The sequence below is a fragment of the Hymenobacter metallicola genome (assembly GCF_004745645.1).
GTDB lineage: Bacteria > Bacteroidota > Bacteroidia > Cytophagales > Hymenobacteraceae > Hymenobacter > Hymenobacter metallicola.
In genome coordinates this window covers 1-115343 of the sequence record NZ_SRMB01000001.1, presented here as the reverse complement: position 1 = coordinate 115343, position 115343 = coordinate 1, and the positions used below count along the sequence as shown (strand labels likewise).

The window sequence follows — 115343 nt, the reverse complement described above, 5'->3', positions numbered from 1 at the left end:
CACCAGCTGGAGTCCAGCCAGGATGCCAAACGCCAGTATGCGGCCGTATTAGCAGCCCTACGCACTAGCTTTGATGCCTATCAGAAGTCCCGTTTGCGGAGCGCCTAGTAGCCCTTTCCAAGCCAGTGGTAACTGCCAACCCTGCCCAGGGCTGGCAGTTTGTGTTTATACGGGCTCGGCGCCGACAAAAAAACGGCCCCGCTGAACTTCAACGGGGCCGTTTTAAGCTACTATTCTTTCTAGAGCGCGTAGCCTCCGGAGGCTTCCAGGCGCTGGGCATTCACCCAGCGGGCGGCGTCGGAGCAGAGGAAAGCCACTACCCCGCCCACGTCGTCGGGCTCCCCAATGCGGCCCAGGGCCGTGTTGCCGCTCATGTACTGCTCCAGCTGCGGGTGGGCCGCGCGGGCCGCCGCCGTGAAGTCGGTTTTGATAATGCCCGGTGCTACCACGTTGGCCCGGATGCCCCGGCTGCCCAGCTCCTTGGCCATGTACTTGGTCAGGGTTTCTACGGCGCCTTTCATCGAGGCGTAGGCTGCGTACCCGGGCGTGGTAAAGCGGGCCAGGCCCGTGGAGAAGTTCACGATGCCGCCCCCATCGGCCAGCAGCGGCAGCAGCTTCTGGGTCAGGAAATACACGCCTTTGAAGTGGACGTTCAGCAGGTTATCAAAGTCTTCCTCGGTGGTTTCGGGGAAGGGCGAGGGGGCATCGATACCGGCGTTGTTAATTAGAAAATCGAAGCTGGAGCGCTGCCACTTCTGCTGCAGCTGCTCCGAAACCGCAGCGACGAAGGCCGGAAACGTGGCGGTTTGGCTCGTGTCGAGCGGCAGGGCCACCGCCCGGCGGCCCAGGGCTTCAAGTTGCTGAACGGTAGCCTGGGCTTCGGCGGCTTTGCTGCGGTAGGTAATGATCAGGTCGTGGCCGGCTTGGGCCAGCTGCAGGGCGCTGTTGTGGCCCAGGCCGCGGCTGCCACCCGTGACGAGGGCAATTTTGGAAGTACTCATGGCTGTGTCTTGGTTTCTAGGGTAGAACAAGACAAAGGTGGCGGCTTCAGCTACCGAAAGTATGGTGAGAGCTTCCGTTTAAATGGTGACAGTTTCCGATTTTGCCAGGCGCTGCGCTTCCCACGCCTGCTCCCGGTACTGCTTGGGCGTGAGGCCGGCAAAGCGTTTGAAAAACTTGGTGAAGTTCGACGGGTCAAAGGTCAGGCCCATGGCAATGTCGGCTACCGAGCGGCGGGGGTCCAGTAGCTGCTGCCGGGCCACATCCATAATGCGGGCCTCGAAAAAGTAGCAGGGCGCCTGCCCGGTGGTGAGCTTGATGGTATTGCTCAGGTGGGTGGGGTGAATGTGGAGCTGGTCGGCAAAATCCCGGATTTCGAGCATTTCGGTAACCCGGCCACTGGCAATATCGGCCAGATGCTCGTCGATGAGGCGCAGAAAGTCGGCCGTAATTTCGTGCTGCCGGGCCAGCAGTTTCTTCGGAATGGGCGTGGTAGGCATGGCGTTGTGGTGCGGGTAAGGGTTGAGATACTGCCGGGCGACGACAGACGGAGTTTCGCGCCTTTGTTGGGGCTAATCTACGGGAAACGTACGTACCCCCTCTTAGAACAGCTAGCCGGCATGCCTGTTACTTGCATGCTCCTGCCGTTTGATTCTCGTAACTTAGTCTAATGAGCCAAGCTGTAACCCTCGAAGATTTTTACCAGCAGAAGATTCACTGGATGCCCGATAATCTGCAGCAGGATATCGGCCACTTCAATGTCTTTCGCCTCGACGACTTTGTGGGCCCTAAGGCCTGCCACCTGCCTTACAGCCGCAAGGACTTTTACAAAATAACCCTCGTAACCGGCCGCAGCACCTACTATTTCGCCGATAAGACCGTGGAAATCCTGGGGCATGCCCTGCTGTTTGCCAACCCCATGGTGCCCTACGACTGGGAGCCGCTCGACGACAACCAATCGGGCTACTTCTGCATCTTCACCGAGGCTTTCCTGCACCGCTACCTGCAGGCGGCCGCCCTAGAGCTGCCCATGTTTCGGCCCGGCGGGCAGCCCCTGTACGCCCTCACCGACGCACAGTTTGCCACTACCCGGCAGCTGTTCGAGAAGATGACCGCCGAAATAGATTCGGACTACGCGTATAAGTATGACTTGCTGCGCAACTACGTCTTCGAACTGCTGCACAGCGCATTGAAGCTGCAGCCAGCCACTGTGTTGTATAAGGACAGCAATGCGGCTACGCGCATCGCCTCCCTGTTCACGGAGCTGCTAGAACGGCAGTTCCCAATTGAAACCCCGGGCCAGCAGGTGCGCCTGCGCACTGCCAACGCCTTTGCCGGGCAGCTGGCCGTGCACGTCAACCACCTGAACCGGGCCCTGAAGGAAGTAACCGGCAAAACCACCACCCAGCTGATTGCCGCCCGCCTTACGCAGGAAGCCCATGCCCTACTGCAGCACACCACCTGGAGCGTGTCCGAAATCAGCTATTGTCTGGGCTTCGAAGAACCGGCTCACTTCACCAACTTCTTCCGCAAGCAGGCCGGCACTACTCCAACGGCCGTGCGGGCTGTTTGATTTTCGCAAGCATCGGTTTGAATGCGGTAAGCCCGGCGGCGGCCGGCCCCGCTACTTTTGCGCCATACCAACCGCGCAATTATGACAACGTCCAACGTATGGTTTGTGACCGGGGCCTCAAAGGGCCTGGGACTGACCCTGGTGCACGAACTACTAGCCCGCGGCTACGCCGTAGCCGCCACTTCCCGCAACCTGACGGAGCTGCAGCAGGCCGGGCCGCTCGACAATGACCGTTTTTTACCCCTGCACATGGACCTGAGCCAGGAAGCCAGCGTGCAGCAGGCCCTGGCAACGACCATCCGCACCTTTGGCCGCCTGGATGTGGTGGTCAACAACGCCGGGTACGGGCAGGTAGGCGCCCTGGAAGAGCTGTCGGACCAGGAAGCCCGCCAGAATTTTGAGGTCAACGTGTTTGGCCTGCTCCACGTGCTGCGAGCTGCCACGCCCTATCTGCGGGCCCAGGGCTCGGGCCGGGTGTTCAATATTTCTTCGGTGGGAGGCTTTTTTGGAAGCTTTCCGGGCTGGGGCATCTACTGCGCCACCAAGTTCGCCGTCGATGGCCTTACCGAGTCGTATGCCGCCGAGGTGCAGCCATTCGGCATTCAGGCCACTACTGTGAAGCCCGGCTACTTCCGCACCGGCTTTTTGTCGGCCGGCTCCATGGGTCAGCCCCAGGCGCCCATCGGGGCCTACCAGTCGGTGCGCGACTCTCAGATTCTGCACGCCGAGCAGATCAATGGCAACCAGCCCGGCGACCCGGCCAAGGCCGCGGCCGTCCTGATTCAGGCCAGTGAGGCCGAAACCCAGCCCCTGCACCTGTTTCTGGGCGAAGACGCTTACCAGATGGCCGCTCAGAAGATTGCCACCGTGCAGCGGGATATGCAGCAGTGGCAGGCCCTGGCTACGGCCACCGGCTTTGCCTAACCGCCTCCCCTCCTCTGTCATTGCGAGGACGAAGGACGAAGCAATCCGTCCTCTGCGCAGGTAGACCCGCTCTTTACTCAGAAAGCCCTAACGTCTACTCAGGCGTTAGGGCTTTTCACTTTAGAACACTCGGCACATTTCAGAGGACGGATTGCTTCGCGCTGCTCGCAATGACAGAACAATGGCTTTGTGGGTAAAGAACACGTCGTGCTGCGCAGAGGACGGATTGCTTCGGCTACCGCCTCGCAAGGACAGAATGGCTATTTTATATTCACTATTCTAAAGATTTACCCCCTCTTTTGTAGGTTCGTATAGGCAATAAACGGCCGAACCACGTACGCAAGGCTTTTGCGCGTCGTCGGCAGCGGCCGGCGGCCCTGGTTTTGTTGCCCTCCCATAAGGCTTTGCCGAGCCTTCCTACATTTTTTGCTTTTGCGCACCGTCTACCTACTCGCTCTTTGCTGCCTGCTTTCGTTGCAGGCCCTGGCCCAGTCTTCTTACCGGCGCGTGAAGGCCCGCAACGGCGACGGGGTGGAAACGCTGCTCATCCGCTACGGCCTGAACCCGCGCCTCTACAGCCGGCAGTTCAAGCAACTCAACCAGAAGAATTTGCGGCGCGGCAACGGCCTTATTACCGGCCGTACCTACCTGCTGCCCAAAGCCCAGGCCACGCGCAAAAACGCTTCCCGCTCGGCTGCCCGTACCACGCCGCGCCGCGCCCGTACCACTGCCCGCGCCGTTACCCGCCTGCCAGTCAGCAAGGCACCTATATCCAGCGCCCAGCTGTTTGGGCCCCGCATTGGCACGCCCCGGGCCCAGAACGGCACGCTGCGGGGCGCGGTATTTTACCTGTCTTCCGGCCACGGCGGCCCCGACCCCGGCGCCATCGGCAAGTACGGCTCCTTTAAGCTGGCCGAAGACGAGTACGCCTACGACGTGACCGTGCGCCTGGCCCGGGTGCTCATTGAGAACGGAGCTACCGTGTACGTTATGGTGCAGGACCCCAACGACGGTATCCGCGACGAAAACGTGCTGCCCATGGACTACGACGAGGTGCACTACCCCCACCGCCCGATTCCGCTGAGCCAGGTGCAGCGCCTGCGCCAGCGCATTGCCCAGGTAAATGCCCTGCACGCCCGGCACAAGGGCGCCTACCAGCGCCTGCTGGCCTTGCACGTCGACAGCCGCAGCGAGGGCCAGAACATCGACGTGTTCTTTTACCACCACCCCAACAGCCCCACCGGCCTGCGCCTGGCCAAGAACATTCACCGGGTGTTTACCTCCCGCTACAAGCGCGCCCAGCCCAACCGCCCCTACTCCGGCAACGTGTCGGAGCGCGGCACTCTGTTTGAGGTCCGCAACAGCCACGCCCCGGCCGTGTTCATGGAGCTGGGCAACATCCGCAACCAGAAAGACCAGCGCCGCTTCGTGGTGGCCGACAACCGCCAGGCCCTGGCCAACTGGATAGCCGAGGGCATCATTGCCGATTACCGGGGGAAGAAGTAACTTTTTTCGGGTTTTAAACCGCCTAGGCTGCTCATGCGCGCTTATATCAACCAGGACGCTTCCGGCGAGTGGGCTAATACCAACTGCTTTGCCGCTGCCGACGGATTTCGGCAGATGGGCTGGGAAATCGTGCCGTTTCACCGCTTTGCGGAGCTACCCAGTACTGAGCCCGCGGATATTGTCGTCAGCCACATCGACGATGTGGAAGGCGCGCTCCGGGCTCTGGGCTGTCCCGTGCCGCCCGCCCTGGACTACCCCGAGCAACTCCAGCCGTTTCTGGGGCGGCGCATGTGGCTCTCGACCATCAACGAGGTGGCCGCCGACCCGGCCCAGTGGCCCGTATTTGTGAAGCCCCGCCTGGCCCGCAAGAAGTTTACCGGCGTACTGGTGCGCCACTTCCGCGACCTGCTGGGCTGCGGCGACCAAGCCGAAAACACGCCCGTGTGGTGCGCCGAGCCGGTGCAGTTCGTGGCCGAGTGGCGCTGCTTCGTGCGTTACGGTGAGGTGCTGGCCGCCCAGCCCTACCGCGGCGACTGGCGCGCCCACTTCGACCCACACGTGGTGGAAGCCGCCGTGGCCGCCTATTCCGCCGCGCCCAAGGCCTATGCCCTCGACGTCGGCCGCACCGCTGCTGGCGCCACGCTGGTTATTGAAGTCAACGAAGGATATTCGGTGGGCAGCTACGGCCTGCCGCCGCTGCGTTACGCCAAGTTTCTGAGTGCCCGCTGGGCCGAGCTGACGGGCACTGCTGACGCCTGCGACTTTTAAGCTACGGCCTGCTCTGCTGCCCAGACCTTATGAACAAAAAAGCCCGATTTGAGCAGCTGCAAGCCCGTGTCTTTGCTGGCAGCTGGCTCGAAACTCAACAGGCGTGTGACCAGCTGCTGCGCTTCGGGGGCGGGTTCAGTACGACAATCCAACGCCGCAGCCGCCGGTTTCTGCTGGGTTTGCTTGCGCACGACAACGCCCACATCCGTAATGCGGCGGCCCTGGCCTTCAGGAAGAACCGGGCCCATTGGGCCGTAGCGGCCCTGCTGCGGGCATTGCTCCATCCAGCCAACCTTCGACACCGAGGCACCTTAGCCTACGCGCTGGAAAGGCTAGACTGCCGCCGGCACCTGAGTGGCTTATTCACGGTCTTGTTCAGCGCGGCGGGTACCAACTGGGAAGTGCAGATGCACATACTCACCGTGCTGGACACGCAACGCTTCACCAGTTCCCCGGAACAGCGCCGCGCTATTCGGCAGCAGTGGGAAAGCCTCAAGCCAGATTGGAACCGGCTGAATAAGATTGACGAGACTAGTGCATCAAAAACCGCTTTGAATGCTGCGCTGGTGCAATCCTTTGTCGACGCGTTGGCCGGAGCGGAGTAACCCTAGTACCACCATAGGGCAGCTGCGGTAAGGCTGTGCGGCCGCCACCCAACTCCGCCGCCCGCACCTACTTCCGGAGAAAAGCTACCTTCGTGGGACCCAATCTTCCCTCCCACCCAATCCTTTTCTCATGACTAACCCCCATGACCACGCCTGTATCAACGGGCAGCAACTCCACCCCGAGAGTTTGATGATGAGCTACGGCTACACGCCGGCCTGGAGCGAAGGCGCCATCAAGCCCCCGATTTTCCAGACCTCGACCTTCGTCTTTAAGAACGCCGAAGAAGGAAAAGCCTTTTTCGAACTAGCCTACGGCCTGCGCCAGCAGGGCCCCGACGAGGAAATGGGTTTGATTTACTCCCGCCTCAACAACCCCAGCCTCGAAATCCTGGAGCACCGCCTCACCCTCTGGGACGGGGCCGAGGAAGCCGCGAGTTTCGCCTCGGGCATGGCCGCCATCAGCACCACCTTGCTGGCCCTGCTGCAGCCCGGCGACGTGGTGCTGCACTCCGAGCCCGTGTATGGCGGCTCCGACTTCTTCCTCAAAAACGTGCTGCGCAAGTTCGGCATCGAGGCCCAGGGCTTTTTGCCCACGGCCACGCCCGAGCAGCTCGAAGCCCAGGCCGCGGCCATTGCTCCCGGCCGCCTGGCCATGATTTTTGTGGAAACGCCCGCCAACCCCACCAACCACCTCGTGGATTTGGAAGCCTGCGCCGCGTTGGCCCGCCGCTACGGCTCGGCCGAGAAACCGGTGCGCCTGGTAGTGGATAATACCTTCCTGGGGCCCGTGTTTCAGCACCCCTTAAAGCACGGCGCCGACGTGGTGCTCTACTCAGCCACCAAGTTCCTGGGCGGCCACTCCGACCTGATTGCGGGGGCGGCGCTGAGTTCCAAGGCCCTGATGAAGGAAATCAAGGCCATGCGCACCTTTATGGGGACCATGTGTGACCCTAACACCGGCTGGATGCTGATGCGCAGCCTCGAAACCCTGAAGCTGCGCATGGAGCGCGCCGCCACCTCGGCCCAGGTCATTGCCGACTGGCTGCGGGCCCACCCCCTGGTAGCGCGCACCTACTACCTGACGCACCTGGAGCACTGCCCCGTGCAGCAGGATATCTACCGCCGCCACTGCCTCTCGCCCGGCTCCATGATTTCGTTCGACATCCGCGGCGGCGAGGCCGAAGCTTTCCGCTTTCTCAACGCCCTGCGCCTGATTAAGCTGGCCGTGAGCCTGGGCGGCACTGAAAGCCTGGCCGAGCACCCGGCCACCATGACCCACTCCGACATCACCCCCGCCGACCAGCTCGAAATGGGCATAACGTCCCAGATGATTCGCCTCAGCATCGGGGTGGAAGATGCCCAGGACCTGATGCTGGATCTGAGCCAGGCCTTTGAGGCCGTAGGTGTGCCGCAGCAAGTACGGGAGGTGGAACTGGCGTAGGCCGCCGGATGCGTAAACTAATTGACCGAACAACTCGAGGGTAGCCGAGTATTTGCAGGGCCTATACGCCCAATCCGTTGTCTACACCATCATCAAAGCCCGCCGCTGAAGTTCAGCGGCGGGCTTTTTTGCTTGCTATTTTTGAATTAACTGGCTTTATTTCAAAAATATCCACTCTATCCTATATGAAAACCGACTCTACTCCCGCCGTTGCGATTGACGCCAAGCTGGCCCGCTCGGTCCACGATACGGTGGCCCCTTCGGCAGAGCACGGACCCGCTGCCTGCCTCAACTGCGGTACCCTGGTAGCCGACCGGTTTTGCGGGCACTGCGGGCAGGATGCCCACCACACCCACCGCTTCACGATGCGCTACCTGCTGCTACACGATTTGCCGCACTCCGTCTGGCACGTCGATAAGGGCGTGCTCTATACCCTGCGCCAGATGCTGACCCGCCCCGGCTTTGCCATTGCCGAGTACCTGGCCGGCCGCCGGGCCCAGCACTTTCGGCCCGTGGCTTACCTGCTGCTGGTTGGGGGCCTAGGCGCGCTGCTCATGTCCATGCTCCACGTGCAGCCCTTTCCGCCCGAGAAGGTCGCGACCATGCCCAAAGTGTTTTTACTGGCCATGGACCGGTATATGACCTCGCTCTACAAGTACCCGTCGCTGATTTACACGGTGCTGCTGCCTATTAACGCACTGGTAGCGTGGCTGCTGCTGCGGGCCACGCGCTACCACTACACCGAAATGCTGGTTGCACAGGCCTTTATTACCGGTACCGTCACGGTCCCGGCCGTGGCCCTCACCGTGCTGCTAGCCCTGCTGGCCCGGCGCCTGCCCGCGCTACACAATCTGTCCTTTGTGTTGGCGCTGCCGTCCCTGGTGTACCCTATCTGGGTGTATTGGCAGATGCAAGCGCACACGCAGCTGTCGGCCACCAGCCGGTGGGTACGGGCCGCCGGGGCCTCCCTGCTGCAGTTCCTAGTCCTGATGCTGGCCTGCTTTATCTACATAGCCTTCCTGATAACATCGCTGCTGCGTCAGGACCCGAGTCTGCGCCAGGATATGCAGCAGAAGCTTAAGGCAAAACCCACTACTACCCAGGTCGCGCCCGGGCGGCCGTAGCACGGCGGGCTTTAGCAGGCAGCCGATTGCCGGTAAGTCCGCCGCTGGGTTCAGGGGCGGACTTTTTGTGGCAGCTTACCCGATCTTGATGGCAGGCAGTTTGCCAAGCGCTACTCTTGGCAAAGACATACTGTCGGCTCTTAGCTAAACAAGGTTGGGGTAAACAATTTGAAATTGTTTACCCCAACCTTGTTTAGCTCAACCCTATTTAGCCAATATAATGAACACCAGCGCCCTTCGCACTCTTTTCGGCCTTAGCCAGGATATGCTGGCCGACTGGCTGGGCATAGCCCGCTCGAGCCTGGCCCTGACTGAGCGAGGCTATCAATCAACTACTCCGGCTACGGGGGTGCAGCAGCTACGCCTGGAACTGGCGGCCCAGGGCCTCGTGTATGATGGGGCAGGTGGTACTTTTCCGGCCCCTCCGCCCCTGCCCGAGCCGGAGCCCAATCTGGAGGAGTTGAGATACTGCCTGCGCGTATGTCGGGCCAAGATACAGGGCCTAGAGCTGGAGCTGGAAACCCTGCGCCGCCGGGCCGACCCGCTCAAGGCGCGACTGGTGGCCGTGCCAGCCCTGCGGGCTTACCCCGGCCCCGTCGAAAACGCGGAAGACGACCAGGACTGGATTACTCTCTTTGAACTGCAAGCCCGCAAGCAACTGCGAACTACCTGCGGGGCCACGGCTAAACGGCTGCTGGAGGCCCGACTGGCTGGGCTGCGCTGCGAGGCGGAGATGTTGGCTGGAAGTTTGGAAGATGAAGCAGCTACTCTCGACTAACCCAAGCCGGTACCGGGCCGAATGATGGCAACGGATGAGCTCAGCTCGTTATGATTGAGCATTAATGACCCATAAAATACCTGGAAATAGGTATTGGTGGGGACAAAGGCCCGGACGATCTTTGTCAATCATTCAACTCAAATTCCGTGAAAAAACTCTTGCCCTTGCTTTGGCTGTTGGCCGCTACCTTATTCAGTATTCCTTTCCAAGGCTGTAAAGAGGATTCGGAAACACCGGCCCCTGCTACCAATGACTCCGCTGTAATCGGGAAGTGGACGGCCGATAAAGAAACCATTTTCTGGAGAAATCCACCAAGAACCGAGGTGATTACCATGGCTCAGAGCTTTACTTTCCAGGGCAATACCGTAACCCAGGTGCGCAATGGTAACACGCGTACCGGGACGTATGTCTTTAATCAACAAAAGATGGAAATACTCATGTCTTGGTCGAGCGTACCATATAGAGTGGTATCGTTGAGTGCAACCGAACTAATGTTGGAAGACCTGACCGATCAAAGCTTCGTCGTTCAGATTGCACTGAAAAAGTAAATACGAAGTGTGCTCAACTAAGAGGTTCATTGTATTCAGTTTCCTGGCCACTGGTGATGACTATGCCCCCACCTGTTGTGCACAATAGGCTGTTTGCAAGGCATCATTCAAATACAGGAAACTCCGTCGTCAGTGAGTGATTTAGTGTCAAATCGACATTTTATAATCCGTACTTGAAGTAGTCTACCAGTTATAACTAAAAAGCCCGCCGCTGAAGCTCAGCGGCGGGCTTTTTAGTTAAACGGTGAAGGCAATTATTGGCCCAGCACCATGGCAAACACCAGCGGGGCGACGATGGTAGCGTCCGACTCGATGATGTACTTGGGCGTGTCCTGGCCCAGCTTGCCCCAGGTGATTTTCTCGTTGGGCACGGCGCCGGAGTACGAGCCGTACGACGTGGTCGAGTCCGAAATCTGGCAGAAGTAGCCCCACAGCGGCACCGAGGTGCGCTGCAAGTCCTGGTGCAGCATGGGCACCACGCAGATGGGGAAGTCGCCGGCAATGCCGCCGCCAATCTGGAAGAAGCCTACTTTGCTTTCCTCCTGGGCGTTCTGGGTGTACCAGTCGGCCAGGTAGATCATGTACTCGATGCCGGTGCGCACGGTGTGCACGTTCTTAATGTCGCCGCTAATCACGTGGCCGGCAAAGATGTTACCCAGCGTGGAGTCTTCCCAACCGGGGCAGATGATGGGCAGGTTTTTCTCGGCGGCAGCCAGCATCCAGGAGTCCTTGGGGTCAATCTGGTAGTACTGCTCCAGCTCGCCCGACTTGAGGATCTGGTAGAAGAACTCATGGGGGAAGTACCGCTCGCCGGCTTTGTCGGCCTGCTCCCAGAACTTCAGTACCGAGTGCTCCAGGCGGCGCATGGCTTCCTCTTCGGGAATGCAGGTGTCGGTCACGCGGTTCATGTGGCGCTCGAGCAGGGCCTGCTCGTCGGCCGCCGTCAGGTCGCGGTAGTTGGGCACCCGCTCGTAGAAGTCGTGGGCCACGAGGTTGAAGATATCCTCTTCCAGGTTGGCACCGGTGCAGCTGATGATTTGCACCTTGTCCTGGCGGATGAGTTCGGCCAGCTGGATGCCCATTTCGGCGGTGCTCATGGCCCCGGCCAGGGTAATCATCATCTTGCCGCCTTCGGCCAGGTGCTTGTTGTAGCCTTCGGCGGCGTCAATCAGGGCAGCGGCGTTGAAGTGGCGGTAGTGGTGCTTGAGGAAGTTCGTTACGTTCATCGAATCGTAGGTTCAGTGGGTAAGTGGGTGTGCGGTTTACAATCAAATTACAACCGGGAATCGTTCAATGGCGGGGCGCTATATCCAAGATTCTGCATAGCGTACCATTGCGGCTGGGTTGCTCACAAAAAAGGCCTCTAGCCGGGCTGCTCAATCATCAGGTTGTGGTTGGTGTAGATGCAGATGTCGGCGGCAATGTGCAGGGCATCTTCCACCATCTGGCGAGCGGTGAGGTGGGGCGCGTGCTTCTTCAAAGCCAGGGCGGCGGCCTGGGCATACATGGCCCCAGAGCCGATGGCGGCCACGTCGGAGTCAGGCTCGAGCACGTCGCCGGTGCCGGCAATGATGAGCAGCTCGTCCTTGTCGGCCACTACCATCATGGCTTCGAGCTTGCGCAGGTACTGGTCTTTGCGCCACTCCTTGGCCAGCTCAATGGCGGCCCGGCGCAGCTGCCCGCCGTAGCCGTTGAGCTTTTCCTCAAACTTGTCGAGCAGCATGAAGGCATCGGCCGTGGAGCCGGCAAAGCCCGTCACGACTTTACCATCCTGGAGCTTGCGCACCTTACGCACGTTGCTCTTGGCCACGTGCTTGTCCATAGTGGCCTGGCCGTCGGCGCCGAGGGCAATTTCGCCGTTGTGGCGGATGCCGAGCACAGTCGTGGAGCGGATTCTCATATGCTAGTTGTCAGTTGGTGGTGGTTCGTTATCTGGTGAGCGGATAGCAAAGAAGTCAGCCATCGGTACGTTGCATACCTACGGCTGACTCCCCATTCTATATTATCAAACAGGCATCAGCTGACAACGAGCAGCTGATGCCTGACAACTCACATCAGAAACGGGCCTGCAATTTAGCAAAGTAAAACCGACCGTTCGCGCCCATCTGCACCGGGTCCCAGGCGCCGCCGGTTTCGGTGAGCTGGGGGTTGAACAGCGTGGGGTACACATTGCCCAGGTTGGAGCTGCCAATCGCCAGCTGCACATGGTCGCTGAGCGAGTAGCTCAGCGTCAGGTCGGTGGTGGTGCGCGCCTTGTAGTTCATTGGGTCGCCGTTCCAGTCGATGAGCTGCACTTTGTCGAAGCGCACGAAGCGCAGCAGGGCTCCGAAGCGGCTCACTTTGTAGTCGAAGGTCAGGTTGATTTTGGACGGCGGGGCCGAGGCCTTCACAAAAGCCTGCTCCCGGGCCCCGAAAAACTCTTCTTCCCGGCCCGTGAGGCGGCCCGACGTCTGCACCCGGTCGATGCGCAGGCGGTTGAAGTTGGCGGCCAGCGTCGAGTTCAGGCGGCCGCCCGCACCCAGGGCCAGGGCGTGGTTCAGCACTACGTCGAGGCCGATGGAGCGGGTGTCGGCCGCATTGGCAAAGAACTGGGCCTGGCCCACGTTCAGGGCCTGCAGGTCCTCCCCGATAACCGGGTCGTCGGCGCTGAACTGGCTGGTGAGCACCACCCGGTCCTTGACCTTGATGTAGTAGCCGTCCAGCGTCAGGCTCAGCGAGGAGCCGATGCGGCTGGTCAGGCCCACGTTGGCGCTGTTGGAGGTTTCCTGCTTCAAACTCGGAATACCCAGCTTCCGGGTCACGGCGCTGTTGTTGCGGGCCAGCAGCACTTCTACCGGCTCGCCGCCAATGAAGTTGGTGAAGGTCGAGTTGAAGTTGATCTGAGCCAATGACGGCGCCCGGAAGCCGGTGCTGTAGGTGCCGCGCAGGGTCAGAAACTCGGTCAGGTTGTAGCGCGTGGACGCTTTGTAATTGAGCGTACTGCCAAAGTCGGTGTAGTTCTCGAAGCGTAGGGCCCCGGCCAGCAGCCACTGCGGCGTCAGGCTCAGCTCGGCGTCGACGTAGGCCCCGAAATTGGAGCGCTTGGCCTCAATGGCATCGGTGGGCTGGAACCCAGGAAAGCCCTGGGAGCCGCTGGCTACTTCCACATTAGGGTCGGTGTTGTAGTTGCGGTACGACTTTTCCTCGCCGGCAAACAGCGAATACCGCTCGCGCCGCCACTCCGCCCCGGCCGCCACGTTCAGGCCCTGCAGCACGGTTTTGAAGTTGCGGGTCAGCCCCAGGCTCACGATGTCCTGCGAGAGCTGGAAGCCGCCCGCGTCGAAGGAAGTCGGGGAGCTGGCGCCCAGCGAGGCATTCAGCGAGTTTTCCACCCCGTACTCGAAGCGGTTGGAGCCGAAGTTCTCGCTCAAATCCAGCTCCCAGCCGCCCAGCGAGGTGCGGAAACCAGCCACGGCCGACACATCCCAGATGTCGCTGGTAATGATGGGGTCGAAGCCGTTGGGGTAAATGGCGGGCACGTTGCGGTCATCGTCGGCAAAGCGCGTCCAGGCGAAGGCGTCGCCCCGGCGCTTGTTGGCCCCGCCAAACACGTAGATGTGGGATTTGTCGCTGAGGGCAAACTTGGAGTTCAGGTAGCCCGACACGTTGGTTACTTCCGGGTCGCCGTATTCGCGGCGGGCCAGGCCGTCGGGCGAGGGCACGTTGGCTCGCTGGGTATGCTCGCGCTTGTTGTAGTCGAGGGTGGCATTGATAAAGCTGCCCCGCTCGCCCAGGCCCAGGCCGTAGTTGAGGTTGGCGTTGAAGTTGCCCCCGTCGAATTTCTCGTCATCGAAGCGGTATTTGGCGTCGTAGGCGCCGTAGTTCACGCTGGCCGTGAGCTCCTTCACCGAGCTTTTCAGCACGATGTTAATCACGCCGGCAATGGCATCGGAGCCGTATTGGGCCGCCGCCCCGTCGCGCAGAATCTCGATTCGCTCGATGCTGGCGGCCGGAATAACGTTCAGGTCGGTGCCGGTGTTGCCGCGGCCGCGCGAGCCAAACAGGTTCACCAAAGCCGACTGGTGCTGGCGCTTGCCGTTGACGAGCACCAGGGTCTGGTCGGGCCCGAGGCCGCGCAGCGAGGCTGGGTCTACGTGGTCGGCCCCGTCGGAGCCGGTCTGGCGGTTGGAGTTAAAGGAAGGCGCCACAAACTGCAGCAGCTGATTCACGTCGAGCTGGCCCGTGCGGGTGGTTACTTCCCGCAGGTCGATGATGTCGACGGGCGAGGGCGAGTCGGTCACGGAGCGGTTCTGGCTGCGCGAGCCTACTACCTGCACGGTACCCAGGCTGGTCGTGGCCTCGGCCAAACTCACGCTGACCTCCCCGCTGCCGGCCGTTACTTCCTGGGAGGCAAAGCCGATGGAGCTGATAACCAGCCGGGGGGCGGCAGCCCGGGTCGAGAGACTAAACCGGCCGTCGTTGTCGGTAGCCGTGCCGTTGTTGGTGCCTTTTTCCACCACGGTGGCGCCAATCACAGGCCGGCCGGCGGCATCCAGCACCCGGCCACTCAGGGTTTGACTCTGTGCCCAGGCCGTAGCACTGGTCAGGCACATGGCTACTGCTACTATAGTAATTTTCCGCATGCTCGGGTTGAGTTGGTGAATACCCGGGGAATCGTGTTGTATCCCCTATTTAGCAAGTATAGTGCTTTTACCATGAAATAGGCGAGCGAACAAAAAAACCAGCCGGTTGGGGCTGGTTTTTTGTTCGTGGCAATAAAAGCCGGTATCTCTTATCAGATCAGCATCCGCATGGGATCTTCCAGCAGGCTTTTCAGCGTCTGCAGGAAGGCCGCACCCGTAGCGCCGTCTACCACGCGGTGGTCGCACGAGAGGGTTACTTTCATCACGTTGCCAATGGCCAGCTGTCCGTCTTTTACCACGGCCGTCTGCTTGATGCCGCCCACGGCCAGGATGCAGGCATCCGGGGGGTTGATAATGGCCGTGAATTCCTCAATGCCGAACATGCCCAAGTTGGAGATAGTGAAAGTACTGCCCTCCCACTCGGCGGGCTGCAACTTCTTGCTCTTGGCTTTGCCGGCCAGTTCTTTCACCTCGGTGGCAATGGTCGAGAGGCCTTTGCCGTCGGCGTTGCGCACTACGGGCACCAGCAGGCCTTCGTCCACGGCGACGGCCACGCCAATGTTGACCACCTTGTTCTGACGGATTTTGTCGCCGAGCCAAGAGGAGTTGACAGCCGGGTGCTGCTTCAGCGCTACGGCGGCGGCTTTGATAACCAGGTCGTTGAAGCTGAGCTTCACCGGCGACAGGGCGTTGAGCTGGGTACGGACCTCCATGGCCCGGTCCATCAGGATTTCCATCGTCAGATAGAAATGCGGGGCCGTGAAGAGGCTTTCCGACAGACGGCGGGCAATAACTTTGCGCATCTGCGACACGGGCGTGTCGGTGTAGGTGCCGTCGGCGGGCTGGGCGGCCGGAGCTGCCGCGGGAGCCGGAGCAGCCGGGGCTGGCGCAGCAGCAGCCGGGGCCGGGGCCGCCGAAGGCGCGGTAGTGGGAGTAGCAGTGGGCTGGGCAGCCGGAGCAGGCGTTGCCGAGGCGTTTTCCAGGTCGCGCGACACAATGCGGCCGTTTTCGCCCGAGCCTTTGATGGTAGCCAAGTCAATCCCTTTTTCGCGGGCAATGCTCTTGGCCAGCGGGGAAGCAAACAGACGGCCGCCGGTGGTAGTAGCCGCCTGGGGAGCGGCGGCCGCGGCCGGAGCTGCTTCGGCCGGGGCGGGCGTGGTAGCTACTGGGGCCTCGGCCGGAGCGGCAGCAGGAGCCGCGGCCCCACCCGACTGCCCACCGAGCAGGGCCTGCACGTCGGCACCCTCTTCGCCGATGATGGCCAGAATACCATCGACGGCTACGGCTTCTCCTTCTTTCGGACCGATATAGAGCAGGGTGCCATCGTCGTAGTTTTCCAGCTCCATGGTAGCCTTGTCGGTTTCGACCTCCGCCAGCACGTCGCCGGATTTGACTTTGTCGCCGACCTTTTTCTGCCAGGAAGCAATGGTGCCTTCGGTCATCGTGTCGCTCATTTTGGGCATCCGGATCACCGTGGCTTTTTTGCCGTTGCCGGCCGGAGCGGCGGGGGCTGCCGGAGCGGGAGCTGGCGCAGCCGGAGCCGGAGCCGGAGCCGCTGCTGCGGGAGCCGGCGCGGCGGGAGCTTCTTCAGCCTTGGGAGCTGGCGCCGGGGTGCCACCGCCCTGAATCTGGCTTAGCAGCGCCGAAATATCTTCACCTTCCTTGCCCACAATGGCCAACACCCCATCCACGGGTACGGCTTCGGTTTCTTTGGGACCAATGTAGAGCAGGGTACCGTCTTCGTAGTTTTCCAGCTCCATCGTGGCCTTGTCGGTTTCTACTTCGGCCAGGACGTCCCCGGATTTGACTTTATCACCCACCTTTTTGAGCCACGCCGCAATGACCCCCTCGGTCATGGTGTCGCTCATTTTGGGCATTTTTATGATTTCGGCCATCTGCGTCTTCGAGTGTATTGTGTAGGGTCAAAATTAGCCCGAAAATCTTCGGGTGCAAACAATAACGTAGCCGCAAAGAGCCTAGGCACTTCAGCGAATCTTCGCCCCTGCCAGTAGCAGGCAGAGTATTAGCAAATTGCTATTAGCCGGGGCCTGCTTCCGGGCTTTTTCAGCGGGCGTTGCGTGGCGGCATTTTCGCCCCACAGCTTCCCTTTAGCTTTTCTGCTGGATTACCCTGCTCACGGGCATTCCGCCAGGTGCGTCACGTCCAGAAAGCTGCTGACGGAAAACTGGCTGCCGGTAAAGTGAATTTTATACAGGCACAGGTTGCGGTGCTCAAAGGCATCCATGCAGCTGAGCGGGTAGTTCAGCAACTGGCACAGAATTACGCGCATGGCCCGCCCGTGCATGCACACCAGCACGTTTTCCTCCTCGGGCCGGTTGCGCAGCAGCTCAATAAAAGGCCGCTGCCGGGCCGCTACCTCATCGGGGCTTTCGCCCCCGAGCAGGCGGGCGTGGGTTTCGCCCCGCTGCCACTGCTGCAATACGCCGTTGTACTCGGCATCTTCCTCGGGCGTGATGCGCAGGCCTTCGCGCACGCCCCAGCTAATCTCGTTTAGCCCGCTGTGCTGCTCGTGGGGCAAACCCAGGTCCAGAAAGCCCTGCACCGACTGCTGCGTGCGTTTCAACGTAGAGGTATACACCTTATCGAACGGCAGGTGCCGATAGGCCGCAAAGAAGCGAGCCGCCTGTCGGTGGCCGGCCTCGTTCAGATCGGAGTCGACGCCGCTGCCCTGCACGATGCCGGCCACGTTGAAGTCGGTCTGCCCATGCCGGATAAGGTATATTTTTTTGACGCTCACTTTCCCGCTAGCTTTGTTGTTTGGGCCCGAAAGTAGCGCTTTTGGGCCCCCAAATCCGTTTACTCACCGCATTTCCTGCATGTCACACCCTACCGCCGACCTGGCCCAGCTCAACGCCTGGTGCCGCAATACGCTGGGCGAACACCTTGGTATTGAAATCACTGAAGTAGGCGACCAGCTGCTGGTAGGCCGCATGCCCGTCGACCGCCGCACCCACCAGCCCATGGGCCTGCTGCACGGCGGGGCCTCGGTGGCCTTGGCCGAAACGCTGGGCAGCATTGGCGCGGCGCTTCAGGTTGACGTACGCAAAAAGGCCTGTGTAGGGCTGGAAATCAACGCAAATCATCTGAAGGGCGTGCACTCGGGCTGGGTGGTGGGCCGGGCTACCGCCCTGCACGTGGGCCGCAGCACCCAGGTGTGGGAAATCCGCATTACCCACGAGGAAACCGGTGTGCTGGTGTGCGTAAGCCGTATTACCATGGCGGTCATTGATTTGCCCGCCAACGCGGAGAAAAAAGCATGAGTGTGCCGCAGCCGCGGATAGTGTCCTGGCCTGGCCCCATACCGGCCGCGTCGGAACAGCTGTTCCAGCTACTCACCTTTGGCCTGCAGCAGCAGCTCCCGGTGGCGGCCTGGCGCCTGCCGGGCACCGAGCACGTTCAGCTTTGCCTGAGCCTCTCGGCCGAGGCGGCCCTGACCGGGCTGCCCCCGGCCCTCTCGCCCGAGGCTCCCGCGGGCTTCGCCTTTTTTCCTTTTCGGGACTCCGACCACAATCCGGCCCTGTTTCTGCCCGCCGACATCTACTGGCACGCCGAGCAGCCCGACCAGCTCCACCTCGACGCTACCGACAGCCGGGCCAGTCAGCTGCTGGCCTTCCTGGCGACCGAGCACGCCGCCGACCCGGCCCCACTGCCCTGGCACCTGAGTACCCAGCCCGTGCCGCATACGGCTACGCAGGCGGAGTACTTCCAGCTGGTGGAAACCGGGGTCGAGGCCATCCGGCACGGGCAGGTGGTAAAAGTCGTGTCGTCGCGGGCCGCCCGCCGGCCTCTGCCCGCCCACTTCGACGTGCTGCGGGCCTTTAGCGACTTATGCGCCCGTTACCCGCGCGCCTTCGTGTCGTTGGTCAGCGCGCCGGGGGCGGGCACCTGGCTGGGCGCTTCGCCGGAAGTGTTGGTAGAAATTGACGAGCAGGGCATTTTCCGGACCATGGCGCTGGCCGGCACCCAGGCATTGGCCCCGGGCGCCCTGCCCCACCACGCTATCTGGCGGCAAAAGGAAATTGAAGAGCAGGCTCTGGTGGCGCGCTATATCGTGAGTTGCTTTAAGCAGCTGCGCCTGCGCGAGTACGACGAAACCGGACCGCGCACCGTGGTAGCCGGGCAGCTGCTGCACCTGCGCACCGACTTTGCCGTAAACCTGCGCCAAGTTCCTTTCCCCACCCTGGGCACCGACATGCTGCGGCTGCTGCACCCGACTTCGGCCGTGGGCGGCATGCCCAAGCAAGCGGCCCTGAGCTTTTTACAGCAGCACGAAGGCTACGACCGGGCCTACTACAGTGGCTTTCTGGGTCCGGTCAACCTGCCCCAGAGCGGGGTTTCACGGCTGTTTGTAAACCTGCGCTGTTTGCAACTTCGCTCCCAGGAAGCGGTTCTCTACGCGGGCACCGGCCTCACCGCCGACTCCGACCCGGAGCGGGAGTGGCAGGAAACCGAAATGAAACTGAGCACCATAGGCGCCGTCTTACGGTGAGCCGGTGAGTTTGTAGTTCCGTCGGCGCCCAGTTGCGCAAGCGGCACGACACCTCACCAGCTTACCTCTTCACCACTTCACCGATGCAGGCTGTATATAATATTGCGGAAATTTGTGCGCAGATGGGCATTACCGACGTGGTGTTGTCGCCCGGCTCCCGCTGTGCGCCCCTGACGATTTCCTTTGCCCGCCACCCGCGCATCACGGTGCGTACCGTGCCCGACGAGCGGGCCGCCGCCTTTATCGGGCTGGGCCTGGCCCAAACGCAGCGGCGGGCGGTGGCCCTGGTATGCACCTCCGGCACGGCCGGTTTGAACTACGCCCCGGCCGTAGCCGAGGCTTATTTTCAGCAGATTCCACTGGTGGTCTTTACCGCCGACCGGCCTCCGGAGTGGATAGACCAGCTTGACGGGCAAACCATCCGGCAAACCGATTTGTACGGAGCCCACGCCAAGGGTACTTTCACCTTCCCGGCCGATACAAGCCACGCCGACGCCAAGTGGCACTCGGCCCGTATCGTATCGGAGGCCATTAACCTGGCCCAGCAGTTTCCGGCCGGGCCGGTGCAGGTGAATGTGCCGCTGCGGGAGCCGTTCTACCCCAAAGCCGGTGAAGAGTTGCGCTTTGAGGCGGTGCGCGTGATTCAGGAAACGCCCAGCCGCCCTACCCTGCCCGGCCCCGACCTGGTGGCCCTGCGCCACGCCCTGCGCCAGACGCCGCGGGTGCTGGTGGTAGCCGGCCAGCACCACCCCGACGAGGCCCTGCTGCTGGCTCTGCGCCAGTTCACGGCGGCCTACCAGATTCCGGTGGTCGGCGACATTATTTCCAACCTGCACCAGCCCGTGGGCGCTACCTACGACCTGCGCACGGCCCCGCTTGGCAAGCAGGACGTGTTTATGGCCGTGCCCGAGCGGGGGTTGAAGGAAGCCCTGCGGCCCGACTTGCTCATTACGTTCGGCCAGTCGCTGATTTCCAAAGCCCTGAAGCTGTATCTGCGCGACTCCCAGCCCGTCCAGCACTGGCACGTGCAGGCCGCGGGCCCCGTGGCCGATACATTTAAGTCGCTCACGCGCATTATTCGCCTGGAGCCCATCACGTTCTTTGAGCAGCTGGTGGCCACTGATTACTCCCCGTTTGGCGGCCTGGTTTCGGCCGAGGATACCGCAGCGGCCAAAGAAGCGGGGCACACAACTGCCCCCGCAGCTACCAAGGCCGCGGCTCCAGGTTCGACTCCTAGCGTAACCACGCCACGGCTGACCTGGCCGACCAGCGGCTGGGCGCTGAGTGAGCAGGACGCGGCGGCCAAAGCCGCCTACGCTACACCCTGGTCCAAGGCCGAGAGCTGGGCCAAGGGCTTCCTGCACGATTTTCTGGCCCAGCCCGACCAGCCTTTCAACGAATTCGCGGCCTTTCACCACGCCCTGCGCCACCTCGAAGACGGCACGGCGCTGCATTTGGCCAACAGCATGGCGGTGCGCTACGCCAACATTTTGGGGTTGCCGGAAAACCGCCGAGTCGAGGTATTTGCCAACCGCGGCACCAGCGGCATCGACGGCTGCAACAGCACGGCGGTGGGCGCAGCCCTGGCCCAGCCCGCGCGGCCTGTAGTGCTGATGACCGGCGACGTGGCCTTCTTTTATGACCGCAACGCTTTTTGGCAGAATTATCCGACGCCCAACTTGCGCGTAATCCTGTTTAACAACCACGCCGGGGGCATTTTCCGCCTGATTGACGGTCCGCGCCAGCAGCCCGAGCTGGAAGAGTTCTTTGAAACCCACCAGCCCTTAACGGCCGAGAATACCTGCCGCGACTTTGGCCTGCGCTACTTCACGGCCAGCACCTTTGCCGAGCTGAAGTTGGCGCTATCCGCTTTCTTTGCACCGGTAAGCGGGGCAGCTCTGCTAGAAATCACCACTGACAGCGCCACCAACGCCGCTTTCTTCGAAGAATACCGCAAAGCAGTTCGTACTTCTTTTTCCTGAACAGCTCGGCGCCTTCTGTGTTTTTCCTCTGCGTCCTCTGCGGGAACCATCGTTCAACGATTTGGCCCGCAGAAGGCACCGAGAAAAACGCAGAAGACGCTAAAGCAAATCTGACCAACTATGGCCGAACAAATCACCTGGACCCCGATTAAGGAGTTCCGCGAAATCCTCTTCACCTTCCACGAGGGCATCGCCAAAATCAGCATCAACCGTCCGCAGGTTCACAACGCCTTCACCCCGCTCACGGTGCAGGAAATGATTGAGGCCATGGACATCTGCCGCAACCGCACCGACATCGGGGTGGTAATCCTGACCGGTGAGGGTGGCAAGGCCTTCTGCTCGGGTGGCGACCAGAGCGTGCGGGGCCACGGCGGCTACGTGGGCGAAGACACCGTACCCCGCCTGAACGTGCTGGACTTGCAGAAAATGATTCGCTCGATTCCCAAGCCCGTGGTGGCCATGGTCGCCGGCTGGGCCATCGGCGGCGGCCACGTGCTGCACGTCGTCTGCGACCTGAGCATAGCGGCGGAAAACGCCCGTTTCGGCCAGACCGGCCCCAACGTGGGCTCGTTCGACGGCGGCTTCGGGGCTTCGTACCTGGCCCGGGTAGTCGGGCAGAAGAAAGCCCGCGAAATCTGGTTCCTCTGCGACCAGTACAACGCCCAGGAAGCCCTGGATATGGGCCTGGTCAATAAAGTGGTGCCCCTGGAACAGCTGGAAGAAACCACGGTGGCCTGGTGCAAGAAGATTCTGGAGAAAAGCCCCCTGGCCCTGCGCATGCTCAAATCCTCGTTCAACGCCGAGCTCGACGGGCAAGCCGGTATTCAGGAGCTGGCCGGCAACGCCACGCTGCTGTACTATCTTTCTGAGGAAGCCAAGGAAGGCAAGAACGCCTTTATCGAGAAGCGCAAGCCGGATTTCTCGAAGTTTCCGAAATTTCCGTAACCAACCCGTTGTAGTTGGTTTATCTTTAGCTGCCCACCCGTATACAGGTGGGCAGCTTGCTTTTCTGGCCTTTCAGCGTCCTTTGCCTGCCAGCCCCTACTTACCTCAAGTTTCTACTCTATGAAGATCCTGCTGTTCTCGCTGCTAAGCTTTTTGATGGCTTCGGCCGGCTACGCGCAATCGGCGGCCCCGGCGGCCAGCCCCCCCGGCCCCGATCCAGCCAAGGAAATCTTGCTCGTTGATGCTTCCTGCGGGCAGTGCAAGCTGGGGCTGCCGGGCAAAAGCTGTGACCTGGCTATTCGCCGCGACGGTAAAGCGTATTTCGTGGACGGCACCACTATCGACTCGCACGGCGACGCCCACGCCAAGGACGGTTTCTGCCAGGCCATTCGGCAGGCCAGGGTGCAGGGAGAAGTGGTTGACAATCGTTTCAAAGCAACCTACTTCCAGCTGGTTCCGGCCCCGACCTCTGCCAAGTAAGGCAACGCCGGGGCAGCCTGGCTTATAGCCGCCTGGTGACTTGCGCGGTAAACGCGCCTATATTGGCGCCACCTTTAGCTGCCGGGGTTTGCTAGTATTTTCAGCCAAGGCCCGAGCGGATTCACCATCTTCCCTTTGCAAGCCCATGGCCCACTACCTGATAAAATCGACTGATACCCGCACGTTTACGCTGGTGGCCAATGCCGCCGTGCTGGGCGAACTGAAGTACACCGAGTGGTTTACGTTTAAAGCCGTGCTTTCGCTGACCAACGGCCCATTGCTGCGCATCGAGCCCCGGGGCTTCTGGGGCACCACGATTGAGCTCAAAGACCAGGAAGAAACCGTTTTGCTCAGCTTTAAAATGCACTGGAACGGCAACATCGTGCTCAAGTCGCGGCTGGGCGGGGTGAACAACGCATTTGTGCTGAAAAACCAGAGTGTGCTGAAAGGCAGCTACGTGCTGCTCGACAAGAAAGAACAAGAGCTGCTCACGATTCTGCCCGATTTTAAGTGGAACAAAACCAACTACGATTATACCGTTACCAGCTCCGAGCTTTTCGAGTCCTTGCCTCAGAAAGATATTCTGGTGCTGCTGGCCGTTCATTGCACCAACTACTACATGACCATGGCCTCCAGCGTCATCGTCACCACCATGGTGTAGCCCGGTGGTAGCCGGGCGGTTCGGCGCCGGTACATATTTCCGCTCTTTTATTCAGCCCTGTGTTCCAGCCACATGTTTTGCCTCACTTAGTCCGGGGCCTTGGCCCGATGAAACGTTATGCCAGGACCCTGGCCTTGCTGCTGTTGCCGGCCGGCAGTTGGGCCCAAACACCCCTGCCGCAGCTGGCAGTACGCCCTATCTCCCTGCCCGCGGAACTTGCCTACTACGACAATCAGTTTTCCGGCCTGGCTATCCGTCAGAAGGCGCTTTTTCTGCTCTCGGAAAGCCGGTTGCAGGATAAAGCCGAGGGCAAGCTCTACCGCATCGAGTTGGCCGACCTGGAGCGCCAACTCGCCGACACGGCTTATACGCTGCCCTACCGCAAGTACCCGCTGGTGAACCTGGCCGTGCTCCAGGGCAAAATCAACGCCCAAAACCAGGAATACGAAGGATTGGAGGCCCTGGCCTTCGACGGGAAGCAGCTCTATTTTAGCGTGGAAACCACCACGCTTTCGCCCAACTGCTACCTGCTAAAAGGTACGCTGCAGGACTCGGCCGTGGTTCTGGATACCGGGTTTCTGCTGGCCCTTCCCAAGCCCACCCGGCCCGACGGCTCCCACATCTACAATGCTGGCTTCGAGGCCATCAGCAAGGACCGGAACACGCTGCTGAGCTTTTTTGAATACAATTATTTCGATTCCCAAAACTACGCCTACCAACACACTCTTTCTGCTGCGGCCTCACCGGCTACGGCCTTGCCGCTGGCCCGGCTGCCGTTTCGAATCACGGACATAACCCGCACCACAGGGAGGCACTTCACGGCCATCAACTACTTCTTCAAGGGGGAGGGCGAAGACACGGTTTACCGCACCCCTGCCACCGACCCGGCCAGCACGGCCCTTATCAGGACCGGTGCCGCTTACCACAACTACTGCCGGCTGGTGGCTATCAGGCGCCGGGGCCGGGAACTTAGCTGGCAGCCCATCGGCGAGTTGCCCGGGCCCTACATGGGTTACAACTGGGAAGGCCTAGCGGCTCATAAGAAGGGCTACTTTCTTATTAATGATAAGTACACGCCACAAAAGCCGTTTACGTCCACGCTTGTATACATCAGGAAGCCGTGAGTTGGTTGTAGGCTGGAGCCATGCCCGGGCACTGCTTGCCGTATGCCAGTCAACGGCTGCTGCAACCAGCCCCGAATAAGCCGCGCCACTTTGACTAGGGGTGCGGCTTGTTATCTGGGAGTTCTTTTAGAAGATCGAGCCGTAGGCCTCACAGCCGGCGCACCAGCCGAAGAAATTGCGTAGCCGCTCGTGCTTGGCTTCTTTCTTACGCCGCTTACGGGCTTTGCGGGCGGCCTCGGCGGCGGGGTCGGTGGCCAGAGCAGCACGACGAAGCGTGATGTAGCGCCGGAAAACAAAGGTCCGGACCAGAGCAAACGAATTGCGGGAGGCTGCGTGCATGGCGCATACGGGGTTGGTGGCTTCCCTAAGTTACAACTTTAGCTCTCTATAAGTCAAGCAGAACCAGGCTCCGGTTTTCCCAGCGCCGCCGCTAAAAGGTGTGCGCTTTGTGGCGGGGCGCCTGACGTGGGACTTGTCCAACGGCAACCACGCGGATATTGCCGAAGTAGCCCGCTTCCTGCTCCAGGGCCGGGCCGGCCGGTGGCGCAACATCCCCTGGCAACCCTATCCGGTGCCGGCGGGTGCGTAAAAGCTTTGATCTGATTTCCAGACACTACCGCCCGAACCCAGCTTTCTGCCGGGCCCTGCGTATGCAGTTGCGGTTGTATTCGGTGAATCTTTGCCCCTTGTCATTTCTACTTTGCCTATGTCTGCCTCTGCCCTGCTCCCCGACTCCCTGCTGCTCAACGGCCGCGAATTCCGCTACGCCGACATCAAGCAGTACCCCGCCAACAGCCCCGTAGACCTGAACGGCTACGAGGCCAAGGTGCTGGACTTTTGCCGGCAGTGGCTGAACGGTGCCCTGGAGTTTGGGCTGCGCACCTCGGGCTCCACGGGCAAGCCGCAGTCGGTGACGATGCGGCGGCGGCAGCTGGTGGCTTCGGCCCGCCGCACCGGCGACTACTTCGACCTGGGCCCCGGCGACCGGATGCTGGTGTGTTTGAACTGCGAGTTTGTGGGCGGCATGATGATGCTGGTGCGCGGCCTGGAGCTGAACCTGCACCTGACCATTGTGGAGCCCCAGGCCGACCCGCTGGCCCTGGTGCCCGCCACCGCCGAGTTCGACTTTGCCTCCTTCGTGCCCCTGCAGATGCGCGAGGTGCTCACGCCCGCCTACCTACCCCGGCTGAACCGGCTGAAAGCCATTCTGGTGGGCGGGGCCACGGTGGAAAGCAGCCTGGAACAAGCCCTGCAGAAGCTGAAAGTGCCGGTGTACCTAACCTACGGCATGACCGAAACGGCTTCCCACATTGCCCTGCGCCGCCTCAACGGCCCCGAGGCCACCACCACCTACCGCGCCCTGCCCGGCATTCACATCGACCAGGATGCCCGCGGCTGCCTTACCGTGCGGGCCGACGTAACGGATGACCGCCTGATTACGACCAACGACCGGGTACACCTGCTCGACGAGCACACCTTCGAGTGGCTAGGCCGGGCCGACTTCGTCATTAACTCCGGCGGGGTGAAGGTGCAGGCCGAAAAAGTGGAGAAAGTGCTGGAAGTGGCCCTGGTGGAGCTCAACCTGCCGGGCCGCCGGGCCTTCGTGGCGGGCCGGCCCGATGCCCGCCTGGGCGAGCAGGTAACGGCCTACGTGGAGGGCGCGCCCCTGACGGAAACTCAGAGCCAGCGGCTGCTGGCCCTGCTGGCCGAGCGACTGGAGCGCTACGAGCGGCCCCGGGAGCTGGTGTACGTACCGCAGTTTCGGACTACGGCTTCCGGCAAGCTCGACCGGCTGAATACGCTGCGCAGTACCGGCGCCCCTACCCGGCCCGAGGAGCCGCACCGCTAGCCCGCCCCGGCTAGTTAGCCGCCGGAAAGCCCACAACCGAACCTAAACAAGCTGCGGATACGGAATTGGCGTCTCAACTATGTGAAAAAAGACGTTGATTTGTACAACTTTCCACCCGCAATTCCTGCAATGAAGCGTACCTATATTTCGGTGGCGGCCCTGCTGCTGGCCGCCCAGCTGGGCGGCGGCTGCGCCAGCACTACCGCTACCACTTCTTCTTCCACCACGGCTACCACTACCGACGCGGCCGACGACGCCAGCAAAGCCTCGGCGCGGCAGATGGGGGAGGCTCTTTCCCTGGGCAGTGCCCCCATTCAATCCACTACTCCGGCTAACGCCCCGTTTCAGGTAGTCAGTGAGCAGTTTGCCGACCTGCGCGTGCTGCGCTACCAGGTGCCCGGCTTCGAGGAGCTGGAGCCCCGGCAGAAAGAGCTGCTCTACTACCTCTACGAAGCGGCCCTGAGCGGCCGGGATATTTCCTACGACCAGAATTATAAGCACAACCTGCGCGTGCGCCGCACCCTGGAGGCCATCTGGCCGGCCAATCAGCAGCAGATTACGGCCACAACCAACACCCAGCGCGTGGATGAGGCCAACAAACTGAACGTGTACACCAAGCGCGTGTGGTTTAGCAACGGGGTTCATCACCACTACTCTACCCGCAAGTTTGTGCCCGAATGCTCGCCCGCCTACTTTGCCCAGCTGGTGAAAAGCGTGGACCCCGGCACCCTGCCCCTGGAAAAAGGCGAGTCGGTAGACCAGTTTCTGGCGGCTATTACCCCCATTATCTTCGACCCGACCGTGTCGGCCAAGCGCGTCAACCAGGAAAAGGATGCGGACCTGGTCGTGTCTTCGGCCAACAACTTCTACGAGGGCGTAACGCAGAAGGAAGCCGAGGACTTCTACGCCAAGAAGATTGATAAAAAAGACCCCCGCCCCATTTCCTACGGCCTGAACTCCAAGCTGATGAAGGACGAGAAAGGCCAGATTGTGGAGCGGACCTGGAAGGTGGGCGGCATGTACGGCGAAGCCCTGACCCAGGTGGTATACTGGCTGGGCAAGGCCGTGGACGTGGCCGAAACGCCCGAGCAGAAACTGGCCCTGCAGCGCCTGGTGCAGTACTACACCACCGGCGACCTGAAAACCTGGGACGACTACAACATTGCCTGGGTGCGCGACACCAAGAGCCGCACCGACGTGGTGAACGGCTTTATCGAGGTCTACGGCGACCCGCTGGGCTACCGGGCCTCCTACGAGTCGGTGGTGTCGTTCAAGGATCAGGAGGCCACCAAGCGCATCAAGGCCATCGGCGACCAGGCCCAGTGGTTTGAGGACAACTCCCCGATTCTGCCCAAGCACAAGAAAAAGAACGTGGTGGGCATCACGGCCAAGGTCATTACGACGGTGGTAGAGTCGGGCGACGCAGCCCCGGCCACGCCCATTGGCATCAACCTGCCCAACGCCACCTGGATTCGCAAGGAGCACGGCTCGAAGTCGGTGAACCTGGGCAACATCGTGGACGCCTACGGCCTGGCCGACGCCGGCGGCTCGCTCGACGAATTTGCCTACTCCGACGAGGAAAAAGAGCGGGCCCGCAAGTACGCCGGCCTGGCCGGCAAGCTCCACACCGACATGCACGAAGTTATCGGCCACGCCTCGGGCCAGATCAACCCCGGCGTGGGTACGCCCAAGGAAACGCTGAAAAGCTACGCCTCGGCCATCGAGGAAGGCCGCGCCGACCTGGTGGCCCTCTACTACCTGATGGACCCCAAGCTGGTGCAGCTGGGCGTGGTGCCGAGCCTGGAAGTGGGCAAGGCCGAGTATGACAACTACATCCGCAACGGCCTGATGGGCCAGCTCGTGCGCCTGCCCCTGGGCGAAACCGTGGAGGAAGCCCACATGCGCAACCGCCAGATGGTAGCCAAATGGGCCTACGAGAAAGGTAAAAAAGCTAACGTCATTGAGAAAGTGACCAAAGGCGGCAAAACCTACTTCAAGGTCAACGACTACCAGAAGCTGCGGGGCCTGTTTGGCCAGCTGTTGCGCGAATTGCAGCGCCTGACCAGTGAGGGCGACTATGCGGCGGCCAAAAACCTGATTGAAACCTACGGCGTGAAAGTCGACCCGGTGCTGCACAAGGAAGTGCTGGCCCGCTACGCCAAGCTCAACATTGCCCCCTACGCCGGCTTTATCCAGCCCCGCCTGGTGCCGGTGCAGCAGGAAGGTAAAATTGTGGACGTGAAGGTGGAATATCCTTCCGATTTTGCCCAGCAAATGCTTGATTACAGCCGCAAGTACAAGTTCTTGCCTAATTACAACTAAGGCTTTCGGCCTGCCTTTTGACACCTATGAAAAAACTTCTCTTTCCGGCCCTGCTTCTTTCCTTGTTGGCAGGCCGCGCTACGACCTCGCTGGCGCAAACCACCAACCTCAACGCTGCTCGCTACGAGTACTGCGAACTGCTGAAGACCGAATTTCTGAATGAACCCACCAAAACCAAGGGCGGCGACATTTTCGTGGACTTCGGCTTCGGCTACGAAAAGCTCGGCGATAGTGACATGGCCAAGCGGGAGGTCGGCAAGCTGGAAGTTTTTTCGACCCCGCTGAGCACCCTCAACTACATGGGCAAGCTGGGCTGGGAAGTAGTGCAGGTGTATTCTTTGCCCAACGGGGTGAAAAACCAGCAGGCCACCCACATCCTGCTGCGCCGCCTGACGACCTCCTCGGGCCCGAAGTAACCCGGGCTCTTGGACAGCATAAAAACGCCTGCCTCTTACCGAGAGCAGGCGTTTTTTTATGGTCGATGGCCCGGGTTAATTCTGGTAGCGGAAGTGCTGCTGGGAAAAGAGCTTGCGCTTGAAGCGGGCCGTTTTGTATAAGTCGCCCAGAAACAGCTTGACGCGGCCGTAAAAGATGGGGCCGTCCAGGGCTTCGTCGAGGCTGTGGTCGACGAACAGGGTTTCGCGCCAGCCGGCCCCCACCCCAATGCCAAACCAGGGAAACACCCGAAAGTGGCTCGAAGCCGAGGGCTCCAGCAGCCACACCGTCGACTTGGCATCCTTGCTTTTGTTGCCGTCGGGGTGCTCGAAGCTGGTGAAGAAGCGGCCCACGCCCAGCTGCAGGGGCGCGCTCAGCTCCCAGCGGTTGGACCGGATGAAAAGATATTCGGCGTAGGCGGCCACGTAGCGGAAGCGCAGCTCGGCCGTGGTGCCGGTGGGCAGCCCGGTGGGCACTTCCTCCTGGGAGGGAATCCCGTTGCTGAGCAGGTAGCCCCCGGCGCCGGCCCGCAGCCGTCCTTTCCACTCCACGGCCAGCTTCAGCCCGTTGATACCCACCAGCTTGCCATCAATTATGGAGTAGCGGTTGTCGAACTGAAATACAACGCGGCGGTGGGCCTGCCGGACGCGGGAAGAGTCATCCGCGGTGGCGGCCGGGGCTACTACCGGCAGCCCCCCCATCAGCAGGCCCAGGCCCAGCCATTTTTTCAACAAGTGGTTCACGTGCCCAAGGTACGAACGGTGGCAGTGGGAGTTATGCCCGGGCAGCGGGCAAGGCCCGAAGCTCACCTGGTTAATTTGGCCGGTTCACCCCCGGCCCGGGCGGTTTCACCCAGTTTACGGCTACACAACCGGGCGACTTTGCAGAAGTTTAGACATTCTTTCTCGCCTGGCTATGACGCTTACTCCCGAATCCCTGTTTTTGCTGGCCAATAATCTGGTGCTCCCCGGCTGGCTGCTGCTCGTGGTGGCGCCGCGCTGGCGCGTAACGCGCTGGGTAGTTGGTAGCGAGGCCTTGCCGGCGCTGCTGGCCGTGTTTTACGCGGGCTGCATTGGCTGGCACTATGCCGGCGGCGCGGCCAGTCAGGGCGGCTTCAGTTCCCTGCCCGAGGTAGCAGCCCTGTTTCAGGACCCCTGGGCCCTGCTGGCCGGTTGGGTACACTACCTCTGCTTCGACTTGGCCGTGGGCACCTGGATTAGCCGGGATGCCCAGCGCCGGGGCCTGCCCCATCTGTTGCTGCTACCGGTGCTGCTGCTGACCTTTTTGCTGGGTCCGGTGGGCTTTCTACTCTACTTCGGGCTGCGCCGGGCTTATCCGCTGGCGGCCATAGAGGCTCCGGCCGCCACCGTCTGACCCATTCACCGCGGCTTTCTTCTTTTCAGACCTTACTCTTTCTAAGCTATGAAAACGCTAGTATTCTCCGAGCCTGCCCGGACCCAGCCCGCCCCGACAACCGCCCCCCAGCCGGCCGGCGCGGTGCGCCAGTTTCTGCGGGTGCTGCACCGCTGCAATCCTGTTCTGTCGGGCGCCGGCTGGCTGCACGTGGCGCTGGCCGCGCTGGCCCTGGCCCTGCTGCCCCTCGACGACCGGCTGGTGCTGGGGCTGCACGCATGGTTTAAACCCCTGAAGTTTGCCGCCTCGGGCCTGATTTACCTCTGGACGCTGGGCTGGCTGCTGGCCGACCTACCGGCGCCTACGGAGCGGGCGGTACGCCGCATCAGTTGGGGCGTCGCCGTGAGCATCGTGGTTGAAACGGTCATTATCTTTCTGCAGGCCGCCCGGGGCACTACTTCGCATTTCAACATCAGCACCCCGCTGGATGGCCTGCTGTTCAGCGCAATGGGCGTTTTCATCATGCTCAACACGGTGCTGCTGGTGTGGGCCTTGGTGCTCATGCTGCGCCACCGGCCTTTTGGCTCGGCGGCCTACGTGTGGGGCATGCGCCTGGGCTTGGTTGTGTTCCTGGTGGGCAGCGCCATTGGGGGCAGCATGATTCATCACCTGGGCCACACCATTGGCGGGGCCGATGGGGGCCCGGGCTTGCCCGGCCTGGGCTGGAGCACCCGCTACGGCGACCTGCGCGCCGCCCACTTCCTGGGGCTGCACGCCCTGCAGGTTTTGCCCCTGTTCGGCTGGCTGCTGGGCCGCTCGGCTCTTGCACTACCCAAGCGGGCCCAGGTCCTGGGCATGCTGGGCTTTACCCTGCTCTACGTGGGGGCCGTAGCCTGGCTTTACTTTCATGCCCTACAAGGTCGGCCCTTCTGGAAGCTGAGCTAACGAAGTCCCATTCCTACAGTTGTTCCCATGCCCCGCCTCTCCGTTAGCGCCGTTGCCTTGCCCAGCAGCAGCAGTTTGCAGGCTGCCGCCGCCCCCGACCACACCGATGCCTACCGCCTAGCCCTACCCGCCGGGGCGGCTGCCGACGCCACCGCCCTAACCTGGCGGCTGTTTGGGCAGACTCCGGCCTGGATCCGGTACCTGATGCGCCTGCGCGACTGGCTCGTGCGCCCCCTCCGCCTCACGACGTTTCCCGAAACCATTCGTCCGCCCTACGGCACCGCCCTGGTACCGGGCAGCAGCCTCGGCGCCTTCCGGGTTTTCGCCACCGCCCCCCACGAAGTCGTGCTGGGCCTGGATGACCGTCACCTCGACTTCCGGGTTTCGGTGCTGCTGGCCGAAGACGGCCGCGCAGCGGTCGTCTCAACGCTGGTGTGGTTTCACAACTGGGTGGGGCGCTGGTATTTTCAACTTATCCAACCCTTTCACCACCTAGTTGTCCCGGCGTTGCTGCGCCATGCCCTACGCCAGGAGCCCAACCACCCGCCGGTGGGCCACCCTGGCCGCTGAGGGCGGCTGCTTTTTTGCCCGTCACCCGGCATCTTTGCCCTATGAACGACCGTCGACTACGTTTGCTGGGTATCCCGCTGCTGGCCCTGCTCATCACCCTGTTTACCCTCGACGAGTTGCCCGCCGAGCCGCTGCCCAGCATGCTGCTGGTGCACCTGGCGGTTTCATTGCTCTTCACCGCTACGCTGTGGCTGGGCACGCGCACCATTTGGGCCGGGCTGCTGCGGCGCTACCCGGCCGTGGAGCAAACCCGACGCCGGCTTTGGCTGCTGGCTGCTACCGGGCTGCTGTACACGGCGGTGGCCACGGTAGCTCTGGTAGCCTTTATGCACCTGCTCATGCCGCCCTACTTTTCCCTGGCCCCCCGCGACCTGCTCAACCAGATTATCTTCAATCTGATACCGGGTACGCTGGTACTCATGCTCTACGAAAGCATCCATTTTTTTGAGCAGTGGGAACACAACGTACGCCGGGCCGAGCAGCTCACCCAGGCCGGGGTGCAAAGTCAGCTCGAAGCCCTGCAAAATCAGCTCGACCCACATTTTCTTTTCAACAGCCTCAATACCCTGGCCGCTTTGATTGACGAGGCCAACACGCCCGCCCAGCAGTTTGTGGAGCAGCTGGCCGATGTGTACCGCTACGTGCTGCTCAGCCGCGAAAAGGCCACGGTGCCCCTGGGCGAGGAGCTGGCTTTCGTGGCAACCTACGTGGCCCTGCAGAAAACCCGTTTCCGGGATAATCTGCGGGTGCAGCACCGCATTCCGGCCGAGCTGCTGACCCGGCGCGTGGCCCCATTGAGCGTGCAGCTGCTGGTGGAAAATGCCCTAAAGCACAACGTGGTCAGCCGGGAGCATCCGCTGGATATCACCATTTCGGCCGACGAAGCCAGTGGCTACCTGCAGGTGCAAAACTCCTTCCGCCCCCGCGCCGCCGGGCTCGGGCCCAGCACCGGGCTGGGCCTGCAAAACACGGTGCACCGCTACGAGCTGCTGCAGGCCCCGCAGCCGGTACGCATCGAGGCCACGGCGGCAGCCTTCACCGTGGCCCTGCCCCTATTGCCGACAGCTTAAGCCATCCTGTTCCCGATGAAGCCTCTGGTAGTGTTAGTAACCGTTTTCGGCCTGCTGGCGGTGGGGTCTTTGCTTTTGGCGGGCCACCCCAACTACGTAGTGGCCGGCACGGGTGCCATGGCCGCCATGCTGCTGTTTACCGGCGCGGCGCACTTTGCCTTTACCCGGGGCATGATGCAGATGCTGCCCCCGTTTGTACCGGCCCGCCAGGCCCTGGTCCTGCTCACAGGGGGGCTGGAAATAGCGGCGGCCGGGGGGCTGCTGCTCCCCAGTTTTCGGACGGCCACGGCCTGGCTGCTGCTGGGGTTTTTCCTGCTGATTCTGCCGGCTAACATCTACGCCGCCCGTCACCGCCTCAACTACCAGACCGGCACCTTCGACGGACCCGGCCCGGCCTACCTGTGGCTGCGCATCCCGCTGCAGCTGCTCTTTATGGCCTGGACCTGGTACTTTGCGCTCTACCTGCCCCTGCTGGCCTCGTTGAATACCGCCACCCCATGACCGTACTGCTGCTCGAAGACGAGTACCCGGCCGCCGAACGGCTGCAGCGCCTGCTGCTCCAGGCGGCTCCCGAGGCCCGCGTGGCCGCCGTGCTCGACAGCGTGGCCGGGGCCGTAGCCTGGCTCACCGACCACCCCGCCCCCGACCTGATTATTTCCGACATCCAGCTGGCCGACGGCCTGAGCCTGGATGTATTCGACCAGATTCTGGTGCGCAGCCCAGTCATTTTTGCCACGGCCTACGATGCCTACGCCCTGCGCGCGTTCAAGGCCAACAGCATCGACTATCTGCTCAAACCCATCAAGCTGGCCGAATTGCAGGCCGCTTTGCTCAAGCTGCGCGAATGGCGGCAGCCCACGGCCCCGGCCCGGCAGCTGGAAAGTCTGCGCGACAGTCTGCCCCGGGCCGAGCGGCAGTACAAAACCCGGTTTTTGGTGCGCAGCGGGGAGCAGCTGCTGCCCCTGCCCGCCGGCGCCGTGGCCTGGTTTCAGAGCCGCCACGAAGTCACGACCCTGGTAGCCACCGACGGCCGCCGCTTCGTGGTCGACTACACCCTGGAGCAGCTGGAAAGCCTGCTGGACCCCGGTCAGTTTTTCCGCCTCAACCGCCAGTTTATTGCCCACCTGCAAGCCGTGCAACGCCTCCACCCTCACTTCAACGGCAAGCTCAAGCTAGACCTCACGCCAGCCCCGAGTGAGGAGGTGATGATCAGCAAGGAAAAAGCCGGCGCGTTCAAAAACTGGCTGGAAGGCTGAGGAGGTGATGTGCCACTGCGAGGAAGGTGCTAAACTCGTGTCCTGGCGAGCAACGCGAAGCCATCCGTCCGCTGAAATGTGCTCAGCCTTCTAAGGGGAAAAGCCCTTTACTCGTCGATGAGTAAAGGGCTTTCTAACTAAAAGAATATTTCGTGCTGCGCAGAAGACGCATGGCCACGGCTGCGCCTGGTAATGGCACGGCGATTCTCCTTCGTTCTCACCTTTGGCCTATTCAACCACATTCGCACAGCAACACCTCACCTTTCCAGCCAGGCGCGGAAGGCGGGGACTCTTTCGCGGCTAATGAGCACGTCGCCTTCGGGGGCGGCGGGGGCCAGCACGGTTTTCAGGCGGCTGTTGGTGTAGTGAATAATGTCTTGAATGGCGTCGTGCTGCACGAAGTAGGCCCGGTTCAGGCGGAAAAATTCGCGCGGGTCGAGTAGCTTCTCGAGTTGCTCCAGCGTCTGGTCGACCACGAAGCGGCGGTTTTCGCGGGTTTGCAGGAAGGTGGCTTTTTCCAGGCTGAAGAAGTAGCTGATGCTTTCCACCGGAATTACCTTCAGATGCTCCCCTACTTTCACCACAAACTGCTTTTTATACTGATTCTGGGGCTGGAGCTGCTGCAATACCTGGTTCAGCAGCGTGGCGTCGAAGCTGGGGGCCGGGGCAGCCGCGGTACGCTGCAGATTCTGGAGCTTGTGCAAGGCGGCCTGCAGCTCCTCCTCATCAATGGGCTTGAGCAAATAGTCGATGCTGTTCACCTTAAAGGCGCGCAGGGCATAGGCATCGTAAGCCGTAGTGAAGATAACCGGGCAGCGCACCTCCGTCTTCTCGAACAGCTCGAAGCTCAGCCCATCGGAGAGGTGAATATCCAGAAACAGCACGTCGGGCGGCGAAGAAGCCGTTTGCAGCAGTACTACGGCGGCTTCCACCGAGTCGGCGGTGGCGCGCACCTGCACGGGCGGGTTCTGGCGGCGCAGCAGGTCCGTCAGGCGCTTGGCCGCCAGCGGCTCGTCTTCAATCACGAAGGCGTTCATTGGAATGGGCTAATGTGGTTGAATAGGCGCAGGCGCTCCTGTCAGAATTAACAGATTGACAGCACGGGTAAGGTTACTATAAATTCGGCCTCGGTGCGCTCCACGCGCACGGGTTCGGCGGTGAGATGGGCGTAGCGGGCCGTCAGGTTGGGCAGGCCAATGCCCAGGGATTCGCCGGGCCCGAGGCGGCGCGGGCGCAGCGTGTTGCTTACCGTCAGGCATTTGCCGGCGCTGTCGATGGCAATGCGCAGGTGCAGGGGCTGGCTTATGCTGGCCGCGTTGTGCTTCAGGGCATTTTCCAGCAGCAGCTGCAAGCTCAGGGGTGGTACTACCCCGTTGGCCGGCACTGCGCTGCTCTCCGGTAGCTCTACCCGCAGCGCCTCGCCGTAGCGGATGTTCTGCAGAAACAGGTAGGACTGGGCAAACTCCAGCTCGTCGGCCAGGGGCACCACCTCCCGCTGCCGGGCATCGAGCACGTAGCGGTAGACCTGGGAAAGCTGGCGGATGAAGCGCACGGCCAGCTTGGGCTCCTCTTCCACCAGGGAGGTCAGCGCGTTCAGGGCGTTGAACATAAAGTGCGGGTCGAGCTGCTGGCGCAACGACTCGGCCTCGGCCTGGGCCATTTCCTTTTGCAGCCGCTCGTTGCGCACCACGGCCTCGCGCCAGCCGAGCAAAAACGAGCGGCTGTGCATAAACAACGAGCAGATAACGGTGATGACCAGCGGAAAAATATAGCCGTCGATATAGGCCGCCGAGAACAGGCGCCGTGGGTCCTGGCCCCGGTAGAGGATGTAGCCCAGGCGGACGAGCACAATGACGGCCAACGACCCGACCAACGACACCACCAGGGTCAGCACCAGCCGCTTGCCCGGGGCCTGCTTCCAGCCCACGTATTTGTTTAGCCAATCGACGGAGTAGCCGTTGGTCAGCCACAGGCCAACGGTGTACAGGGCCGTCAGCAGGAAGTTGATCAGCAGCTCCCGGGGAGTATCGAAGCACTGCCGGCAGGTGAACAAGCTGATGGCAGCCGACACGGCCAGTAGCATCAGCATCAGCCGCAGCCACGGCCGGGAAGCTTGCGCGGGAGATACAGTAGAGGCGGGGGCAGACATAGAGAAAGTGGCGCCGAACGAAAACAACGAAGCAGGCATGGCAAGATACGGGCTGGCGGCGAAGGAAGTAGCAAGAACACGGGTTACCCGCACAACGCCGTGCCCCGCCTGGAAACTGCTGAGCCAGGCGGGGCACGGCACTGGGTAGCTGGGCCTTACTTAGCGGCCGGCGCCGGGGTGGCGGCCTGCGCGGCGTAGGCCTTCAGGCGGCCTTGCACCTGCCGCTCGCCCCAGTTGGGCATCAGTGGGGTGGCTGGCTTAAAGGCGGCGTACCGGGCCTGGGCTTCCTCAAACACGGGCTTGGCTACCTCGGGCCCGCCCCCGAACATCTTGGGCGTGAAGTGCAGGTTGTTGCCCTCCACGAGGTAGATGCGCGGGTTGGCCGGGTTCAGCTTCTTAGCCTGGGCCAGCGTTTCGCTTACCATCTTCGAGTACTTCATGGAGCGGGCCATGGGCGAAATGCCCAGCCGGGCCTGGTAGATGTAGGCCTGCAGCACCAGCAGCTCCGACTCTTCCCCGCCCAGCTTGCGGGCCTGGGCCAGCGCGGCTTCGGCCTGGTCCAGGTATTTGTCTTTCACCTCGCCTTCCTCCTTGCTTTGAAAGCTAACCAGCAGCCGACCGTAGGCCTGGTAGTACTGGGGCAGCCAGTCGGTGGGCACGGCCGCGGCGGCCCGCTCAAACTTGCTGACGATTTCCTGAAGCTGGGCCGGGTCGCCGGTGCTGTTAAGCTCCTTGATGGTGGCGGCCATCATGTCGGCGTAGCCGGCGGGGGCGGCAGTCGTCGTGGCGGGAGCCGCCTTAGTGGCGGGAGCCGCCTTAGTGGCGGGCTGCTGGGCAGCGGCGGAGAAGGAAGCGGCGGTAAGGGCGAGGATGAGCAGCGTGTTGTTCATGGCGAAACGTGGTAAGGATGAATGATTTCTGGTGAGGCGAAAGAGTATGATCCAAAGGTGGCCGGCCGCGGCCAGCGCTGAAACTAAAGGTTGCCGAAGCGTCGGATCAGCCGGATGAAGCGTCGCGGGGCGGGGCCCAGCTATTCCGGGGCGGTGTTGGTGTCGGCGGGGTTCTTCTTGTTGATGGAGATGAGCAGGGCCACGAACACCATGCGGGGAGCCGAAGGCAGCACGGCGGTACTGGCGTACTGGCCGCTGGCATCTTTCGTGGCGCTATAGCGGTAGCCAAACACATTCTGGCGGCCCAGCACGTTGGTGCAGCTCACGTGCACGATGGTGAAGTTATGCCAGAGCTTGGTCAGGTAGCTGGCGTTCAAACTGAAGTCCTGGAAGCTGGGCAGGCGGTCCTGGTGGTAGCTGTCGGGGCGGTTGGGGTTGTAGTAAACGCGGGGGCTGTTGTAGGTGTAGGTAGCTCCAAACTGGGTGTGGATTTTGCCCACCCAGTACTTGCCCACTACGTTCAGGTTGTGGCGCGCCGCGAAGGTGGGCACGGCCAGCTCCGGGTCGAAGCGCTGCTGGCGGCGGGTGTCAATAAAGCCGTAGCTCACCCAGTAATCCGCGTTTTTCACCGTTTTCCTGTCGCGCCAGAGCATGTCTACGCCCCGGGCGTAGCCGGTGCCGGTGCTGCGGTAGCTGGCCGGGTCGGCGGGCATCCACTGCTGCGGGTCGTAGACGCCGCCCTGCAGGTCGTAGCGCACCAGCTGGGCGTAGGTTTTGGAATAGGCCTCCAGGCGCAGGGTGCGGCTGGCGTAGCTGCGCAAGTAAGTCAGCTGCAGGTGTTGGGCCCGCTCGAAGCGCAGGGCGGCGGGGTCGGCGGCCCGGAGCAGCAGGTCGTTGCCGGGGTTCTGAAAAAAGTAGCCCCAGGCCCCCGACAGCTGCGTTTTCTCGTTGAGCTGGTAGGCCAGTGCCAACCGGGGAGCGGCATTCCAGCGGCCCAGCACGGCCGAGTATTCACCCCGCCCGCCCACGCGGCCCACCAGCTTGTTGCTGAAGGCAATATCGGACTCGGCAAAGCCCGCCACGCGCTGCTCATTCAGGCCGAAGATGGTCCGGTAGGGTTCGGCCACGAAGCGCAGCTCGTTGCGCTGCACCAAGCCCTCCAGGCCCAGCTTCAGGTTCCAGTAGGCACTGGCCGAGTCGTTGGTGAGTACCAGGCGCCCCACCACCGACTGCTCCAACTCGCCCATGCTCTGCTCCTGGGTGTCGGTCGAGTTGGCCTGGCGCGTGGTGATGCCCGAGGCCTGGTAGTCGCGGGTAGCTGCCACGCCCGTCTGCACCGACCAGCCCCGGGTCAGGGCACTGCGGAAGGTGGTGTTGACGTAGGTATTGTTCGAGTTCAGGCGCACGGGCTGGCCCCCGGTCCACTCGGCGTTGGGCTGCCGGGCCCCGATGCGCTGCTGGGTATAGGCCCCGTACACTTTGAGCATGCCCATTTCCCCGGTTTTTTGCCGCAAAGCCACCGAGCCGCCCACCGACTCGTAGGCCGTGAGCATGCGCTGGGGCACCAGCCCGAAGTAGGGCCGCATGTTCAGGTAGTCGGCCGTGACGGCCACCGAGGCCCGCTCGTAGCGGTGCTGGTGCGAGAGGCTCAGGCTGCCCAGGGAAAGCAGGGAAATGCCGGTCTGGGTTTCCGGCGCCAGATCTTCCGAGGTCAGGGCTACTACCGCCGAGAGGGCCTGGCCATATTCGGCCGAGTAGCCGCCGGTGCTGAAGGCCATGCCCTTGAAGAGCATGGGCGAAAACCGCCCCCGGGCCGGCATCCCCGACACGGCCGCATTGTAGGGGCTTTGCAGGGGCACCCCATCCAGGTACTGCCGGGTTTCGCCGGCCCCGCCGCCGCGCACAAACAGCTTGCCTTCTTCCCCGTTGCGGGTGGTGCCGGGCATCGTATTCAGGGCGCCGGCCACGTCGGCCGAGGCTCCGGCCGTCGTCACCACGTCGCGGGCCGAGAAGGTGGTGTTGCGCTTGGTGTCACTGGCTTCGAAGGTGCCCGAGGTGATGACCACGTCGCCGAGCTGGTTGCGCACGGCTTTCAGCGTGAGGGCAAAGCGCTGGGCCGCGCCGTTCAGCACTACGGGCTGCTCCTGGGCCTGGTAGCCCAGCAGCGTAACCACCAGCGGCAGGGTACCGGTCTGGCGGGTGCTGAACTTGAAGCGGCCCAGCGTGTCGGTGCTGGCCCCGTCGAAGGTGGTTTTCAGAAAAACGTTGACCCCTGGCAGCGCGTGGCCATTGGCGTCGCGGACGGTGCCGCTCAGGGTAGTAGGGGTGGTTTGGGCCAGCGCGGCGAAGGCCGTAGTCAGCAGCAGCAGCAGCAGCAACAGGGGTAACAGTCGTTTCATCGGGGTAGCGGCGAAGTGATGCTCAAAGGTGAGCGGCCGCCGGGCCCGCAGAAACTAAAGGTTGCCGAAGCGTCGGATTAGGGGGATGAAGTGTAGAAGGCGGCTCAACAGAGGCGTTGGAACCGGTGCGGGTAATGTGATACGGTGGCCCACAGCAACTCAAATTCGGCCGCGTCTATAGCGTAGCGCTCAAAATCATCCTTGTCCAGCGCGCATTCGGCCAACCCGCCAAATAGGTCTTCCACAAACTCCGTCGTGTATTTCAGCGCGTTGCCGTTGTCGAAGAGCTGAATCTGGCGGGTGGGCCAGTAATCTGCCGCCGTTTCGAAATAAAAGCAAGAGGTTCCCCAGCTACCGGTCCACTCATTGCCGGTTGTTTCGTCCCAGAAGCGTTTGAAGTAATACATGCTTCCCGTTTGAAAGATAACCTTACCCTACCGCTGGTAGAACAAGGAATTATGGATGCCGCGCACCGTGGCCAGCCACTCGGCATCTTCTATCACCATCAGATCAAGCGGCACGGTCAGGCTTTCGTTCTGCAGGGACGTATTCACGGCGTGGTGCAGGGCGGCCGTGGCATCGTCGGAGGCAGTAGCCAGCACGATGCCCAGCACAATGCTCGTTTCGCCGTTCAGCTGCTGGGCGTACTGGTAGGCTTCTTCCACGACCCCAATCCGCTGGAAATTGGCGCTGAGCTTGGCCAGCACCGTATCGGGCAGGGGGTGCTGGGGCGTACCCACCAGCACCTGCGTGGGTTCCTCGATAACGGTTTCCCGAATATTCTCCCGGCTGCGCTCCATTACAAACATGCTCGGCAGCCCGCTGTTGATGACCACCCGATCAATGAGGTGCTGCTCGCAGAACTCTACTACATCCTGGGTGCGCAGGGCCGTGTACTCGGTGGGCTGTTGGGTCCAGTGCAGCAGGGCGCTTTCGTCGCTGAAGGCACCCAGCACCTGTAGGCCATCCTGGTTGAAAACCGAGGCCAGCGTCAGCTTCGAGCCGCTTTCCAGGGTCTGCCAGCCTTCTTTTCCCGCCCCGCTATTGACCGAAGGCAGCAGCAAAAAGGAATTCCCGGCTAGTATTTCCTGCAGCACGGCCCCGTAGTTTTCAGCCGTTGGCTTCTGGCCGAAAGTGGTGAGTAGGGCAAGCAAACGACTATTATCCGGAGTGGGAGTTGAGGTAGGAACAGGAGCCGCTGCCGCGGGTGAGTCGGGACGACGAAATAGCTTCTTTAAAAAATTCATCTGCGTAGCGTTGGGGTATACCCTGTGCTGCTAACGCCCCGGAGCCCCGGGGCCAGCGGCGCAACTACGGCATTCCGGCCCGGACGCCCAAGCTACCGGCGCCAAGGCCGGAAGCATACTTCCCTAACAAGCTGAACGGCTGACGAATCACTTGCACGGGCTACCAGGCAGTAAACATTTCGCCGCTGGCTTTTCTTCGTATAGCAACCAAGCACAGCATCCGACCAGCCTTTCCATGAGCACCACCTTTCGCAGAATCTTCCAGGTTATCGACGGCAACAAGAAAATCGTGGGCGACGGCTTCGACGTGACCAGCCCCATGCCCGGGCCGCGCATCCGCCAGCTCAGCCCCTACCTGCTCATCGACCACACCGGCCCCATGCCGGTAGCGCCGACGGACAAGCCCCTGGGCACCCCGCCCCACCCCCACCGCGGCTTCGAAACCGTGACGGTGGTGTACGAAGGCGCCCTGGCCCACCGCGACACGGCCGGCCACAGCGGCACGCTCGGGCCCGGCGACGTGCAGTGGATGACGGCCGGGGCGGGCCTGTTGCACGAGGAGCGCCACGAGCGGGAGTTTGCCCGCCAGGGCGGCACCCTCGAGCTGCTCCAACTGTGGGTAAACGTGCCCAAGCGCGACAAAATGGCCCCGCCCCGCTACCAGAATATTCGGGCTGCGGCTATTCCAGCCGTGCCGGTAGCCGAGGGCCGGGGCACCATCCGCGTCATTGCCGGCAGCTACGAACACGTCATTGGTCCGGCCGAAACCTTCTCCCCCATCACCCTGCTCGACGTGCAGCTCAGCCAGGGCGCCGAAACCATCCTGCACCTGCCGGCCGACTACAACGTGGGTATCTACGTGGTCAAGGGCAGCGTACTGCTGCACGGCAACCGCCCGGCCACCACCAAGCAGCTCGTGGTCTTCGGCTGGGACTCGCCCGCCGTGCAGCTCACGGCTACCGAAGACGCGGTGCTGCTGGTGCTGGCCGGCGAACCGATTGAAGAGCCCCTGGCTACCTACGGCCCGTTCGTGATGAACACCAACCAGGAGCTGGTGCAGGCCATTGCCGACTTTGAAAGCGGCGGCATGGGCAAGTTTGAAGACGATGAATAAGCCGGTTAGGTGGCTGTAGAACCCAGACTGGCAAGGGCGGCGCGGGCGTAGTGTCCGGGCCCGCCCGACCAGGCTCAAGCATAACATAAGCCCGGAACCCGGAGTAAGTATTCCGCCTGTCAACTGGAATACTTACTCCTGAAATCTTAGGTTCATGCGGCTACGACTTCTGCTCCTGTGGAGCCTGACCGCCTTGTTTGGCCAACGGGCCGCGGCCCAAACCATCGTGACCGGGCCGCTGGGCGAACGGTTTGCCCGGCGCATAGTGGTGCAGCAGCTCAGCGACCCGTGGGAAGTGGCCTACGGCCCCGACCACGCGCTGTGGGTCACGGAGGCCCGCGGCTACCGCGTCAGCCGCCTCGACCCCATCACCGGAGCCCGGCGCGTGGTGCTGGACCTCAGCCGGGAACGGCAGTTTCCGCGCTACGACAAGATTCCCGACTCCCTCGACGGCGGCAAGCCCTGGCCCCAGGGCGGGCTGATGGGCCTGGCCGTGCATCCGCAGCTGCTGCAGGGCAAGCCCTACGTGTACCTGGCCTACATCTACCAGTTTGCCGGGGCCGGGCAGCCGGGCAAGGGCAGCGCCCCCCACCACGGGGGCAATTTCTTCACCACCCGCCTGGTGCGCTACGAGTACGACGCCGCGGCCCAGACCCTGCGCCGGCCCCAGGTGCTGTGCGACACCATTCCGGGCAGCAACGACCACAATGCCGGCCGCCTCCTAGTGGCCCCGGTGGCCGGGCACGACTACCTATTCTACACCGTCGGCGACCTGGGAGCCGGGCAGTTCGACAACGGCGGGCGGCCCAATCACGCTCAGCAGCCCGAGAGCTACGAGGGCAAAGTGCTGCGCTTCAACACCGAGCCCGACGCCGATGCGGCCCCTGCCGACCAGTGGATTCCGAACGATAATCCTTTCAACAAAAAGAAAGCCCAGAATGCCGTCTGGAGCCTGGGCCACCGCAACGCCCAGGGGCTGGCCTTTGCCGTGGTGGGCCGCACGGGCCGGCTGTACTCGTCGGAGCACGGCCCGTATTCCGACGACGAAATTAACCTGATTGAGCCGGGCAAAAACTACGGGCACCCCCTGGTTATCGGGCCGGCCGATGGCAACTACAATGGCCTGAGCGCCGGGGCCTCTCACCACGCCGACCTACCCGGCCGCTGGCACACCACCTACCCCACCATCAGCAGTGAGAAAGCCAACGTGGCCGTTATTGGGCTGAGCTACCGCAACCCGATTTTCTCGCTCTACCCGCTGAGCCGGGAGTTTCTGACCACCGTGCTGACCCGCACCCGCGCCCAGGCCCCCGACGCGCCCACCTGGAACTCGGAGGCGCCCAGCAGCCTGGACGTGTACACGGCGCCCACTATTCCCGGCTGGCAAAGCTCCCTGCTGCTGCCGACCCTGAAGAAAGGCAAGCTGGTGCGGCTCCAACTGCGGCCCGACGGCACCGGCGTGGCCTCCGACACGCTGATGTATTTTCGGGGCCCCGTGCGCTACCGCGACCTGGCTATTTCGCCCGATGGCCGCAAGCTCTACCTGGCCACCGACAGCACCTCCGTTACCTCGGGCCCCTCGGAGGAAGCGCCCCAGGGCACGGCTTGCAAGGGCTGTATTCTGGAGTTTACGTACCTCGACGGGGGTGTGGCGGGCCCCGCCCCGAGCAAGCAAGTTCTGACTCCCGAGCAAGCCCTGCGCGAGGCTACCACGCTGGCGCAACAGCTTAAGCCCCAGGACCGCCGGGTAAAGCGCGCCGGCCTGCCGCCCGCTCAGCAACCCTTATTTGACCTGCTGCTTCAACCGAGGCTTACCACCCAGCAACAGCAGCAGGTGCTCAAGAACGCTCCGGCCTTGCTCAGCGGCCTGCGCCAACAGTAGCCCTAAGTAGTCAGTTGCCTTATGCTTCCCACCCAACTTACCTTTCTATGCTAACGCGCCTTATTCCCGCCAGCCAGGAGCAGCTGCCCGTTGTGGGGCTGGGCACCTGGCAAACCTTTGATGTGCGCAGTCCCAGCCAGCACCCGCCGCTGCTTCAGACCCTGGAAACCCTGCACCAAGCCGGGGCCAGCGTCATTGATTCCTCGCCGATGTACGGCCGGGCCGAAGAGGTGGTGGGCGAACTAACCAAGCCGCTGCCCGCCCAGGACGAGCTTTTCTACGCCACGAAAGTCTGGACCCGGGGCCGGGAAGCGGGTATCCGGCAGCTGCAGGACTCGATGCGCAAGCTGCGGCGGCCCCGCCTCGATTTGCTCCAGATTCACAACCTGCTCGACTGGCAAACCCACCTGCCTACCCTGCGCGACTGGCAGGCGGCGGGCAAGGTGCGCTACCTGGGCATCACGCACTATACCGACTCGATGCACGCCGAGCTGGAGCGGGTGCTGCGCCAGGAGCCGTTCGACTTTGTGCAGTTCAACTACTCCATCCTGGACCGGCACGCCGAGCAGCGCCTGCTGCCCGCCGCGGCCGAGCTGGGCGTGGCTACCCTCATCAACCGGCCTTTCACGGAGGGCAACCTGCTGGCCCGGGTGCGGGGCCAGCGCCTGCCGCCCTGGGCTACGGAGGTGGGCATCAGCAGCTGGCCCGAATACTTGCTCAAGTTTATCCTCTCCCACCCCGCCGTTACCTGCGTGATTCCGGGCACCAGCAACCCGGCCCACCTGGCCGACAACCTAACAGCCGGTACCGGCCTGCTGCCTGATGCGGCCCTACGGGAGAAAATGGCGGCCTATGTACGGAGCTTGTAACCTCCTGAAAAAGTAGTAAGAAGCCCTGCCACGGCTGGGCTTCCCGGTTCTGGCAACGCCCAGCCGTGGCCATTTTTGCCTTACTCGACTTCGTACCGGGCTGCTTGGCGCACCTCAGCACCTAGCCATCAGCAGCCTGGCGCCGGGCATACGGTGGTAGCTCTGGGTGTGGGGTGCTGCCCATCCTCGTTAATGGGCTCAGCAACCCTACTCCGGCCGCTCGGGCGCCGGGGCAATACATATCGGCAACGCTTGTGGTAGGTGGCTTCGCAACCCACAGAGGCATAGCACGGTACTATCCCTGACAACCAAGCTACCTACGCTATGAAATCGATAGGCCATCTGTCCGCCGCCTCGCGCCGTGAATTTCTTCGTACGCTTTCCCTGGGCCTGGGCGCCACGCTGGTGGGCTCGTCGGCCGTGGGCGGGCCGCTGTCGTGGCTCGAGGAGCTGCGCTACGGCCCGGCCAGCCTGGAGGCCCTGCAAACTGGCAAGCCGCTGGGCGTCGCGTTGGTCGGCCTGGGCAAATACAGCACCGGGCAGCTGGCCCCGGCCCTGCAGCAAACCAAGCTCTGCAAGCTGGCCGGCATCGTGACGGGCACGCCGGCCAAGGCCGCGCAGTGGAAAAAGCAGTACGCCCTTCCCGACAAGAACGTCTACGACTACAAGACCTTCGACCGGATTGCCGACAACCCCGACATCGACATTATCTACATTGTGCTGCCCGTAGGGATGCACGCCGAATACGTGGAGCGGGCGGCCAAGGCCGGCAAGCACGTTATCTGCGAAAAGCCCATGGCGCCGACGGCCGAGGAGTGCCGCCGCATGATTTCGGCCATGCAGAAGGCCGGCAAGAAATTCAGCATCGGCTACCGCCTGCACTTCGAGCCCCACCACCAGGAAATGATGCGCCTGGGGCAGAAACAGGAACTGGGGCCGATTAAAAGCCTGGTGGCCGACAACGGCTTCCGTTTCAACAACGACACGCCCTGGCGGGTGGACAAGGAGCTGGCCGGCGGCGGGCCGCTGATGGATATGGGCATCTACTGCGTGCAGGGTGTGGTGTATACCAAGGGCGAAATTCCGGTATCCGTCACGGCCAAGCTGGCGCCCAACCCCGACCCCCAAGGCCTGTTCAAGGAAGTGGAGGCGGGTGTGAACTGGCAGATGCAGTTTGCCGACGGCTCGGTGGCCGACTGCCGCACCTCCTACGCCGAAAACCTGAACAGCCGCCTGCGGGCCGAAACGGCCAAGGGCTTTCTGGAGCTGCAGCCGGCCTTCGGCTACGGCGGCATCCAGGGCCGCACCAGCCAAGGCCCCATGAACCTGCAAAATGTACCCCAGCAAGCCCGGCAGATGGATGACTTCGCCGACTGCGTGCTGAACAACAAGCCCACCCGCGTACCGGGCGAAATGGGCCTGCGCGACGTGCAGCTGCTGCAAGCCATCTACCGCGCCGCCGCCACCGGCCAGAAAGTATCAACCAAGGATGTAGTAGCCGTGCTGGACAAAACCAACAGCCGGTAAGTAAGTACGTTTGGCATAGGCTACGCTTTTCCTTTGTGTCCTTGCGAGGACGCAGGGCGAAGCCATCCGTCCGCTGCTCCTGATAAACGCACTTTACCCCAAAAGCCCTTTCTCCCTTTTGCGGGAAAGGGCTTGTCACACAAGGAAGCTCGGCACATTTCAGCGGACGGATGGCTTCGCAAGCCCGCAAGGACACGAGCATTCCCCCTATCACATAAAAAGCCGCCTGAACTTGATTCAGGCGGCTTTTTATGTCCTTGGCAAAAGTGCCATTACGGGTTAATGGTCGCAATGCTGCCGTCGGCGCCGCGCTTGAGCTCGGTGACTTTCACGTTGCGCAGCCAGGTCTTATTCGACAGCTCGGTGTCGTGGTAGAAGATGTACCACTTGCCCTTGAACTCAATGATGGAGTGGTGCGTGGTCCAGCCCTGCACGGGGTTCATGAAGTTGCCCTGGTAGGTGAAGGGGCCGTAGGGCGAGGTGCTGGTGGCGTAGGCCAGGAAGTGGGTGTCGCCGGTCGAGTACGTGAGGTAGTACTTGCCGTTGAACTTGTGCATCCAGGCGCCTTCAAAGAAGCGGCGGTTGTTGTCGCCCGAGAGCAGCACTTTGCCGTCCTTATCCACGATTTTCACTTCCCGCACGGGCTCGGCAAACTGCTTCATATCGGCCCCCAGACGGGCTACGCGCGGGCCCACGGAAGGCTCGGTGGCGGCGGGTTCCTGCTCCTTGGGCTTGCTGGCGTCGTACTTGCCGGTGCGCCAGCGCTGTAGCTGTCCGCCCCAAATGCCGCCCATGTACATGTAGGTTTTGCCGTCGGTGTCGGTAAACACGGCCGGGTCAATGCTCAGGCTGCCCTCCATCGGCTTGGGCTCGGCCTTGAACGGGCCCGTGGGCGACTTGCTGGTAGCTACGCCAATGCGGAAAATATCCTGCTTGTCCTTGACCGGGAAGTAGAGGTAGTACGTCCCGTCTTTAAACGCCGCATCCGGAGCCCACAGCTGGCGGCCGGCCCAGGGAATATCCTTGATATCCAGCGCCACGCCGTGGTCGGTTACCTTGCCGCCCACGCTGTCCATGGACAGAATATGGTAGTCGCGCATGGCAAAATGGTCGCCGTTGTCATTCTCGGGCATGCCCGTGTCGATGTCGTGCGAGGGGTAGATGTAGATGCGGCCGTTGAAGACGTGGGCCGAGGGGTCGGCGGTGTAAATATCTTTTACCAGGGGCGCGGCCAGGTACTTCTTCTTGCCGGCCGAGTCGGGCGGGGCGGTGGCAGCGGCGGCGCTAGAGTCGGCCGCGGCAGAGGTCGTGGTAGCGGTTTCCGTGGTGGTGGAGTTGCTTTGGCAGGCGCCGAGCAGGGCAAATGGGGCCAACAGGGCCAGCTTGGGCAAACTAGACAGCGGGAATTGGGGCATGGGTTTCAACAGCGAAGATTGGGCAGTGGTAGAAGGACAGAAGCTACGCGCAGGAATTCACCACCTATCGGTACTCGTTGCGCAGCCCGGCGGCCAGGCCCGCGCCGCAAAGAACCGCAGATGGTGGCAAGGCCAAATATAGGCGCCTCAGCTGCTCGCTAGGCCACTTTTGGCAGCCGCCCCGCGCAGATAAACTATCTAATCGTTTGCGGTAGCAACCCTATTTTCAGGCGGCTTTCAGCCCGGCCCAAAAGCAAACTACCCCGGCCTTATCGGGCCGGGGTAGCAACAGAGGTTGAGGGCGGGTACCTAGTCCGCGTTGCCCGTAGCGCCGTCGTCGGTGAAGTCGGCGGCGTGGTTGGGGTTGTGCTCGGTGTAGCTGGCCACCTCGTTGGTCAGGGCCACGTCGACATCGGCCTGCCCCTGGCCCGAGTTGCTGAGCTTGGCCCCGGGCGTGCTGCTCGCGGAGCGGCCCTTGAACGGCCAGCTGCCCTGGGAGTAGCTGAGGTAGGCAGCCGCGCCGGCTACGGCGGCAATGGCCCCGCCAATCAGGGCCGTGTTGTTGGATTTCTTTTTCTTGGTCATCGTCAGGAATAGGTTAAAAGGAAGGTTGTTGCGCTTAGCAGGCCCGTCGTCGGGCAACGGGCTTTATGGAAGGTAGTACGAGCCTAGCCCCGGTTTGGTGACTGACCACGGCAGTTTCAGCGCTTTATTGGGGGCGCACGGGGTACTCGGCAAACATGGCCGTAATGCCTTCGTTGATACGCTCGACCAGCTTTGCGGGGTCCTTGCCGATGGTGCTGGCCGCCACGCCCTGCCATACCCGCTCGTTGCGGGCCGCATCCACGACATCCACCGTGGCGGTGCCTTCCGTGTAGGCCCGCACCGGCACCTGCTCCCGCTGCCAGCGGTAGCGGCGCTGCCCGATGTAAAGGGGTGCATCCTGGATGTTGGTTTCGCGGGTTTGCACCTTCTCCTGGCTTACCACTCCAATATTCACCCACAGGTCGGGGGCGTCGGCGCGTTGGTAGCCGCGGCGCTCCATCTCGCGGGCCACGGCCTGCTTCAGATGGTCGATGCCCAGGCCGCTGCCCCCGGCAAAGGCGGCCTCGTTGCGGGCCGTCACGTCCAGAAAGTTGTAGGTTTTATAGGCCGTAAAGTCCACGCCCGGCGTCTGGCTCGTCGACTCGACCCGAACCGGCGAACAGGCTGCCATACTGAGCAGCAGGGCTACAAGAAGCAGTTTGAGTTGCATAGCAGGAAGTTAAAAAAATGGGGAGGCCGGGCTTAGGAAAACCCCAGTACGGGGTGGGGCTGGTAGGGCTCTTCCAGCCGGTTGATTTCCTCTTGGGAGAGGCGCACCGCCACGGCCGCTACGGCGTCTTCGAGGTGGCCGGGCTTGCTGGCCCCCACGATCGGAGCCGTGATGACGGGCTTGCTCAGCAGCCAGGCCAGGGCCACCTGGGCGTTGGGCAAACCCCGCTGCTGGGCTATTTCCGTCACCCGGTCAGCCACCTGAAAGTCGTCGTCGCGGCCATAGAGGCTTTTGCCGAAGGCGTCGGTGCGGGCCCGCTCGGTTTCGTTGCGCTCCTTGCTGCGCCCACCCGTGAGCAGCCCCCGCGCCAGCGGCGACCAGGGAATCACGCCGATATTCTGGTCCTGGCACAAGGGCAGCATTTCGCGCTCCTCCTCCCGGTACACCAGGTTGTAGTGGGGCTGCATGCTCACGAAGCGCGTCCAGTTGTGCTTGTCGGCCAGGTACAGTGCCTGGGCAAACTGTCAGGCGTACATCGACGAGGCCCCGATATAGCGGGCCTTGCCGGCTTTTACCACGTCGTGCAGGGCTTCCAGGGTTTCTTCAATCGGCGTGTCGTAGTCCCAGCGGTGAATCTGGTAGAGGTCCACGTAGTCGGTACCCAGGCGCCGCAGGCTGGCGTCGATGGCACTCAGAATGTGCTTACGCGAAAGGCCTTTCTGGTTGGGCCCGGGTCCCATGGGGTTATACACTTTGGTGGCAATCACCACTTCGTCGCGCTGGGCAAAGTCGCGCAGGGCCCGGCCCACCACTTCTTCGCTGGCGCCGTTGGAATACACGTCGGCCGTGTCGAAGAAGTTGATACCCAATTCCAGGGCTTTTTGAATGAAGGGGCGGCTTTGCGCTTCCTCCAGGGCCCAGGGCCACCGGTCGGTCGGGCGGCCGTAGGTCATGGTGCCCAGGCATATTTTAGAAACTTTCAGGCCGGTAGCCCCCAGGCGTACATAGTCCATACAACAAGGATAAAGGTAGAAAAGGCCCTGCAGGCCGGTTGTGGCAGCGGGTGGTATACGTACGACCGACCGGAAATGCTGTGGTTCAGGTTGGTGAAGCGGCTCTTGCTGCTAGGTAGCCCGGCCAGTCCGGCCTTTTTTCGGGCGCCGAGTTGATCTTTACCAGCCGCCGAGCTACCTTCGGGAAGTACAATTTTCTACCCTGAATCCACTCAATGTATGCAGTTATTCAACCCTACCGCCAGCGTGGCGCCCGGCGACCGGCTGACCCTGGGCTGGTTGAAATCCGGCTGGCTGTACCTGATGCTGCTCCCGGCCCTGTGGTGGGGTTGGTCGTCGCTGTCATTGTCGCGCAGCGTGGCCTCGATTATGCTCACCGTGGTAAGCGTAGGCCTGGGGCATTCCATCGGGCTGCACCGGGGTATTATTCACCGGGCCTACCGCTGCTCCCGCCTTACCCGTGGCCTACTAGCCTACTGCTTCGTGCACTCGGGCCTGGGCGGGCCGCTGTCCTGGATTCGGGTGCACTTCTACCGCGACTACTGGCAGAACCGCGCCGACTGTCCCGCCTATTTCCGCTACGACCACTCGGTGCTACAGGACTACGGCTGGAACCTGCACCTGGCCCTCACGCCCGCCGATGAAGATCGGTACGCCATTCCGCCGGAAGACCTGCACGACCCCTGGCTGGTGTTTCTGCAGAAAACCTGGTACTGGCATGTGCTGGGCGCGGCCGGCCTGATTTGGGCCATCTTCAGCTTTGAGGCCATGATAGTGTGCGTTTGCCTGCGCATCAGCGTCACTATTCTGGGGCACTGGTTTGTCGGCTTCATCTCCCACAAGTACGGCTACGCCCGCTACGACATCGAGGCCGCGGCCGAGCACGGCTACAACAACTTTGTGCTGGGCGCTTTATCGTTTGGCGAGGGGTTTCACAACAATCACCACGCCCACCCCAGCTCGGCCCGCATGGGCACCGAGTGGTACGAGGTCGATATGGGCTGGTACCTGATTCGGGGCTTGCGGCAACTGGGCCTGGTATGGGACGTGCAGGTAGCGGGCCAAACCAACACCCAGAAGCCTACTGCCAAGGCCCGGTCATACCGCTGGCGCTGGCCCTGGCAGGACTAAATAGATAACAGACAACAGGCTAGCCTGTTCTGGCAGTTGATTTTCTCGTTCTCTCTAGCTCTGCAGCGGCACACGGATGGTAAACTCCGTGCCCGCTTCTTCCGTCGACTCTACCGTGAGTGTGCCGCCGTGGCCGGTGCTGACAATGTCGTGGCTCAGGGAAAGCCCCAGGCCGGTGCCTTCGCCCACGGGCTTGGTGGTGAAAAACGGCTGGAACAGCCTGGCCCGGACTTCCGGCGACATACCCGGGCCATTATCACGCACCCGGATTTCGACCCGCCCGGGCTGGTAGTGGCTGCTCACCGTTACCTCGGGCTGGTAGCCGGCCGCGGCTTCCTGCTGCCGCTGGCGTACGGCATACAGCGCGTTGGAGCACAGGTTGAGCAGCACCCGGCCCAGGTCGGGCGCCACCACGGGCACCAGGGGCAGTGCCGGGTCGAGCTGGCGCCGCAGCGTGGCCTGAAAGCCGGGGTACTGGTTTTGCATACCCTCGTAGGCCAGCTGCAGGTTGTCCGCAATCAGCTTGTTCAGGTCGGTGGCCTCGCGCGGGGCCTGGCCGGTGCGGGCGTGTTCCAGCATGCCTTTGATAATGGCCGTGGCCCGCTGCCCGTGGGTGCTGATGTTCTGGATATTCTGCTTGAGACCATCCAGAATCTCCCGCTCCAGGCGCCCATCCCGGGCCAGGCGCTGGGCCCCGTTGATTTCATCCACCAGATCGGTACTGACCTCGGCAAACTTCTTGACAAAACCCAGCGGATTTTGCAGCTCGTGGGCCACCCCGGCCGTTAGCTCCCCCAGAAACGCCATTTTCTCGCGCTGCACCAGCTGGTGCTGGGTACTCTTGAGCTCGGCCAGCGAGGCTTGCAGGGCCTCATTCGTCCGCTGTTGCTGGCGGTGATGGCGCACCAGCAAGGCCACCAGGGCCAGTAGCCCGGCCAGGCCGGCCAGCAGGGCGTAGGTGCGGTAGCGGGTTTTGAGGGCATCCTGCGCCGTGGCGGCCTGCTGGGCGCGCTGCCGCTCCTGGTAGTTCACGTTTTGCAGGCGCATCACTTTTTCCTGACCAAACAAAGTGTCCTTCATCGTCAGCAGCAGGCTCTGGTACTTCAGAGCACTGTCGGCGGGGCCCCGGGTCTTAAAGTTCTGCGTAAGCAGGCTGCTGGCATTCAAAACGCCGCGCAGAAAACCGTTGTTCCGGGCGGCCTGACAGCCCAGGCGGGCGTAGTAAATGCTGGAGTCGAGGCGGCCCTGCTGCTGATACAGCGTAGCCAAGCCCACATAGGCAAAATTGCTGCTGCGCGCATGCCCCAGCGCCTTCGATTCGGCGATGCTGCGGAAGTAATAGCTCCGGGCCTGGGCCAAATGGCCCTGCTTGCGAGCCACCTGCCCCAGCCCGTACAGAATGTAGTTGGTGGGCGTATGCAGGCGCTGAGCCAGCTGATAGGCGCGCTGCTGGTAATACTGGGCCGAGTCCAGGTTATTAAACAGGTCGTAGGCCAAGCCAATGTTGCTTAGCTCCAGCACCATCCGCCGTTGGTCGTGCAGCTTTTCCCCGATGCGCAGCGCCTGAAAATAGTAGGACAAGCCCTGCTGCCGGTCGCGCAGATACACGTAGATAATACCAATGCTGCGCAGGTTCTGGGCCTGCAGGCGCAGGTCGTGCGCGGCAATGGCCAGGCGCAACGACTGTTGGAACAGCTCCAGGGCCTGGGCCAGGTTTCGCTCGCGCAGGGCGGCCCCCAGGCGGTTCAAGGCTTCTCCTTCCCCGTGACGGTAGTGCGTGCGGCGGGCCAGGGCCAGGGCGCGGCGGGCATAGGCCTCGGCCGAATCGGTGCGCAGGGCCCAGTACTGGTCGCTGATGGAGCAGAGCAGCAGCACCCGGCTACTATCGGGCTGGGGCTGCTGCGTCAGGCGGCGCAAACTGTCCAGGGCCGGACTCTGGGCAGCTGCCGGTAGGGCTAGCAGCAAAAAAAGAAACAGCGTCCAGGCGGGACGAAACCGGGAAAACATGGAAAGTAAAAAAACAGGGCGGGGCAATATAGCCCAGAGGCCACCAGGTAGCGGGGCAATGCACATTCAGAACTGCGAATATCCGGCTAAATAGATAAATACCCGCTATCAGCTTTTGTTTCTGCCTCTGAACGCATTAACCCTGCCTTCTTGCCCGCCGTTCTCGCCCGGCATTGCAGCATTAGCCCGACCTACTTGAATCGGCTCTTGCTGCCGGCCGTGAGGATGAGCAGGAATTAGGCATGTCGCCGGGGCGGATTAGCAGACAAAAATTCTCCCGGCGCCGGCCCAGGCGTCCTTTTCGCCGTATAAGAAGTTGCCAGGCAACGTAAGGCACGAAGCCGGGGGCAAGAGCCCTTCTCCTATGCAAGGACCAGGATTGGCGCTAACATCCCTGGCCCGAAGGCCTGACTTTCCGTTTTTGGTCCGGCAACGTGGGTTTGCATCTCCTCCCCCGATGATACCTGTTTCATTGTTATAGTCTGCCTATCATTTCTCTTCGTCCTCGCCTTTCGAGGACAACACCTTGTAACTTGCCTACCCAGTTTTTTTACCGCCGTACAGTCGAGCTTACACCAATCATTTGGCTAGTTTTGTAGTGGCTCTGGCCCCCGGCCAACTACCAGTTCCTGCCCTTTTGCTTTTACCCCATTATGCTACACCCCCAGCTTCCGGTTGATTATCAAAAGCTATTCCGGGCCCTGCCCGAGAACTTAATGCTCATGTCCCCTGATGTCACCATCATCGACAACACCGATGGTCATGAGCAGGTCTCGTTGAAAAAGCGCGAGGAGATTGTGGGGCGGGATTTTTTTGATGCCTTTCCCTCGGTCGACCAAAACCAGGGCGACATTATTTTTCAGTCCCAGGAGTATGTGCGCCAACACAAGCAGCCGCACACCATGCCCGTCATCCGCTACGATCTGGAAGTGCCCACCGAACGCGGGGGCGGCTTCGAGGAGCTCTACTGGCAGGCGACGCACTACCCGATTCTGGATGAGCAGGGCGAGCTGCTCTACATTCTGCAGCGCACCCAGGATATTACCGAACAGTACCGGGCCGAACAGCGCAACCAGGCCATGCAGCGGGAGCTAGCCGAAAACCAGGAGCGCACCCGCTTTATTCTCGAATCCTTGCCCGTGCTGATCTGGACGGCTACCCCCGATGGGCAGCGCGACTTTTTCAACCAACGCTGGCTGGCCTTTACCGGCCACGAGCCCGAGGAAGTACTGGGCACGCAGTGGCTCCAATCGGTGCACCCCGACGACCGGCCCAACGTGGTGCGGATCTGGCAAGAATCGGTGACCAAAGGCACGGTATACCAGATTGAGTACCGCCTGCGCCGCCACGACGGGCAGTACCGCTGGGTGCTGGTGCGGGCCACGCCCCGCCGCAACAGCGCCGGCGACATCACCATGTGGGTTGGCTGCGGCACCGACATCCACGACCAGAAGCAACTGGTAGAGGAACTGCTGCAAGCCAATGAGCAGCAGTCGGCCCTCTCGGACCAGGCCTACACGGCCTACCAGCTCGCCCAGAGCCAGAAAGAAACCTTCTACACCCTGTTTCAACAGGCCCCGGCCCTGATCTGCATTTTGCGCGGTAGTGAGCACCGCTTCGAGTTTGTGAATCCGCGCTACCAGGAGTTGTTCAAAGGGCGGGAGCTGGTCGGCAAAACCGTCGTGGAAGCCCTGCCCGAGGTTATCGAGCAAGGGTTTGTGGGCCTGCTCGACAACGTGTACCAAACCGGTGAGACCTTCTACGGCAACGAAATCTCGATTATGCTGGAAGGGCCCGACGACTCGCCCGCGCGCCAGCTCTACCTCAACTTTACGTATCAGCTCTTCCACGAACACGGAGCTAAGGCCGGCATCACGGTATTCGCCTACGATGTGTCGGACCTGGTACTGGCCCGCAAGGCCGTAGAAAGAAGTGCCGAATCGGCGGCCGACGCGTCCTAGTTCATGGTTTTGTTCCTTATGCCCTCGGGCTCAGCCCCCTTCCTGCGATGGACATAACCACCCTGGATTTTCAACAGGCCCGCATCAAGCAGGTTCTATTTAAGTCGCGGCTCCGCTCCGTGCTCTACGGAGTGCGCGAAGCCGACTCCTCTTTGTTTTCTCTCCGTGATAACCCCTTGGCTCAGTGGCTGCAAACCGTAGTAAAGCCGAAGTACGGGGCTCGGCCCGAAGTGCTGGAAATAGAGCGCGCCCTTCAGAACATGCTCAGTACCAGCCAGAAGCTGGCTACCCAGTACCAACGCGGCCACATTGAAGAGTCGCGCGCCGGCCTGGAGCAGGTCGATGTGTACGCTAACCAGATTGAAAAGCTGCTGCAGCAACTCGAGCGCGCCAGCGTGTAGCTGTTGTTTTCAGCCTTCCCGCACCAGCCTCGAAGCCCACCCGGTTTCGAGGCTTTTTTTCGGCCGCTGGCTTGGTACAAACCGGCTTCACAACACCTCCCAGCCTACCCCAAAGGCGGTGGCCAGGCGACTTCTCTTACCTTCGCAAACATACTTTCTATTCATTCCCGGGGGGGCTAGGCGCCACTCCAATCTGCCGAGTCAGGCAGCGCCTTGCCTTTCGACCTTCTTTCAGCCCATTCCCCATGACCCTGACCTGGATCAGCAAACCATTCACGGATTTAACCTTGCGCGAGCTGCACGACGCGCTGCAGCTGCGGGCCGAAGTGTTTATTGTGGAGCAAAACTGCGCTTTTCAGGACATCGACGGCCAGGACGCGGCGGCTCATCACCTGTTGGGCATCACGCCGGAAGGCCAGCTGGCAGCTTATGCGCGCCTGTTTGCGGCGGGCCAGTGCTACGAGCAAGTCAGCATCGGCCGGGTGGTGGTGTCGCCCGCTTTTCGGCGCTACGGGCTGGGCAAGGAACTGATGCGCACGGCCATTGCCCACTGCGAGCAGCTGTTTGGCGCCCAGCCCATTAAGATTGGGGCTCAGCAATACCTAACCAAGTTTTACCAAGGGTTTGGCTTCGAGCAGCAGGGGGAAATGTACCTGGAAGACGGCATTCCGCATATCTACATGCTGCGCGCCTAGCCCGGGCGGCTTTTCGGAGCCGGGCGTAGCGGGAATGTTTCCGGTTTCTGGTAAGTTTAGGAGTTAAACCAAGTGCTAAGCCGGTGGCGAAGTGCGGATTTGACTTCTGACCGGATGAAATACGTTGTACTGTTTTGGCTGCTGCTTGCGCCCTTGGTTGGCCGGAGCCAGCAGGCTTTGCCGCCGCTTACGATTGCCGAGCGTTTTGTGGCGGTGCAGGGCTGGCCCGCTATGCGGGACTACCTGTGTTGCGAAGCCCAGCAGCAGGCCAAGCGCCAGAGCCTGGGCCAGCAGATACCCGCCCACCTAAGCCGCACCTGTGAAGTAGTACAGCAAACCGATTCCACGGCCGTCGTGGCCGTGGAGCTGCGCGACTCCGTGGGCGGCAACGACTTTTACCTGCACTTTGTGAAACAGGCCACCTGGAAGCTGCGGGCCGTGCGGGGCCTGGGCATGACCAACTTCGGCCGCCAGATGCTCACGGTGCTTGAAGGGCTGCCGGCGGCCGAGCGGGCCCGCTACAACCAGACCCACCCCCAGGCCGAGTACGACTTTACCGTGGGCAATATCCGCCTCTGGATTGCCTCCGACGCCGACATTGAGGCCCATTTCAACCAGCGCCAGGCCGACTTCGAGAAAACCGTGCGCCTGCTGCAGGCCCGCCCCGATTTTACCTCCGCCGCCCCCGACGAAGCCGCCGCCAACGCCGACCCGACCATCAACGCCCTGCTCAAGTCGCTCTATATCAGCAAAGTCACCCGCCAGGCGGCCGACTGCGACGCCTGCGTAGCCTTTGTCATTGGCGGCCTCATCGACAATACCGTGGGCCTGCTCTACGAGCCCGATGCCAGCAAAGTCCCGACCATGAACCCCGGGTCCCTGATTGTGGTCAAGCCTCTGGGCAAGGGCTGGTACTTGTATAAAACCACCTGATAAGCCGGGCTGGGGTAAAGCGCCACAGCTCCCATGCCGCTACCTGTGCGTACAGGCAGTAGCGCGGGAGCTATGGCGCGAAAAGGGATTGGTACACCCCCCAGGCCCGGGTAGCAGCGCCTACCCTTACCCAAATTTTCCGAAGAGCGAGGAGTGCAGGAAACTCATTGCAAATCCGAGTTTTCTGTACTTAGCAAACTGAACCAGTTTCTTGAACTCAATCTGGACCGTAGGCCCACTTTGCCACCCCTTTAATGGCTTACGAATAGCGGTTCACTTGAAGGAGCGTAAAAACATCCGCTCTAGCTTAGGGGGCGAGCAAATCCTCAACTCGGTAGGCGTAGTGGCCCGCGTTGTGTTCGGCGAAAAGGGTGCAGCGCAGGACCAAGTCGCTCGGGCCCCCGTCAACACAGAGTCGGATGTCGGCGTAGAGTTCGGCGGACTCCCCTTCCCCATGTGTCAAATAGGTTTTAGGCGCTTTGGCCGGCAAGGTGAAGCGTTGCCCGTGTTCAGCCAGTACCGCGTTCAGGTCCTCGGTAGCGCATCGGCTGGGTTTGCCGCCCTGAAGCACCTGCTCCAAGCCCCCACTACTCAACAGGTGCACGATGTGCTGGATGGTTGCCGACACCTGTTTCTTGTTAAATCCATGCATACAAGCAAGATAATTCTCGTTCAAGAAAACGGTCATTTTCATTTAAAGAGCGAGGTGTGCTGCTCACAGTGCTACCCCTCCGTTTTTGAGAGGTCGTCAACAATAATAAAAAAGCGTTTCAGCTTGTGGCTGGAACGCTTTTGCAATTTGGGTAAAGACAAGGTAGCGGCGTAGGAACTATACTGTGGCCAGAGCCGGGGCTTTTACTTTGCCGTAGCGGGCTTCCCACTCGGCATCGAGCATGCTCATTTCCGTCAGGCTCCAGTACGAGCCGTTGTAGTAGAGAATGTCGCGGGAAGTACCTTCCACGACCATGCCGGCTTTGGTGTAGCAGCCGATGGCGCCCTTGTTGAAGTCGTACACGCCCAGGTCGATGCGGTGCAGGCCCAGTTCCTCGAAGCCAATCTGTAGCACGGCCTGAATCATGCCCTGGCACACACCGCGGCCCCGCTGCTGGGTGTCGCCGACCAGCACCCGGCTGATGCGCGCCGAGCGGTTTTTACGGCTGAGCCCACCCAGGGAAATATGGCCCACTACCTCGTTGGTATCGGTGTCAATGGCTTTGTACACAAAGGCATCGGAAGTCAGCGGATCATTGGTGTCTTCGATGTACCAGGCCAGGCTGCTCTCGGTCAGGGGAAAAGAGAACAGCGACCCAGACCAGTTCATCAGCAACTCTTCATCTTTAATCCACTCAATCAGCTGTTTGAAATCGGCTTGGGTGAACTGTTCTAATTTTATCATAAATGGTACTTTTTTCGAATTTTTCAACAAACCAAGGAGACAAGCGACCATGCTCCAGCTGGGCCGTAAAGCGCCTGGAGAAGGTAAAACAAGAAGAATCAGGGTTTAATTCCGGACCGGAGCTACCTAGGCGCAAGTTACATATTTCCTAGCTCAACTACTAACTCCCCAGGCCCGCTTCCCGGCCTTTACCGGGATTCTGGCAAAATTTTCTGACCGGTGCCGCCTTTTGCCGTTAAATACTCTTCTTGGGCATTACCAATGGAAGTAAGCTCCACGGTAGGACCCGCATTTTCCGCTCCGTTTTTTTCCTATGCGCCTACTTTCTCCGCACGCGTTGCTGCTGGTTCTCAGCAGTCTGGTTTCCCAAGTTGCCCCTGCCCAAGCGCTTAAAGTCGATAAAAAAGTGGCTAAAGTCCTCAAGCAGGTCCGCCCCGACGATGTGAAGGCCCACATTCAGTACCTGGCCGATGATAAGCTGCTGGGCCGCCGCCCCGGCACCCCGGGCTACCAGATGGCTGTTGACTACGTTACCGGCCAGCTCAAAAGCCTGGGGGTGCAACCCGCCGGCGACAATGGCTCCTATGTGCAGCGGGTGCGCCTGCGCAAAGCCTTCAGCAACCTGGCCACCACTACCCTGCTGCTGCGCACCGGCGCGGAGGCGGCCGTGCCCCTGGCGGCGGGCAAGGAATTCGTGCTTTACCCCCATCCGGAAGAGGCGAGCGTGACGCTGGAGGCCCCGCTGGTGTTTGCCGGCTACGGCATCAGCGCCCCCGAGCTGCAGTACGACGACTACGCCGGCCTCGACGCCCAGGGCAAAATTGTGGTAGTGGTGCGCGGCGCCCCCCAGGCGTTTCCGTCCACGGTAGCCGCCGCCAGCCAGGATGTGCTGGCTATTCTGCAGAATGCGGCCCGCCACGGGGCCGTGGGCGTATTGCTGGCTTCGCGAAGCGCCAAAGCGCCCTTGCCCAGCTTTAAGGCCGGCGTCTTCAGCGTGCTGGGCGAGGACGGCAAAACGGCGGCTTCCCGCACCTTTGCTCCGGGCATCAAGGCGCTGGGCGTGGTAAACGCCGCCACCCTGCACACCCTGTTCCGGGCTGCGGCGGCCGATACCGGCACGACCTACTCGGCCCTGCGGAACGGCAAGCCCGCTTCGCTGGCTTTGCGCAGCACGGCCCGGCTTACCAATGCGTCCACGTATCAGGACCTGGACAGCTACAACGTGGTGGGCAAGTTTTCGGGCTCCGATGCGCGGCTGCAGAACGAGTACGTGGTGCACAGCGCCCACCTCGACCACCTCGGCGTGGGAGCCCCCGTGAAAGGCGACTCGATCTACAACGGCGCCCACGACAACGCTTCCGGCGTGGCCAGCGTGCTGGAAATAGCCCGCCTGTATGCCCGCCTGCCCCAGAAGCCCAAACGCTCGGTGTTGTTTGTGCTGCAAACCGGCGAAGAGCTGGGCCTGCTGGGCTCGGCGTATTTTGCGGCCCGGCCCACCGTGCCCAAAGACCAAATCGTGGCCGACATCAACACCGATATGCCCACCATTATTGCGCCGCTCTTGTCGGTGGTGCCTCTGGGCGTCCAGCATTCCACGCTGGCCGAGCCCACCAACAAAGCCGCCGCCTACCTGGGCCTGACCGTGGAAGCCGACCCCGAGCCCGAGCAAAACCGCTTTATCCGCTCCGACCAGTACAGCTTCGTAATGCAGGGCATTCCGGCCCTGCACATCAAGTACGGCAACAAAACGGCCGACGGTAAAAACGACCTGAGCAAAACTGTGCAGGCCTGGCGCGCGGCCACCTACCACAAGCCCCAGGACGATATGAGCGGCACTTTCGACTTCGAAGCCGGCAAAAAGTACGTGCAGCTCAACTTCCTCATCGGCTACCAGGTGGCCCAGGCCGAGCAGCGCCCCAGCTGGAACCCCGGCGACTTTTTCGGCACCCGTTTCAGCGGCAAGTAGCGGGGTAGCGGAAAGCTGGACCTGCTTTCAACACGGTGGTCATTCTAAGCACTGGGCAGCAGCTTCCTCCCCTGCGTGACGAGCCCCATGCAACAGACCAACGCCTTTTACTGCACTAGCGGTAAAAGGCGTTGGCGCGTTCCTAAACGGCGACGCAACCGACGAGAAAAACTCGGCGCGGTGCGCGGAAAGAGCCTACCTCACACCTCCGGCAGGCGGATATTCTCCAGGTAGGGCGTCAGGCCCCGGGGATGTTGAAAGAGGTGAATAAACAGGATGTGCTCCTCGCCTTTGCTGCGCCATACTTCGGCGTAAAAGTCGCCCAGAGCGTAGAGCTGCAACTCAAAACTATCCTGCCGCCGGTCGGACAAGAGGTGGCCGCGCCGACAAAGCAGGTCGGCTTGCTGGCCCATGGGCAACCGTTTGAAAGAGACTAGACGCATAAGGAGCTGACACAACCGGCCGGGCCCGGCGCGGGTTCCGCCGGCAGGTACTTCCCCGGAAAGTTCGGCAGCAGCTCGCGGATAACTTCTATTTTTCGCGGATTATTGCCCGCTCGTTCACCTTAGCTTCCTTGATGAAGACCCTCCGCTTCCCCCACCCGCTTGTCCTCTTAGTCGGGTTTATCCTGCTGGCTACGCTGCTGAGCTACGTGCTGCCCGCCGGCGAATTTACCCGCCACGCCGACGCCGCCACCGGCCGCGACGTAGTGGTGCCCGGCTCCTACCACCGCGTCCCCGCCACCCCGGTTTCCCCCCTCGACGCCATGGTGGATATTCCCAAGGGCATGGCCGATGCCGCCAGTGTTATCTTCTTCGTCTTTCTGACCGGTGGGGCCTTTACCGTGGTCGACCAGACCGGGGCCCTGCGCCGCGGTGTCGATTGGCTATTGGGCAAGCTGCGGGGGCAGGAGGTGCTGGTCATCCCCATCATTTCCCTGCTCTTTGCCACGATGGGCGCGCTGGAGAACATGCAGGAGGAAATCATTCCGCTGGTGCCGGTACTGCTGGTCCTCATGCGCCGCCTGGGCTACCCGGTCATTACGGCCGCCGCCGTGAGCATCGGGGCGGCCGCCGTGGGTGCGTCATTTAGCCCGCTGAACCCCTTCCAGGTAGGAATTGCCCAGAAATTGGCCCAGCTTCCGCTGCTGTCCGGCGCGGGGTTCCGGCTCACGTTTCTGGCCCTGGCCCTGGTACTCTGGATTGGCGGCACGATGCGCTACGCCGCTAAAAACCGGGTCGTGCCCGAGCTGACCGACGACGAAGCCGCTACCACCGGCGCGGGCCGCCACGGCCTTATCCTGCTGCTGTTGCTGCTCACCTTTGCCGTTTTCACCTACGGCGTGCTGAATCTGGGCTGGGAATTTGAGCAGATGGGCGCCTTGTTTTTCGTACTGGGCGTGCTGGCGGGCCTTCTTGGGGGCCTGGGCCTCAACGGCACGGCGGAGGCATTTATCCTGGGCTTCCGCGACCTGGCCTTCTCGGCCTTGCTCATCGGCTTTGCCCGGGCCATCTTCGTGGTGCTGGAGCAGGGCCATATCGTCGATACCATCGTCCATGGCCTGTCGGCGCCCCTGGCCCAGCTGCCCGTCACGCTGTCGGCCCTGAGCATGATTGGCGTCCACACGGCCCTACACCTGCCCGTGCCCAGCGTAAGCGGCCAGGCCGTGCTGACGATGCCCATTCTCACGCCCCTCTCCGATTTGCTGGGCCTGCCGCGCCAGGTAACGGTGCTGGCTTACCAGTACGGGGCCGGCCTGTGCGAAATCATCACCCCCACCAACGGGGCCCTGGTAGCCATCGTGGCCGCCTGCGGGGTGCGCTTCGACCAGTGGTGGAAATTTGTATTGCCCCTATACTTCGGCCTGCTCGCCCTGGCGGCTCTGGCCGTAATTATCGGCGTAGCCATCGGCCTGAATTAAGGAGCCGCTGTGCTACTTCTCCACGGTTCTTGTGAGTAAAGCAATTCGTCCTCTACGAAGGTAGCTACATGCTTCAACCGTCAAGCCCTAGTGTTGCTCCCTCATTACACGGCGCTCATTTATAACAACCAGCTCTTTTCTGTTAGAAGCAAAAAGGGCTGGTTGGTGTACTCAAGGGGCTCATCATTCATTGCTAAGCCGGCAGGGCCCAAATACTCAGCCTACCATCATACGAAGCACTAATAAGCTGACGGCTTTCCCTGAGCCAGGCCGTGGACTGCACAAAATCGTTGTGGGCCATTTCCTGCTGGCAAGTCCCGGTGGCCAAGTCCCAGACCTTCACCTTGCTGTCTTCCCCTCCACTAACCAGTCGACCATCAGGCAGTAACGTCAGCGTGCGGACGATTCCGTGATGAGCAGCCAAGGTGGTCAACACTTCCCAGTGCTGCAGACTGGCATCAGCTTGCCATATCTGAATCTGGCCGGCGTAGTTGCCCGCCAACAATCGTCGCTGCTCGGGGTCAAACAGCAGAGCGTGTGCCGGGGGTAAGCCGTGCCCGATACATTGTAGGCCGGTATTGCGCCGCCAGTTCCATAACCGCAGGGTGCCGTCTTCGGAAGAGGACACCAGCAGTTCGGCGGCCACGGGCACAGCTTGCCAAACCCAGTCGGTGTGCCCGGCTAACGAGTGGTGCACCTGCCCGAGCTCATCACTGATTTTGATAAGCCCATCGGCGGCGGTGCTGACAAAAAGCTGATCGGTAAGCCGGTGCAGGGAAAGAATGGTCGCAGGGTGCAGGTCCAAACTCCGCCGCAGCGTAAACCCCTGCGCATCCCGCCCCCACACTTTAACGGTCATATCCCGGGAGCCTGAGAGCAGCGTTTGCGCATTAAGCTGGCATAAACTCAGGATAGAATTCTGGTGGCCGGCTAGGTGCTGGCGCAACTCTCCGGTCCTGCCCCAGACCTTGATGAGTTTGTCGCGGCCTGCACTGAGCAGCTCTTCCCCGAAAGGCAGCACCTGCCAGATATAGCCCAGGTGGCCCGGCGCGAAAGGCACGGACTGGGGCACCGGTTGCGGGGTCGTTTCATAAAGAATGTCACTGCGCAGCACATATTTCTCCCCGGCTTCCAACTGCTCGCCCTCATGCCAGAGCCGATGGTCGAATACGATTAGGTCGCCCTTGGCCGGGTGGTATTCAGCCCACACCTGCGCATCGTCCTTGTTGCGGTAAAACAGGGTGCGGCCCCCGCTGAAGTCAGCAGCGTCGTTTAGATACACCATAAAGGTCAGGCGCGACTGCACGGTTTCCGACTCGTGGTACATCCCATCCAAATGCCGGTGAAAGTACTGGCCGGCGGCGTAGCGGCAGAAACGAAGCCGGGAATTAAGCTGCTTTAGTCGCCAGGGCTGGCCGGCGGGCTGCTCAGCGGGCAGTTCTGAGGGCAACATCGGCTCAATCACCGTAAAAAGCTGCCGAGCCAGGGCCTCACTATCGACAATGCACCGTTCGTTATTGCGGTAGTAGGTTGGATAATGCGTAGCCGCGGGCCGCAGTTGAGCCTTGATAGCAGGCGTCAGCAGCGCGTCGCAGGCGGCCGCGCTGAAGGCCCCAGGCACGATAAAACAGATCAGCTCAGTATCAGTCAACAGGTGACGCACTTGGGGAAAGGCCGCTTTCATAACCGAAGATGGGTAATTGTCAGCGTGGTTGCCCGCTGTACGAAATGAATAAGTCATTTTTCGAAAGCCCTGCTGGTGTTCTGGCGTGGCGCAAGTCCAAACCCGCCGTCCTCTGCAAAGTGCGAATCCTTCTAAACTGAAAAGCCCTTTCTCGTTGTGTCCGAAAAAGGGCTTTTTGGTTCTGATTAAAAGCAACGTAGCGACCCGCCGATTATCCCAACCGCAGCTCTTCGGCTTCGAAGACGCGCTTGACTTTGCGCTTCTTCTCGACTAGCTGGAAGCTGGCCCGGTGCTGGGCTTCGTTCCAGTACACGTCCGAAATCAGGCCGCGGTGGGCCGGGCGGCCGGGCTCGGGGTTGGCTTCTTCCACCAAGTCGCCGAAGCTGAATGGGGGCTTGTCGTGGAGCTCGGTGAACAGCTCACCGCTGACTTTGAACTGCTGCTCGTCGTAGCGGAGCAGAATCCAGTCTTCGGTTTCATCGATTTTCTCGAAGAGTTTGCCCATCGGCTCCAGCCACTCGAAGGTGCGCCGGTTGGCCGGATGAATGTAGCGGAAGCCGTAGTCGGGCGTCCAGGAATATAGACCGTAAGTGACGGGTTTCGGACGGGCCATGCAGGAGGAATAAGAGAAGAAATAAGCCTGGTACCGCCGCCTAAAGCGGGCTAAGCGGTGCCTAGGAAGGCTATTGACAACAACAAAACTCCGTCAATTATTCCCGTGAATCAATCTTTCCAGCTCACCCCCAGCTGCTCTTCACCCAGAACCGGGCAAGGACCAGAACCCGTTTTTGTACGGAGTAAAATCCAACTATATCCGCATAACTCCACTCTACCTCCTTGCCGTTCAAGTAATTCTGCTTTACCCGTGGGAGGGTCGAGTCAGTAATTGCATTCGTTAAACAAAGGGGGAACAATGAAAAAAGAAGAAATTCACTTAGGTGACTGGCAACGCATTATCCTGGGCAATGCCCCGGGCGAGTACATGGTGGAGGTCGTGCTCCGAACCCTGCTTATCTACGTCGTATTACTGGTGTTTATCCGGCTGCTGGGCAAGCGCATGGGGGCGCAGCTCACCATTACGGAAATGGCCGTGATGCTCACCCTCGGGGCCATTGTGGCCGTGCCCATGCAGATTCCCGACCGGGGTTTATTGCCGGCTATGGTCTTGCTGGGCACCGTGCTGCTGCTGCAGCGGGGCGTGAACCTGCTGGCCCTCAAGAACCGCAAGGTGGAAGTTGTGGTGCAGAGCGACGTGAGCCTGCTCCTGAAAGACGGCGTGCTGAATACCGAGGAAATGAAAAAGATGGGGATTTCGCACGAGCAGGCCTTTGCCCACCTGCGCTCCAAGGATGTGCTGCACCTGGGTGAGCTGCGCCGGGTATATCTCGAGTCGGGCGGGCACTTCAGCGTCTTCCGCTTCCCCGAGCCCCGCCCGGGCCTGAGCGTGCTGCCCGAGGCCGATGACCGGTTGCACAAGGAAGAGCACCGGGCCTCCGACCTGAGCGCCTGTCAGCACTGCGGCACCGTGGAGCCGGCCGCCAGGGCCCGCACCAGCTGCCGCAGCTGTGGCCACAAGGAGTGGACCTCCGCGGTAGTAACCAACGAACCAGTCCATGCCTGACCCGGCTAGGGCCAGCTAAATCCATTCAACAGTAACAGTCTTGTAGCCAGTAGTTATGAAGCCCGAAGAAATTCATCTGACCGATTATATGCGCATTATTCTGGGGCAGGTACCCTGGAGTTTCCTGTTGGAAGTAGCCATCCGCGCCATTTTCCTCTACGGCCTGATTATCGTCTCGATGCGCCTGATGGGCAAGCGCATGTCCTCGCAGCTGAGCCGCCACGAGCTGGCCGCCATTTCCTCCATTGCCGCCGCTATCGGGGTACCGATTCAGGCCCCCGACCGGGGCCTGCTGCCCGCCTTGCTCATTGCCGCCGTCATTGTGGGGGTGCAGCGCCTGGTATTTCGGGAGTCGTACCGCAACCGTACGTTTGAAACCGTGACCCAGGGTAAGGTAGCCGCCATGGTAGAAGACGGCTGCCTGCAGTACGATGCCATGCGCGAGTCGGTCCTCTCCCAGGAGCGCCTCTTTGCCGAGCTGCGCCAGAAAAGCATTGACAATCTGGGGCGGGTGAAGCGCGTGTACATGGAAGCCAGCGGGGCCTTTACCATCATTCCCCAGAGCCCGCCCCGGCCCGGCCTGACGCTAATTCCGAGCTGGGATGAGGACTTCCTCAAAGACCAGCACCAGGAGCCCGACACCTACGCCTGCTGCAACTGCGGCAATGTGCAGCACGCTCCCCAGTCGCCCACCACGGCCTGCCCGCGCTGCGAGCACCAGAAATGGACCCCGGCCATCTTGTGTGAGTAGCCCCGGCACTAGGCACGTAAATAAAAGCCGCGCAGAATGGCTCTGCGCGGCTTTTTCATGCGCGGCCGACTACTTGTTGGGCCTGGGCCACTAGCCGGTCGCGGTGCGCCGGGCCGTCGTGCAGGTGGGCAAAGGACAGGTGGTGCCGGGTTCCGTCGGTGCACTCTACAAGCAGGTCGGCCGCCCCGCTGGGCTCCACTGCGGCTACTTCGGCCCACGTAAACTGAAATTTCCGCCCCAGGAGGCGCAACCGGCCCCCAAACCCTTCGGCGTGCAGATGCAGATGACGCCGCCGGTTGATGTGGTAACTATTGAAGGCCAGCACCACGAAAAGCACCGCCAGCAGAAAATACAGATACGGCAACAGGTGAAATGTCTGGACGCCGCGGGCCTGATCGGCCACGTGGTGCCGGTGCAGAATGTGGTAGCCTTCCAAACCCAGAATGCCCGCCGCCGCCAGCTCCAGCCAGGCAATTTTTTCCTGGTGATGCGCGTGGTGCTGCAGGTGCCGCAACTCCCGCACCATCAGCCCCAGATAAGCCGCCCCGACCACAAACTCCAGGACGGTAACCGGAGTCAGCGGCTCTTGGCCCGTTACGGCTCCAATGGCGGTAGTCAGCAGCACCAGGGCCGGTACGATGTGCGACAAGGCCTTGCCGCGCTGCCGCCGGACGTGACGACGGTCGAAAAGCGTAATTCGTTCGGGGGCAGCAGGATCGGGCGCATTCATAGAAAGCAAGCACGGCATTTTCCGGCAGCTCCACAATGGCTGAGCCGGGCTAAAACGACAGTTTTATGGTTCAGCATCAGATGCTTTGCGGGCCGGGCATAACCTCAACACTATATTATCAGTTAGAAGCCGGTAACGACCCGCTGATCAGGTCGCCTTATCTGTTGCTTCCAATGCCCCAAACTGACCTATCTCCTGCCCCCACGCTGCAAGCCGGCATGGGAGCCCTGCCACACCCCCTTGGTACTACCTTTCGTGTATGGGCTCCGCACGCCGATGCCGTTTCCGTAGTTGGCCCCTTCAACGACTGGACCCCTACTGCGCACCCGCTTGCCCACGAAGCCGACGGCTACTGGGCCGCCGACATTGCCGGCCTCCAGCCGGGTACGGAATACAAATTCTGGCTGCGCACGGGCAAGCACGAGCTGACCCGCCACGACCCCTACGCCCGCGAGGTAACCCACTCGGCCGGTAACTCAGTGGTGCCCCGCCACGACTTCGACTGGGCCGACGACCAGTTTCAGATGCCGGCCTGGAATGAGCTGGTCATCTATGAGCTGCACGTAGGGACTTTCCACGCCCCCGACCCGGCGCGCCCCGGCACTTTTCTCGATGTGGTTGAGAAACTGGACTACCTGCGGGAATTGGGCATCAACGCCATCGAGATTATGCCGCCGACCGAGTTTCCCGGGGGCCGCAGCTGGGGCTATAACCCGGCCCACCCCTTTGCCCTGGAAACGGATTACGGCGGCCCTCAGGCGTTCAAGGAATTGGTAAAACAGGCCCACCGCCACGGCATTGCCGTGATTCTGGACGTGGTCTACAACCACTTCGGCCCCGGCGACTTGGACCTGTGGCAGTTCGACGGCTGGAGCGAAAACGACGGGGGCGGCATTTACTTCTACAACGACTGGCGGGCCGAAACGCCCTGGGGCCATAACCGCCCCGACTACGGTCGCCCCGAAGTGCGCCGCTACATTCGCGACAACGCCCTGATGTGGCTGGAAGACTACCGCGTGGATGGCCTGCGCTGCGACTCGATTTCCCACATCCGCAACGTGGATGGCTCCAACGACCCGGCCCGTGACCTGCCCGAGGGCTGGAGCCTGATGAAGTGGATCAACGAGGAAATTCAGGCCAAAATGCCCTGGAAAATCACCATTGCCGAAGACCTGCAGGGCAACCCCTACATCACCCGCGCCACCACCGACGAGGGTCAGGGCTTTTCGGCGCAGTGGGATGCCGCCTTCGTCAACATTGTGCGCGACGCGCTAACGACGCCCCACGACGCGGACCGCCACCTGCTGGCCGTGGCCGAAACCCTCGGGCAGACCTACAACGGCGACGCTTTTCAGCGGGTTATTTACACCGAATCGCACGACGAGGTGGCCAATGGCAAGTCGCGCGTGACCGAGGAAATCATGCCCGGCGATGCGCACAGCTGGTTCCCCAAAAAGCGCGCTACGCTCGGGGCCGCTTTGGTTTTCACGGCGCCCGGCATTCCGATGATGTTTCAGGGCCAGGAAATGCTGGCCGACGGCTACTTTTCCGACGACCAGCCCCTGGAGTGGCAGCACGCCGAGCAGCACCCGGGCCTGGTACACCTGTACCGGGACCTGATTCGGCTGCGCCGCAACCTCGACGGGCATACGCGGGGCCTGCTGGGCCAGCACACGGCGCTACTGCACGTCAACGACACGGATAAAATCCTGGCCTTCCGCCGCTGGGACCAAGGCGGGCCCGGCGACGACACCATCATTCTGGCCAACTTCGCCGACCAGACTCACCCGGCCTACACCATCGGGCTGCCCGCGGGCGGCCAGTGGCGGGTGCGCTTCAACAGCGACTGGCAGGGCTACGATGAAGAGTTTGGCAACTTCGAAAGCATCGATACCGAGGCCGCTGAAGGCGAATACGACGGGCAGCCCTTCCACGCTTCCTTTGGTTTGGCGCCGTATTCGGTGCTCATCCTTTCGCAGCAGGCAGCAGATTAGGGTTTTCGTGAGATAAACCGACCGTAGCGCGAACTACAAAGTTTGCGCTACGGCGTTTTAAACCTTGGAGCGAACAGCAAAAAATGCCGTTCAGGCGTATATCTTGCCGATCCACGCCAAAACCCACCGCATGCAAGTTCCGCTCCCTACCCCCGAAGCCACTTCGCCCGATGCCCTGCTTGTCGAAGTGGCCTGGGAAGTCTGTAATCAGGTTGGCGGCATCTATACCGTTATCCGCTCCAAGGTGCCGGCCACCGTCCTGGGCTGGGACGACCGGTATTGCCTGCTCGGCCCCTACTTTGCCCAGCAGGCCCAGAGCGAGTTTGAGCCCCTGGACGCCTACGCTTTCGACCAGCTACCGGCCGACGACCCATTTGCCTCGGCCGTGCGCCAGATGCGGGCCCAGGGCTACGAGGTGCACTATGGGCACTGGCTCGTAACGGGCAAGCCCCGCGTGGTGCTCATCAACCCCTACCAGGCGTACGACCGCCTTGGGCAAATCAAGGCTGATTTGTGGAATCACCACGGTATTCCAACGCCCGACCACGACGACTTGCTGCACCAGGTCGAAGCCTTTGGCACCCAGGCCAAGCACTTTCTGCAGTTGCTGGCCGGGGCGGTGGTGCCCCCATTCCGGGTTATTGCCCACTTCCACGAGTGGATGACGGGTGTGGCCATTCCGGATCTGCGGCGCGAGCAGGTGCCGTTGCACATCGTGTTTACCACGCACGCCACGCTGCTGGGCCGCTACTTGGCCATGAACGACCCCAACTTCTACGACCACCTGATGCAGGTGAACTGGGCAGCCGAGGCCGTGCATTTCAACATCGAAACCGCCGTGCGCATCGAGCGGGCCGCCGCCCACGGCTCCCACGTGTTTACGACCGTCAGCGAGCTGACCGTGCGCGAGTGCATCTACCTGCTCGACCGGATTCCGGACGCGGTACTGCCCAACGGCCTGAACATCGAGCGGTTTGTGGCTTTGCACGAGTTTCAGAACCTGCACCAGCAGTACAAGTCCAAGATCCACGAGTTTGTAATGGCCCACTTCTTCCAGAGCTACTCATTTGATCTGGACAACACGCTGTACCTCTTCACCTCGGGGCGTTACGAATACCACAACAAGGGCTTCGACCTGACCCTGGAAGCCCTGGCCCGCCTCAACTACCGCATTCAGCAAAGCGGGCTGGAAGGCCAGGTAGTCATGTTTTTCATCACTAAGCGCCCGTTTCACAGCATCAACCCGCAGGTGCTGCAAAACCGCGCCATCCTGGAAGAAGTGCGCGAAACCTGCGAGGCTATTGAGCGGCAGGTGGGCGAGCGGCTCTTCTACGCGGCGGCGGCCAGTGCCAGCACCGACCACCGCCTGCCCGATTTGAGCAGCATGGTCGACGACTACTGGAAGCTGCGCTACCGCCGCACCCTGCAAAGCTGGAAAACCACGAACCTGCCCCCGGTTATCACCCACAACCTGGTGGACGATGCCAACGACGACATCCTGAACTTTCTGCGCCGGGCCAACCTGGTCAATAACCAGCACGACCGGGTTAAAATCGTGTACCATCCCGATTTTGTCTCTCCCACCTCGCCCCTGTTCGGCATGGAGTACGGGCAGTTTGTGCGGGGCTGCCACCTCGGCATTTTCCCGAGCTACTACGAGCCCTGGGGCTACACCCCGCTCGAGTGCGTGGCCCGCGGCGTACCGGCCATCACCTCCGACCTGTCGGGCTTCGGCGACTACGTGATGGAAACCGTGCCCGACCACGAGGCCAAGGGCATCTACGTGGTAAAGCGCCAGGAAAAAAGCTTCGATGAATCGGCGGAGGAGCTGACCAACATGCTCTGGAACTTCGTGCTGCTCAATCGGCGGGAGCGAATTATGCAGCGCAACAATGTAGAGAGCTCCGCGGAACTCTACGACTGGAAAAACCTGCGCATCCACTACGACCGGGCCTACGCGTTGGCCTTGGAAAGACAGTAATTTCAGTAGATTAATACGGAAATTGCGCTCCGTATTAATTGCGTAAGCGCCGGTAATTGAATTAAACACGGGGTTGTTTTTATTCAATTACCGGCGCTTCATTATCTCTTACTTTTTTAAGTTGTATTTCCGTCTGTGTTTCGCCAACTCCGAATAGCATCCTTGTGCATTTTCCTGAGTGCGGGGGCAGCTGTTGCGCAGGAATTTTGGCTCTTACCACCCCGTTTTTTTGTAGAAGCAGGCGCTAAAATAAATCTGCATGTTTTTGTGGGCGAGAATTTTACTGGCAGCCGGTGGCCTGGTAAGCCCACTCGGCTCACCAGCTTTGTGCACTACGCCCCCAACGATACACTTGACCTTACCAAGACGGCCAGCCAGCATGACACGCTCAGCACCTCCGTAGAGCTCGTCCGGCCCGGGGTGCACCTGCTGGCTTTTAGTACCACCAACTCTTTTGTAGAGCTGGACGCTGAAACATTCAACACCTACCTGAAAGCAAATGAATTAGAGCGGGTTACGCATCTACGGCAGCAGCGCGGCGAAACCAGCAAGCCCGCCCGGGAGCTGTACCGCCGCTGTGCCAAAACGCTCGTGCAGGTGGGGCCCAGCCGCCTCGACACGGTCGGGACGCACGCTTGGAAAACGGGTCAACCCCTGGAAATTATTCCCGAGCAAAATCCCTATTCGCTTAAACCCGAAGCCTCCCTGACCTGCCTGGTGCTGTACCAGGGCACCCCCTTGCCGGCCACCCAGATCCAGATTTGGCAACGCGTAACCGGCCAGCCGACCCGGGTTAGCCGCTTCCATACTAACAAAAACGGCCGGGTGCTGTTTCGACTAAACGGTCCGGGCAACTACCTGGTAAGTTCGGTGTATATGGAACCGGCCGCCGACCGCAAAGCGGCGGATTGGCAGAGTACCTGGGCCACACTGACCTTTGGAATTGCCGGACGAGGCATGAAATAATTTCTATTTTTTGCCTACCTTGAGTGCCTTACAGGCCCTCTGTACTCGAATATTTTTTTCTTACCTTCGCAACTCTATTAAACTCGAACCACCGACGGCATGAAGTACTCGATTGATAAAAAGGAAACTTACACGATTATCACCATTGACGAGAAGAAGCTCGACACCACTGTAGCTCCGGACCTGAAATCGGAATTCGTGAAGCTGAATGCTGAAGGCATCAATAACCTAATCCTGGATTTGAGCAACGTGAAGTATACCGATTCGTCGGGCCTGAGCTCTATCCTGATTGCCAACCGGCTGTGCAACTCCACCGGCGGCCTGCTTGTACTCACCGGTCTGCAAGACCACGTCATGAAGCTTATCACCATCTCCAAACTGGAGTCGGTCCTGCACATTCTGCCCACCGTGGAAGAAGGCATCGACCGGATTTTCCTGCACGCCATCGAGCGGGATTTGACTAGCAAAGAGTAGTTTTTTAGAAGCTGTGAGCTGTTGGCAGTTAGCTGTTAGTTTTTTCAGACTAGCGACTAACGGCCAGCAGCTTTTTCTTTTTCTCATCTTTAAAAAAGCGAACAGCCATCCGCTACTAGCTACCAGCTTATTTTGGAGTTTGAGTTGAAAATCCTGGGCAGTGCCTCGGCCACTCCCTTTCTCAATCGGCATCACACGGCGCAGGTGCTCACCGTCGGCAACCAGTCGTACCTGATTGATTGCGGCGAGGGCACCCAGCGTCGGTTAGTAGAGTACAAAGTGCGGCATCAGCGCCTGCACACCATCTTTATTTCTCACCTGCACGGCGACCATTTCTTCGGCCTGTTCGGGTTGCTGTCGACCATGCACCTGCAGGGCCGCACCGAGCCGGTGCAGCTTTTCGGCCCGGCCGGCCTGGACGAGGTTCTGACCACGCAGTTCCGGCACTCCCACACCCAGCTGTCCTTCGACCTGCAGTTTACCGCCGTCGACCCTGAGCAGCACGCCCTGGTGTACGAAGACCGCCTGCTGACGGTGCACACCCTGCCCATGCGCCACCGTATTCCGTGCTGCGGCTACCTGTTCCGGGAGAAGCCCAAGCGCCGCCACCTCGACAAAGCCCGCCTGCCCGAAGGCCTCTCGCCGGCCCAGCTCAGCCGCCTGGCCCAGGGCAACGATGTGGTAGATGAGCACGGCACGGTGCTGGTCAGCAACCAGGCGGTAACCACCGCGCCCAACCATTCGCGCAGCTACGCCTACTGCTCCGATACGCTCTACACCGAAAGCCTGGTCCCCCTGGTGCACGACGTAGACCTGCTTTATCACGAAGCCACTTTCCTGGATGATATGCGGGAACGGGCCGCCACCACGCACCACTCCACGGCCCGGCAGGCCGGCTTGTTTGCGCAAAAAGCCCGGGCCCGCCGGCTGCTGATCGGCCATTTCTCTTCCCGCTACCGCGACCTGGAACCGCTCTTGCGCGAAGCCCAAACGGTATTTGAGCCGGTCGAGCTGGCGACCGAGGGCAAAACGGTCAGCATTCCGGAGTAGGAGCAGAACCTAAAATTGATAATTAGGGTGTATGCGCAACAAGGGGAAGTTTTACATCATTGTTTTGGCAGCAGTATGTATAGCCGGCGTAGCCGAGAGTGTTGTTGAAGCTCTCACTTTCGATGATGCGCGTTATAACTACCTCAAAACGCACCTGCCCAGAAATCGTGACCTCGCCTCTATTTGCGGGCCGAATGCTTCGCTATCAGCGCTGCCCTCCCACAGTATCTATTTAGACTCCGCCATTTACAACACCAATGCTACTGGCCCTTGGGGAGAGGCATATGTGAAAGCCACATTTCTCAGACAAGCCAACAGCTGGGTATTAAGATCCACTATAATTTCTCATCGTTGATTCTGGCTGACTCTCTATTGTCGGCCTGCGTTCCTGCCAAAATACTCCCTCTTGAAAACCTACGCCCATAAAAAGACGCAGCTCTACCTCGTGCTCAGCGGCATTTTCATTGTCAATGCGTTGCTGGCGGAAATCATCGGGGTTAAGATTTTTTCCCTGGAACCCCTCATTGGCCGCGCCGACAACCTGACGGCAGGGGTGCTGATCTGGCCGGTCGTGTTTGTCACTACCGACATTATCAATGAGTATTTCGGCAAGGAGGGCGTGCTGCGCGTGAGCTATCTGACCGCCGCCCTGATTCTGTTTGCCTTTCTGGTAATCTACGCCACTACCAAGCTACCACCGGCCGCCTTCTGGCTCGACGTCAACAGCAAAGACCCCCAGGGCCAGCCCATCAACATTGACTTTGCCTACCAGATGATTTTCCGGCAGGGCCTGGGCATTATTGCCGGCTCGCTCACGGCTTTTGCCGTTGGGCAGGTGCTCGATGCTACCGTGTTTCAGGCCCTGCGCCGCGCTACCAAAGGCCGCCTGGTATGGCTGCGCGCCACCGGCTCTACGCTCGTGTCCCAGCTCGTGGACAGCTTCGTGGTGCTGTTCGTGGCGTTCTACGTCTTCGGCAACTGGAGCTTCGACCAGGTGCTGAGCGTGGCCAATACCAACTACTGGTACAAATTCGCGGCGGCCATTCTGCTCACGCCCGTGCTCTACCTGGCGCACTTCCTGATTGACCGCTACCTGGGGGAAGAGGAAACGGCAGAGCTGCAGCAGGAAGCAGTAGCGGATGTGAGTGTATAGTCAAGTAAAGCTTTTCTAATTTTTACGTTTTGATGCGCGCAACCGCAATAGTAATCGTTCTTGGGCTGCTGCCCCAGGTGGCCCTAGCCCAGATATTCAATAAGTATAAACCTGGCTCTTACATACTGGCCGACAACCGCCAGGCGCGGCACTCGGGCCAGCTGCTTCTGGCCGGCGACAAGTTGCTGGTCAAAAACCCAGACGGTAAGAAAATGCGTTACGAACCGCTCGACGTGTATTCTTTCCAGATTGAAGGACAGAAATACACGGTTGCCAGCGGCTTTAGCATTGGCTCGGGACTGCAGTCCGATTACCGGGGCCGCAGCTTCGTGGCCCTGCTGGACAGCGGCCAGGTGCTGCTGATGCGCTACAACTACGTGCTGGGCGCTACCCGGGTCAACAGTAACGGAACCGTCGATGGGCCCGGCCCGGAGCAGCACGTCTACTTAGTGCGCGGGGCCCAGAGCTACAGCTCGCCCACGGTCATTTCTTCCCGCGGCTCCGCCAAAGACCAGGCCGCCCTCAAGGCGGTCTTAAGCTCGTATGTAGCGGCCCGGCCAGATCTGGCGAAGCTCTTGGCCGAAGACAAGGTGTTTGTCGGTAACCTACGGGCTTTTATCCATGCCCTGAATACCAACCAGCCTTTTCGTTAATACTGCTGCCCAGCACCGCTGCTTACGGCTTGGCAGCGGCCCCCAAGAGCTGTAAAGTCTAATTCCTGGTTTAACTTCGTGGCACCTGTTCTGCTTTAGCAGGAGCATATACCGCTTTTTTCAATCGGCTTTACGCCTAGGCAAGCCCAAGGATCAACTTCAGAGGCCGGCATTTATTTGCTCTTTCCTATTGCCAATGCGCACGTTTTTGCTGTTTGCCGGTCTGCTTTTTCCCCAGCTGGTGTGGGCCCAGTTCAACTCGTTTGAGCCCGGCTCCTATGTATTGGTCGATAACCCCACGCAGCGGCTGGAGGGCGACCTGAAGCTGCGGGGCTGCACTGAGCTACTAGTGAAGAATGCCAAGGGCAAAACTACCCGCCTGTCGCCCGAACAAGTGCAGTCGTTTCGGCTGGGACGGCAGAAATTCATTACCGCCGGTGGCTTTCCTGTCGACAAAGGCCTGGACGGCGACACGATTCCCAACGCTTTCGTCGAGCAGCTCGACAGCGGCCAAGTTGTGCTCATGCGCCTGCACTACATCGTCGATGGCCCGATGATGCTGGGCACCAATGGCAGCCCCATGGGCGGGGGCAGCAAATCCTACACCCTGCACTTGCTGCGCCGGGCCGGGGAATCGGTCATTACGCCCCTGCCGGCCAGCGGCTTGAGCAACGGCGGCCAGAAATTTCGGGATGCGCTGATACCCTATCTTACCACTCGTCCTGATCTGGCGAAGCTGGTAACGAACAAGCTTGTCAATACCGATAACCTGCTGGTCATGATTCGGGCTCTTAATACGGGGCAGCCTTGCGACTGCGCCATCTCCTACACCCACTAATCCAGCTTTTTTCTTTTCTCCCATGTCCCGCATCCTTACTGGCATTCAGAGCACCGGCCGCCCGCACTTAGGCAACCTGCTCGGCGCCATCCTGCCTGCTATTGAGCTGTCGAAAAACGCGGCCAACGAGTCGCTGTACTTCATTGCCGACCTGCACTCCCTGACCACCGTGCGCGACGCCGAACTGCTGCGGCAGAACACCTACGCGGTGGCGGCCGCCTGGCTGGCCTGCGGCTTCGACACGGAGAAAAACCTGTTCTACCGGCAGTCGGATGTGCCCCAGGTAACGGAGCTGACCTGGTACTTGTCGTGCTTCACGCCCTACCCCATGCTGGCCAATGCCCACTCGTTCAAGGACAAGTCGGACCGGCTTTCCGATGTGAATGCGGGCCTGTTTACCTACCCCGTGCTCATGGCGGCCGACATTCTGCTCTACGATGCCGAGGTAGTACCCGTGGGCAAAGACCAGATTCAGCACCTGGAAATAGCGCGCGACATTGCCTCTACCTTCAACAACCGCTACGGCGAAACCTTCGTGCTGCCCCAGGCCCGCGTAGACGAGCAGCTGATGACCATTCCCGGCCTCGACGGACAGAAAATGAGCAAGAGCTACGGCAACATCATCGACATCTTCCAGGATGATAAGGCCCTGCTTAAAACCATCCGCGGCATCATCTCCGACAGCACCCCGCTGGAGGACCCCAAAAACCCGGATACCGACACGACTTTCAAGCTATTTTCCCTGTTGGCGTCCCCGGCCGAAGTAGAGGAGATGCGGCAGAACTACCTGCGCGGCGGCTACGGCTACGGCCACGCCAAAACGGCGCTGTACGAGGTCATCCGCACGCGCTTTGCCACCGAGCGGGAGCAGTTTAATTTCTACATCAACAACCTGCCCGAGGTAGACAAACGCCTGGCTGAAGGTGCCCGCAAAGCCCAGGCCTACGGCAGCGACGTGCTGAATAAAGTCCGCGAGAAAGTCGGCTACCTGCGGCGGTAGGCGGCAGCCCGCGTGTCATGGCGAGCGTAGCGAAGCCATCCGTCTTCTGCGCAGTAGACACATTCTTTTTACCAGAAAGCCCTCAACCGTACCAACGATTGAGGGCTTTTCACTTTAGAAGGCTCCGCCCATTTCAGCGGACGGATGGCTACGGCTTACATCTCGCCATGACCCGTCTGTAGCACTCCACCACAACCTCTAATAAAGCAGCCCGTCGACGGAGTGGTGCTGCTCACTGGAGAAGCTGAAGCCGACTTTGCTGCCGCGGCTGACCTGCTGGTTTTCGACTTTCTGCTTGACCGTGATTTTTTGAATGTCCTGCATGGGCGGGGCAATCAGGTCGTTGTTGACGGCCGCAATCATGGCGCTTTCCACGAACAGGCGCAGCATATCGGCCGTAATCAGGTTATCGGCCATGTCGTTGTCGGGCAGTTCGAGCTGCTGCACACCTTCGAGGTAGTAGTGGTTTTCGATGTTGATCAGCAGCCGGCCTACCAGGTAGCCCGGGTCATTCATGCGCTGATACTTGATGCTGTCGGCCATGAAGTTGTAGGCCATGATATGCCCAAAAAACCGCCGCCGAAAGTCTTCCTCCACGTATTTCGACGCCATCGGGCCGTAGTCTTCGGCAAACGTCACGATGTTGGAATGCATTACAAAGATGAGCAGGTCGCCGCTGAACTTGATGTGGAATTCCATGTCGTTCACGGGCCGGTATTCAATCAGCACGTTCGAATCAACGGGCGTGATCTTGCGGCTGAGCTCCACGACGAGCTCCTGCGACACGAGGCGCAGCATGTCGAAAGCGGCGCGGGTGTTGCGGAAAATGGCTTGCTTGGCAATCGACTTCTGCTGCAACCCCTCGAAAATCTGGTCGAGGCGGTCGGCGGGAGCTTCCGTAGGCGAGCCGGGGGCGGCCGTGGGCAAGTTGTCGGTAGCCGTGGCCCCTACTGTCGCTTCGGGCGTTTTCTCAACGATAGGTTCGGGAGCGGGAGCAGTGGGCGTGGCGGCCGGATTTTCGACCAGGGATGTTACAGTTGGCGGGGTCGTATGGGGCATGAGACAGAGCAGTACGATGAACAAAAAGGCTCCTTTACAACCGGCAGCAGCCTGATTCTAAGGTGTCCAAATGGGAATTTAAGAACCCGCAACCCGTAGTTGCAAGGCTCTTCACTGCTTTTACCTACGCAAATAGACAGTTTCGCAGTTGTATCCAACTTCTTATTCCTGGCCTGCAATTGCTCTGTCAGTGTGCTCACCCAAGTGGGGCGGCGGCGACAGCACCGGAGCTACTGACCAGGCCGAGCTTCGAAACGCCACCGTACGAAGCCCCTGAAAAGGAGCTTCCCCGGCCGGCAGCAGCATCGGTTGTCCGGACTCGGCCGCCAGGGCCTCTCCCACCGTGCGCACGGCGCCGGCCGGCACCCCAAGCTGCTCCAACGCCGACAGCAGTTCGTCGCCATCTACTTCGGCTATGCGCGCTTGCAGCAGGCTTTCCAGAGCAGCCCGGTGCGTTACGCGGGCCTCGTTGGTCTGAAACCGCGCTTCCTGGGCCCACTCCGGCCGGGCCAGCGCCTGGCACAGGTGCCGAAACTGCCGGTCGGCCCCCACGGCCAGCACTAAGCTACGGCCGTTGCCCGCCTTGTAGACGGTGCCGTAGGGCACAATGCTCGGATGCCCCGAGCCCAGGGGCTGCGGGTCGCGGCCGGTAACGAGCCAGGTTGCGGCTTGGTTGGCCAGCGAAGCCAGGGCGCTATCAAGCAACGATACCTGCAGCAGGGCGCCTTCGCCGCGGCGGGCCCGGTGGTACAAGGCCGTCAGCAGCCCTTGCTTGAGTTGGTGGGCCGCCAGCAGATCGATCATCGCCACGGGCATTTTTTGGGGCGCCTGCCCGGGCAGAGCATTCAGGTACATAAAGCCCGCTTCGGCCTGCAGGACGGCATCGTAGCCCGCCCGAGCCGTACGAGGGCCGTAGCCGGTAAGGTGGGCGTAGATAAGTTGCGGGTTGCCCTGCCGCAAGGTGGCGTAGTCCACGCCCAGTTTCTCGGCGTCGCCGGGCTTATAGCTGGCCAGGACGATGTCGGCCTGGGCGGCCAGCTGCTGCACCTGCTGCCGGCCCGGGGGCGTCGTCAGGTCCAGCACAATGGAGTGCTTGCCCCAGTTGGCGCAGCTGAAATACGCCGATACATCCGTGTCGGGGGCTTCAGCGCGGGTTTTCCAGGTGCGGGTCACGTCGCCGGCGGGGGCCTCCACTTTTAACACCCGGGCGCCCAGTTCAGCAAAGAATTGTCCGACCTGCGGCCCGGCCAGGACGCTGGCCAGCTCCAGGATGGTGAGGTCGGCAAAGGGTAACGCCGAGGCCGGGGCCTCGGTAGAACTGGAAAACGACATGGGGTGTTTACCTGTTGAATACGGTTGTAGGGAGAACGACCAGGCCAGTACCGGTCCACCAGTGTTTGGCTTCCGGCCTCTGAACACAAATCTACCCGGTTTGCCGTATTGCCGACCGCCGTCGGCAGAGCTGGGCAGTCAGCCTTGGAAAACCTGTATATTTACTCCCAAATCAAGCTGTTTGCTGGCCGAAAAACAGGGTCAGCCTTTTCTCACTACTATTTAGCTGAACCTTGAAGTTTTCTGATTTTAATCTCCACGACGACCTCCTGGCTGGCGTGGATGCCATGAACTACGAGAATGCCACGCCCATTCAGGAGCAAGCCATTCCCAAAATTATTGAAGGCAAAGACCTTATCGCCTGCGCCCAAACCGGCACTGGCAAAACGGCGGCCTACCTGCTGCCCCTGCTCGACAAGATTTCCCACGCCAAGCACGGCAATACCTCCACCCTGATTCTGGTGCCCACGCGCGAGCTGGCTACCCAGATTGATGAGCAGGTAACTGGCTTTGGCTACTTCGTCGAAGCCAGCAGCATTGCCATCTACGGGGGTGGCAAAAGCGAAAACTGGGAGCAGCAGAAGCGCGCCCTCACCAGCGGCGCCGACATTATCATCGCCACGCCCGGCCGGCTGATTGCCCACCTGCAAATGGGCTACGTCAAGTTTGACCAAATCAAGTACCTGGTGCTGGATGAGGCCGACAAGATGATGGACATGGGCTTTTCGGACGATATTCTGAACATCGTGCGCCAGCTGCCCAAAGAGCGGCAGACGCTGCTGTTCTCGGCCACGATGCCCAATAAAATCCGGGATTTCTCGAAGCAGATTCTCAACGAGCCCGAGGAAATCCGCCTGGCTGTATCCAAGCCCGCGGCCGGCATCGACCAGCAGTTCTACATGGCCTTCGACCGCCAGAAGATCTACTTGCTCGAGCACCTGCTCAAAACCCAGGAAGTGCAGAGCATGGTGCTTTTCACCTCGCAGAAGGCCGCCGTGGCCGGCATTGTGCGGGCTATTAATAAGCTCGGCTACGTGGCCCAGGGCATTTCTTCGGACCGCACCCAGGAGGAGCGCGAGAAGATTATGCGCGACTTCAAGAACAAGCAGTTCCCGATTCTGGTAGCCACCGACGTGCTCAGCCGCGGCATCGACATCGACTCGCTCAGCCACGTGGTGAACTACGATATCCCGCGAGCAGCGGAGGATTACGTGCACCGCATTGGCCGCACGGCCCGCGCCGCCACCAAAGGCACGGCCATCACCTTCATTGCCGATCAGGACCAGGACCGGGTTGTCAAGATTGAAAAGCTGATTGAGCGCGAAGTCGAAAAGCAGACCATTACCGAAGAACTCGGCCTGGGTCCTGCTCCCGAGTTTGACCCCAAGCGCTTCAGCGGCCTGCGCGGCAAGATCGGGGGGCGCCCCGACGGCCGGAGCGGGCGTGACGGCCGGGGCCCGCGCCGCGAGGGTGATAAACCTCGCGAAGGCGGCGAACGGCGCCCGGCTAGCCGGGGGCCGCGGCGCGAAAGCCACCCCGCCCCCGCCGCTGAGGCAGGCGCTTCGGTAGCCGAAGCAGGAACCCCAGCAGTAGCCCGGGAAGCCCGGCCGCCGCGCCCACCCCGTGCCCCGCGGCCGGAAGGGGAGGCCCGCCCGCCACGTGCCGAAGGAGAAGCCGGCGACAAGCCCAAGCGTCGTAAGCGCGGGGGGCGCAACCGCAGTGGCCGTGGGCCTCGCCCCGAAGGCGCTTCGGCTGAAACCACGCCTCAGGCCACGCCTGCCGCTCCTAGCGCTGAGTAAATACCTTTCCGCACAAAAAAGCCCCTGACTGCTCGGGGGCTTTTTTGTGCGCAGACAGCGCGAAATATCGAGTTTCGGCGCCAGGTGTACGCGTGCTTACAGCTTGAACTGAGCACAGACCTTTACCCCAAAGTTGTGCACACCGGGCAGGTCGCGGTAGGTTAAGCGGTGCAGGAAGTCGACTCGGATAAACTTCAGGATGTTTTCTACGCCGTAGCCCACTTCCACGTAGGGGGTGCTGCCCAGGCCGCGGTACGTAGGCACCAGGGCGCCGGCCGCATCAACGTCGGGAGTAGTACGGCGGTTGGCTTCCCGTAGGCTGCCATACAGCAGGTTACCCGAGGCAACCAGGCGCCAGTCGAGCTTTTTCAGCAGTGGCACCGTGTTTACGAGCAAGCCTTCGAAGTAGTGCTCGGCGTGCAGGGAAGCGTACCGGTCGCTGACAAACTCGAAGTAGCGCATCAGGTTGTAGGCATTGGAGGTATAAATGGGCGACTCATTGCCCAGGTGTGCCTTCAGCACCGGGTAGGGCACCGTGCTCGGAATGTAGCCCGCGTCGAGCACGTATTCGGTGCGGCCCAGCTGGCCCAGTTGCACACTTTGGCTGATGGTCAGGTTGAACTTGTGGTAGGCAAAGTCGCTGCCCAGCACATGATTCAGCCCTAGCGTGTAGCGCCCGGTAAACACCGGCCACTTCCGAATCCCGACGGCCGTGCGGTGGTTCTGGTTTTGCACCATGACTTCATCCGGGGCGTAGCGCGACTCAAATACCACCTCGGAAAGCTGGAACCGGTGGGCGGTGGGGGCTTCCGGCGTTTGGTCCGGGCTGGTATAATAGGCGAAGTTGTAGAGCGGATTGAAGCGTTGGTGGCGAAGCGTGAGCTTCTGCGTGAAGTTGTGAAACAGGTCGGTTTGGGCCGACAGGCTGCTCACTTCCCGCCACAGCGGCAGCAGGGGCTTAATGTTGCCGAAGCGGGCGGCCACCTCAAATAGTGGGCTTTCCAGGGCTATGTCGTTGTCGAGCAGGGCCACCAGATCCAGATCCTGGCTATGCTTCAGGCTGACTACGGTCCAGTTCGCCCGATTCACGATGCGGTCCGCGGAAACCCCGTATTTAAACTGTCCGTCGCGGGTGCCGTAGGCCAGGTACCCCTGGGCCAGCCAGTCGGGGCTCAGGGCCGGGGTGTTGCGCAGGCCAATGCGCAGGCGGTTGCCTTCCACATTGTTCCAGTTGTAGCTGTAGAGCACGGGGCCCAGCTCCACCAATTCCCGCTTGCCCAGCGGCTGATACCCGTTGACCACCAGGTCGGCAACTTCCAGGAAGGTGCGAACCGAGGGCAGCTTGCCGACTGAATCCAGCACGGTCAGGGTGCGTGCTTCCTGGGCCGAAAGCGTATCGGGGCGGTTTTTCTCCCAGAAGCCCGCCGGAATTTTCAGGGCGTCGGCGGCGGTAGCCAGGGGCTGGTCGTAGAAGGGTAGCTCGTGGGGCTGCTGCACCACAAAGTTGGAGTTAATCGTGGTGAAGCGTACCAGCAAGCCGGTTTGCTTGGGCGTGGGCTTCAGCCCTACTACTACTTGGGTACGGCTGGGCAGCCAAGGGCCGGCCGAGGAAGGCGCCAGCTCCTGCATGATGCGGATTTGGTCAACAAAGTTGATGTTGGCCTTGGGGTCCACGGTCAGGTCGAGGCGGCGCAGGGCGTAGGAGTCGGTCGTAATCCAGATGCGGCCGGTGAAAGCCAGGTCCTGGGCCCGGCGCGGAAACACCTTCAGCTGATAGCAGCGGTCCTGGCCTACCATCACCGAGTCTTCCAGGTCGTAATCGTAGGTGATGCGCCAGCCGTCGGCAATGGGCGAGATAAAGTCTTTGCCCATCACCACCTGCCAGTTGGGGTAGAAGTCGTAGTCCTGGAACGAGGAGCCCAGCAGCTGCGACAATACGGTACCGTCGCGGGGGGCGGCGCCGTAGAGCTGCGAATGTTGCACCTCCTCCCGCTCCCGGGTAGGGCGGTGCCGCACGTAGTAGCGCGAGAGCACCTCCGAACCGAACACGGGCACGGTAGGCTTGCCAGCCGCATTGCGTTCCATCTCGCCCACGCCGCTGGCTACGGCCGTCATATCCCGAATTACCTTGCGGCGGGCCAGGCGGTCGGTAATGTCCGACAACGAAGCTTCGATACGGTTGTAGCTGTCAAACTCAAAGGCGGAGAGGCGGGCCTTGTCGTTTTGCCGCTTGTGCTGCTGCACCTTGCGCAGAATGGCGAAGGCCGGATTTTCGGTGGAGCGCACCACCACTTCGCCCAACGACACGGCCGTGGAGGCCAGGGCGAGGTTGATGGTTTGCGCCTCCTGCCGGCTCACGGCCCGGCTTTTGGGCCGGTAGCCCATGGCTGATGCCGACACGGAATCGACCGGGTGCGAAATCGTCAACTCGTAGCGGCCCTCCTCGTCGGCGGTGGCACCCAAGCTGGTACCTTTCACAAACACCGAGGCAAAAGGCACGGGTTGGCCCGTAGCCGCCTCCGTTATGCGTCCTTTCAGGACCAGCCGTTGCGCCAGCCCGGCCGAAGGATGCAGGAGCATACTTAACCCAAGAATCAGCAGCAGTAAATATCGTTTCATGGAAAGCAAAATGCAGAAGCAGCAAGCCACGTGGGGGCGCTTCCTGGCAAGGAGAATGGGCGCGTAGGCAGTTTCAGCCCGGCGTTGGTTTGGCCCAGGAGCTCAAATCGCGCCGGATTAGTTGCACCAGCCCGGCCTAGTCGGCCAGCAGTTGGATAAGGGGCGTGAAGAAGATGGACAGGCCGATGAAGCTCAGCAGGCCCGCATAAAACACCACGAAATACAAGGTTGCGGAGTGAGGTTCGGGTTGAGAGTGACTTGCCCGTTGCATAACACAGCTCATGGAAAGTTTATAAATACCCTAATGCTCCTGCGCTAACGAACGGTGACGCGGGAGCATCAAGGGGAAAAGGAGGTACAGCCGAAAAAAGGATAATGCTGCCCGCGCACCTTTTTCTAACTCATGTTTCACCAGGCTATTTTGGTGAAATTCGTCGAAAAGAAGGCATGCCTGAGCCGGTGAGCCAAGACGGGGCAGCAGCGTAGGAATTGGTGGAATAACGTAGAGCGGAGAATCGGGCGCAAAGGTACACCCTAAGAATTACACTATTTGCCGCGGCCCAATAGTCTTTACTATTTTTTCGCTCAGGGGCGAAACAGCCGGGCCGAAATAGTGCGTCAAGTTACCGTCGGCACTGATAAGGTATTTAGAGAAGTTCCAATCGGGCGCCTGCTCGTTCCAGCCATTCTGGCGGGCTTGCGTCAACCACTGGTAAACCGGATTCTGAGCGGCTTGTTTGACGACCACACTTTTTTTCATCAGCGGAAACGACACGCCGAAATTAACCTGGCAAAACTGCTGGATGGTGTGGTCGTCGGCCTGCTCCTGCTCCCTGAAGTCGTTGGCCGGAAACCCCAGGATGACCAGGTTGTCGGCAAACTGCTCGGAAAGCTGCTGTAGCTCCTCATACTGGTTGGTATAGCCGCAGTTGGAGGCCGTGTTTACCAGCAACACCTGCTTGCCCCGGAGGTCGGCAAACGGCAACGACTGGCCCGTGTTGAGCTGGCCAGCGAGGTCGTAAAACGACACGGGCGCGGCCTGAGCAGACTTGTTTTCCAGCACCTTGCCGCGGCTACCGGACTTGGATAGGCGCATAATCAGCGGATACAGCGCTTTTAGGAGTTTCTGACGAAATGAAGACATAGGCGTAGGAAGCCGGGCAACTACCGCTAAAGGTGAGGGAAAAAGCGGCCCTCGGTGAAAAAGGACCTGCGGTACTCCCCGGTTTTTTCTGTAGACGAATACCCCGCCCGGAAACTTTACGCCCACGCAAAGTTTCTGCGGTTTGGCTCCAAATAATTGCCCTTCCCGGGATTAGCTAAACCTAGCTCCCAAGAAGCCCACGGCCATATGCGTTATACAAGGTGCCATAATACTCTTCGTAGAGCTGCTGTTGCACGGGTTGCAGGTTGGCATTCAGCCGGGTAATGTCGGCGGCTACCTTTTCCGGGAAACCGAGGCTGATGCAGAAGCCGCCTTCGGCCGACGACCAGTTTTCCTTGTTCGTGCCCTGCACGGTGTGGGCTAGAAAAAGTTGTACCTCTCCTGCGCCAGGGGCTTTGCCTACCCGCTTGTAAGGTCGGAATGCCTACTGCACCGGGTTGCCCAGCTTCTCCAGCACAAACGAGCGGCGGACTTCGAAGGGTAAGTGCTCTGGCCAATCGGGCAGGGCTGTAAAGTGCCCCAGCTCCCGGAAAAGCTCTTGTAAGTGCTGCTGCTCGGTGGCCGTGTAGCCGGGCTTTGTTACCGATCTAGAGCTCAAACTTAGCCTCAAAAGCCGTATCCGGGTTAAGTACTACCGGGCGGGGGGCAGCGCCAGGCAAGTGCTTGCTCCACACCAGGCGGGCCAGCACCAACCCATCGGGGGGGGCACTTATGCCGCCCAGCGGCAGCATCTCGGGGCTGGTAAAGAGGGGCGTAAAGGCCTCCCCGTCTTTGGAAAAAGACTGAATAACGAGCTTTTTCTGCTCCAGCTGAGCCTTGTGGACCAGGGCGTATACGCCCTGGTCGCGGACGGTACCGACCAGCTCAGCCCGGTCGCGCTGCTGATCAAACAGGCCTTTGAGCAACTCCTGCTCGATGCTTTGCTCTGCCTGCCGGCTGAAAAATTGCAGACCCTGCTCCTGCACCGTGGCAAATAGCTCGGCATCTTCCTCGGAGGAGGCAAAGAACATGGGCGCCTGCGGCAAATAAACCTGCTTAATAAACAAGCTCATCTTTTTGATGCCTTCCAGGTCGCCCGCGTGCTCGACGCCCAGAAACAGGTCGTGAGTCTGGCTGACGGAGCTGTAGAGAAAGGCAAAATACGCGGCCTGTACTTCCAGCTTTTGGGTGAAGTAACTAACCAGATCATCAATAAAGCTGCGGGGGGACTGAGATTCCATAACGGAGAAAAGAGGAAACGAGGACAAAACTAAAGATACGACGGGTCGCGGGGCCCTGGAGCGGCTTGCCGCGCAGCCGGGCTAGGAATGGTTTTGCGCCTGACGAAAGCAAGCAGCCGAGTGGTTAACCGGCAATCATGCGGTTGTAGTGAATTGCCGCCTGCTGCGCGCGGCCAATACGACTCTGTAATGCTTGCTCGTCGGCTACTTCTACCTGCACAATTTCGTAAATGTTAACACGAAAAAACGCACGCTCTGGTGCTTCCACATCGTATTGATAGTTCATCTGATACAAGGCTAAAAACTGCGCGGTACGGGTCGTATTAGTGTAGTAATGAACCCCGGGAAAAGCCACCTGTTCTGCTGACAGTGGCTCTGCTCCGGGTCGGGCAACGAGGTGATACTCATAATACTGACCCATGGGCGTGTCTTCGTCATACGGCTGCACCCATGTAAACATGCTAGCCAACTCGTCCAGCAAGGGCTGGTCGCGCAGCTTGTAGGTGCTCAGGGCCTGACCTTCTTTGAACCACTCCTTATACTGCCAGTTCCATTCAACCCACTCCCCCGTGCTGGGGCAGCGGTGTGCCAGTTGCCAGCCCTGGGCCGTATTGAACTGCACAGGTAGGGCTACGTCCAGCGGCTGGTCCGACACGAGGGGTTGATTAGCCACTGGCACCGGCGTAACAACGACCTGCTCAACCGGAGACAACCGTCGGAGTAAAGGCTGATGAGATAGAGCTTCCATAGGAAAGAACAGCAGAATGAGAGTGGCACCAGTGGTACAGCCAAGGTGCCAGGTGGTGCTTTAGTAGAATGGCGTACTGTAAGCCGCTTCCAGGGCCTGACGGACCAACTGCAAAAACTGATCTTCCTCCAGGCGCACCTGCACGATTTCGTAGAGGTTTACAAAGCTGGCATCCTCAATTCCTCGCTCGTTGACGGCATAGCGCTGAGCGTACAAAGCCAAGTATTGCTCGTCACCAGCGGTGTAGTAGTGCAGATTGGGAATGCCGCCGAAAGCTTTCAACGGGGCCGCCGGCGGCACTACCTGGTAGCCGTGCGGCATAGGTCCGGTAGCATACAGTGGCTTGGCTGGCTCCACATGCAGAAAAACGGCGGCCAGAGTATCCAGTAGCGCCTGATTCGCAAAGCCTCGGGTGCTCAGGCAAAGCCGCTGCATGTAACGGGTATCCCGAAACAACTCCACCTGCCAGTTCCATTCCACGGGCTGCCCCGTCGTGGGCGAATCGTGCGTGACTACCCATTGGCGGCCCATAAAGAACTGGGTGGGAAGCACCTGCTGGGTCACGGTAGTTTCGCGCTGCCAACCCAGCGCTTGCAGTTCCTTATCCGGCTCTACGAGCACGGTAATGCGGTTCACGATTTCCACTCGTTCAATCGGCAGCGTTTCTGTCGGGATAAGCGCGGGCCTTGTCATTTCAACTTTTTCGCCCGGTTATTAGGTAGTACCTCATACTCGCCGCTGGGAGATGACTTAAGGTTAACCTTCAGGAACCGTTGGTCTTGCATCTGCTTCCACTCTTGCCGGCGCCACGTATCGTCCTTGAACAATAGACGCATCTGGGTACCGCCCCCCGGCTGCCCATACCAGGGAATCACTTCTGCCAATTCTCCTTCTACAAGATCCACAGGCACGTCGTTGAGAACCTCCGCAGTGTATGCTAACGGGTACTTCGCCTCCGCCCGGTCCAAGGCTCGGGACTCAAATGACTGCGGCACGGTGGGTGTACCAGCTGTGCCCATCGGCGATAGGAAGGTTCCGATAAACGTAACCGGAAATTCGTCGCCGACTTCCAGGGGCACCTTATTGGCAGGATTGGTTGGGTCCGGCTTCTGGTCGATCATGTCGCCCTGATACCGGTCGAATACGTCTCCTTTCTTCAACTGCACCATCCGGCGCTGGTACCCACCATTAGCCGGGGGCCAATGCCCGTTCAGCGGTTTACTCTGGCCGTCGCTTGGGTCCACGTAGTGGCTGCTACACACCAAATCCTCTACGGCTTTCCAGTGCGGGGCGGAAGGCTTACCGGGTGCTGAAGCAGCGGAGGCAGCGTTGAACAGATCATAAATCTGCTCGATAACCTCCGGCGGCTGCATGTGCTCAGCTCCTTTGATGGTTTTGGCAAACTCGGCCAGCGTATACTCAGCTACAAAGGCCTTAGCTGCCGCCGGCGAAGCCACCGCCGCCGCCGCGGCCAGCGCCAGGGAGGGCACGGCCGCCAGACCAGGCATTTTAGCGGCGCTGATAGCTGCTGCCAGAGCCGGGGCGGCCGGCCCGCCGGCGAGCAGCTCAAACTCGGGCGCGGTGATGGTCAGCTGGCAGGTGTAGGCCCCACTTTCGGCGTCGGAGGTGCGAAAGGTTTCCTCGTAGTGCACGCATTGACCGGCGGCAAATTGAATGGTTTCGCGCGGCAGGCTACCCAGGGAGTCATCGTAGAAAATAACTTGCCCGGCCATGGCCTTGAAGGGAGTGGCCGCCCAACTTAGTAGCAAGTCGGCGCCGTTATCGGGCACGTCGAGCAGCAGCTGCAAGGGGCCCTGCCGGACCCGGGCGCTTACCCGGCCCCGGGCGTCGGTGGTTTGCTGGAAGCTGTACGAGCATTGCAGCATCGGAATAACGACACCTTCCAGATGGAGCTCAGCATAAAAGGAAGCCATAGGAAATCGGGATAAGCGTAAGAATAGCGTTGGCAATATAGAAACTTGCCGGCACCTGAGGGCCGGCAACGGCCGCCGAGCTATTCTAGTGCCGTATCACCAGGGGCCGAAAGCAGCCCGGAAAGGTCGTCGAGAAAGGCGCGCAGGTCTTCAGGGGACGTGAGCACGACGCGGGGCGCTTCGGCGGGTACCTCGGCCCCAGTGGCCGGGCTGTAGTGCCGATGGCCCAGGCTGGGCTGGAAGTACAGCTCGTAGCGCGGCAGCTGATGCACCACGTGGGAGGAAATGTGCCAGCGGATCAGCTCGTGCATCACCCGGGGAAAATCAGGACTGAGTTCGTAGCGGGTATTGTCGGGGCCCAGTACCAGGGCGGGCCGGCGACTGAACATCGTCCAGAGAACCGGCTCCTGGATAGCAAACCGAATCGTTGCTTCCCCGGCAGCCAAGCGGGCCCGCACGAGTAGCAATAAGTCCCATTCATTTTTCACCATCACGCTCCCTCCTCTCCTGTTCCCTTACGTGCCTACCCCAGCACCTGCCCCAACCCAAACAACAGGGTGAAGGCCAGGGTACTCATGGCCATTTGCTTGAGCAACGGGTCGAGCTGCATCGACTCCTGCCGCTGCCCCACCTGCCGGCCGTTGAAGACCAGCAAGGGGGCGGCCAGCAGAAACAGCCACTGCCAGAAAGAATGATACGTAAGGGCCACATAAACGATGGCCGCCCCGAAGCCCAGCACCAGCAGCAGCCAGTGGTAGCGCCGGGCCCGCACCGCGCCCAGCCGCACCGGAATGGTGATTTTGCCGGCCAGTTCATCGGAGCGAATGTCGCGGATGTTGTTCACGTTCAGTACGGCCGTGGCAAAGCAGCCCAACGCGGCGGCGGGCAGCAGCACCGGCAGCGGCAGCAGCCGGGCCTGCAGGTAATACGTGCCGCAGACGCCCACCAGCCCAAAGAAAATAAATACCGACAGGTCGCCCAGGCCCGCATAGCCGTAGGGTTTGGCGCCGGCCGTGTAATTGACGGCGGCCCAAATGGCGCTCAGGCCCAGCACCAGAAACGAGAGAAATACCCAGACGCCCGAAAAGCCCAGAGCCACCCAGAGCAAGCTGATACCGGCGGCAAACGACAGGACCCCAAATACCACCATGCCTTTTTTCATCTGAGCCGGGGAAATAGCGCCCGACTGCACCGCCCGCTGCGGCCCTTCGCGGTGTACGCTGTCGGCCCCGTTCTGGGAGTCGCCGTAGTCGTTGGCCAGGTTGCTCAGGATTTGCAGCAGAATAGTTGTCAGCGCCGCCAGGCCCACGACGGTGCCCCGAAACTGCCCGTGGGCGGCAGCCAGAAAGCCCCCCATCATAATGCTGGCCAGCGCCAGGGGCAGGGTGCGGGGACGGAAGGCAGAAATCCAGGCTTTGGCCGGGCTGCCGGGTGCCGCCGCGGAATCGGAAGAAGGAACGGAGGAAGTCATAGAAAGCAAAAGAACGTCATGCCCGGCAGGTAAAGCATCTTACCAGCCTCCCGGGTAGCGGATGCTACCCGGGAGGCTGGTAAGATGCTTCGCGGAGCTCGGCATGACGTTCGAAAAAAGCGAAGAAATTACTTCAGAATAGCCGCCACCAGCTCGTCGCTCATGGGCTTGACCTTCGAGGGGTAAAAACCCACGACATGCCCCTGCTCATCGACCAGGTACTTACAGAAGTTCCAGTCGGGCGCGTCGCTGATAGCGCCGTTCTGGGCTTTACTGGCCAGAAACTGGTAGAGCGGGGCCGTGTCGTCGCCCTTCACCGATACCTTGGCAAACATGGGGAAGGTCACGCCGTAGTTCTTTTCGCAGAAGGTGGCAATCTGCTCGTTGGAGCCCGGCTCCTGCCCCCCGAAGTTATTGGCCGGAAAGCCCAGCACGGTCACCCGGTCACCGTGCTTTTTGTAGAGCTCCTCCAACTCCTTGTACTGGGGCGTGTAGCCACACTCCGAGGCGACATTCACAATCAGCAGCTTTTTGCCTTTGAACTGATTGAGCTGCACGTCTTTGCCATCAATGGATTTTACGGTAAAGTCGTACACGGTGCGGCTGGCAGTGGTTTCGGAGGTGGTAGCTGGCATGGCGTTGGAGGTCGAAGGCGAGGATGGAGTGGTCGTGTTGGAGGATAAACCGCAGGCGGCCAGGGTGCCGAGCAGGAGTAAAAACGAAGCTTTCATAAGACGCTGTGAGGTCGGCAAAAGCTGGGGCGGCACGCGGCACCAGCGTAACTCTCCGGTTAGGAGCAATGTTTCAGTTAGCCAAGGTAGGTGGTTTACCGCGTTGGGCGGTTGCGCGGAGCTGGCCAAACGCCCCGGCTTGGCCACCCAATCAGGTCCGGTTGGCCGTCAGCCACTTTTCCAGGTCGGTGGGCACGTAGGCCAGCATCTTATCGAGCAGGCCGGCGGGCAAGGCATCCTGCTGGAGCTGGGCGCGGTTTTCGGGTCGCAGAAAGCCTTCCGTCACCATATGGTCCAGAAACTGGAGCTGGTGGTCGTAGAAACCATTTACGTTGAGTACGCCGCTGGGCTTTTTGTGCAACCCCAGTTGCCCCCAGGTCAGGACCTCAAACAGTTCTTCCAGCGTGCCGAAGCCGCCGGGCATGGCCACGAAGCCTTCGGCCAGGTCGGCCATCAGCAGCTTCCGCTCGTGCATGCTTTTCACCACGTGCAGCTCGGTGAGGCCCCGGTGGGCCAGCTCTTTGTCGGCCAGGAAATCGGGAATCACGCCGATGCTCTTGCCGCCGTGGCGAATGACGCTGTCGGCCACGGCCCCCATTAGGCCTACCCGGCCCCCACCGTAGACCAGCGTAATACCGCGCCGGGCCAACTCCTGCCCCATCAGGTCGGCCTGCTGGCGGTACACCTCATTAAATCCGGGGCTGGCCCCACAGTAAACGGCAACGCTTTTCATATCGGTAGTGGTGTGGTTAGATTCTGAGTGAACAACAAAACGCCCCTCCTTTCGCAAAGAGGGGCGTCTTTCGTGGAGTTACATCCGCTCCGGCACTGCTATGCCGAGCAGCTGCATGCTGGCCTTGATAGCGCGGCCCGTCTGGGCCGACAGCGCCACGCGGAAGGCCCGCTTGGCTTCGTCGGGCTCCTGCAGCACCTGCACTTCGGCATAGAAGCGGTTGTAAGCCTTGGCCAAATCGTAGGCGTACTGCGCGACAATGGCCGGCGAGAAAGTGCGGGCGGCCTCCGTTACCACGTTGGCGTAGCGAGCCAGCTCCTCTATCATCTCCCGCTCCGACTTCTGCAAGTCGCCCAGGCTGGAGAAATCGGCGGTAATGTTGATACCCATTTGCTCCGCCTTGCGACGGAGCTGGGCAATCCGGGCGTGGGAATACTGAATGAAGGGCCCGGTGTGTCCTTCCAGGCTCACCGATTCCTCGGGATTGAACAGCATCCGCTTCTTGGGGTCGACCTTCAGCAGGTAGTACTTCAACGCGCCCAGGCCCAAGGTGTGGAATAGCTCGGCCAATTCCTCTTCGGTCAGGCCCTCGATTTTCCCTTTCGCCAGGGTGGCGGCTTTAGCGGCTTCCACCACTTCGCGCACCAGCTCGTCGGCGTCTACTACCGTGCCTTCCCGGGTTTTCATCTTGCCCGTGGGCAAATCCACCATGCCGTAGCTCAGGTGGTGAATGGCGGCGGCGTAGGGCTTTTCCAGCTTCTGGAGCGTGGCCTGCAGCACCTGCATGTGGTAGTTCTGCTCGTCGGCAATGACGTAGATGCTCGAGTCGTAGTGGAAATCGGCATACTTGAGCTCGGCCGTGCCCAGGTCCTGGGTCAAATACACGCTGGTGCCGTCCGAGCGGAGCAGAATCTTCTGGTCCAGGCCTTCGGCGGCCAAATCCACCCAGGTCGAGCCGTCTTCCTTGCGGTAAAACAAGCCCCGGTCGAGGCCTTCCTGCACCCGCTCCTTGCCCAGCAGGTAGGTGCCCGATTCGTAGTAGAACTTGTCAAAATCGACGCCGATGGCCGCGTAGGTGGCGTTGTGGCCTTCGTAGACCCAGCCGTTCATCTGCCGCCACAGGCTCACGACTTCCTCGTCGCCGGCCTCCCACTTCTGCAGCATGTCGCGGGCTTCGAGCATTAGCGGGGCCGAGGCCTTGGCCTTGTCTTCGGCCACGCCTTCCGCGACGAGCTGCTGTACCTGCTCCCGGTAGTGCTTCTCAAACAGCACGTAGTACTTACCCACCAGATGGTCGCCCTTGATACCGTCGCTTGCGGGCGTCTCGGCGTGGCCGAAGCGCTGGTAGCCCAGCATCGACTTGCAGATGTGAATGCCCCGGTCGTTGACCAGGTTCACCTTCGACACCGTGGCGCCGGTGGCTTTCAGAATCTCGGCCACGGAGTAGCCCAGGAAGTTATTGCGCAAATGGCCCAGGTGCAGGGGCTTGTTGGTATTGGGCGAGGAATACTCCACCACCACGTTCTGGGGGCCGCCCGTCAGTACGGGCGTATTAGCGGGCTGCTGTACCAAGTTTTGGAACAGGCGCAGCCACTGCTGGTCGGCCACTTCCAGGTTCAGGAAGCCTTTTACCACGTTGAAGCCGCTGATGCGGGCCTCGTTAGTAGTCAGCCACTCGCCCAGGCCCTGCCCAATCTGCTCGGGACCTTTGCCCAGGGCTTTGGTCAAGGAGAACGTAACGAGGGTAAAGGAGCCCGCGAATTCCTTGCGCGTGGGCTGAATCACGAGCTGGTCGGGCCCGACCGTAACGCCAAAAACCTGCTGTATGGCCGCGCTCAGCGCCGCTCTGATATCCTGTTCGAGTTGTTGCACGGGGTGCTGCTTAAAGGGAGCTCCGCCGTGGGCTCCGGGAAAATGCGGCGGAAAATGCTGGCACAAAAGTAACGGAAGCCGCGCCGGGTTCAAACTCGAACGTGAGACACGCCCCGCGGCCGGCTCCTAACCGGCACCAGGCCTGCTATTCTGAGTCTTGCGAAGGACGTGTTCCTCTACCCTACTACGCCTGCTACCAACGCGAAAAGCCCTCTTCCGCCAATGCGGAAAAAGGCTTCTGCACATTGAAACATGCCTGTCAGGGCATGGGCAAAGGTCCTTCGCAAGGCTCAGGATAGCAGATGACCTGTGTCAGACGTACGCCCGAAACCCGAGTACCAATCGGTATACACGCAACGTTTTAGCTATACATTGATTACCTCGGCAAGGTATACTTACTACTCACGTTCAAATAAAAGTATACCAACAAGTGCAGGAAATTGGTATACTTAATGAACGATTCTAATAATATGCTTACCTGGACCAATCCCGACGAATAGCCGTGATTTGTTACCGGCTGGTCACGTCTTCCATGCGCAGGCGCTCCAGAATGGCGTCGGTGGAAGCTTCCAGAATATCGAAGGCGTTTTTGGCCATGGTATTCTCGTTGTCCAGCGTCGGGTTGATTTCCACCATTTCAAAGCACACCACCCGGTCGTTATCCAGCAGGGCGCGGCACAAGCTCACGGCCTCGTCCACGTTGAGGCCATCGACGACGGGTGTACCGGTGCCTTTAGAAAAGCGCGAGTCCAGGGAATCTACGTCGAACGACACGTACACTAGGTCGCAGAAGCGCAGCCGCTCGTAGATTTCGCGGGCCACCTGCCGGGCACCCTTGGCTTTAAATTCGGGCAGCTTGAAGTTTTTGATACCGAGCCGCTCAATCACGGCGTCTTCCTCGTGCTCGGTATCGCGCACAACGACATACACCAAGTGCTCGGGGCTGAGTTTGGGGCCTTCTTCACCCAGGTTTTGGAGGCGGCGCCAGAAAAACTCGGTTTCCGGATCCAGCTCGTTGCGCTGGCACTCGCGGTTGTCCTCGTTCAGGGCCATGGCCAGGGGCATGCCGTGAATGTTGCCGGAGGGCGTAGTGTAGGGCGAGTGGATGTCGGCGTGGGCATCAATCCAGACGACGCCCAGCGTCTTGTAGGGATTGGCCGCCTTGATGCCGGCAATGGTGGCGGCGGCGTTGCTATGGTCGCCGGCCAGCACCAGCGGAAATTCGCCAAACCGGAGCGTTTGCTCGACGGTGTTGGCAATGGCCTTTTGCACGGTGTACACCGAATCGATGTGCTTGGCAAAAGGGAAATGGTTTTTGTCGAACAACACCTGGTTCTGATCCGGCACGGCAACGGCGTTGAAGCGGCGGAAATAGTCGGAACCTTTGTTCAGGCAGGCAATCCGAAGGGCATCAACCCCCAGACTGGCCCCACGAGTACCGGCTCCGAGTTCGGAGCGGACTTCGATGAGCTTGATGCGGCGCATATTTACATGGGCAGAATAAAGTTAAATGGTTCTGATGCTTGCCGATTGATGGGTCCCCCCGACCCCCTCAGGCTTGGCGCGGACGGACCTTCCGCCGCGGCCAACGAACAAAGCACAACCAAAACCCCGCGGGCGGGGTATCTTTGCGGGCACTAAGTTCGACAAAAGCTCGACCAGTTGAAAATCTCCGGCACCAGTGCTTTTGTAAATAATCTTTTTCCCGCTGTACTACACTTGTAACAACAAGTGTTGTGGCGTGTTAATGCGCTTTATCTGGCTCCGTTGCCACTTTTTTACATCCGTTTCTCCTCTTTCTTCCTCGAATGGATACCTACCACGACCTGATTTCCCAAACCTTCGATTTTCCAACCCAGGAGTTTCACGTCGAGCAGAACGAGCTGCGCTTCCACGACATCGACCTGATGGCCCTGGTCGAGAAGTACGGCACACCGCTGCGCCTGACGTATCTGCCCAAAATTTCGTCCCAGATTCAGCGGGCTAAGGAGTGGTTCCGGGTCGGCATCGAGAAAACCGGCTACCAGGGCCAGTACTCCTACGCCTACTGCACCAAGGCCTCCCACTTCAGCTTCGTGGTGGAAGAGGCCCTGAAAAACGGCGTCCACATCGAAACCTCGTCCTGGTTTGATACCAACATCATCCGGGCCATGTACGACAAGGGCCGGGTGACCAAGGACACCTACATTATCTGCAACGGCTTTAAGCCCGAGGCCTACAAGTCGGAAATTACCCGCCTGATCAACGACGGGTTCGTGAACTGCATGCCCATCCTGGACTCGCCCAACGAGGTGGAGTACTACCACGACAACGTGCGCGAGAAGTGCAACCTGGGCATGCGCCTGGCCTCCGACGAGGAGCCCCGCTTCCAGTTCTACACCTCCCGCCTGGGCATCCGCTACGCCGACGCCATTCCGCTCTACGAGCAGAAAATCAAGGACGACCCGCGCTTCGAGCTCACGATGCTGCACTACTTCATCAACACCGGCATCAAGGACACCTCGTACTACTGGTCGGAGCTGAGCCGCTTCGTGCACAAGTACTGCGAGCTGCGCAAGGTGTGTGATACGCTGACCACCATCGACATCGGCGGCGGCTTGCCCATTCAGACCTCGATTCAGAAGGAGTACGACTACCCCTACATGATTGAGGAGATTCTGCGCACCATCAAGCGCATCTGCGGCGAGGAAGGCGTGCCCGAGCCCCACATCTTCACCGAGTTCGGCATCTTCACCGTGGGCGAGTCGGGGGCTACCATCTACAGCATCCTGGACGAGAAGCTGCAGAACGACAAGGAGCTCTGGTACATGATTGACGGCTCGTTTATCACCAACCTGCCCGACACCTGGGCCCTGAACCAGCGCTTCATTATGCTGGCGCTGAACGGCTGGGAAAAGAAGTACAAGAAGATTCAGCTCGGCGGCCTGACCTGCGACTCGCAGGACTACTACAACGCCGAAAAGCACATCTACCAGGTGTTTTTGCCCGAGCGTAAGCCCGCTACCGATGAAAAGCCGCTCTACGTGGGCTTCTTCCACACCGGGGCCTACCAGGAAAGCCTCTCGGGCTACGGCGGCATCAAGCACTGCCTGATTCCGGCCCCGAAAATCGTGATTCTGGACCGCGACGCCGACGGTACCCTCACCGACCGGGTGTTTGCCGAGCAGCAGGAAGGCGAATCGATGATGCGGATTCTGGGTTACCAAAATTAAAATAGCGCCGTAAATTTCTGGTCCGGATGCGTGAAGGTCCGGACCAGAAATTGTACTTTTGGTGCTGAACTAGTTTCTCTTACAACACTTTTGGTTTTTCTTGGGATGAAAAAGCTACTCCTATTGGCCTCCGTGGCCCTCGTTGGTCTGAGCGCGTGCAACAAGACGAAATGCCCCGCTTACAGCAGCACCAAAGCCGCTAACCGCGTTTCGTCGACCATCACTGCTTCGGCCGCTACGCCTGCTGAGCGTCAGTAGTTTTCGGTAGCTTTTCAGCTACTTCCGGCTTTATACACGCCGGCTTTCTGCCCCGCAGGAAGCCGGCGTTTTGCGTTCTACTTATTGCCTGCCGGCTTTTGAACGAATGAGTACAATTTGAAGGTTACGGAATCGTTACCAGTTGGTAAATCATTTCCCACTTCATCCTTTCGCGTATCGCCCAATACCGAAGATTGTACTCAAGCATGAAAAAACTGTTGATTGTAGCTGTTGGATGCCTCTCTGTCTTCAGCTCCTGCCGCACCAAGTGTCCGGCTTACTCCTCTACCAAGCCGGCCACCCAGGTTGCGTCGCCCGTTATGGCCAGCGCTGCGCAAGAGCCGGTTCGCCAGTAGTTTGTTAGCTTGCTCTTTACCACAACAGCCAGCCTCTTTTGCAGGGGCTGGCTGTTGTGGTTTTATGGCTATTACGCCGTTACTGAGCTAGAATAATATCAGTGGCAGCGCGCAAATCGGGAGCGTACAGCGCGGGGCGGCTCTCTTCGCCCTCGCCTACCAGAATGCCCCGTACCCCAACCTTGGCCCCAGCGTGCAGGTCGCGGAGCCGGTCGCCGACCATCCAGCTTTGGGCGGGGTCGATCTGAAACCGGGCCAGGGCTTTTTCCAGCATCAGCGAATCGGGCTTGCGCATCAAGGACTCGCTTACGCTGGGGTGGCCGCTGGCGAAGTACAAGGCATCAATAGCGTTATTACAGGCCTGCTGCAGCTTCTGGTGGCAGGCCTGTACTTCGCGGGCAGTGTACAAGCCTTTGGCAATGCCGGCCTGGTTGGTCACCACAATCAGCCGGTAGCCGGCCGCTTTCAGGCGGGCCAGGCTTTCGGGTACGCCGTCGGCAATGACAAAATCGTCGAGGCGCCACACGTAGTGGCCAATTTCGTGGTTCAAGACCCCGTCCCGGTCCAGAAACACGGCCTTTTCGCGGCGGGGCGGCGTGGTTACGGCTGCATTCATACGCTCAAAGCTACGGATTTCGAAGGCGCGGGCCGTTACTGGATTCCTGGGGTTACCTTTGCTTGTTCTAACCCCAGTGTACCATGCGGATTGCAATTCTTGGTGGCGGTATTTCGGGCCTTACGCTCGCCTTTTACCTCCAGCGGGCCGGAATAAGCTACGACCTGTTTGAGGCCAGCCCGTTGCCGGGGGGCAACATCCGCTCCGAACACCACGACGGCTACCTGCTCGAAACCGGCCCCAATTCCTTGCAGCTCAGCGACGAGCTCCACGACCTGCTGCGGCACCTGAACCTGACCGACCAGATTCAGGAGACGGCCGCCGTAAGCGCCAACCGCTACGTGCTGCGGGCCGGCAAATACCAGAAACTACCCGGTTCGCCGCCTGGCCTGCTGCTAAGCGGCTTTTTCAGCCTGAAAGCCAAACTCAACATCCTGCGGGAGCTGAGCCGGCCAGCCCAGCCGCCCGTAGCCGAGGAAACCCTGGCCGCTTTTTTCCGCCGCCGCTTCGGCTCCGAAATCGTGGACTACGCGCTGAACCCGTTTATTTCCGGCATCTACGCCGGCGACCCGGAACAGCTGCTCGTGCACAAGACCTTTCCCAAAATGGTGGAACTGGAGCAAACCTACGGCTCGGTGCTCAAGGGCTTGGCCAAAAGCGGCACTCCCGGTACCCGTCGCCGCATTATTTCCCTGCGCGAAGGATTATCGACCTTGCCTAAAACTCTGGCAGCCCAGCTCACCAGCGCCTATTTCGGCACTACTGTCACGAGCCTGGCCCGCACTACCGACGGCAAGTACCAGCTCACGACCAGCGGCGAAACACCCGCTGCGGCGGCCTACGATGCCCTGGCACTGGCGCTGCCCGCCTACGCCGCGGCGCCCTTGCTCAAGCCCCTGTTTCCGGAGGCTGCCGCCGCGCTAGAAGCCGTGTACCACCCACCTATGACGGCCGTGTATACGGCCTACCAGCGCGCCGATGTGGGGCATCCGCTGGATGGGTTCGGGGCTTTGCATCCCAAGGTAGAATCCCCGTATGCGGCCGGCAGCATCTGGACCAGCTCCATCTATCCAAATCGGGTGCCCGACGGACACGTTTTGTTCACCACGTTTGTTGGAGGTACGCAGTACGAAGCGCAGGCGCGGCAACCGGCCGCCGAGCAGTTGCAGCAAGTCCACCTCGAACTGGCGCGCTTCTACGGTATTCGGGCGGTGCAACCCGTCTGGCAATACCGGTACTCTTGGGAGCGGGCCATTCCGCAGTTCGACCACCGAATTGTGGCGGCCCACACGGCCGCTGATGCCCTGGAAATAGCCGGCATTTACAGCACGGCCAACTGGCGCGCCGGGGTGGGCGTGCCCGACTGCATCCGGCACGCCCGGGCGCTGGCGGAAAAAATTGCGAAGGGCGCAAACTGAATCTTTATCTTTGGCCAATGAATACGGGGCTCGTCTTAATACCAACCTATAATGAGCGTGAAAACGCGGAGCTGATTATCCGCAAGGTGTTTTCGCTGCCCAAAGGGTTCGACGTGCTCATCATCGACGACGGCTCGCCCGATGGCACGGCCGACGTGGTGCGCGGCCTGCAACAGGAATTTCCCGACCAGCTTTTTTTAGAGGAGCGCAGCGGCAAGCTGGGCCTGGGCACGGCCTATATCCACGGCTTTCGGTGGGCTCTGCAGCGCAATTACCAGTACGTGTTTGAGATGGATGCCGACTTCTCGCACAACCCCGACGACTTGCTGCGCCTTCACGACGCCTGCGCCGTGGAGGGCTACGATATGGCCATTGGCTCGCGCTACATTCAGGGCGTAAACGTGGTGAACTGGCCCATGGACCGGGTGCTGATGTCGTGGTTTGCCTCGGCCTACGTGCGCATGGTCACGGGCATGCCCATTGCCGACGCCACGGCCGGCTTTAAGTGCTACACCGCCCGGGTGCTGCGCACGATTCCCCTGGACCGGATTCGCTTTGTGGGCTACGCCTTCCAGATTGAAATGAAGTGGCTGGCCTACAAGTATGGCTTCCGCATCAAGGAGGTGCCGATTATTTTCACGGACCGGACCCGCGGCACGTCCAAAATGACCAAGGGTATCTTCCAGGAAGCCTTGTTTGGGGTCGTGCAGATGAAGCTCAGCAGCCTGTTTCGCTCGTTTGAGCGGGTGAGCCCGGCCGCAACAGCGTCTGCCGTTTCAGCTCCGGCCGCAACCCCGGCCCGCGAATCCCGGTAAGTCCACTATACGCCGGCATCGTTGGCCGCGTATTTTGGTCTTATGGAAAACACTCCTGCGTTCTGGGTTGGCTTCAACGCCTTCGTGCTCGTGATGTTGATGCTGGATTTGCTGGTATTCAACCGCAAAGCCCACGTGGTCCGTATTCGGGAAGCCTTGAGCTGGAGCGCCTTCTGGATCGTGCTGTCGCTGTGCTTCAACTTCTTGGTGTACCGCACCATGGGCAAGCAGGCCGCCCTGGAGTTTCTGACCGGCTATCTGATTGAGAAGTCCCTGAGCGTCGACAATCTGTTTGTCTTTCTGCTCATCTTCACCTACTTCAAGGTGCCGCAGCAGTACCAGCACCGCATCCTGTTCTGGGGCGTTATCGGGGCGCTGGTGCTGCGGGCTATTTTCATTCTGGCGGGCGCCGCTCTACTGGCCAAGTTTCACGTGCTGGTGTACGTGCTGGGCGCCTTCCTGGTGTACACCGGCATTCGCATGGCCTTCAACTCCGGCGGCCCCGACATCAACCCCGACGACAACCCGGTGGTCAAGTTTCTGAGCCGCCACCTGCCCATCACCAGCAAAATGGAAGGCGGCAAGTTTTTCGTGCGCAAGGAGCGGCTGCTATTTGCTACGCCCCTGTTTGTGGTGCTGGTGATGGTGGAAACTACCGACGTGGTGTTTGCCGCCGACTCCATTCCGGCTATTCTGGCCGTTTCGCGCGATACATTCATCGTCTACACCTCCAACGTTTTTGCCCTGCTTGGTCTGCGCGCCCTGTATTTCGCCCTGGCCGGCCTGATGCAGCTGTTTCACTACCTGCACTACGGCCTCTCCCTTATTCTGATTTTTATTGGCGGCAAGCTGCTGATAGCCGAATTTTACGAGCTGCCCATGAGCTGGTCGTTGGGGGTAGTGGGCTTTCTGCTGCTGGGCTCAGTGGTGCTGTCTTTGCTGTTTCCCAAAAAGGATAGTCCGCTGATTCCGCCGGGTAGCTAGCCTGCTCAACGGCCCGCTAAGGGCCGCTTTACCCTTTAGCAAATCATCACGAAAAAGCCCCGCCGAATGTATCCGGCGGGGCTTTCTGTTGTGTGGTGCTACTGCTTTGGCGGTGTGGCCGGAGCCGGTGGGGGCGTGGCATTGGTGTTTACGCCGGCGTCGGGCGCTTCCCCGCCCAGCAGGTCGATCAGGTTCAAGGGCTCAAACTGGGTCGAGTCGGCTGCGAAGGTCACGCGGGTAGTATCGGGGCGCACGGCCCGGAAGATAGAGCCGTGGGCCCGGCCCGGGAAACTCAGGCTGTAGCTGACACTCTCCCGCTCATTTTCCGAAATCATGCCCTTACGCTCCATCAGATCCGCAATCAGGCGGTGAAAGTAGCGCGCACTGCTGCGCATCTCCCCGTACTGGTTGAAGGAGGCCTGGTAGCGTTTGGGTCGCGGGATGATGCTGGCCAGGTACAGGCTCTCCGACAGGTTCAGGTTGCTCGGCTGCTTGTCGAAGTAAAACCGGGAAGCCTCGTGCACCCCATAAATTTTCGGTCCCCACTCGATGATATTCAGGTAGACCTCAAACATGCGTTCCTTCGACACCAGACGGGTGTTTTCAATCAGCCACACAATCAGGGCCTCCTCAATCTTGCGGGTAACCGTCTTTTGCCGGGTCAGAAACACGTTCTTCACCAGCTGCATCGACAGGGTACTGCCGCCGCGGGCAAACCGTTTTTCCTTGATATTCTGAATGGCTGACTTCACGAAGGCCTTCTCCATAAACCCTTTGTGGGTCATGAAGCGGGGGTCTTCGGCCGTCTGGATGGCGCCCTTCAGATAATTGGACACCTCATTATAGGGCGTAAACTGCGGGTTGGACGGCCCCACGGTAAAGGTCTTAATCGAGTCGCCGTTGTCGTTGTAGGCCGTGTAGGCAAAGTCCTCGTTGAGCTTGTTTAGATTTTCGCGGCCGAAGCGGCTGATGCGGAAATTCTTAGGCGTCAGGCTGGAATTGAATTCCAGGCTGTCGAGCTGGTTCATGTCCAGGTTCAGATGCAGCCGGTAGGTGAGCGAGCCTTCACCCTGCATGCCTTCCAGGGTGTTGAACATCCCCTCGGGCAAGGCCTCAAAGAACGTGTTGGCGGCCGTTTCGGCCGATTCGACGTCGGCTTTCACCTGCAGGCCCGCCAGGGCTTCGCCGCGGCTACGCACGCCGTTGATCATTTTGCCAATCACCCGCTCGTTTACCGGCAGCTTCCGCACGCTCACCACCGGATAGAACTCCATGCGGTTGAGCGTTACCTTGGTGCCCTTTTCCAGGGCGGCAAAGGCCTGGCCCAGGCGGGCCACAAACTCGATGCCCCCGCGCGGGAAGCGCACGTCCCGGTCAGCCAGCTTAGGGTGGTTCACAATAAAGTTGGCGGCCGAAGCCGTTCCGCGCACGGTCAGCTCCTCGTCGTCCAGGTCTTTATCAGCCAGGCTCATACGCAGCGTATCGAACTGCACGCGGGCCCCGTAGCGACGCAGCACGTAGGGCAAGGTCACGGGCCGGCGGTTCAGGCCAAACACTTCGGCGTTCAGCGCGTAGTCGCCGGGCTCGATGTGGCCCTGCACACCCACGCGGTTTTCCACCGAGTCGACCACGGCCGTAAGCTGCCCGCTGATGTCGCCATCTTCAATGGCCAGGCGGGGCATGGTGATGCGGGCCCGGTGGCGGGGGCTGTCGTAGGTGACCAGAAAGTTGCGAAAGTCCGCTTCCTCCGGCATGTTGTCGAAGCTGGCTTCGAGCAGCTGGTTGGCCAGCAGGCCGTAGTTTACGCCCTTGGTCGTATCGCGCGGTACGGTGGGCTGCTTGCCTTTCTTTTTATAGAGAAACGAGTAGTTGTCGGTGCTGCCGCTCTTACGGGCCGTGAGTTGCGCATCACTGATTTCGAGGTTGCTAAACACGGGCCGGCCGGCAAACAAGGACCGCACGCTGAGCGACACGGTCATGCGGCGGGCCTGGAGCAGGGTATCGGCGGGCGTAGCCTTGGGCACCATGCTCATCCCGCTGATTCCGACGGTGTTGAGGTCGGTGAACTGAGCAGCCCCCAGGGTCAGGGTTACGGGGTATTTCCGCTCTACTTTGGCTTTTACCTGCTGCAGAGCATAATCCAGCAGCTCCTGCCGCTTAAATAGAAATACGCCCAGGCCTATGCCCAGCAGCACCACCAGGATGCCCAGACCAATACCTATTTTTTTCTTTGTAGCTGAAGTCACGCGCACGAGGAGAGGAAGATACAAGCGGCAGGCGGATGCCAGTTTCGTGCCGAACCTGCCGCCACTCGGATAACAAAGGTAGCGAAAAGCACCGCGCTTGCCGTAGCTGCGCCGCCTCATTCGCTACCTTTGGCCCACTTCTGGCCAACTTTCTTCTACGCATGACCGCTGCTGCCGACTACGCCGCCCTTTCTCCCCTCACTGCCGTTTCGCCGCTCGACGGCCGCTACCGCCGCCAAACCCTGCCGCTGGCGACCTACTTTTCCGAGCTGGCCCTGATTCGCTACCGGGTCCTGATTGAGGTCGAATACTTCATTGCTCTCTGCGAGTTGCCCCTGCCCCAGCTACAGGGCGTGGATACCACCTTGTTTGGCCCGCTGCGCAGTATCTACACCGCATTCAGCCTCGCCGACGCCGAGGCGGTGAAAGCCCACGAGAAGGTAACGAACCACGATGTGAAGGCCGTGGAGTACTTCCTGCGCGACAAATTTACGGCCCTGGGCCTGGGCCAGTATCTGGAGTTTATCCACTTCGGCCTGACGTCCCAGGATATCAACAACACAGCTATTCCGCTGAGTTTGCAGCATGCCTTGCTGCACACGCTGCTGCCCGCCTACGCCCAGGTGCGCAACCAGCTGGCTACCCGCGCCACCGACTGGCAGGCCATTCCAATGCTGGCCCGCACCCACGGCCAGCCCGCCTCGCCGACCCGCCTGGGCAAGGAAATTCAAGTGTTCGTAGCCCGGCTCGACGCCCAGGTGGAGCTGCTGGCCCAGGTGCCGTTCGGGGCCAAGTTTGGGGGCGCCACCGGCAACTTTAATGCCCATCAGGTTGCGTACCCCCAGGTCGATTGGCGGCAATTTGCCGACGTGTTCGTCAACAACCGCCTGGGCCTGCACCGCAGTCAGCCCACCACCCAGATTGAGCACTACGACCACCTGGCCGCCACCTGCGACGGGCTCAAGCGCCTCAACAACATCCTCATCGACCTGGCCCGGGACGTGTGGCAGTACATTTCGATGGGCTACTTCCGCCAGACCATCAAGGCCGGGGAAGTGGGTTCGTCGGCCATGCCCCACAAGGTAAACCCCATCGACTTCGAAAACGCCGAAGGAAACCTGGGCGTGGCCAATGCCGTGCTGGAGCACCTGGCGGCCAAGCTGCCCATCAGCCGCCTGCAGCGCGACCTGACCGACTCGACCGTGCTGCGCAACCTGGGTGTGCCGCTGGGCCACATCCTGATTGCCCTGGCCTCTTTGCAGCGCGGCCTCGACAAGCTGGCCCTCGACGAAGAAGCCCTGCGCCGCGACTTGGACGCTAACTGGGCCGTGGTAGCCGAAGCTATTCAGACCGTGCTGCGCCGCGAAAATTACCCCGACCCCTACAACGCGCTGAAGGCCCTGACCCGTACCGGCGAGGCCATTTCGCAGACCAGCATCCAGGCCTTCATCGACACGCTGACGGTGCAGGAGAGCGTGAAGCAGGAGCTACGGGCCATTACGCCCCACTCCTACGTGGGCATTTAAGCCCTGAATCAGCCCGGGTAGTCCGCAGAACTGGCTACCCGGGCTGATAAATACCTACATCTGGGTATTGCAGCTGGGTTCGGTGGAGGGGACCTTTGAGGTTACACCTTAACCTCTAACCTCATTTGCCCGTGCGACACATTTATCTCACTGTTGCCTTTGCTATAACCCTAGGCTTGCCCGCTGCCCATGCCCAAACGCCAACCTGGACAGCCGCCGTGCAGCCTGCCAATCCTACCCCGACCGACGACACCGGAGCCCTGGGCCGCAGCCTAACGACCGATGCCGCTGGTAATCAGTACCTAGCTGGCGTATTGCAGAACGGTGGCGGCAGCGGTGCTCCCGCTACCCGCGTGTTTGGCAGCACCAGCCTGACGGGTGGAGGGGGCTTTGCCAGTGGTTTCGTAGCCAAACTCTCGCTCTCCCAGCAGTGGCTGTGGGCGGTGAAAGCCACCGGCAACGGTGAGGCCCTGGGCTTCGAGCACGTAGTCGTCAATCCGGCCGGTGACACCTACGCCATCGGTGCCGTCAATGACGACGGATCAATTTCACCCAACGGGGGCACGGTGGTTACGGTGGGCTCCTATACGTACACGACCACCAAAGCCGAGGCCAACTTCATTACCCGTCTTAACGCCAATGGGCAGCCCCAGGCGCTAATCGGACTATCCGGCACCCGCATCCTGGCGGCGGGCTGGGACGCCACAGCAGGCAACCTGGTGGTAGCGGGCGAATACACCGGTACCGTAACCCTGGGTAGCACGACGTTGCCCGCAGCCCCTAGTTCGGGCTTGTTTGTCGCCCGCCTGAATGCTGCCGGCCAATGGGTAAGTGCCGTGGGCGCTACCACCACCGGCACGGCCAGCAGCAGCCGCTTTGTTGTGAGCCAGACCGCCGTGGGCCCACAGGGCCAGGTAGCCGTAGCCTTCCGCATCCGGAACGGCTCCGTGACGCTGGGCAGCACCACCGTCAACTCGACCAGTGCCACCCAGGCTACTCACGTAATTGCGCAGCTCAGCGCTACCAACCAGTGGACGGCAGCTACCCAGGTTGCAGCTCCGGGCACCAGCTCAGTGGCCTACATTACCAACGAACTGCAATACGACCGGACGGGCAATGTGTGGCTGGCCGGAGAAGGAGGAGGCCCCGGCCTGCAACTAGGCAGCAGCACGGTGAACGAGGACGAATTTGTAGCCCGCCTCTCGCCTGCCGGCCAGTGGGGAGCCGTCGGCACTATCGGGCACAGCGGCAGCCCCAGCGCAACGAATACGTATGGCCTAGCCGTCGACGCACAAGGCAACGCCGTTCTTGTCGGGGAGCTACCGAACGTCATCACCTACACCTTTGGCACGCGCACCCTGGCCAACCCCACTGCGGGCCGGAATTTCGTGGCCCGTTTTAATCCCACGACCCAGAGCTGGGACTATGCTCAGCTCGCGCCGGCTATCAGCACAGACGGCCAATTCTATTTCGAGGCCATTACTCTGGATGCCGTTGGAAACATGTTTGCTACCGGCACCTTCCGTGGGAACATCAGCTTTGGCGCTACCACTCTGGCCTATCCAGCATCGTTTGGGGGCAATGCCTTCGTGGCCAAACTCAGCAATGCCGGTCTGCCCCTGGGTGTGCGGCCGACGGCTGGGGTAGCCCCGCTGGCCCTGTACCCAAACCCTGCCGCAGCAGGCACCCCAGCTACGCTGCGCCTGCCGGTGGCGGCCCCTGCCGGGCTGCCCGTAACCTTGCGCGACGCCCTGGGCCGGGCCGTGCGGACCAGCACCATCCCCGTCGGCAAGCTGGAAGCCACTGTGGCTACGGCAGGCTTGGCTCCGGGCCTCTACCTGCTCGAAGCCGGCGCACAGCGCGCCCAGCTAGTGGTTGAGTAAATCTGCTCCAGCAAGCTTAGCTTACTGACATAAGCCCCGGTTCACCTTCGGGTGGGCCGGGGCTTTTCGGTGCTCCTAAGTAGGGAAAGACCCAGCTTTGCAGACAAGGAAGTAGCTGCTATTCAGAAACGGGGAAGTGACTTAACGAGAATTAGTACCGGTTGGTCGGGTAGAGCCGACTGCCAGCGGGGAATTGACCGAATAGGCCTTATACTATATTAATAAAAATCTATTTTTATCTAGAATTACCCTACTCTGCTCCACTCTCCACCTATGCAGCCCAACTCGTACACGCTGATTGCGGCTAAAATTGCCGAGGTTGCGGCCACCGCCGACTACTATCCTGGCATCGTTATAATTCATAACATCCGGAATCAGTGCGTAGAGTACATGTCGCGCCCGGGCCTGCAGGTGCTGGGCACCACCTTGGCCGAGATAATTGCTCTGGGACCGGAGTACCACACCCGCTTTTTCAACCAGCAGGAATCGGCCGAGTATGTGCCCAAGATTATGGCGCTGCTCGCACAAAACGACCTGAATCAAATCGTGACCTTTTTTCAGCAGGTGCGCATACTCCAAAGCCCCGACTGGAGCTGGTACCTGAGTTCAATCCGGATTCTGTTGCGCGGCGACGACGGCCTGCCGCTGCTGGGTCTGTGCTTTGCCTGCCCCATCGACCCCACCAGCTCGGTTTCGATTAAGGCAACCCGGCTGCTGGAGGAAAACAATTTTCTGCGCCGCAACCACGGCAAGTTTGGCCAACTCACCAAGCGCGAGTGCGAAGTGCTACGGCATCTGGCCCTGGGCCGCAGCGCGCCAGAAATTTCTCAATCCCTGTTTATTTCGGTGCAAACCGCTGAAACCCACCGCCGCAATATCAAGCAAAAGCTCCACCTGGAATCAGGCTATGATTTGGTGCAGTACGCTCAGGCCTTCGATCTTATCTAGGTCGCTTCGCCTGGCTACTGCCGGTAAACCACCCGGCCGGTCAAACTGGAATAGCGGGTAGTTACCCCCGAATAGGCCGATCAGGAGCCCTGGCTTGCCTACGCGCGTGCTTTATCCCCTAAAGCCTGCTAATTTTAGCGGCTAATCTGCCCCTGAATTTCTCATGCCCGACCTCAACGGCATCCTCGTTCATCCCGACTGCCGCCATTTCCGCGGTGATATTCCTTGCCGCCCCAATAAAGAGCACGGCTACCAGTGCGCCGGCTGCCCCGAGTATGCCCCGGTCCAGCAGCGCATCCTTATTATCAAGCTTGGGGCTATCGGCGACGTTATCCGGACTACTCCCCTGCTGCGGCGGCTGCGTCAGGAGTATCCGCAGGCCAAAATCACCTGGCTTACGCACACGCCGGCTATTCTGCCGGCCGGTGCCATTGATGAGATTCTGAAGCTGGAGCTGACCAGTGTGCTGCACCTGCAGGCCCGGGAGTTTGACCTTTTGCTGAACCTGGACAAAGACAAGGAAGCCTGTGCCCTGCACGACACGATTCGGGCCAAGCAAAAGTTTGGCTATACGCTGCTGCCCAATGGCGTGGCCTGGCCCAGCAACGAACTAGCCAACCATAAGTTTTTGACCGGCGTGTTCGACGAGCTCAGCCAGCGCAACCAGAAGCCCTACGTCCAGGAAATCTTCGAGCTCTGTGGCTTCGAATTTCAGCACGAAGAGTACGTGTTCGATACCCACCAGGATAAGGGCTACGACTGGAGCGCTCTACCCGTTGGCAAGCCCCGCATCGGCCTGAATACCGGCTGCGGCGACCGGTGGACGACCCGCCTGTGGTCGGATGACAAATGGCTGAGCCTGATCGGGCAGCTGCAGCAGGCCGGCTACGCCCCGGTGCTGCTGGGCGGCACGGCCGAGGATGAGCGCAACCGACGTTTGCAGGCCGCCACCGGTGCTACGTATCTGGGTACTTTCCCGCTGGAGCAATTTATCAACCTGATGTACCAGATGGACGGCATCGTGACCCAAGTGACGATGGCCATGCATATCAGCATTGCCCTGCAAAAGCCGACGGTGCTGATGAACAACATTTTCAACCCCTACGAATTCGACCTCTACGGTCGGGGCCAGCTCGTGCAGCCCGACCGGCAGTGCGTGTGCTTTTACCGGGGCACCTGCAAGCTGGGCACCAGTTGTATGGAAGAGCTGCCGGCCGATAAGGTATTCGCGGCCGTGCAGGCCAGCGTGGCAGTGTAATATCACCTGACTAATAGAACAGCCTGCTATTGCGCTACCGCCTTCAGGGCGGCCACCATCTCACTCCACGAAAACTCCTTTTTCTTGGCCCACACGCCCGCCGCCAGCTCCGACTCACGCTGGTGCTCATAAAAATCAACCAAGGCATCGGCTATGGCTTTGGGCGTGGGCTTCACCACGTAGCCCACTTCCCCGTCGGGAATCAGTTCGGCCAGGCCGCCCACGTCGGTGACCAGCATGGGCCGCTCGAAGTGGTAGGCAATCTGGGATACGCCGCTCTGCGTGGCGTTTTTATAGGGCTGCACTACCATATCGGCCGCGCAGAAGTAGTCGGCTACTTTCTCGTTGGGGATGAAGTCGGTGGCCCGTATTAAGCGGCTTTCCAGGTCGTACTGCTTGATTAAGGCTTCGTAGGGCGCGGCATCCTCGTAGTACTCCCCGGCTACAATAAGCTTCACGGGCAGCTGGCGCAGGCGCGGGTCGGCAAAGGCTTCGAGCAGAATATCCAGCCCCTTATAGGCCCGGATAAAGCCAAAAAACAACAGATAGTCGTACTGTGGGTCGAGCTGTAGGGCCTGCAGGGCGGCCGGTTTGGCTTTAAGCGCCCCAAAATTATCGTACAGCGGATGGGGCTGGTAGTGGGCGGGTTGCTTGAAGTGCAGGCGGCGCAAGTCGGCTAGTACGGAGCGCGACATCGTCACGAAACCATGGCACGCGGAAAGAAAGTAACGCGTCAGGGGCCGGTCACCGGGCCGCTTTTCGTGGGGAATAACGTTGTCGGTAATGGCCACGACGCGCGTGTGGCGGTTGCGTCGGACCAGCCGGGCGATGGTGCCCAGCGCGGGGCCCATGAATGGCAGCCAGAAACGAAAAATAACTAAATCCGGCTTTTCCCGCCGCAGCTTCTCCCCCACTGCCCACCACGAGAGCGGGTTCACGGAGTTGATACTGACCTCAATGTTCAGGTCGGTGGGGCCGGGCTCGGTGCTAAACTGCGTCTGTCCGGGAAATAGAAAATCGGGGTATTGTAGGCTAAAGGTCACAATCCGCACCTCGTCGCCGGCTTCGCGGAAGGCCCGGGCCAGCCGCTCATTGTACGTAGCAAGGCCGCCGCGCAGCGGGTAAGCCGGACCGATAATGACGACGCGTGCCACGAGGAGTTAGTCTGGTAAGTTGATTTTGTCCCGAATCAGATAGTCGTTGCGCCGCGGACCGTTGAGCTGCACCATTTCGGCCAGAAAACCGGCTAAGAACAGTTGCATACCCACAATAACGGCTACCAACGCCAGAAAAAACAGTGGCTGGTCGGTTACGTCGCGGGCCCGGAGGTTGTAGTGCGCCAGATATACCTTTTCAACTACCAGCCACAGCGTTATCAGCATACCCACCAGAAACGAAACCGAGCCCAGGGTACCAAAAAAGTGCATGGGCCGCCGCCGGAACCGGCTGACGAAGGTGATGGACATCAGATCCAGGAAGCCGTAGACGAAGCGTTCCAGCCCAAACTTTGTTACACCGTACTTACGTTCCTGGTGCTGCACGGCCTTTTCACCAATGCGCCCGAAGCCGTTCCACTTGGCAATAACCGGAATATAGCGGTGCATCTCGCCGTACACCTCAATGCCTTTGACCACGCGCTGGTCGTAGGCTTTCAGGCCGCAGTTGAAATCGTGCAGGCTAATGCCCGAAATCCAGCGCGTGGCGCCGTTAAAGAGTTTGGTGGGGATGGTCTTACTCAGTGGGTCGAAGCGCTTCTTCTTCCAGCCGCTTACCAAGTCATAGCGCTCCTCTACAATCATGCGGTAGAGCTCGGGCAACTCTTCGGGGGAATCCTGCAGGTCGGCATCCATCGTGCACACCACCCGGCCGGTCGTTTCGCGAAAGCCCGTATTCAGGGCCGCCGATTTCCCATAATTCCGGTTGAAGCGAATCCCCCGCAGGTGGGTATCCGTTTGGGCCAGTTCCTCAATCACCTCCCACGATGCATCCGTTGAGCCATCATCCACCAGGATTACCTCATAGGTTAACCCATGCTGGCTGAGCACCCGGTTGATCCAGCGCGTCAGCTCCGGCAATGATTCCGCCTCATTGAGCAGGGGGATGACAATGGATAGCTCAACGGGAAAATGAGACGTCAAACGCTTACTCAAACTCAGGGCGGTTATGCTTGGTGAAAGCAGAGGTAATCAGGGAAATAATCAGGCCCCAGAAGAGCATCGACAGCAAGACCGTACCAATTACAATCGGGCCGCTCATCATCTTGGTCATCCAGCCCACAGTCGTTTCGATCTGCTCGGCACTGCGCCCTTGGGTTTCCATTTGGGTGCGCATTGCTTCGATAATAGTGCTCATATACTCCGGGTCAATATACTCGGCATAGATATAGGAGAAGAGGCCCGTAACCAGTCCGGCGACCAGAGCTGTTAACAACCCCAGGCCTAAGCCCTGGCCAAAGGAAAGGAACCCTTGGTTTTGAGCTTTATAGTCCCGATGAGCCAAGATAATTCCAACAATCAGCACCACGTAGATGATGTTGTTAATCGGACTGTTGGGGTCCGTTATAAGCAACCGGATAATAAAGGAGGCTAGGCAGATGATGAGCCCGACCAGAAGGCCATAGCGCAAGCCAATGCTAGTAGCGGAAGGAGCAGCAGAGTTTTCCATAAGCTGAAAAGGGTGAGTGTAGAGAGCAACAGCGGCAGCTATTTGCGCAGAAAGATTCCGCCGGGCAAACTTAGCAGCAAACCGAAAAGCAGTTTCTTCATAAAATCATCTGTTGCTAAACCTTTGGCCGTAATGCTCTGCAGCCCTTGGATGGTACGCTCGTACTGCTCTTTACCACCCGGCTGCCGCAAGTAGTCGGCGCGGGAGCCCTCCGCAATTTTGAGCATCTCGGCTTTACTTTTCGCAATCTGCTCGGGACCGGCTAGCTGAGCCACCCCGTATACGCCCATAGCCGACACTGTCGCGGCTATTACGGCTGTCAGTATCCCCGTCCCTATGGCTCTTTTGAGTCCGGGACCCTCAGGCTGCAGTTGCTTTCTCAAGAACCACTGCGCGGCGAGTACCGCTATTGGGGGCAAAAAAATGACCATCAGGCGCTTCGGCCCGAAGGGGTCGTTCCCGGTTAAGAGTAGGCCAACCAGCCAAAGCGTACAGATTACACCAGCCCCTACGCCAAAGCGCAGGGCCATTCGCAACACAGAATTCGTAGGGGAAACTTCAGTTGGCACAGATTAACGGCAAGTGAGGTGGCAAGATAGATACTTTGCCCTAACTCTGCATTTAGGCCGCCATTGCCGGTACCGGAGCAGGCTTGCCTTTGCCAGCAAAGCGGAGCAATAGTACCTCGGTCAGCAAACAGGCCAGCGCCATTAGCAGGCAGTAGCGCCATAAGGGCGTCCCAACCCGCTGGGCTTTATAATGAGCGGCTACCGAACGGTCGGCCCCGTGTTCGTACACTTGAATGGTAGGATGATTTGACCCAATAAGCTGCCGGAGTTCCGCTGCGGAATAATAAGCCAGCTCTGATTCTGCTTTGTCAATATTCAAGGCTAGCGTGGTCAGGATCTTGCCATTATAAATTACCTCATAGAACCCCGGAACCTGCACTGCAGCGGGAATAGTCAGGCGCAACGTCCCGGACTCCCACCGCTGAGCCGGAATAGCCGTCAGGCTATCTTTACGCAAGCTCACTACCGGTTCATCTCCTTGAACCTTTACCTCCGACGCCAGCCGCAAAGCTATATTAGTCTGATTTAGTCGGTACGCCACCCGCTGCTCCGTCTGATAGCTTAGCATGGCCAAACGATACATTACCGGCACAAACAAGGCATGCTGGGTGAAGTCGGAATACGCATTTTGGAAGGGAGCCGCAAACAGATACACTTTCCCTTTGCCACTAGAGAAAGAACCTAAGTATCCATCACCGTTGCGCATCTTCAGAATATCGGCTCCCGAACGTGACCAGCGCAGCACGGGCGCTACTTTGGGCATTACAGCCCGCTGATTAGAGGAGGTAAAGACATCTTGGAAGAAGGGGTTTTGCAGGTCAGGTGCGGCTACGTCCTGCAGAGCAGGTGCGGCTGACGCAACATTTTCCCATTGAACACCCGCAATTCCCAAGTCCCGAAAAAAACCACTGTAGTCCTGCTGGACTTTTGCAACGCCCGCGGGTGGTATAATCACCAGTGTGGCGCCCTGTCCCACAGCCCGCCGCAAATTTTCCCGCATTGCATTATCGAGCCGCGTTACCTCTTCTAGCACAATAAGATTGGCAGTATTGAGCTGACTATAGTTCAGTTGCTGCGCAGAAGAATTTGTATACGCGAACATCTCTTCATTATTATACACACGTCCCACCGCGGCAGCTTGCTGAGAGGATATGTCCAGAATGCGTATCTGTGGGGAGGCCTGCAGTGTAAAGTAATAGGTATTGTCAAAAACGACGGGGAAATCCTCCACCTCAACCCGGCACTGTTGAACCGCCGGTCCATCTAATCTGAGGCGCACACTAGACACAACACTTTCATGAGCTTTTACCGTTGCCTGATAAGCAGCAACCTGCTGAGCCCCAACAAAGACTTTTACCTGACAGTTAGCAGCATCGGCTACACCACCATTCCGCAAACGTACCCGCAGATTTATATCAGCACCCGGGCGCACGAAAGCATCATCGAGAAGCACACTATCAATAAACACGTTAGCAGTCTGCTTCCCCGTTAGCGGAACGAGGTACACCGGGTTAATAGTATCCGCTAGCAAAGCCTGAGGAGCAAAACTACCCTTTTGAAAGTCGGAAAAGACGAAAGTTTGTGAGGAACCCTGGCTACTCGTAGCACCACGCTCCAAGGAGCTTTTTAAGCTGCGAGCTTGACCAGAAATTGTAAGCTGCTGGACTGCATTTTGAAAAGCAGAGGCTGTTAAAACGGTGCCAGATGTAGCCGGTAATAGATAACGCGCAGACGCTGGATACACACGAGGAAGCTCTTGCGCCTCTTCTACCGCCTCATCCAACAATGCTCCTCCCTTTTCGCCCTCCACTATCATGCTAGGGGAAGTATCAACTACAGCTGCTACTGTGGCTACTGTGGTGCTTTGCTGTTCAGGCGCGGGAATAAAAGGTTGACAAAAAAGCAGAACCAGAAATACTAAAAACCCGATTCGAGCAAATAATATAAGGAGGTGTCTAATCTGGCGTTGGCGCGCGGTAACCAGCTTTATTTCCCGAATGAACCCAACGTTCGTAAACAACAAGCGCTGAGGTTTTCGTAATTCAAAGAAATGAATTATAACCGGTATGGCTATCGAGAGCAGTCCAAGCAGAAACCAGGGATAAGTCAGGGTCATCAAAAGCTAAATAAGTCTGTCTGTGAAGGTAGTAACAATGAAAGACACCTCACTTATTCAAAATAGGCATCGTTTTCTACTCCATTCCAACATATTTAGCTCGACTATCAAATTATGCTGCCTAATTGAAGATTCATACAAATTCGTCTTTCTACAGGAGCCCGGCACGGACCCACGCCCGCGTCCGGCCGTCGGGGCACCCGGGTGCGGGGGGCTGGAAACGACGACGCCCCCTCGCAGCACAAGGTCGCGAGGGGGCGTGGTAGAAAAAGGTTGGCGGCGACCGACTCTCCCACCGGTGAAGGTAGTACCATAGGCGCTACGGGGCTTAACTG

At 60.5% G+C, this 115343-nt stretch carries 108 protein-coding genes and 1 pseudogene (1 of these 109 running past the window's edge); 59 read left to right on the top strand and 50 right to left on the bottom strand.

The window, feature by feature from the left end; translation table 11 throughout:
• On the top strand, positions 1–108 hold the 3' portion of the coding sequence (locus E5K02_RS25405) for a hypothetical protein (RefSeq protein ID WP_167856223.1). It extends 69 nt beyond the left edge of the window; only the last 108 of its 177 coding nucleotides appear in the window; its start codon lies beyond the left edge, outside the window; it ends in the stop codon at positions 106–108.
• 131 nt (positions 109–239) lie between these two features.
• Here E5K02_RS25405 and E5K02_RS00520 read toward each other — a convergent pair whose 3' ends face one another.
• Both E5K02_RS00520 and E5K02_RS00515 read right to left on the bottom strand, forming a co-directional pair.
• On the bottom strand, positions 240–1001 hold the full coding sequence (locus tag E5K02_RS00520) for an SDR family NAD(P)-dependent oxidoreductase (protein ID WP_135391354.1): 762 nt from the start codon (positions 999–1001) through the stop codon (positions 240–242).
• Between the two features lie 78 nt (positions 1002–1079).
• Entirely contained in the window at positions 1080–1499 is a 420-nt protein-coding gene (locus E5K02_RS00515) for a helix-turn-helix domain-containing protein (protein ID WP_135391353.1), read from the bottom strand.
• 170 nt (positions 1500–1669) lie between these two features.
• On the opposite strand from E5K02_RS00515, the gene E5K02_RS00510 reads away from it, so the two are divergent.
• The 9 genes from E5K02_RS00510 (at position 1670) to E5K02_RS00470 (ending at position 10266) form a co-directional block, all read left to right on the top strand.
• Positions 1670–2572 (top strand): helix-turn-helix domain-containing protein, encoded by a 903-nt coding sequence (locus E5K02_RS00510; protein ID WP_135391352.1) that lies wholly within the window; start codon positions 1670–1672, stop codon positions 2570–2572.
• A gap of 81 nt (positions 2573–2653) precedes the next feature.
• On the top strand, positions 2654–3496 hold the full coding sequence (locus tag E5K02_RS00505; RefSeq protein ID WP_135391351.1) for an SDR family oxidoreductase: 843 nt from the start codon (positions 2654–2656) through the stop codon (positions 3494–3496).
• 432 nt (positions 3497–3928) lie between these two features.
• A complete protein-coding gene (locus tag E5K02_RS00500) occupies positions 3929–5002 on the top strand; it encodes an N-acetylmuramoyl-L-alanine amidase family protein (RefSeq protein ID WP_240737088.1) in 1074 nt (357 codons plus the stop codon).
• Between the two features lie 33 nt (positions 5003–5035).
• On the top strand, positions 5036–5770 hold the full coding sequence (locus E5K02_RS00495) for an ATP-grasp domain-containing protein (protein ID WP_135391350.1): 735 nt from the start codon (positions 5036–5038) through the stop codon (positions 5768–5770).
• Positions 5771–5799: 29 nt separating this feature from the next.
• Entirely contained in the window at positions 5800–6375 is a 576-nt protein-coding gene (locus E5K02_RS00490; protein ID WP_135391349.1) for a hypothetical protein, read from the top strand.
• Between the two features lie 130 nt (positions 6376–6505).
• Entirely contained in the window at positions 6506–7816 is a 1311-nt protein-coding gene (locus tag E5K02_RS00485) for a cystathionine gamma-synthase family protein (RefSeq protein WP_135391348.1), read from the top strand.
• 185 nt (positions 7817–8001) lie between these two features.
• The gene (locus E5K02_RS00480; RefSeq protein WP_135391347.1) at positions 8002–8940 is read left to right on the top strand and encodes a DUF3667 domain-containing protein; all 939 of its coding nucleotides are present in this window, start codon (positions 8002–8004) and stop codon (positions 8938–8940) included.
• A gap of 220 nt (positions 8941–9160) precedes the next feature.
• The gene (locus tag E5K02_RS00475; protein ID WP_135391346.1) at positions 9161–9718 is read left to right on the top strand and encodes a hypothetical protein; all 558 of its coding nucleotides are present in this window, start codon (positions 9161–9163) and stop codon (positions 9716–9718) included.
• A gap of 146 nt (positions 9719–9864) precedes the next feature.
• Positions 9865–10266: a hypothetical protein gene (locus E5K02_RS00470; protein ID WP_135391345.1), complete on the top strand. Its 402-nt coding sequence runs from the start codon at positions 9865–9867 to the stop codon at positions 10264–10266.
• Between the two features lie 254 nt (positions 10267–10520).
• Here E5K02_RS00470 and E5K02_RS00465 read toward each other — a convergent pair whose 3' ends face one another.
• From E5K02_RS00465 to E5K02_RS00445, 5 genes are all read right to left on the bottom strand, one after another.
• Positions 10521–11492 carry a deoxyhypusine synthase family protein gene (locus E5K02_RS00465; protein ID WP_135391344.1) on the bottom strand — a complete coding sequence of 324 codons (972 nt, stop codon included), beginning with the start codon at positions 11490–11492 and terminating at the stop codon, positions 10521–10523.
• 137 nt (positions 11493–11629) lie between these two features.
• A complete protein-coding gene (hslV, locus tag E5K02_RS00460; protein WP_135391343.1) occupies positions 11630–12166 on the bottom strand; it encodes an ATP-dependent protease subunit HslV in 537 nt (178 codons plus the stop codon).
• 154 nt (positions 12167–12320) lie between these two features.
• Complete coding sequence (locus tag E5K02_RS00455) at positions 12321–14888, bottom strand: TonB-dependent receptor (RefSeq protein WP_135391342.1); 2568 nt, start codon at positions 14886–14888, stop codon at positions 12321–12323.
• A 152-nt stretch (positions 14889–15040) separates the two neighbouring features.
• Positions 15041–16783, bottom strand: a complete 1743-nt coding sequence (locus tag E5K02_RS00450; protein ID WP_135391341.1) for a pyruvate dehydrogenase complex dihydrolipoamide acetyltransferase — start codon at positions 16781–16783, stop codon at positions 15041–15043.
• A gap of 239 nt (positions 16784–17022) precedes the next feature.
• The gene (locus E5K02_RS00445) at positions 17023–17646 is read right to left on the bottom strand and encodes a histidine phosphatase family protein (protein ID WP_135391340.1); all 624 of its coding nucleotides are present in this window, start codon (positions 17644–17646) and stop codon (positions 17023–17025) included.
• Between the two features lie 79 nt (positions 17647–17725).
• Between E5K02_RS00445 and E5K02_RS00440 the strand changes: the two genes are divergently transcribed.
• The 7 genes from E5K02_RS00440 to E5K02_RS00410 all read left to right on the top strand — a co-directional run bounded on the left by E5K02_RS00440 (position 17726) and on the right by E5K02_RS00410 (position 24590).
• Positions 17726–18169: a hotdog fold thioesterase gene (locus E5K02_RS00440; RefSeq protein WP_135391339.1), complete on the top strand. Its 444-nt coding sequence runs from the start codon at positions 17726–17728 to the stop codon at positions 18167–18169.
• A gap of 20 nt (positions 18170–18189) precedes the next feature.
• Positions 18190–19398 (top strand): chorismate-binding protein, encoded by a 1209-nt coding sequence (locus E5K02_RS00435; protein WP_240737087.1) that lies wholly within the window; start codon positions 18190–18192, stop codon positions 19396–19398.
• Between the two features lie 122 nt (positions 19399–19520).
• Entirely contained in the window at positions 19521–21380 is a 1860-nt protein-coding gene (gene menD / locus E5K02_RS00430) for a 2-succinyl-5-enolpyruvyl-6-hydroxy-3-cyclohexene-1-carboxylic-acid synthase (RefSeq protein ID WP_240737086.1), read from the top strand.
• A 120-nt stretch (positions 21381–21500) separates the two neighbouring features.
• Positions 21501–22325 (top strand): 1,4-dihydroxy-2-naphthoyl-CoA synthase, encoded by an 825-nt coding sequence (gene menB, locus E5K02_RS00425; RefSeq protein ID WP_135391336.1) that lies wholly within the window; start codon positions 21501–21503, stop codon positions 22323–22325.
• A 120-nt stretch (positions 22326–22445) separates the two neighbouring features.
• A complete protein-coding gene (locus E5K02_RS00420; protein WP_206025914.1) occupies positions 22446–22805 on the top strand; it encodes a DUF6370 family protein in 360 nt (119 codons plus the stop codon).
• Positions 22806–22950: 145 nt separating this feature from the next.
• A complete protein-coding gene (locus E5K02_RS00415; RefSeq protein WP_135391335.1) occupies positions 22951–23466 on the top strand; it encodes a hypothetical protein in 516 nt (171 codons plus the stop codon).
• Between the two features lie 107 nt (positions 23467–23573).
• Entirely contained in the window at positions 23574–24590 is a 1017-nt protein-coding gene (locus tag E5K02_RS00410) for a hypothetical protein (protein WP_135391334.1), read from the top strand.
• Positions 24591–24716: 126 nt separating this feature from the next.
• Here E5K02_RS00410 and E5K02_RS00405 read toward each other — a convergent pair whose 3' ends face one another.
• Positions 24717–24929: a hypothetical protein gene (locus E5K02_RS00405; RefSeq protein ID WP_135391333.1), complete on the bottom strand. Its 213-nt coding sequence runs from the start codon at positions 24927–24929 to the stop codon at positions 24717–24719.
• Positions 24930–25029: 100 nt separating this feature from the next.
• On the opposite strand from E5K02_RS00405, the gene E5K02_RS25400 reads away from it, so the two are divergent.
• The 4 genes from E5K02_RS25400 (at position 25030) to E5K02_RS00390 (ending at position 29177) form a co-directional block, all read left to right on the top strand.
• Positions 25030–25179 carry a hypothetical protein gene (locus E5K02_RS25400; RefSeq protein WP_167856222.1) on the top strand — a complete coding sequence of 50 codons (150 nt, stop codon included), beginning with the start codon at positions 25030–25032 and terminating at the stop codon, positions 25177–25179.
• A 117-nt stretch (positions 25180–25296) separates the two neighbouring features.
• The gene (locus E5K02_RS00400) at positions 25297–26439 is read left to right on the top strand and encodes an AMP-binding protein (RefSeq protein WP_135391332.1); all 1143 of its coding nucleotides are present in this window, start codon (positions 25297–25299) and stop codon (positions 26437–26439) included.
• A 129-nt stretch (positions 26440–26568) separates the two neighbouring features.
• Positions 26569–28761, top strand: a complete 2193-nt coding sequence (locus E5K02_RS00395; RefSeq protein ID WP_135391331.1) for a dipeptidyl-peptidase 3 family protein — start codon at positions 26569–26571, stop codon at positions 28759–28761.
• 26 nt (positions 28762–28787) lie between these two features.
• Positions 28788–29177, top strand: a complete 390-nt coding sequence (locus tag E5K02_RS00390) for a hypothetical protein (RefSeq protein ID WP_135391330.1) — start codon at positions 28788–28790, stop codon at positions 29175–29177.
• 75 nt (positions 29178–29252) lie between these two features.
• Here the strand turns inward: E5K02_RS00390 and E5K02_RS00385 are convergent, their stop codons facing one another.
• Positions 29253–29939 carry a hypothetical protein gene (locus E5K02_RS00385; RefSeq protein ID WP_135391329.1) on the bottom strand — a complete coding sequence of 229 codons (687 nt, stop codon included), beginning with the start codon at positions 29937–29939 and terminating at the stop codon, positions 29253–29255.
• A 172-nt stretch (positions 29940–30111) separates the two neighbouring features.
• Here E5K02_RS00385 and E5K02_RS00380 point away from each other — a divergent pair, with 172 nt between their 5' ends.
• The 6 genes from E5K02_RS00380 to E5K02_RS00355 are packed head-to-tail and all read left to right on the top strand — an operon-like array spanning position 30112 to position 34390.
• Positions 30112–30570 (top strand): ABA4-like family protein, encoded by a 459-nt coding sequence (locus E5K02_RS00380; RefSeq protein ID WP_135391328.1) that lies wholly within the window; start codon positions 30112–30114, stop codon positions 30568–30570.
• 48 nt (positions 30571–30618) lie between these two features.
• Entirely contained in the window at positions 30619–31494 is an 876-nt protein-coding gene (locus E5K02_RS00375; protein WP_135391327.1) for a hypothetical protein, read from the top strand.
• Between the two features lie 27 nt (positions 31495–31521).
• Positions 31522–32064 (top strand): DUF2867 domain-containing protein, encoded by a 543-nt coding sequence (locus E5K02_RS00370; protein ID WP_135391326.1) that lies wholly within the window; start codon positions 31522–31524, stop codon positions 32062–32064.
• Positions 32065–32105: 41 nt separating this feature from the next.
• Positions 32106–33134, top strand: a complete 1029-nt coding sequence (locus E5K02_RS00365; protein WP_135391325.1) for a sensor histidine kinase — start codon at positions 32106–32108, stop codon at positions 33132–33134.
• A 15-nt stretch (positions 33135–33149) separates the two neighbouring features.
• Complete coding sequence (locus E5K02_RS00360) at positions 33150–33635, top strand: DoxX family protein (RefSeq protein ID WP_135391324.1); 486 nt, start codon at positions 33150–33152, stop codon at positions 33633–33635.
• Positions 33632–34390 (top strand): LytR/AlgR family response regulator transcription factor, encoded by a 759-nt coding sequence (locus E5K02_RS00355; RefSeq protein WP_135391323.1) that lies wholly within the window; start codon positions 33632–33634, stop codon positions 34388–34390. Before E5K02_RS00360 ends, E5K02_RS00355 begins: the two co-directional genes overlap by 4 nt.
• A 257-nt stretch (positions 34391–34647) precedes the next feature.
• Here E5K02_RS00355 and E5K02_RS00350 read toward each other — a convergent pair whose 3' ends face one another.
• The 6 genes from E5K02_RS00350 to E5K02_RS00325 all read right to left on the bottom strand — a co-directional run bounded on the left by E5K02_RS00350 (position 34648) and on the right by E5K02_RS00325 (position 41075).
• Positions 34648–35427 (bottom strand): LytR/AlgR family response regulator transcription factor, encoded by a 780-nt coding sequence (locus E5K02_RS00350; RefSeq protein WP_135391322.1) that lies wholly within the window; start codon positions 35425–35427, stop codon positions 34648–34650.
• Between the two features lie 47 nt (positions 35428–35474).
• Positions 35475–36539: a sensor histidine kinase gene (locus E5K02_RS00345; RefSeq protein WP_167856221.1), complete on the bottom strand. Its 1065-nt coding sequence runs from the start codon at positions 36537–36539 to the stop codon at positions 35475–35477.
• Positions 36540–36694: 155 nt separating this feature from the next.
• Positions 36695–37429, bottom strand: coding sequence for a hypothetical protein (locus tag E5K02_RS00340; protein WP_135391320.1), 735 nt, complete (start codon positions 37427–37429; stop codon positions 36695–36697).
• A gap of 140 nt (positions 37430–37569) precedes the next feature.
• On the bottom strand, positions 37570–39828 hold the full coding sequence (locus tag E5K02_RS00335; protein ID WP_135391319.1) for a TonB-dependent receptor: 2259 nt from the start codon (positions 39826–39828) through the stop codon (positions 37570–37572).
• A 104-nt stretch (positions 39829–39932) separates the two neighbouring features.
• On the bottom strand, positions 39933–40235 hold the full coding sequence (locus E5K02_RS00330) for a hypothetical protein (protein ID WP_135391318.1): 303 nt from the start codon (positions 40233–40235) through the stop codon (positions 39933–39935).
• 27 nt (positions 40236–40262) lie between these two features.
• Positions 40263–41075 carry an SseB family protein gene (locus E5K02_RS00325; RefSeq protein ID WP_135391317.1) on the bottom strand — a complete coding sequence of 271 codons (813 nt, stop codon included), beginning with the start codon at positions 41073–41075 and terminating at the stop codon, positions 40263–40265.
• A 235-nt stretch (positions 41076–41310) separates the two neighbouring features.
• Between E5K02_RS00325 and E5K02_RS00320 the strand changes: the two genes are divergently transcribed.
• From E5K02_RS00320 to E5K02_RS00305, 4 genes are all read left to right on the top strand, one after another.
• Positions 41311–42189: a pirin family protein gene (locus E5K02_RS00320; RefSeq protein WP_135391316.1), complete on the top strand. Its 879-nt coding sequence runs from the start codon at positions 41311–41313 to the stop codon at positions 42187–42189.
• 154 nt (positions 42190–42343) lie between these two features.
• Positions 42344–44071 carry a PQQ-dependent sugar dehydrogenase gene (locus tag E5K02_RS00315; RefSeq protein ID WP_135391315.1) on the top strand — a complete coding sequence of 576 codons (1728 nt, stop codon included), beginning with the start codon at positions 42344–42346 and terminating at the stop codon, positions 44069–44071.
• Between the two features lie 47 nt (positions 44072–44118).
• Positions 44119–44940, top strand: a complete 822-nt coding sequence (locus tag E5K02_RS00310) for an aldo/keto reductase (protein WP_135391314.1) — start codon at positions 44119–44121, stop codon at positions 44938–44940.
• A 324-nt stretch (positions 44941–45264) separates the two neighbouring features.
• On the top strand, positions 45265–46467 hold the full coding sequence (locus E5K02_RS00305; RefSeq protein ID WP_135391313.1) for a Gfo/Idh/MocA family protein: 1203 nt from the start codon (positions 45265–45267) through the stop codon (positions 46465–46467).
• A 272-nt stretch (positions 46468–46739) separates the two neighbouring features.
• On the opposite strand, the gene E5K02_RS00300 is transcribed toward E5K02_RS00305, so the two are convergent.
• The 4 genes and pseudogenes from E5K02_RS00300 to E5K02_RS00285 all read right to left on the bottom strand — a co-directional run bounded on the left by E5K02_RS00300 (position 46740) and on the right by E5K02_RS00285 (position 50150).
• On the bottom strand, positions 46740–47882 hold the full coding sequence (locus E5K02_RS00300; RefSeq protein ID WP_135391312.1) for a glycoside hydrolase family 43 protein: 1143 nt from the start codon (positions 47880–47882) through the stop codon (positions 46740–46742).
• A gap of 309 nt (positions 47883–48191) precedes the next feature.
• Complete coding sequence (locus E5K02_RS00295; RefSeq protein ID WP_135391311.1) at positions 48192–48467, bottom strand: hypothetical protein; 276 nt, start codon at positions 48465–48467, stop codon at positions 48192–48194.
• A gap of 124 nt (positions 48468–48591) precedes the next feature.
• Positions 48592–49137: a DUF4136 domain-containing protein gene (locus E5K02_RS00290; RefSeq protein WP_135391310.1), complete on the bottom strand. Its 546-nt coding sequence runs from the start codon at positions 49135–49137 to the stop codon at positions 48592–48594.
• Positions 49138–49169: 32 nt separating this feature from the next.
• Positions 49170–50150 (bottom strand): annotated as a pseudogene (locus E5K02_RS00285) (aldo/keto reductase).
• 219 nt (positions 50151–50369) lie between these two features.
• On the opposite strand from E5K02_RS00285, the gene E5K02_RS00280 reads away from it, so the two are divergent.
• On the top strand, positions 50370–51281 hold the full coding sequence (locus E5K02_RS00280; RefSeq protein ID WP_135391309.1) for a fatty acid desaturase: 912 nt from the start codon (positions 50370–50372) through the stop codon (positions 51279–51281).
• Between the two features lie 54 nt (positions 51282–51335).
• Here the strand turns inward: E5K02_RS00280 and E5K02_RS00275 are convergent, their stop codons facing one another.
• Positions 51336–53288, bottom strand: a complete 1953-nt coding sequence (locus E5K02_RS00275; protein ID WP_135391308.1) for a tetratricopeptide repeat-containing sensor histidine kinase — start codon at positions 53286–53288, stop codon at positions 51336–51338.
• Between the two features lie 653 nt (positions 53289–53941).
• Here E5K02_RS00275 and E5K02_RS00270 point away from each other — a divergent pair.
• From E5K02_RS00270 to E5K02_RS00255, 4 genes are all read left to right on the top strand, one after another.
• Positions 53942–55249, top strand: a complete 1308-nt coding sequence (locus E5K02_RS00270) for a PAS domain-containing protein (protein WP_135391307.1) — start codon at positions 53942–53944, stop codon at positions 55247–55249.
• A 47-nt stretch (positions 55250–55296) separates the two neighbouring features.
• Positions 55297–55650, top strand: coding sequence for a hypothetical protein (locus E5K02_RS00265; protein WP_135391306.1), 354 nt, complete (start codon positions 55297–55299; stop codon positions 55648–55650).
• 245 nt (positions 55651–55895) lie between these two features.
• Complete coding sequence (locus E5K02_RS00260; protein ID WP_135391305.1) at positions 55896–56345, top strand: GNAT family N-acetyltransferase; 450 nt, start codon at positions 55896–55898, stop codon at positions 56343–56345.
• 114 nt (positions 56346–56459) lie between these two features.
• Positions 56460–57278: a hypothetical protein gene (locus E5K02_RS00255; RefSeq protein ID WP_135391304.1), complete on the top strand. Its 819-nt coding sequence runs from the start codon at positions 56460–56462 to the stop codon at positions 57276–57278.
• A gap of 307 nt (positions 57279–57585) precedes the next feature.
• Here E5K02_RS00255 and E5K02_RS00250 read toward each other — a convergent pair whose 3' ends face one another.
• Positions 57586–57930 (bottom strand): DUF7668 domain-containing protein, encoded by a 345-nt coding sequence (locus E5K02_RS00250; RefSeq protein ID WP_135391303.1) that lies wholly within the window; start codon positions 57928–57930, stop codon positions 57586–57588.
• A 177-nt stretch (positions 57931–58107) separates the two neighbouring features.
• Positions 58108–58674, bottom strand: a complete 567-nt coding sequence (locus tag E5K02_RS00245; protein ID WP_135391302.1) for a GNAT family N-acetyltransferase — start codon at positions 58672–58674, stop codon at positions 58108–58110.
• A 313-nt stretch (positions 58675–58987) separates the two neighbouring features.
• Between E5K02_RS00245 and E5K02_RS00240 the strand changes: the two genes are divergently transcribed.
• Complete coding sequence (locus E5K02_RS00240) at positions 58988–60640, top strand: M28 family peptidase (protein ID WP_135391301.1); 1653 nt, start codon at positions 58988–58990, stop codon at positions 60638–60640.
• Between the two features lie 200 nt (positions 60641–60840).
• Here the strand turns inward: E5K02_RS00240 and E5K02_RS00235 are convergent, their stop codons facing one another.
• Entirely contained in the window at positions 60841–61083 is a 243-nt protein-coding gene (locus E5K02_RS00235) for a hypothetical protein (protein ID WP_135391300.1), read from the bottom strand.
• Between the two features lie 134 nt (positions 61084–61217).
• Here E5K02_RS00235 and E5K02_RS00230 point away from each other — a divergent pair, with 134 nt between their 5' ends.
• Positions 61218–62561 carry a YfcC family protein gene (locus E5K02_RS00230; protein WP_135391299.1) on the top strand — a complete coding sequence of 448 codons (1344 nt, stop codon included), beginning with the start codon at positions 61218–61220 and terminating at the stop codon, positions 62559–62561.
• 193 nt (positions 62562–62754) lie between these two features.
• On the opposite strand, the gene E5K02_RS00225 is transcribed toward E5K02_RS00230, so the two are convergent.
• Positions 62755–64245: a 2OG-Fe(II) oxygenase gene (locus tag E5K02_RS00225; RefSeq protein ID WP_167856218.1), complete on the bottom strand. Its 1491-nt coding sequence runs from the start codon at positions 64243–64245 to the stop codon at positions 62755–62757.
• Between the two features lie 211 nt (positions 64246–64456).
• Complete coding sequence (locus E5K02_RS00220; RefSeq protein WP_135391297.1) at positions 64457–64858, bottom strand: DUF6960 family protein; 402 nt, start codon at positions 64856–64858, stop codon at positions 64457–64459.
• A 300-nt stretch (positions 64859–65158) separates the two neighbouring features.
• Here E5K02_RS00220 and E5K02_RS00215 point away from each other — a divergent pair, with 300 nt between their 5' ends.
• Positions 65159–65866 (top strand): DUF421 domain-containing protein, encoded by a 708-nt coding sequence (locus tag E5K02_RS00215; RefSeq protein ID WP_135391296.1) that lies wholly within the window; start codon positions 65159–65161, stop codon positions 65864–65866.
• Between the two features lie 55 nt (positions 65867–65921).
• Complete coding sequence (locus E5K02_RS00210; RefSeq protein WP_135391295.1) at positions 65922–66617, top strand: DUF421 domain-containing protein; 696 nt, start codon at positions 65922–65924, stop codon at positions 66615–66617.
• Positions 66618–66672: 55 nt separating this feature from the next.
• Here E5K02_RS00210 and E5K02_RS00205 read toward each other — a convergent pair whose 3' ends face one another.
• Positions 66673–67347, bottom strand: coding sequence for a hypothetical protein (locus E5K02_RS00205; RefSeq protein WP_135391294.1), 675 nt, complete (start codon positions 67345–67347; stop codon positions 66673–66675).
• Positions 67348–67520: 173 nt separating this feature from the next.
• On the opposite strand from E5K02_RS00205, the gene E5K02_RS00200 reads away from it, so the two are divergent.
• The 9 genes from E5K02_RS00200 to trpS all read left to right on the top strand — a co-directional run bounded on the left by E5K02_RS00200 (position 67521) and on the right by trpS (position 77456).
• Positions 67521–69341: an alpha-amylase family glycosyl hydrolase gene (locus E5K02_RS00200; RefSeq protein WP_240737085.1), complete on the top strand. Its 1821-nt coding sequence runs from the start codon at positions 67521–67523 to the stop codon at positions 69339–69341.
• A gap of 130 nt (positions 69342–69471) precedes the next feature.
• Positions 69472–71322, top strand: coding sequence for a glycosyltransferase (locus E5K02_RS00195; protein WP_135391293.1), 1851 nt, complete (start codon positions 69472–69474; stop codon positions 71320–71322).
• A 135-nt stretch (positions 71323–71457) separates the two neighbouring features.
• Positions 71458–72288, top strand: a complete 831-nt coding sequence (locus E5K02_RS00190; RefSeq protein ID WP_135391292.1) for a DUF4198 domain-containing protein — start codon at positions 71458–71460, stop codon at positions 72286–72288.
• Positions 72289–72387: 99 nt separating this feature from the next.
• Entirely contained in the window at positions 72388–72762 is a 375-nt protein-coding gene (locus E5K02_RS00185; protein WP_044002696.1) for an STAS domain-containing protein, read from the top strand.
• Positions 72763–72894: 132 nt separating this feature from the next.
• Positions 72895–73812 (top strand): ribonuclease Z, encoded by a 918-nt coding sequence (locus E5K02_RS00180; RefSeq protein ID WP_135391291.1) that lies wholly within the window; start codon positions 72895–72897, stop codon positions 73810–73812.
• A gap of 406 nt (positions 73813–74218) precedes the next feature.
• A complete protein-coding gene (locus tag E5K02_RS00175) occupies positions 74219–74965 on the top strand; it encodes a queuosine precursor transporter (RefSeq protein WP_240737084.1) in 747 nt (248 codons plus the stop codon).
• 32 nt (positions 74966–74997) lie between these two features.
• Positions 74998–75618: a hypothetical protein gene (locus E5K02_RS00170; protein WP_135391289.1), complete on the top strand. Its 621-nt coding sequence runs from the start codon at positions 74998–75000 to the stop codon at positions 75616–75618.
• Positions 75619–75814: 196 nt separating this feature from the next.
• On the top strand, positions 75815–76456 hold the full coding sequence (locus E5K02_RS00165) for a hypothetical protein (protein WP_135391288.1): 642 nt from the start codon (positions 75815–75817) through the stop codon (positions 76454–76456).
• Positions 76457–76478: 22 nt separating this feature from the next.
• Positions 76479–77456: a tryptophan--tRNA ligase gene (trpS, locus tag E5K02_RS00160; protein WP_135391287.1), complete on the top strand. Its 978-nt coding sequence runs from the start codon at positions 76479–76481 to the stop codon at positions 77454–77456.
• Between the two features lie 198 nt (positions 77457–77654).
• Here trpS and E5K02_RS00155 read toward each other — a convergent pair whose 3' ends face one another.
• Positions 77655–78515, bottom strand: a complete 861-nt coding sequence (locus E5K02_RS00155; protein ID WP_240737083.1) for a hypothetical protein — start codon at positions 78513–78515, stop codon at positions 77655–77657.
• Between the two features lie 162 nt (positions 78516–78677).
• Positions 78678–79847: a CaiB/BaiF CoA transferase family protein gene (locus tag E5K02_RS00150; protein WP_135391286.1), complete on the bottom strand. Its 1170-nt coding sequence runs from the start codon at positions 79845–79847 to the stop codon at positions 78678–78680.
• Between the two features lie 287 nt (positions 79848–80134).
• Between E5K02_RS00150 and E5K02_RS00145 the strand changes: the two genes are divergently transcribed.
• The gene (locus E5K02_RS00145) at positions 80135–81646 is read left to right on the top strand and encodes a DEAD/DEAH box helicase (RefSeq protein WP_167856356.1); all 1512 of its coding nucleotides are present in this window, start codon (positions 80135–80137) and stop codon (positions 81644–81646) included.
• A gap of 96 nt (positions 81647–81742) precedes the next feature.
• Here the strand turns inward: E5K02_RS00145 and E5K02_RS00140 are convergent, their stop codons facing one another.
• From E5K02_RS00140 to E5K02_RS00080, 15 genes are all read right to left on the bottom strand, one after another.
• Complete coding sequence (locus E5K02_RS00140) at positions 81743–84265, bottom strand: DUF5686 and carboxypeptidase-like regulatory domain-containing protein (protein WP_135391284.1); 2523 nt, start codon at positions 84263–84265, stop codon at positions 81743–81745.
• A 136-nt stretch (positions 84266–84401) separates the two neighbouring features.
• Positions 84402–84536, bottom strand: a complete 135-nt coding sequence (locus E5K02_RS26010; protein WP_262709823.1) for a hypothetical protein — start codon at positions 84534–84536, stop codon at positions 84402–84404.
• A gap of 270 nt (positions 84537–84806) precedes the next feature.
• Positions 84807–85409 carry a glutathione peroxidase gene (locus E5K02_RS00135; protein WP_135391283.1) on the bottom strand — a complete coding sequence of 201 codons (603 nt, stop codon included), beginning with the start codon at positions 85407–85409 and terminating at the stop codon, positions 84807–84809.
• A gap of 181 nt (positions 85410–85590) precedes the next feature.
• A complete protein-coding gene (locus E5K02_RS00130) occupies positions 85591–85782 on the bottom strand; it encodes a hypothetical protein (protein ID WP_135391282.1) in 192 nt (63 codons plus the stop codon).
• Between the two features lie 72 nt (positions 85783–85854).
• Positions 85855–86028: a hypothetical protein gene (locus E5K02_RS25395; RefSeq protein ID WP_167856217.1), complete on the bottom strand. Its 174-nt coding sequence runs from the start codon at positions 86026–86028 to the stop codon at positions 85855–85857.
• The gene (locus E5K02_RS00125; RefSeq protein ID WP_135391281.1) at positions 86018–86650 is read right to left on the bottom strand and encodes an SseB family protein; all 633 of its coding nucleotides are present in this window, start codon (positions 86648–86650) and stop codon (positions 86018–86020) included. The genes E5K02_RS25395 and E5K02_RS00125 overlap by 11 nt, the downstream gene beginning before the upstream one ends.
• Positions 86651–86774: 124 nt before the next feature.
• A complete protein-coding gene (locus tag E5K02_RS00120) occupies positions 86775–87323 on the bottom strand; it encodes a hypothetical protein (protein WP_167856216.1) in 549 nt (182 codons plus the stop codon).
• Positions 87324–87458: 135 nt separating this feature from the next.
• A complete protein-coding gene (locus E5K02_RS00115) occupies positions 87459–88091 on the bottom strand; it encodes a hypothetical protein (RefSeq protein ID WP_167856215.1) in 633 nt (210 codons plus the stop codon).
• Positions 88088–89332, bottom strand: a complete 1245-nt coding sequence (gene tssD, locus E5K02_RS00110; protein WP_135391278.1) for a type VI secretion system tube protein TssD — start codon at positions 89330–89332, stop codon at positions 88088–88090. The genes E5K02_RS00115 and tssD overlap by 4 nt, the downstream gene beginning before the upstream one ends.
• Before the next feature lie 80 nt (positions 89333–89412).
• Positions 89413–89826 (bottom strand): hypothetical protein, encoded by a 414-nt coding sequence (locus E5K02_RS00105; protein WP_135391277.1) that lies wholly within the window; start codon positions 89824–89826, stop codon positions 89413–89415.
• A 29-nt stretch (positions 89827–89855) separates the two neighbouring features.
• The gene (locus E5K02_RS00100) at positions 89856–90803 is read right to left on the bottom strand and encodes a 1,4-dihydroxy-2-naphthoate polyprenyltransferase (protein ID WP_135391276.1); all 948 of its coding nucleotides are present in this window, start codon (positions 90801–90803) and stop codon (positions 89856–89858) included.
• A 128-nt stretch (positions 90804–90931) separates the two neighbouring features.
• Positions 90932–91534, bottom strand: coding sequence for a glutathione peroxidase (locus tag E5K02_RS00095; protein WP_394346401.1), 603 nt, complete (start codon positions 91532–91534; stop codon positions 90932–90934).
• A gap of 151 nt (positions 91535–91685) precedes the next feature.
• Entirely contained in the window at positions 91686–92267 is a 582-nt protein-coding gene (locus tag E5K02_RS00090; RefSeq protein WP_135391275.1) for an LOG family protein, read from the bottom strand.
• 78 nt (positions 92268–92345) lie between these two features.
• The gene (argS, locus tag E5K02_RS00085) at positions 92346–94139 is read right to left on the bottom strand and encodes an arginine--tRNA ligase (protein WP_135391274.1); all 1794 of its coding nucleotides are present in this window, start codon (positions 94137–94139) and stop codon (positions 92346–92348) included.
• Between the two features lie 510 nt (positions 94140–94649).
• Complete coding sequence (locus tag E5K02_RS00080; protein WP_135391273.1) at positions 94650–95624, bottom strand: arginase; 975 nt, start codon at positions 95622–95624, stop codon at positions 94650–94652.
• Between the two features lie 323 nt (positions 95625–95947).
• Here E5K02_RS00080 and E5K02_RS00075 point away from each other — a divergent pair, with 323 nt between their 5' ends.
• Complete coding sequence (locus E5K02_RS00075) at positions 95948–97351, top strand: type III PLP-dependent enzyme domain-containing protein (protein WP_135391272.1); 1404 nt, start codon at positions 95948–95950, stop codon at positions 97349–97351.
• Positions 97352–97456: 105 nt separating this feature from the next.
• Positions 97457–97609: a hypothetical protein gene (locus E5K02_RS25390; RefSeq protein ID WP_167856214.1), complete on the top strand. Its 153-nt coding sequence runs from the start codon at positions 97457–97459 to the stop codon at positions 97607–97609.
• Positions 97610–98044: 435 nt separating this feature from the next.
• On the opposite strand, the gene E5K02_RS00070 is transcribed toward E5K02_RS25390, so the two are convergent.
• Entirely contained in the window at positions 98045–98581 is a 537-nt protein-coding gene (locus E5K02_RS00070) for a D-glycero-alpha-D-manno-heptose-1,7-bisphosphate 7-phosphatase (protein ID WP_135391271.1), read from the bottom strand.
• An 83-nt stretch (positions 98582–98664) separates the two neighbouring features.
• On the opposite strand from E5K02_RS00070, the gene hemG reads away from it, so the two are divergent.
• From hemG to E5K02_RS00055, 3 genes are read left to right on the top strand one after another with little or no spacing between them, the layout of a single operon-like run.
• A complete protein-coding gene (gene hemG / locus E5K02_RS00065) occupies positions 98665–99999 on the top strand; it encodes a protoporphyrinogen oxidase (protein WP_135391270.1) in 1335 nt (444 codons plus the stop codon).
• Between the two features lie 17 nt (positions 100000–100016).
• Positions 100017–100814, top strand: coding sequence for a polyprenol monophosphomannose synthase (locus tag E5K02_RS00060; RefSeq protein WP_135391269.1), 798 nt, complete (start codon positions 100017–100019; stop codon positions 100812–100814).
• Between the two features lie 42 nt (positions 100815–100856).
• Positions 100857–101798 (top strand): TerC family protein, encoded by a 942-nt coding sequence (locus E5K02_RS00055; protein ID WP_135391268.1) that lies wholly within the window; start codon positions 100857–100859, stop codon positions 101796–101798.
• A gap of 98 nt (positions 101799–101896) precedes the next feature.
• Here E5K02_RS00055 and E5K02_RS00050 read toward each other — a convergent pair whose 3' ends face one another.
• Positions 101897–104068: a transglycosylase domain-containing protein gene (locus E5K02_RS00050; RefSeq protein ID WP_167856213.1), complete on the bottom strand. Its 2172-nt coding sequence runs from the start codon at positions 104066–104068 to the stop codon at positions 101897–101899.
• Between the two features lie 137 nt (positions 104069–104205).
• Between E5K02_RS00050 and purB the strand changes: the two genes are divergently transcribed.
• The 4 genes from purB (at position 104206) to E5K02_RS00030 (ending at position 109659) form a co-directional block, all read left to right on the top strand.
• Positions 104206–105570, top strand: coding sequence for an adenylosuccinate lyase (purB, locus tag E5K02_RS00045; RefSeq protein WP_135391266.1), 1365 nt, complete (start codon positions 104206–104208; stop codon positions 105568–105570).
• A 176-nt stretch (positions 105571–105746) separates the two neighbouring features.
• Positions 105747–107453 (top strand): T9SS type A sorting domain-containing protein, encoded by a 1707-nt coding sequence (locus E5K02_RS00040; protein ID WP_135391265.1) that lies wholly within the window; start codon positions 105747–105749, stop codon positions 107451–107453.
• A gap of 273 nt (positions 107454–107726) precedes the next feature.
• On the top strand, positions 107727–108401 hold the full coding sequence (locus tag E5K02_RS00035) for a helix-turn-helix domain-containing protein (protein ID WP_135391264.1): 675 nt from the start codon (positions 107727–107729) through the stop codon (positions 108399–108401).
• 163 nt (positions 108402–108564) lie between these two features.
• Positions 108565–109659 carry a glycosyltransferase family 9 protein gene (locus tag E5K02_RS00030; protein WP_135391263.1) on the top strand — a complete coding sequence of 365 codons (1095 nt, stop codon included), beginning with the start codon at positions 108565–108567 and terminating at the stop codon, positions 109657–109659.
• 26 nt (positions 109660–109685) lie between these two features.
• Here E5K02_RS00030 and E5K02_RS00025 read toward each other — a convergent pair whose 3' ends face one another.
• The 5 genes from E5K02_RS00025 to E5K02_RS00005 all read right to left on the bottom strand — a co-directional run bounded on the left by E5K02_RS00025 (position 109686) and on the right by E5K02_RS00005 (position 115008).
• Positions 109686–110813 (bottom strand): glycosyltransferase, encoded by a 1128-nt coding sequence (locus tag E5K02_RS00025; protein ID WP_135391262.1) that lies wholly within the window; start codon positions 110811–110813, stop codon positions 109686–109688.
• A gap of 6 nt (positions 110814–110819) precedes the next feature.
• Positions 110820–111809, bottom strand: coding sequence for a glycosyltransferase family 2 protein (locus E5K02_RS00020; protein WP_135391261.1), 990 nt, complete (start codon positions 111807–111809; stop codon positions 110820–110822).
• Entirely contained in the window at positions 111802–112323 is a 522-nt protein-coding gene (locus E5K02_RS00015) for a DUF4199 domain-containing protein (protein ID WP_135391260.1), read from the bottom strand. Before E5K02_RS00015 ends, E5K02_RS00020 begins: the two co-directional genes overlap by 8 nt.
• A gap of 38 nt (positions 112324–112361) precedes the next feature.
• A complete protein-coding gene (locus tag E5K02_RS00010) occupies positions 112362–112853 on the bottom strand; it encodes a DUF4199 domain-containing protein (RefSeq protein WP_135391259.1) in 492 nt (163 codons plus the stop codon).
• Between the two features lie 91 nt (positions 112854–112944).
• The gene (locus tag E5K02_RS00005; protein WP_167856212.1) at positions 112945–115008 is read right to left on the bottom strand and encodes a BatA domain-containing protein; all 2064 of its coding nucleotides are present in this window, start codon (positions 115006–115008) and stop codon (positions 112945–112947) included.
• Positions 115009–115343: the final 335 nt, after the last annotated feature.

Coding starts and splice junctions, on each gene's coding strand:
- E5K02_RS00510 (WP_135391352.1), top strand. CDS start 1,670: ATGAGCCAAGCTGTAACCCTCGAAGATTTTTACCAGCAGAAGATTCAC.
- E5K02_RS00275 (WP_135391308.1), bottom strand. CDS start 53,288: ATGTTTTCCCGGTTTCGTCCCGCCTGGACGCTGTTTCTTTTTTTGCTG.
- E5K02_RS00495 (WP_135391350.1), top strand. CDS start 5,036: ATGCGCGCTTATATCAACCAGGACGCTTCCGGCGAGTGGGCTAATACC.
- E5K02_RS00095 (WP_394346401.1), bottom strand. CDS start 91,534: ATGAAAGCTTCGTTTTTACTCCTGCTCGGCACCCTGGCCGCCTGCGGT.
- E5K02_RS00220 (WP_135391297.1), bottom strand. CDS start 64,858: ATGGCCCGTCCGAAACCCGTCACTTACGGTCTATATTCCTGGACGCCC.
- E5K02_RS00485 (WP_135391348.1), top strand. CDS start 6,506: ATGACTAACCCCCATGACCACGCCTGTATCAACGGGCAGCAACTCCAC.
- E5K02_RS00295 (WP_135391311.1), bottom strand. CDS start 48,467: ATGACCAAGAAAAAGAAATCCAACAACACGGCCCTGATTGGCGGGGCC.
- E5K02_RS00015 (WP_135391260.1), bottom strand. CDS start 112,323: ATGGAAAACTCTGCTGCTCCTTCCGCTACTAGCATTGGCTTGCGCTAT.
- E5K02_RS00140 (WP_135391284.1), bottom strand. CDS start 84,265: ATGAAACGATATTTACTGCTGCTGATTCTTGGGTTAAGTATGCTCCTG.
- E5K02_RS00200 (WP_240737085.1), top strand. CDS start 67,521: ATGCCCCAAACTGACCTATCTCCTGCCCCCACGCTGCAAGCCGGCATG.
- E5K02_RS00090 (WP_135391275.1), bottom strand. CDS start 92,267: ATGAAAAGCGTTGCCGTTTACTGTGGGGCCAGCCCCGGATTTAATGAG.
- E5K02_RS00505 (WP_135391351.1), top strand. CDS start 2,654: ATGACAACGTCCAACGTATGGTTTGTGACCGGGGCCTCAAAGGGCCTG.
- E5K02_RS00475 (WP_135391346.1), top strand. CDS start 9,161: ATGAACACCAGCGCCCTTCGCACTCTTTTCGGCCTTAGCCAGGATATG.
- E5K02_RS00465 (WP_135391344.1), bottom strand. CDS start 11,492: ATGAACGTAACGAACTTCCTCAAGCACCACTACCGCCACTTCAACGCC.
- E5K02_RS00145 (WP_167856356.1), top strand. CDS start 80,135: ATGAACTACGAGAATGCCACGCCCATTCAGGAGCAAGCCATTCCCAAA.
- E5K02_RS00360 (WP_135391324.1), top strand. CDS start 33,150: ATGAAGCCTCTGGTAGTGTTAGTAACCGTTTTCGGCCTGCTGGCGGTG.
- purB (WP_135391266.1), top strand. CDS start 104,206: ATGACCGCTGCTGCCGACTACGCCGCCCTTTCTCCCCTCACTGCCGTT.
- E5K02_RS00155 (WP_240737083.1), bottom strand. CDS start 78,515: ATGCCCCATACGACCCCGCCAACTGTAACATCCCTGGTCGAAAATCCG.
- E5K02_RS00125 (WP_135391281.1), bottom strand. CDS start 86,650: ATGGAATCTCAGTCCCCCCGCAGCTTTATTGATGATCTGGTTAGTTAC.
- E5K02_RS00355 (WP_135391323.1), top strand. CDS start 33,632: ATGACCGTACTGCTGCTCGAAGACGAGTACCCGGCCGCCGAACGGCTG.
- E5K02_RS00070 (WP_135391271.1), bottom strand. CDS start 98,581: ATGAATGCAGCCGTAACCACGCCGCCCCGCCGCGAAAAGGCCGTGTTT.
- E5K02_RS00165 (WP_135391288.1), top strand. CDS start 75,815: ATGCGCACGTTTTTGCTGTTTGCCGGTCTGCTTTTTCCCCAGCTGGTG.
- E5K02_RS00080 (WP_135391273.1), bottom strand. CDS start 95,624: ATGCGCCGCATCAAGCTCATCGAAGTCCGCTCCGAACTCGGAGCCGGT.
- E5K02_RS00115 (WP_167856215.1), bottom strand. CDS start 88,091: ATGACAAGGCCCGCGCTTATCCCGACAGAAACGCTGCCGATTGAACGA.
- E5K02_RS00100 (WP_135391276.1), bottom strand. CDS start 90,803: ATGACTTCCTCCGTTCCTTCTTCCGATTCCGCGGCGGCACCCGGCAGC.
- E5K02_RS00055 (WP_135391268.1), top strand. CDS start 100,857: ATGGAAAACACTCCTGCGTTCTGGGTTGGCTTCAACGCCTTCGTGCTC.
- E5K02_RS00520 (WP_135391354.1), bottom strand. CDS start 1,001: ATGAGTACTTCCAAAATTGCCCTCGTCACGGGTGGCAGCCGCGGCCTG.
- E5K02_RS00150 (WP_135391286.1), bottom strand. CDS start 79,847: ATGTCGTTTTCCAGTTCTACCGAGGCCCCGGCCTCGGCGTTACCCTTT.
- E5K02_RS00135 (WP_135391283.1), bottom strand. CDS start 85,409: ATGTCTTCATTTCGTCAGAAACTCCTAAAAGCGCTGTATCCGCTGATT.
- E5K02_RS00305 (WP_135391313.1), top strand. CDS start 45,265: ATGAAATCGATAGGCCATCTGTCCGCCGCCTCGCGCCGTGAATTTCTT.
- E5K02_RS00375 (WP_135391327.1), top strand. CDS start 30,619: ATGAAAACGCTAGTATTCTCCGAGCCTGCCCGGACCCAGCCCGCCCCG.
- E5K02_RS00370 (WP_135391326.1), top strand. CDS start 31,522: ATGCCCCGCCTCTCCGTTAGCGCCGTTGCCTTGCCCAGCAGCAGCAGT.
- E5K02_RS00455 (WP_135391342.1), bottom strand. CDS start 14,888: ATGCGGAAAATTACTATAGTAGCAGTAGCCATGTGCCTGACCAGTGCT.
- E5K02_RS00315 (WP_135391315.1), top strand. CDS start 42,344: ATGCGGCTACGACTTCTGCTCCTGTGGAGCCTGACCGCCTTGTTTGGC.
- E5K02_RS00440 (WP_135391339.1), top strand. CDS start 17,726: ATGTCACACCCTACCGCCGACCTGGCCCAGCTCAACGCCTGGTGCCGC.
- E5K02_RS00450 (WP_135391341.1), bottom strand. CDS start 16,783: ATGGCCGAAATCATAAAAATGCCCAAAATGAGCGACACCATGACCGAG.
- E5K02_RS00010 (WP_135391259.1), bottom strand. CDS start 112,853: ATGGCCCTGCGCTTTGGCGTAGGGGCTGGTGTAATCTGTACGCTTTGG.
- E5K02_RS00205 (WP_135391294.1), bottom strand. CDS start 67,347: ATGAATGCGCCCGATCCTGCTGCCCCCGAACGAATTACGCTTTTCGAC.
- E5K02_RS00345 (WP_167856221.1), bottom strand. CDS start 36,539: ATGTCTGCCCCCGCCTCTACTGTATCTCCCGCGCAAGCTTCCCGGCCG.
- E5K02_RS00075 (WP_135391272.1), top strand. CDS start 95,948: ATGGATACCTACCACGACCTGATTTCCCAAACCTTCGATTTTCCAACC.
- E5K02_RS00280 (WP_135391309.1), top strand. CDS start 50,370: ATGCAGTTATTCAACCCTACCGCCAGCGTGGCGCCCGGCGACCGGCTG.
- E5K02_RS00400 (WP_135391332.1), top strand. CDS start 25,297: ATGTCTGCCTCTGCCCTGCTCCCCGACTCCCTGCTGCTCAACGGCCGC.
- E5K02_RS00270 (WP_135391307.1), top strand. CDS start 53,942: ATGCTACACCCCCAGCTTCCGGTTGATTATCAAAAGCTATTCCGGGCC.
- E5K02_RS00290 (WP_135391310.1), bottom strand. CDS start 49,137: ATGCAACTCAAACTGCTTCTTGTAGCCCTGCTGCTCAGTATGGCAGCC.
- E5K02_RS00245 (WP_135391302.1), bottom strand. CDS start 58,674: ATGATAAAATTAGAACAGTTCACCCAAGCCGATTTCAAACAGCTGATT.
- tssD (WP_135391278.1), bottom strand. CDS start 89,332: ATGGCTTCCTTTTATGCTGAGCTCCATCTGGAAGGTGTCGTTATTCCG.
- E5K02_RS00255 (WP_135391304.1), top strand. CDS start 56,460: ATGAAATACGTTGTACTGTTTTGGCTGCTGCTTGCGCCCTTGGTTGGC.
- E5K02_RS00060 (WP_135391269.1), top strand. CDS start 100,017: ATGAATACGGGGCTCGTCTTAATACCAACCTATAATGAGCGTGAAAAC.
- menB (WP_135391336.1), top strand. CDS start 21,501: ATGGCCGAACAAATCACCTGGACCCCGATTAAGGAGTTCCGCGAAATC.
- E5K02_RS00365 (WP_135391325.1), top strand. CDS start 32,106: ATGAACGACCGTCGACTACGTTTGCTGGGTATCCCGCTGCTGGCCCTG.
- hemG (WP_135391270.1), top strand. CDS start 98,665: ATGCGGATTGCAATTCTTGGTGGCGGTATTTCGGGCCTTACGCTCGCC.
- E5K02_RS00265 (WP_135391306.1), top strand. CDS start 55,297: ATGGACATAACCACCCTGGATTTTCAACAGGCCCGCATCAAGCAGGTT.
- E5K02_RS00325 (WP_135391317.1), bottom strand. CDS start 41,075: ATGAATTTTTTAAAGAAGCTATTTCGTCGTCCCGACTCACCCGCGGCA.
- E5K02_RS00250 (WP_135391303.1), bottom strand. CDS start 57,930: ATGCATGGATTTAACAAGAAACAGGTGTCGGCAACCATCCAGCACATC.
- hslV (WP_135391343.1), bottom strand. CDS start 12,166: ATGAGAATCCGCTCCACGACTGTGCTCGGCATCCGCCACAACGGCGAA.
- E5K02_RS00390 (WP_135391330.1), top strand. CDS start 28,788: ATGAAAAAACTTCTCTTTCCGGCCCTGCTTCTTTCCTTGTTGGCAGGC.
- E5K02_RS00215 (WP_135391296.1), top strand. CDS start 65,159: ATGAAAAAAGAAGAAATTCACTTAGGTGACTGGCAACGCATTATCCTG.
- E5K02_RS00005 (WP_167856212.1), bottom strand. CDS start 115,008: ATGACCCTGACTTATCCCTGGTTTCTGCTTGGACTGCTCTCGATAGCC.
- E5K02_RS00210 (WP_135391295.1), top strand. CDS start 65,922: ATGAAGCCCGAAGAAATTCATCTGACCGATTATATGCGCATTATTCTG.
- E5K02_RS00480 (WP_135391347.1), top strand. CDS start 8,002: ATGAAAACCGACTCTACTCCCGCCGTTGCGATTGACGCCAAGCTGGCC.
- E5K02_RS00380 (WP_135391328.1), top strand. CDS start 30,112: ATGACGCTTACTCCCGAATCCCTGTTTTTGCTGGCCAATAATCTGGTG.
- E5K02_RS00260 (WP_135391305.1), top strand. CDS start 55,896: ATGACCCTGACCTGGATCAGCAAACCATTCACGGATTTAACCTTGCGC.
- E5K02_RS00185 (WP_044002696.1), top strand. CDS start 72,388: ATGAAGTACTCGATTGATAAAAAGGAAACTTACACGATTATCACCATT.
- E5K02_RS00330 (WP_135391318.1), bottom strand. CDS start 40,235: ATGTATTACTTCAAACGCTTCTGGGACGAAACAACCGGCAATGAGTGG.
- E5K02_RS00225 (WP_167856218.1), bottom strand. CDS start 64,245: ATGAAAGCGGCCTTTCCCCAAGTGCGTCACCTGTTGACTGATACTGAG.
- E5K02_RS00035 (WP_135391264.1), top strand. CDS start 107,727: ATGCAGCCCAACTCGTACACGCTGATTGCGGCTAAAATTGCCGAGGTT.
- E5K02_RS00320 (WP_135391316.1), top strand. CDS start 41,311: ATGAGCACCACCTTTCGCAGAATCTTCCAGGTTATCGACGGCAACAAG.
- E5K02_RS00395 (WP_135391331.1), top strand. CDS start 26,569: ATGAAGCGTACCTATATTTCGGTGGCGGCCCTGCTGCTGGCCGCCCAG.
- E5K02_RS00235 (WP_135391300.1), bottom strand. CDS start 61,083: ATGCGTCTAGTCTCTTTCAAACGGTTGCCCATGGGCCAGCAAGCCGAC.
- E5K02_RS00300 (WP_135391312.1), bottom strand. CDS start 47,882: ATGCCCCAATTCCCGCTGTCTAGTTTGCCCAAGCTGGCCCTGTTGGCC.
- E5K02_RS00415 (WP_135391335.1), top strand. CDS start 22,951: ATGGCCCACTACCTGATAAAATCGACTGATACCCGCACGTTTACGCTG.
- E5K02_RS00030 (WP_135391263.1), top strand. CDS start 108,565: ATGCCCGACCTCAACGGCATCCTCGTTCATCCCGACTGCCGCCATTTC.
- E5K02_RS00490 (WP_135391349.1), top strand. CDS start 5,800: ATGAACAAAAAAGCCCGATTTGAGCAGCTGCAAGCCCGTGTCTTTGCT.
- E5K02_RS00420 (WP_206025914.1), top strand. CDS start 22,446: ATGAAGATCCTGCTGTTCTCGCTGCTAAGCTTTTTGATGGCTTCGGCC.
- trpS (WP_135391287.1), top strand. CDS start 76,479: ATGTCCCGCATCCTTACTGGCATTCAGAGCACCGGCCGCCCGCACTTA.
- E5K02_RS25390 (WP_167856214.1), top strand. CDS start 97,457: ATGAAAAAGCTACTCCTATTGGCCTCCGTGGCCCTCGTTGGTCTGAGC.
- E5K02_RS26010 (WP_262709823.1), bottom strand. CDS start 84,536: ATGCAACGGGCAAGTCACTCTCAACCCGAACCTCACTCCGCAACCTTG.
- E5K02_RS00335 (WP_135391319.1), bottom strand. CDS start 39,828: ATGAAACGACTGTTACCCCTGTTGCTGCTGCTGCTGCTGCTGACTACG.
- menD (WP_240737086.1), top strand. CDS start 19,521: ATGGGCATTACCGACGTGGTGTTGTCGCCCGGCTCCCGCTGTGCGCCC.
- E5K02_RS00170 (WP_135391289.1), top strand. CDS start 74,998: ATGCGCGCAACCGCAATAGTAATCGTTCTTGGGCTGCTGCCCCAGGTG.
- E5K02_RS00340 (WP_135391320.1), bottom strand. CDS start 37,429: ATGAACAACACGCTGCTCATCCTCGCCCTTACCGCCGCTTCCTTCTCC.
- E5K02_RS00195 (WP_135391293.1), top strand. CDS start 69,472: ATGCAAGTTCCGCTCCCTACCCCCGAAGCCACTTCGCCCGATGCCCTG.
- E5K02_RS00240 (WP_135391301.1), top strand. CDS start 58,988: ATGCGCCTACTTTCTCCGCACGCGTTGCTGCTGGTTCTCAGCAGTCTG.
- E5K02_RS00310 (WP_135391314.1), top strand. CDS start 44,119: ATGCTAACGCGCCTTATTCCCGCCAGCCAGGAGCAGCTGCCCGTTGTG.
- E5K02_RS00515 (WP_135391353.1), bottom strand. CDS start 1,499: ATGCCTACCACGCCCATTCCGAAGAAACTGCTGGCCCGGCAGCACGAA.
- E5K02_RS00350 (WP_135391322.1), bottom strand. CDS start 35,427: ATGAACGCCTTCGTGATTGAAGACGAGCCGCTGGCGGCCAAGCGCCTG.
- E5K02_RS00405 (WP_135391333.1), bottom strand. CDS start 24,929: ATGCACGCAGCCTCCCGCAATTCGTTTGCTCTGGTCCGGACCTTTGTT.
- E5K02_RS00410 (WP_135391334.1), top strand. CDS start 23,574: ATGAAACGTTATGCCAGGACCCTGGCCTTGCTGCTGTTGCCGGCCGGC.
- E5K02_RS00230 (WP_135391299.1), top strand. CDS start 61,218: ATGAAGACCCTCCGCTTCCCCCACCCGCTTGTCCTCTTAGTCGGGTTT.